The organism is Paenibacillus sp. 01T431, from assembly GCF_056398625.1.
On the sequence record NZ_JBFTPT010000003.1, the window covers coordinates 403,045 to 518,387 of the forward strand.

Here is a 115,343-nt window from a genome sequence, read left to right on the forward strand (position 1 = left end):
CGTAGAATATAATGATGGCCCAATAGCTGTTCGTTATCCGCGCATTGCAGGATTAGGCGTAGAGATGGAAGCAGATCCGCAAGTATTGCCTATAGGCAAGTGGGAAACCGTACGCGAAGGCGACTCGACCGTTATTATGGCCATTGGACCGATGCTGCAGGTTGCTGAAGAAGCTGCAGACCTTCTCAAGCGTGAAGGCATCAATGTTCAAATTGTAAATGCTCGGTTTATTAAGCCGCTTGATGAAAAGATGCTATTATCGTTTGCTGCAGAAGGCAGGCATATGATTGTGCTTGAGGAAAATGCAGAGCTTGGCGGTTTTGGCAGTTCTGTTCTTGAGTTCTTCTCACTCAAAGGCATTTACGGCTTAACTATTCGGATCATTGGAGTACCTGATGTATTCGTTGAACACGGATCCATTAAAGAACAACGCAAAGAAATTGGATTAACGGCTGAGAGAGTTGCAACAGAATTAAAAACGATGCAGCCAAGGCGCATGAAACGAGTTACTGGCAAACAGTAACGTCTGAGGGTGAAAGATGACAACAACAACAGCTAAAGAACGAATAGACGTATTGCTTGTTGAGCGCGGCTTTTATGAAAGCAGAGAAAAGGCAAAAGCGGCTTTGATGGCGGGTCTTGTGCTAGTAAATGACGAGCCTGTTGACAAAAGCGGTATGAAGGTGGCACGTTCGGCAGACATTAAGGTAAAGGGCGCGCTTCATCCTTATGTTAGCCGAGGCGGGCTAAAGCTGGAAAAAGCGATTCGAGTGTTTAATATTGATTTGCGCGAACGCGTTATGCTCGATATCGGTGCTTCAACCGGTGGCTTTACCGACTGCGCATTACAAAATGGGGCATCATATGTATATGCTATTGATGTTGGATATAACCAACTTGATTGGTCGCTAAGACAAGATGAACGCGTTCATGTTATGGAGCGAACTAATTTTCGTTATACGCAGCCAGCTGATTTAGTTGGGCCACCGCCAACATTTGCAACAATTGATGTATCCTTTATTTCGTTAAAACATATATTGCCTGCTTTATCTACGTTATTAACGGTTGGTTCCGGTATTGTAGCTTTAATTAAGCCGCAATTCGAGGCTGGGCGTGAGAAAGTAGGTAAATCAGGAGTTGTACGTGACTCTGGCGTGCACAGAGATGTACTTCGTACCGTTTTGACTGGAGCAGCTGAGATTGGTTTTTCATTGCAGGATATTACGTTCTCCCCAATTACGGGTGGAGAAGGCAATATTGAATTTTTAGCTTATTGGCATTGGTCTGCTGAACCAAATACTGCTGTACCCGATGACAACGCATTAGCAGAGCTAGTGAAACAAGCAAATGAAACCTTTACAACGAATAAATAAATGAGGAAGGTGCCTGGCAGAGTCATAACTGCCGGCATCTTTTTTACTTTACAGCATAGTGCTCCATTTGTTAAACTATAGAAAAGCAAACAAACGTTCGGCAATCGACACAAACAGGAAAATGCCCCCAGCATAGCGAACGAATAAGTATACAATCCATTTGCGAATGGGGGATGCTGATGGGAACCTATGGTGATTGGGCGATCATGCTTGTCGCTGGATGTTTGTTCGTATTGTGGCTGTTCAGAGTGTTTCACCGCTGGCTGCATGAGCCTGCAAGCGTTAGTCGGCTTACGCTCGGCAAGGGCGGTACTCTTTCAGTAGATGATGAAAATATATTGTTGCTGGAGCAAGCTGGGTACGAAGTAACTTCAGGAAAACATTTAGTTCCGATTCCAATCAAGCTTGATGATGTGCCGCTTGGAAAGGGAAGCCGGTTATACATTGATTATATTGCGGAAAAGAATAATTGCACGTATATAGTGAAAACTGCTCGTGACCGGATGCCAATTGACTGGTCGCCGAGCGGTGTAAGAGATCGTTTGCTTGTGTATTCGCTGCTTTTGCCCGAATGCGATGGAATTTTATTCGTGGACGCAAGGGAGAAGTTGATTCGCAAAGTCACGTTTCACATTGCAGACCAATAACTCATGGAGGTTTTTTATGAAGGGGCTTCGTCAATATCGAATTAAAGAAATTATTAGCAATAGTGTGATTGAGACACAAGAGGAGCTTGTAGAAGCGCTTCGCACGACAGGTATGCAAGTAACGCAAGCGACCGTTTCACGCGATATGAAGGAATTAATGCTAATTAAAGTGCCTGCAGGTGAAGGCAAATATAAGTATTCCATTCCGCAAGAGCATCAGAAGCAAAATCCTATTCATAAGCTTAAGCGGGCTTTGCTTGACCATTTTGTACATATTGACTTTACAGATAATCTTGTTGTTATGAAATGTTTGCCAGGGACAGCAAATACCATTTGTGCATTGGTTGATAATATGGAGTGGACTGAAGTAATGGGTACAATCTGCGGAGACGATACGATCTTGATGATTTGCAGAACCAAGAAGCAAAGCAATGAAGTAGTAGAACGATTACTTGAGCTATTGAACTAAGGAGGATGTCAGAGCCATGCTGCGTGAGTTGTCGATAAGGAATTTAGCGGTAATTGAAGAAGTAAACGTTACATTTCATCATGGATTTCATGTATTGACAGGAGAGACAGGAGCAGGTAAATCGATTCTTATTGATGCGCTAAGCTTGCTGGTCGGCGGTAGAGGCTCCGCAGACATGGTACGGTATGGTTGTGATAAAGCTGAAATGGAAGCTTTATTTGACCTTCCACGAAATCATCCTGTATGGGTCGTTCTGAACAAGCTTGGTGTACATGCATCCTGTGATGAGATGTTAGTAATAAGAAGAGAGCTGTCTGCAAATGGTAAGAGCAGCAGCCGTGTGAATGGCCAGCTCGTTACAATGACCATGCTAAGGGAAATTGGCGAATGCCTTGTCAATATTCATGGTCAGCATGAGCATCAATCACTCCTTCGAACAGAACAGCATTTAGAGTGGCTAGATCTATTCGCTGGAGATTTGCTAATTGAACGGAAGCAAATATATCGGACCATATTTTCGCAGCTTCAGCAGGCAAGGGCATCATTACGCGAGCTGGAAAATTCGACTAGACACAATGTGCAAATGCTTGATTTATATCGTTTTCAAATTGAAGAAATATCGAATGCGCAGCTTAAGCCATTGGAAGATGAGCTTCTAACAGAGCAGAGGCGCAAGCTATTGTATGCAGGGAAGAGAATGGACGCCGTATCGGAGGCCTATTCGCTTTTGTATGGAGGCAAAGGGCTTGATATGGTTAGCAAGGCAGTAGCTAAGCTGATAGATATTCAAACTTATGACGCAGCGAAACTAAATCCACTTCTTGAACAGCTTCAATCTGCCTTTTATCAAGCTGAAGATGCTGCATTCCAGCTTCGTGATTATCGTGATGGCATTGAGTCTGATCCTGATCAGCTCTCGCAGGTTGAAGACAGGCTTGATTTAATAAATAGTATGAAGCGCAAATACGGGGAAACAATACCCGATATACTTGCTTATTTAGAGAGGACAATTGTGGATCGTGACAAGATCGAGAACCGTGATCAACTTCTTGAAGAGCTTAAAGCAGAGGAAATGAAGCTTTATGATCAAGCGCTGATTTTGGCACAGGAATTGTCACAGCTTCGGGAGCATGCAGCGACAAAGCTGTCTGAAGCGATTGAGAATGAGCTAGGACAGCTTCAAATGCCAGCGGCTAAGTTTCGTGTGCAAATCGATACGACAGTCGGAGGAGCGGGTGAAACAAAGCAGATTCGCTTGCATAGCAATGGTATGGATGAAGCGATCTTTATGCTCTCTACTAACCCAGGAGAGCCGTTGAAGCAGTTAAGCAAGATTGCTTCTGGGGGAGAAATGTCGCGTATTATGCTCGCCCTTAAGAGCATTTTCGCAGAAATTGATCAAGTTCCTGTACTTATTTTTGATGAGGTCGATACAGGCGTCAGCGGACGTGCTGCTCAGGCTATCGCAGAGAAAATGTCACAGCTTGCATCGAAGTGCCAAGTATTCTCTATAACGCATTTGCCTCAGGTTGCTTGCATGGCAGATCATCATTATGAAATAAGAAAACAAGTCATTGGTTCGCGTACATCTACATCTGTATCGGAACTGCTTGAAGCGGTACGTATCGAAGAACTAGCACGCATGCTTGGCGGAGTGGAAGTAACGGAAAAAACACGGAATCATGCACAAGAAATGCTTGATTTGGCACATAGACAGAAAGGAGCGTAATGGAAGCCAATTAGGGAATGTTTTTGTGGACATAAAACGAACGGGTGAGGGTAACTTAAAGGTACGCCATTGGCGACTTATCCTTCTTCGTCATGCGATGGAAATACAGGGAGCGTGAAATCATTGAACTCCAGTCAAAGGAAGCGATGGTTTGGCCTGGTTCTCGTTTTCTTCATTTGCATGATCGGAAGCTCCACCCCGTTTCAACATTTTGCCGCAATCCCGAATGAACTTCGTTTATTCTCCGGGCAACTGAAACGTTTACAATATGGAGTGCCCGTTCATGCTGAAGTAACGGTCGACCCTCAAATGCTTCAGATTAACGGATCAACCAGTCATTCTTTATCCGTAAATTTGAATGAACCACTGTCACTGCAGTCGAGTCAAAGCGGTCAAACGAAAATGAAAGTGAAATTATTTGGTAAAATTCCATTCAAGACTGTAAAGGTTAATGTTGTACCTGATCTCCGTGTCATTCCAGGCGGTCAAACGATTGGAGTCAAAGTTAAATCATCGGGCATTTTAGTTGTAGGACATCATCAGGTAGCTGGCAGCAACGGCATGAAACAATCCCCTGGTGAGGCCGCAGGACTGCGTTTAGGCGATTTAATTGTGAAGATTGATGGTACAAGCATTAATCAAGTAAACAGGATTGCGGAGCTAAGTGAGAAGGCTGGCAATGAGAAGAAGCCGCTTGAAGTAACCTATAAGCGAGATGGGCAATTAGGCAAGACGCTTTTAAATCCAGTTTATGATGCGGAAGATAAGGCATGGCGATTAGGTTTATATATCCGTGATTCAGCAGCCGGCGTAGGTACATTAACGTTTTATGCACCAGATCAGGGTGTTTATGGTGCATTAGGCCATGTTATCACGGATATGGACACACAAACTCCGATTGATGTTGGCGAAGGCCAGATTTTACAGTCCAGCGTTACGTCCATTAACAAAAGCCAAAATGGCGAGCCGGGAGAAAAAAGAGCGCATTTTGTGAAAGAAAGCAAAATATTAGGCAATGTTGAGCGAAACACTCCGTTTGGCATTTTCGGCAAAATGAATGAAGTTCCTACTCACAGTTACAGTGATAAATCTGTTCCTGTCGCATTTGCTGAAGATGTTAAGGAAGGGCCAGCGCAAATTTTGACTGTTGTGAATGGACAGAAGGTTGAGCGCTTTGATATTGAAATTGTGCATGTATCAAAGCAATCTGGTCCAGCGACAAAAGGTTTGGTTATTAAGATAACGGACAAAAGATTGTTAAGCAAAACCGGTGGTATTGTTCAAGGGATGTCGGGTAGTCCGATCATTCAAGATGGCAAATTAGTTGGAGCTGTCACTCATGTATTCGTTAATGATCCCTCTTCAGGATATGGCTGCTTTATCGAATGGATGCTGCAGGATGCAGGAGTACTGCTGAAGTCGGCAAACGGACATATCGGCGAAGCTGCATAATGGCTTGCTATTAGAAAATAACGCCCTCTTGAGCTGAATAGCAGCTTAGACGGGCGTTATTTTTAATTAAATCCATTTATCTAAAAACCGCGTCAATAGGTAAATGAGCAATGAAATTTGTCGAAGAAGAACGAACATCATCGGTACATGTAATAAATTTTTTATTATATCGAATCCCCGTAAAAAAATAAAGAAAAATAATTTTCGACAGAAGGAATTGAACTCCACATGTCGAAAACTTTAGATTAGACAACTAGTGAGCGAAATCATGAATATCATTTAAGGGAGGACCACAACTTGCATAAGATCGAAGTATTATTAGCAGATGACAACCGGGAATTTACTAATTTGTTATCGGAATACATATCCGAACAAAGTGATATGAGTGTGAGTGGAGTCGCGTATAATGGAGAAGAGGTTTTAAGACATCTGGAGGAAGCAAGAAAAGTTCCTGATGTGCTTATCCTTGATATTATTATGCCTCATTTGGATGGACTAGGTGTACTTGAACGGTTGAAAGAAATTAACCTATCTCCTATGCCCAAGATCATTATGCTGACTGCTTTCGGCCAAGAGAACATTACTCAAAAAGCGGTACAGCTTGGTGCTTCCTATTATATTTTGAAGCCGTTTGACATGGATATTTTAGCTAATCGTATTCGTCAGCTTGTTGGGAACCCAACTTACTCTTCAACGGGCAGCTTCACAACTAGCTCCTCTTCAATGAAATCCAACGTCGTTCCTATCCCTAAAGGGAAAAACCTCGATGCCAACATTACGAGCATCATTCATGAAATCGGAGTACCTGCTCATATTAAAGGTTACCAGTACTTGCGTGAAGCGATTACGATGGTTTATAACAATATCGAAATTCTTGGTGCCATCACAAAAACTCTTTATCCTGCCATTGCTGAAAAATTTAAAACAACGCCATCTCGCGTTGAACGCGCTATCCGCCATGCCATTGAAGTGGCTTGGACTCGTGGCAACATCGACAGCATTTCTCACCTGTTTGGCTATACGATCAACATCAGCAAATCAAAGCCTACTAATAGCGAGTTCATCGCGATGGTGGCTGATAAGCTGAGGATTGAGCATAAAGTTAGCTGAACGTAGAAGGGAGAATCGTTAAAGGAAAACTCGTTTTTTAATAACTATCCGTAATCTAGTTATTGTGTGACTTCATACGTTTCAACTAGGTCATCTTAAATTCGATATGATTTGAATCCACTGCTTTATTGGGCTTTAAACCCCATAAGAGGAGTGGATTTTTTTGTGGGGAAATTAATAGGATCGTAGAATTAATAATAATTTCTGAATGGTAAGGTGGTAACTATGTACAAAGGAATTGAGATTAATGGAGTTGTCTTCTCAAATGATGAAAAAGACATTAATCATGATGAATTTTTAGATGCTTTCATTCAGTTTATAGAGGCAAAAGGCTGGAACTTCGGTGGAGGAACAAAGGAAGTTGATAGTGAAGATGAGTAAGATAAAAATATCCCTGATTTCTTCTATAAGATTCTTTTAAATTGACTTATTTCGAATGTGATAAAGATGAGTGAACATCGCAGCACGTGTGTCGTTCTTTTAGAAGTAGTTGAAAGTGATCTATAATGGTTTGAATTGTGTGAAGAAAAAAAGAAATATTTGGGATGCGGAAGATATAAGAAGCCATTCAATTACCTTAAACAAATTGAAGATTTTTAAGGACAGACTATCGTGAAAACGCGTTATCTGTCCTATTTGACTTTATAGTAGGGTTAGTTTTGTTGACAAATTTACTCTTTCTTTTAATCGTCTCCTAGCGACTAAATTCTCTCCATAGAGTTTATGGCAAGAATAGTGCTTGAATAATTAAATTCTTAGCTTATTTCATGTTTAAAAGCAATTTATTCAATAAAACTCATTTATGGATAAAATATGGTATAATATAACTATGTTTAAAGAGCTTATTCCTACTAACGATCTATAAAAACTGATAACCAAGGAGAACTGCATATGTCTATATTAAACATATTATTTGGTCAAAAAAGAACAATTCAAAATCCAACATTCATTAAGGATTTTTCAAAAGATAGTTTGCAACTTGCAAATCTTAATGATCTGCTAAATAAGGTTTCAGATGGAGATAAAAAAGATAACATTGAGAAAGACATTAAGCTACTAAAATATGGGCTAGATGGTGAGAACAATGTATATTTCGAATTGAAGCATTCATTCCTCCCTATCATTTGCTTGCATGATGTAAGAGTTGTTTATGAAGATTATGTTGCACAGCTTGATTTTGTAGTCATATCAAATAAATTTACATGTATCTTAGAAACAAAAAAGTTGAGTGGAAATATAAACATAGATCAGGATGGAAATTTTATTAGAACGATTAAGAATCGGTATGGGAAGGAATATAAAGAAGGAATCTATAGCCCGGTAACTCAAAATAAAAGACATGTTGATATACTTAAACATCTACTTTCAAAAGAGCTAAAAATCAATAATATGCCTATCTTATCACTTGTTGTTATGGCAAACCCAAAAACAATAATAAAGAAATATAAATGTCCAGTAGAAGTAGAGAAAACTCTTATAAAGTACGATCAGATTAAAACCACTTTAGAAAAGTATCAAAATGATAAATCGAACCAGTACGATTTGGGTGAGAAGGAAATGCTCGATATTGCGAATCTGCTTATCAAAGTAAATTCTCCAATTGAAATGGATTTAATTACAAAATACCAAATTTCAGATGATACCTATGCAAGAAAAGATGATCAGATTTTAAGAGAAGAATTGATGGCATACAGATTGAAAACATCTAGAGAAGAAAATGTGAAAGCGTATTATATTTTTAATAACAATGAAATGGAAGATATTATATCCAAATATCCAAGATCAGAAGAGGAACTATTGGAGGTATAGGGATTTGGAAAGGTTAAGGTTGAAAAGTATGGAGGTGCTATTTTAAGTTTTTTTAAACAATAGCTAAGATTAAAATCTTTGAAATGGAAATTGAAAAGAACTGGGAGGATTGAGGAAATTTCATGAAAAAAAGCTTAGGAATTATATTATCATTTATTCTTTTTTTATTAGTAGTAATGCCTACACTTACTTCAGCTCACTCAGGTCGTACGGATAGTAATGGAGGACATAATTGTTCAGCAAAATCTAAGTCCAAAGGTTTATGCTCTGGTTATCATTATCATAATGGTGGATCAAGCAATAAAAGTACAAACGTTTCCAGCACTTCTACCAAAATTACTAAGGTGAAAGTTATAAGTAATGAATATCCTCCAGCTCCACATTGTATAAAGCTAAAAGATACTTATAAATCAACTGATACATATTTTAATTATTACGAACGTAACTGGGATTGTAACCGCTATACAATTGATGGCGAAGTATTCACTTATCTAGATTTAAATTTATATGTTAACAACCAATATATGAATCTTAATAGCCAACTAATTAGCGTCAAAAATTCAAGTTACATCTCAGTTAGGGATTTTTCAAATTCTTTTAACTTTAGTATTGAGCTAGATAAAGTGGGAAATGTAATTTTAAAGAAAGATAAAATAATAATTAAAATAACTACAGATGACAAAAAGATTTTATTAAATGATAAATATACTGGTGTAAAAGCTATTAAAGCTGAAGGCTATTATTACATTCCATTACGTTCTGCAATGGCGTTGATAGATGGTAAAATTAATTCAGTTGAGAATTCGAAAATATATTTATCTTATTAGTCAATTAATTATGCTGGTTAAAAAGAAATATCATATAAGTTTTTAGAAGGAATCATAGCAATAAAAACCACTGATCTTTTGGTCAGTGGTTTTTTTGATTAATTCAGCTGCAATATCTGGGGGAACAAAACGAAATTCACTTAATCAGAAATAATCAGAGAAATACGGACGCTCCTGATTAATCAATTGTTCCAGTTTTCGAATGGACGTGTCATCGGCCTGCATACGGCCAATACGTGCAAGATAGGTTGGTCGTTTGTAACCCATTAACATCGTCGTTAAAGCGGGAATGTCGATAACTACCGATGGTGCGATGCCGCCAGGAGTCATTTGACCTTTTCCGTTTGTGTCCACCGTGAGGGTGAAGGTTCCTTGATTCCATTCAAGCATTGGATCATGGAGATTGATAACTATTCTGCTTTCCTTTTCCTGCATTTCAAATGGATATTGCTCAATGAACAATACGATATCTACAATTCGTGCCATGTAATAAGGAGCAATGGTTTCTTTAATATCCCCGTCGTCCAATATAAATGCAAGAGGCTCATCCTGATAGATATCCCCTTTTACAAGCGTAATCATTGAGAAATGGGCACTGACAAAGTTCCATAATCCAGTGCGTGCCTCTTCGTTAATATAGATCATTTCTTTCATGTGAAAGATCTCTTCAGCAATCCAATACAGCAAATACCCCATAGGTGCGTCGTTATTGTCGTAATAGATCGCTACAGTCATATCATCTAAATCCCAGCGCAAATACTCTTCCCAAGCGAGCTCGTTTCGCAGCATTGCACCATGGTGCAAGCGGGCAAATTGCTCATATATTATTTTGATGTCCGGATGTTCAATGGTTACACGTTCAACATGACCAGGCACGTTTTTCAGCTTAGGCAGCTGAGTGTCCGGAACCTCAAAAGAAATTTTATCAGAAATGATCTCCCAGCCTTTACGTCTGTAATAAGGAATTGAGTAGGGGTATAAGTAAGAGATCGATTGTTTCCGCTCACGCATTTTGCTTAAGGCAAGCAGCATGAGTTTATTCATCAAGCCCAAATTGGCATATTCGGGATAGGTTCCGACTCCTGTCAGTCCACCCATTTCATAAATATGTCCGTAGATGTTTACCTGAAAGGGATATACAGCAAGCTGAGATATAAGTTTATCGCCATCAAACCACCCTTGAACATCGGCATACTGAAGTACGGGAAGTTTGGCCTTTGCAATCTCTCTGTTCTCCCAGCCAAAGGTTTGTAAATCGCGATTGGTCACTTGAAAAACATAGCGCAATAAATTGTTGAACTGCTCGCCATGCTGGGTTTCGATTTTTTTTAACTTGAGTCTGTCATGCAATTTCCGTCGACTCATAGGTGACGACCTCCATTTATTTAAACATATCCAAGTAGTGTACCATCCCTTAGAAGTGCAAACAAATTAGTCCTATTTGGAAGGGAATGAAGCACATGATTCGAATTTGCTGATTCAAAATGTTTATTGGCGTATGGTGAAAAGTTTTCTATATGCTGAGGATGTCCTACAATTGATCTGATTAATCAAAAACAGACACGGATGTGTGTTAAGTAGGTATCGAGGTTGGAGGAGTTGAAAATTGAAGATAAAATGGATTTTTCAAAAAAAAAAGGCCATCAAGGATGCCTCAGTTGTAAACAACTCTGCGGTTTAAATAAACGTTGCTGCCATATTTCTTGATTAAACCATGCGATTCTGCTTTTATAAAGCTATGAATTTCTTTTAGGCGCTGCGTCTGTGGCTGGATTGTCTCTTTTACTTTTCCATCTACGGTAACATCGAATACAATTTTCATGATTGCACCTCATTTCTTTTGGTTAATTTCATAATAGTGTTGTTGTATGATGAGATCATAAATTGAAATGCGGACAATTGTAATTTTTTTTGGGAAGCATCATCGCTATGTAAAATATACAAGGAGAGGTGACAGGATGAGAGCCGTCTACGCTGGAAGTTTTGACCCGATTACACTAGGGCATGTGTCCGTTATAGAGAGAGCCTTTCAATTATTTAGTGAGGTTCATATTATAGTCGCCAATAATCGATCAAAAAAACATCATTTTACGATTGAGCAGCGTACGGAGCTTGTCGCTTTATCTGTGCCAAAGGATGATAAAATCCATATTATTCCTTATGAAGGCATTGTGGCTGACTATATAAATGAGCATGATATTAACGTGGTCATACGGGGAATTAGAAATGCAACTGACCTAGAATATGAACTGCAGCTTGAGCAATATATTCGTAATACTACGTTGGCGGATACGATTTATTTATCTCCATACACGCATTACATGCAAACGAGCAGCTCTCTCGTTAGAATGTTTCTTATGTCTGATAAGACGGAGCTGGCAGCTTCGTATATGGTTCCAAAAGCGTATGCGCAAATGCTTGATTACGTGGATTATACCTAGTTTTTTACAAATTCATCATACAAAAAAACCGCCAAGCTAGGATCAAAACGATCCGAACATGAGCGGTTTTAATTATGATTGTTGTATAAAACTAGCTTTGTGGCTTTGGCGGACGAGGTCGTTTCTGCTTGAACCTAGTAGCAACGTAGTTCCGTTTGCGGTCGCGAAAAAAAGTCCAGCCCGCGATAAAACCTGCACCTGCAGCGAACATGATAAATCCAAGTAAAAATTTGAGCCATTCAAAATCTGGCGTAATGGTTTCATTTCCGAATTCAGAGAAATACACGAATACCGAATCTTTCATTTTCAGAAAACCGAAGCAAGCAAGTAAGCCTGGAATAACGAGCATGAGGATAGCAATAAAGCGAGCAGCAACTAATTTCATAAATACAGTGTCTCCTTATCGGTCAAAATATACAGTTAGCTCTATCATACCTTTTTACGTGTAGAGTGTCTATTTCGTAAAACGACGATGTTTTCGTCATTAAAAACAGGTACAATAGGGATGGATGACATGTTACAATGCGAATGGGCATCTTAGAGATTTATATGAATAGGCAAAAAAAGTATATAGTTATGGTTATTAGAAGGGAATGATTTTATGGCTATACAGGTAGATGTAGCAGTGCTCGGAGGCGGGCCTGGCGGTTATACAGCAGCCATTCGTGCTGCACAACTAGGAAAATCGGTTGCCATTATCGAAATGGACAAGCTTGGCGGCACATGCCTACATAAAGGATGTATTCCGAGTAAATCGCTGCTCCGGAGCGCTGAGGTATATTCAACGCTGCTTGAAGCAAGCTCATTTGGCATCCAAGTGGCAGATGGGGCGATATCGCTCAACTATGGCAAAGTACAAGAACGTAAGGATCAAACCGTAGAGCAGCTCTATCGTGGACTTCAAAGCCTAATGAAAAAGAATGGCATTCAAATTATTCAAGGCAAGGGCAGAGTCATTGGTCCTTCAATCTTCTCTCCAAAAAGTGGCTCATTGGCCGTAGAGCTGCCTGATGGGGAAATGGAATCGGTTGTATCCACTAATCTCATTATTGCTACAGGATCTCGTCCTCGTACATTGCCAGGTTTAACACCAGACGGCGAATATATAATGACCAGTGATGAAGCGCTAGTTATGGACAAACTGCCTAAATCCGTTATTATTGTCGGCGGTGGGGTTATCGGCGTTGAATGGGCTTCACTTCTGCATGATTTTGGCGTTCAAGTTATTTTGGTAGAAGCGGGCTCCCGCCTTTTGCCTGGTGAAGATACAGAGGTTTCAGCTGAGCTGACAAGAGTGCTGCGCGGACGCGGTGTACGTGTGTTGACTGGCGTTCAACTGCAGACCGATCAATACAAAGGCGAAAACGGTGAAGTGTCTATCGTTGCAGCTACGCAAGACGGTGACGTCATATTGACTGCAGAAAAGCTATTGGTATCCGTAGGACGCCAAGCGAATGTGGAAAACATGGGTCTCGAAAATACCGATGTTCGCACATCGGGCGGTGTGATCGAGGTCAATGCGTTCGGTCAAACGAGCGAGCCGCATATTTATGCCATTGGCGATGTTATTGGCGGTGTTCAGCTCGCTCATGCTGCTGCGCATGAGGGTATAATTGCAGCTGAGCATATTTGCGGTGAGAAACCCGTTGCGATTGAGGCTCATTTGATACCAAGGTGCATCTATTCCCGTCCGGAAATTGCTTCTTACGGCTTGACAGAGGATGGAGCACGCGCGAAAGGGCATGACATCAAGACGGGTAAAATTCCGTTTCAAGCGATTGGCAAGGCTATTGTTTTAGGAGAGAAAGAAGGATTCGTCAAGGTAATCGCTGATCGGAAGACCAACGATATTGTTGGTGTTCATATGATTGGAGCTCATGCAACGGATCTAATATCCGAAGCAGCACTCGCTGGAATTCTGAACGCAACACCTTGGGAAGTTGGCCAAATGATCCATCCTCATCCGACGCTTTCGGAGGCGCTGGGAGAAGCGATGCTCGCCGTAGATGATAGAGCGATATCGTTCTAATGAAGACTGTTTTCTTTTTGGTTCAATTGGAGTTATAATATATATGATCAAGTCTTAGTACCAGGTTATAATAGCGCGCAAAAGGAGGAACACCTTATGACCCAATCTGCTTCTACTGGGCAAAATGTTCGTCATTTGGAATTAGGGCTTAGCGATGAGCAAGCAATTGATATGTACGCAACGATGGTGACTGCTCGCAAGTTTGATGAGCGTATGCTGCTGCTGCAGCGTGCAGGGAAAATCAATTTTCACGTATCAGGTGTAGGACAAGAGGTAGCACAAGTTGCTGCGGCGTATGCACTTAATCGAGAAACAGATTATTTTTTACCTTATTATCGGGACTATGGCTTCGTGCTCTCTGTTGGTATGACACTGCGTGATTTGTTGCTGTCGGTTTTCGCCAAAGCGGAAGATCCAAATAGCGGCGGACGCCAGATGCCTGGCCACTTTGGCTCGAAGAAACTGCGAATCGTCACGGGCTCAAGTCCAGTAACAACGCAGGTTCCTCATGCAGTAGGCATAGCGCTCGCGGCAAAAATGAAAAACAAGCCTCTTGTTAGCTTTGTTACATTTGGTGAAGGTTCGAGCAATCAAGGCGATTTCCATGAGGGCTGCAACTTTGCTGGAGTACATAAGCTGCCTGTTATTTTCATGTGCGAAAATAACCAATATGCAATTTCAGTTCCGATTCACAAGCAATTAGCAGGTACAGTTGCCGATCGTGCACTTGGTTATGGCTTCCCTGGATATCAGGTTGACGGTAACGATGCACTTGAGATGTACCGTGTTGTGAAGGAGGCGCGTGAGCGCGCAATTGCAGGCGAAGGTCCAACATTGATTGAAGCAATGATGTACCGTATTTCACCACACTCTACTTCAGATAACGATCTCGCTTATCGTACGAAGGAAGAAGTTGATTCCAACCGTGCGAAAGATGGCATCCCAAAATATAAGCAATATCTGATTGATTGCGAGATATGGTCCGAGGAGCTTGAAACAGAGCTTCAAGCCAAAATTCGCAAGATGCTTGACGAGGCTACTGAATATGGCGATAAAGCGCCGTTCCCGACGCCGGAATCTACATTGCTGCACGTGTATGCGGATGATGCTGATCAAGGAGGTACGGAATAATGGCAGTTATTGAATATATTGATGCAATTCGCCAAGGGATGAAGGAAGAAATGGAACGAGACGAAGATGTCTTCGTTCTGGGTGAGGATGTTGGTCTCAAAGGCGGCGTCTTTACAACGACCAAAGGATTGCTGGAGCAATTTGGCGAGGATCGTGTACTTGATACTCCGCTTGCAGAGTCAGCCATTGCAGGTGTTGCAATCGGCGCAGCGATGTATGGCATGAAGCCCATTGCTGAAATGCAGTATTCAGATTTTATGTTTCCGGCTACCAATCAAATTATTAGCGAAGCGGCCAAAATCCGTTATCGCTCGAACAATGATTGGACTTGCCCGCTCGTAATTCGCGCTCCTATTGGCGGCGGTGTTTTTGGAGGACTGTACCATTCACAATGTACGGAGTCGGTATTTTTCGGTACACCTGGTCTGAAAATTGTTGCTCCATACCGTGCATACGATGCGAAAGGGCTTCTAAAAGCAGCTGTGCGTGATCCGGACCCTGTATTGTTTTTTGAGAATAAAAAATGCTACAAGCTCATTATGGATGAAGTTCCAGAAGAGGACTATATTGTTCCTATTGGCAAAGCGAATGTTCTTCGCGAAGGCGATGACATTACGGTTATCGGTTATAGTCTGCCTCTTCATTTTGTGGAGCAGGCGGCAGCAGATCTAGCGACGGAGGGCATTAGCGCTCATATTCTCGATCTACGGACGCTTCAGCCTCTGGACAAAGAAGGCATTCTTGAAGCGGTGAGAAAAACAGGCAAGGTGCTTATTATCCATGAGGACAATAAGACTGGCGGCGTAGGTGCTGAGGTTTCAGCGATCATCGCAGAAGAGCTGCTTTATGAGCTTGATGCTCCGATTATGAGACTATGTGGACCAGACGTGCCAGCGATGCCTATCAACCCGCCGGGCGAGAAGTTTTTTATGCTCAACAAAGATAAAGTTAAAGAAGCAATGCGACAGCTAGCGCTTTATTAAAATATAAGAAGTCTAAAGTACTAAGCTTATATGTCACCGCGAAACGTATGCTGCGCCGCCGAAGGACGGCGGTAGCCGTTTACGCCTCGGCCAGTAGGGAGATGTGAATTATGAAAACTATGACGGAAATCGTCGTGCCTCAACTAGCAGAATCACTTGTATCAGCTACCATCGATAAATGGCTGAAGCAGCCTGGCGATTGGGTTGATGTTTACGAGCCTGTCTGCGAGATTATTACAGATAAAGTGAATGCTGAACTGCCTTCCACTGTAGCCGGCAAGCTTGTTCGTATCCTTGTTGGCAAGGGGGAGACCGTTCCAGTCGGCACTCCAATCTGCATAATTGAAACAGAAGGTTCTGCTGAGGATGCCGGAATCGGGGCTGCGGAATCCCAGACGGCTGCACCAAAAGAGGCAACTGCCACACAAGTAAGTGAAATAGATTTGCAAGACGCTCCAATGCGCAATCGTTTCTCACCGGCTGTACAGCAGCTGGCAGCTGAACACTCTATTCGTCTTACTGATGTTCCAGGAACCGGTTTAGGCGGACGTATCACACGTAAAGACGTTCTTGCTTATGTAGCAGCTGGTGGCAATCAAGCCTCTAGCGGGAATGCTGCTGTGCCTGCAGCCCGAACTGTAGATGCTGCTGCGCAGGTTCGTTCTTCTGGTCTGCATTTGACGGAAACGCCAAGGTTCCCAAAAATCGAAGTGGAAGGAGCATCGGGAGCTGGTCGTGGTGATAGCTTCATTGATGTAACGCCAATTCGGAATACGATTGCTCGCAACATGAGACAAAGCGTAAGTGAAATACCGCATGCATGGACTATGATTGAAGTAGATGTAACGAATCTTGTTCTTCTGCGCAATAAGCTTAAGGATGATTTCATGAAGCGCGAAGGCATTAATTTAACGTATTTGGCATTCCTGCTCAAAGCTGTCGTTAATGCAATCAAAGATGTGCCAATCATGAATTCCATGTGGGCTGTTGATAAAATCATTGTGAAGCGGGATATCAACATCGCACTGGCGGTTGGTACAGAGGATTCTGTCCTTACACCTGTTATCAAGAATGCTGATCACAAAAACGTAGCCGGTCTTGCGAAAGAAATTGAAGAGCTTGCTCGTAAAACGAGAGAAGGTAAACTGACGCTGTCTGATATGCAGGGCGGAACGTTTACTGTTAACAATACAGGTTCCTTCGGTTCCATTTTGTCATATCCGATTATTAACTATCCGCAGGCTGCCATTCTAACGTTTGAATCCATTGTGAAGCGTCCCGTTGTCATAAATGATATGATCGCTGTTCGTTCAATGGCTAACTTATGTTTGTCACTTGATCATCGGATTTTGGACGGCGTTATTTGTGGTCGTTTCTTACAGCGTGTGAAGGATAATCTAGAGAGCTTTAATCTAGAAAGCAAATTGTATTAGAAAAGGGGAGCACGATCATGGCTGAAGCGGATAACGCAAAAAGCTTGAGACGGCTGGATGCCCAATATATAGGCATGCTCGATTACGCGGAAGCGTGGGAGCTGCAAAAAACATATATAAAGCAAATTGATAAGGAGGAGCGCAATCAGTCGCTGCTCCTTCTTCAGCATCCGCCTACGTATACGATGGGTTCTGACAAACATCCTGAGCACCTTCTGCTTGATGAGGCAGAGCTTAAGGAACGAGGTATCGCTTTTTATCAAATCGACCGTGGCGGGGATATTACTTATCATGGCCCTGGCCAGCTGGTCGGCTATCCACTTCTTTATCTAGATGCAGTAGGTCTTAATTTGCATGCCTATTTGCGGAGCCTTGAGCAAGTCATTATTAATTGGCTGAGCGAGTATGGTATAGAAGCGGGCAGAAAGCCGGAATATACAGGAGTATGGGTCGGTGATCTGAAAATAGCGGCCATAGGCGTAAAATTTAATAAAGCCCGCCATCAGCGGGGCTTTATTACGAGTCATGGATTCGCTCTTAATATTAAATCTGGCATTGCCGAAGAAGGATTTAGCGGGATTATTCCTTGCGGCATCCAACAATTCGGCGTAACATCCTTTAATGATTTAACAGGGCTTGATTTATCGGTTGAGGAAGCGGCGAACCAATTGCTCCCTCATTTTGTGAAAGAATTCAGATGTGAATTGGATCTAGTAAAGAAATAGTGATCCAAGACCAGCTAGCAAGGATGATAAAACTAATGCCGATACGAGAACGATGGCAACAATTCGAATCAATCGCTGTCTGCGCATATGAAAAACCCCTTTCTTGATTTGGAACGTCATAGCTTGCTATGAGCTTGTCATTTACTCTATTGTATACGAAAGTTATGGACGGAGGAAACGTTAATGATTACAAAAGATCGTTTAGTGAATGAATTTATGGAATTGGTGAAGATAGATAGTGAAACAAAACACGAGCAGGAAATAAGCCGTGTGCTAAAGCAAAAGTTCGAAGCGCTTGGCTTGCAAATTAGCGAAGATGATGCAGCAGCTAAGACCGGGCATGGCGCAGGGAATCTATTTGCAATATGGGAAGCAGAGGGAGCATCAGCATCAGCACCAACGATTTTTTTTACATGCCATATGGACACAGTAACACCTGGTGTTGGCATCAAGCCGCAGCTTGACGCTGATGGTTATATAAGAAGTGATGGAACAACGATTCTGGGCGCTGACGATAAAGCAGGCATTTCTGCCATTTTTGAAGCAATCCGTGTCGTTAAGGAGCAGTCCATTCCGCATGGGCGTATTCAATTCGTCATTACGGTAGGAGAAGAATCAGGTCTACTTGGCGCACGCTCACTGGATGCATCGAAGCTGGAAGCTAAGTTTGGATACGCGCTTGATTCGAATGGTGCCGTTGGTGATATAGCAGTAGCAGCGCCGACACAAGCGAAAGTTACGATCAAAATGTATGGTCGTTCAGCACATGCTGGCGTTAATCCTGAGGATGGGATCAGTGCCATTCAAGTTGCTGCAAAAGCAATTGCAAGAATGCCGCTTGGACGTATAGATAAAGAAACAACGGCGAATATCGGCCGATTCGAAGGCGGCGGCGCTACAAATATTGTGTGTGATTTTGTGACGCTGTATGCTGAGGCGAGAAGCATTGTACAGCATAAGCTGGACAATCAGATTGTTGCGATGCGAAAAGCGGTTGAGAGTGCTGCAGAAGAGTTTGGTGCACGGGGAGAGCTTGAAAGTGAAATCATTTATCCTGCTTATCAATACGATGATGCAGATCCAGTAGTACAGCTCGCCAAAAAAGCAATCACAGCAATCGGCCGTACGCCGCGTACATTCCATTCTGGCGGGGGAAGCGATGCAAATATTTTTAATGGATTAGGCATTCCTACAGTCAATCTAGCTGTTGGCTATGAGCATATTCATACGACGAAAGAACAGATCAAGGTTGATGATTTGGTGAAAACGACTGAGCTTGTCGTTGAAATTATTAAACAAGCGTCTGAAGCACAATAGTTTTAGCGGAGGTCTTAAGAAGCAATAGCTTGCTTGGCCTTTCCGTAAAATGACAGAAAGCCCTTCGATCCTGCGGCTCAGTTTTGGCTGATCGCGGAAGGAGGGTTTTTGTCTAAGTGCATGCGTCCGTGACATGATTAATTCGTTTTTTCCAAAGGAACACGGCGTACGCTGATGACATTGGTATATTCGGACATGGGTGTTCTTGATAAGGATGAAGCAGAAAGCTTGCGGAGCTGATGTTTTATTTCCCAGCCTTTTCCTACTAAGCGCAAGTGATTGAGTGCAACATATTGTTTCATATTAATCTCCCCTGTCGATTTGATATAATGATAGTTATGCAGAGGCAGGACAAGTTATGCGAAAGTATCAAATTCAATTTTAAGGAGCGAATACGAGTGGAAGAGCAGCAAAGAGCTGAGTTGTGGCGTGAGGAAACGATTAAGACAGAGCCTATTTTTGAAGGTAAAATGATTACGCTGCAGGTTGATACCGTCACGCTTGCAGACGGCAGAACAGCAACTAGAGAAATCGTCAAACACCCGGGAGCAGCAGCAGTTATGGCGCTTTTGGATGGAAAGCTGCTTGTAGTGGAGCAATTTCGCAAGCCGCTGGAAAAATTCCAAATCGAGATTCCTGCTGGCAAGCTTGATCCAGGCGAAGACCCGATGACAGCAGCAGCTCGTGAGCTTGAAGAAGAGACGGGTTACCGCTCTGATGATTTGACTCTCCTAAGCGCTTTCTATACATCACCAGGGTTTGCAGATGAGAAGCTATATATTTATTTCACTGATAAAGTGGAGCAGGGCGTAATCAATCCTGACGACGATGAAGACTTGAAGGTCGAAGCCATCACTCTCGAGCAAGCTGAAGCCTATATCCAAGAAGGCCGTATTAGCGACGCCAAAACGATCCTAGCCGTCTACGCTTGGAAACTATACACTTTGACAGGTCGGTTCTAACCGACCCTGTCTTCCCACAACATACCCGTCATACCTCTCTCAAACCCCTCATATAATGAAAAGTAAGACAACCCCTTGGGTAATTTTGTGATTTTTTAAATTTATAGGAATGTAGAGTTGTGTAACCGTAGAGATGTACATTCGTGGAGCTGTAGAGAAGCAGAGATGCAGATCTTTAGAACAGTAGAGCTATGGAACTCTGGAAATCTGGAACGGTAGATCTATAGAGCTATAGAGCAGTGAATCTCTGGAGTTCCGGGACGTTAGATTTGTGGATTGTAGATCTTTAAATCTTTAAATTTGTACAATTGTAACTCTGTAAACTCTAGAACTGCAGAACTCTAAAACTCTAGAACTCAAGAACTCAAGAACTCAAGAACTCAAGAACTCAAGAACTCAAGAACTCAAGAACTCAAGAACTCAAGAACTCAAGAACTCAAGAACTCAAGAACTCAAGAACTCAACAACTCAACAACTCAACAACTCAACAACTCAACAACTCAACAACTCTAGAACTCTAGAACTCTATAACTTTAGAATTTTAGAACTGTAGAACTGCAGAACTGCAGAACTGCAGAACTCTAGAACCGTAAGCTGTATATTTCTAATTTTGCTTATTGTTTTTTTGTATTTAACTGCTCTTATATTTTTTTTTGAGTGTTAGTTTTTTGGTTTGCGGTGGTTCATTTACTTTTGGGGACGCACTTCTCGTATTTAGCCCTGCAAGGTTCATTGTGTATATCAAGGCTGCTTTTGCGTCGTGAAATGCGCTCTTAACGGACATGAAAGCCGTTATATGTAAAGAAATCTACTAAAACAAACTACTAACGGACATGAGTTCCGTTATTTGGATGAAAAGGAGCATAATCGAAGCTTTCAAACCTAAATAAGAGATCCTATGTCCGTAAGATCAGAAAAAAGGTGAAAAATAGCTAAATAGGGTATCTAATGTCCGTTAGCATCTAGAGCGGTGGATTTTTATTGTTTTAAACTAATCTATTCATTGATCGATCTCAATTTCTAGAAGCATAAATTTATATTGTTATAATCAGCGCAAATTATAAAAAAACACCCAAAATTGAAACTTGGTTTTCAATAATATTGAAATTCCTTTAAATTTTCTACTATATGGCTATATGTTTGTAACTAAACTAAATAACTAACTAATGAAACTGACAATCTCCAAGTGTGTCTAGTAAGGACGAAAGCGCTCTAACTTAAATCATATGTTCCATCACAGAGTATCGCCAACGTTTGTCGAGTTACTGGTGACCTGCGGGTGCAACCTGAAGCTCTTCCCTGGAAGGGTGTGTTTGTAAGGGTTCTAACTAAAATCTAAAAAAAAAGTATGCGACAAATCATTGCTACTAAACTTTTTAAAGGTTCTAAAGGTTACGAAGCAGCTCAAAACGAGAATTGAGCAGCATGCAATGCAATCACAAGCTTCTAGCGTGTCCTGCAGGGACGAAAGCGCTCAACTGTAAACCAAGCATACCCACTCAGATTATCGCTAACGTTAGTCAAATTGCGGGGTTCCAGAGGGTGCAACCCTTGGGGCCCTCCCTTGGAAGGGAGGGTTTGGGTGGGTTCGAAAGCATTTAACTTAAAAAGCTAATGCTAAAAAGTCATTACTGCTTTTCTTTAAAATAATTTTAAAAAGATTTTAAAAGGATTTAAAAGTTGTTAGAAGGCATTAAAAGTTTTGAAATAGCTCAAAACGAGAATTGAGCAGCATGCAATGCAATCACAAGCTTCCAGCGTGTCCCGCAGGGACGAAAGCGCTCCACTGTAAACCAAGCATACCCACTCAGAGTATCGCCAACGTTAGTCGAATTGCAGGTGTCCAGAGGGTGCAACCCTTGGAGCCCTCCCTTGGAAGGGAGGGTTTGGGTGGGTTCGAAAAACTTTTGAGTAAGTAGCAGTCTAACTAAAAGTAAGGCCCTAATCTTAGGGCGGGGTCAAACAACTCCGAAAGGTCCGGTGACCATGGCCAAAAATCAATTGTCGTTATACGTTTTTGTGTCGGTACTTTTTATCGTAGGTGTCATCTTCGGCGCATTGATGGTCAATGCACTGACGTTGGAGCAGCAGCAGGATCTAGCTCAAGATGTAGATCAATATGTTCAACTGATCAATCAGGGCATCGGTTCTGGAGCTGCGGATTCGTTTTGGGATCGGTTTTTTTTCCATAGCAAGTGGCTGCTTGTACTATGGCTGCTCGGAATTACGGTGATTGGCATACCGGGAGTGCTTGCGCTTAATTTCTTGAAAGGGGCATTAGTTGGGTTTTCGGTAGGGACGCTGATCAATCAATATGCGTGGAAGGGAGTACTGTTTTCGCTGGTCTCCATCGCGCCACAGAATATTATTGCAATACCGGCAATGGTTATCATGAGTGCTGCTGCAATATCCTTCTCCATGTTCGTTATCAAAAATAGGCTCCTCCGGCAAAAGGGGGAACTTGCGCCTGAGCTGGGCTCGTTTACATCAACAGCTGTGCTGATGCTATTTCTTTTTGCAGGAGCAGCTTTGTTAGAGGCTTATATTTCACCAACATTAATCAGTTGGGTTTCGCCCCTTCTCGCGTCCGTTAGCGCCACAATCTGACACCAAAATGTTTGACTTTACGGCATGTTAGCCCCTATAATGAGAGGAAACCTTTCCTGAAAAAGGCGCAGTCATGTGGTAGGGGGGAAATCATGGAAGCCCGGATTGATAAGATTAAACAACAGTTGCAGTCGCAGGGCTACAAATTAACCCCGCAGCGCGAAGCAACGGTACGAGTTTTACTTGAAAATGAAGATGACCATCTTAGCGCTGAAGATGTATTTATGCTAGTTAAGGATAAAGCTCCAGAAATCGGACTTGCAACGGTTTATCGGACATTGGAATTGCTTAGTGAAATGCATGTTGTCGAAAAATTGAATTTTGGCGACGGGGTAGCGCGGTACGATCTTCGTACGGACAGCAATAAACATCACCACCATCACCTCATATGTGTACAATGTGGAACTATGGATGAAATCAAGGAAGACTGGCTTTTGCCTTTAGAAGAGAGGCTAGAGCAGGAATACGGATTTTTTGTGCTCGATCATCGCCTTGATTTTCAAGGCATTTGTCATCGATGCAAAGAGAAAAACGACCTTGCAAACCCAAATGAGAATCAATCATAAACGGCTTGGCTGCCCAGCATAACTGGACGGCAAGCCGTTTTGGCATTCTATTAAGCTTTAAAAATATGATCAAGCTGCATTAATCCAGCACCTTGTGCAAGCGAACTATAATTGTTCAGCTTCAGCGCTTTTTTTTGCAGCCTTGTTTTTACCGCGTAGGGACTAAGTCCAGGTTTTCCTGCAAGCAGCAAGGCTGCTCCGCCTGCAACATGAGGTGAAGCCATACTAGTGCCGGAGAGCTTTTCGTATTTACCGCCAAGCCATGTGGATAATATATTTTCGCCGGGGGCTGAAACGGAGATCCCGCTGCCTCTGCTGCTGAAAGTAGCTATTTTATTTGCTTTTGTCGTAGCCGCTACCGCTATCGTCTCTTTAAAAGATGCCGGTTCATCAATTGCTCCGTTTGAACGACCTTCATTGCCGGCTGATGCAACGATGACGATGCCTTGCTTCGCTGCTCGTTTTATTGCGTTGTGCAGCGTATCGCTGCTTTCTGAGCCGAGCACGCCAAAGCTCATATTTATGACATTCATGCGGTTTTTGACACACCAATGGATACCCTCAATAATATCCGAAACAAATCCTTCTCCGTCCTCATTCAGCGCTTTAACTGCATATAAATTCACCTCAGGAGCGGTACCCAATGATTTGCCTGCTCTACCCGTTGCTGCGACGATGCCTGCCACATGGGTGCCATGACCATTATCGTCAGCGTAAGAACCGCCGTTGATTGTGTTAATCCCGCCAGCGATATTCAAGTCGGGATGATTGGCGATTCCTGTGTCGAGGATAGCGACATTAATGGATTTTCCCCGTGTTCTAGCCCATGCTTCGGGTGCTTTTACTCGAATAACATTCCATGGCAAAATTGCGGGTATTGTAGCTGGCGTGAGCAGGGGCATTGCATATCTGTGTTTCCTAGTATTATTATTGCGAAGGCCGTGAGCGCGGATTTTGAAATCTTTTTCGACAAGCTTAACTTGTGGAAGATTCAAGAGTGACTGTAAAGACGAGTTTTTATGAAAATGACAACCGATGATTCGGCTTTTTGAGACGGTTTTGAACGGGGTAATTCCGAGTTGTTTGAGATGCCGAAGACAGCGTTTATAGGATTTAGCTGATTGGAGTGTTATTAGCTTCCGATTGGTGTTTTGTGACGATTTACAAGAAATACAGGTTTTAAATATACCTTTTAATTTTGACAATGGACCTAGAACCCCCTAATCAAGCAATTCCTTTTTCAGTCTATGGGATAGGACGTATTTCGGTATGGGTACTTGTCACTCTGACACATATTTTTCGAAATATAACAAAGTATAGAAATGAAGCTTATGTTCTACATATATTTTGCTGTGAAGTTCACGGAAAGGACGATCATTCCATGCCGAACTCTCATACAACATAGAAAGCGGTTATTTAAGCATCAACAAACACAAAGCTTTAGAGGAGGAAATGGGCATGATTGTAGGCGTACCAAAAGAAATTAAACAAAGCGAGTACCGTGTTGCCTTAACTCCCGCTGGCGTTACGATGTTGTCAGGAGCTGGGCATAAAGTGCTTGTAGAAACAGGAGCGGGCAGCGGCAGTGGTTTTGAAGACAGCGTTTACGAGCGTGAAGGTGCTGAGATCGTTGCGACCGCAGCAGAGGTATGGACGCGTGCGGAAATGATTATGAAGGTGAAAGAGCCTCTTTCAGAGGAGTTCGGTTATTTTCGCGAAGGCTTGTTGCTGTTTACGTACTTGCATTTGGCCGCCGCCCCTGATTTGACGAAAGCGCTAGTCGACAGTGGAGTGACGGGTATCGCTTATGAGACGATACAACTTGCAAACGGCAGCCTGCCGCTGCTTACGCCGATGAGTGAAGTGGCAGGCAGAATGTCAGTGCAGGTAGGTGCGCAGTTTTTAGAAGCGTTTAACGGTGGAAGAGGGGTGCTGCTCGGCGGGGTTCCAGGCGTTCCACCAGCAGAGGTCGTCATTATTGGTGGCGGAATCGTAGGGACAAATGCGGCGAAAATTGCACTGGGGATGGGTGCAAATGTAGTTATTTTGGAGAAAAGTGCCGATCGTATGAGATATTTGGATGATATTTTTGGCGGAAGAATTCATACGCTGATGTCGAGTCCGTATCATATTGCAGAAGCTGTTGCAAAAGCAGATTTGCTTATAGGGGCAGTTCTTATTCCAGGTGCACGCGCACCACATTTGGTAACAGAACCGATGGTACAAAGTATGAAAAAAGGTGCAGTAATCGTCGATGTAGCAGTCGACCAAGGCGGATCGATTGCAACGGTAGACCGGCCGACAACGCATAAAGATCCAATCTATATGAAGCACGGGGTCGTTCATTATGCCGTTGCTAATATACCAGGCGCAGTGCCGCGGACGTCGACTATCGCTTTAACGAACGTAACGAGCTCCTATGCGCTTGATTTGGCGAATAATGGCATGAACGCTGTTCAAAAAAGCTTGCCGCTGCAAAAAGGCGTGAATACTCATGCAGGTAAAGTAACGTATAAGCCGGTTGCTACAGCGACCAATCAGCCTTATGTGCCATTAGAAAATTTGTTGAATAACGTTCCTTACGAGCAATTGAAGGATGATTGACATAATAGAACCTGCCTCCTCATATGGTGATACGGATGGACAAGTGACAACGTATCGGCTAATGAAGGAGGCTGGTTTACATGGTTTTCTCGATACGGAGATGGACGAGCCGTATTTTCTTTATTTTTGTTTTTGTAGTTTTGCTTTTTGTCGTCACAGGGGGCTATCGCTGGCTTGCCGACGCGATTTCACCTATCCATCCTTATCGTGAGCCTAAAGGGCATGCCATGAAGGTTTTTGTGACGGACCCTAATTCTCCAGACAGTAAAGATGCTGCCGATCGGCTTCGCTGGTTTTATTGGTATGGAGAGTAAAGGATTGTTAAGGTTGTGCAGATAAACGATCTCAAGCAGGATTAATAGAGTCGAATGTTGAATATTTTTGTAGAAAAGCATGTTAGAATGTTGTCTTATGTGAAAGGAAGTCCAATGAAGGCTCATTTAAATCGCTACATTCAACATTTGCAGGTAGAACGAGGTTTGTCAGCAAATACGCTTTCTTCATATGAGCGGGATTTGAATCAATTTATAGCTTATATTGACCAGCTAGGCTTGACCGAGCTTACTGCTGTGAAGCGGCATCACATGTCGAGGTATATGCTCCACTTGAAGGAACAGGGCAGGAAAGCCGCTACGTTATCCAGGCACATCGTGTCAGTACGAGCATTTTTTCATTTTCTTCTCGCAGAGGACGTTATTCAAAGCAATCCGTCTATCTATATGGAGGCCCCAAAGCAGGAGAAGAAGCCGCCAAGCATATTAAGCGTCTCTGTGACGAATAAGCTGCTTGAGACGCCGAATTGCTCAAGTGCAGCCGGCAAACGTGACAAAGCCATGCTGGAGCTCATTTATGCAACAGGAATAAGAGTGTCAGAGCTTGTCTCGCTTAATATTGAGCATGTTAATATGCAGCTAGAATTTATTCAATGTATGGGTACAGGCCAAAAGGAACGGCTTGTTCCTTTCGGGAAATTAGCTTCGGAGGCAATTGTAGACTATTTGCAATATGGCCGTGATGAATTGCTGACAGAAAGAGCGTCTGAATCGGCTTTGTTTCTAAATCATTTAGGAACACGTTTGACAAGACAAGGATTTTGGAAGACGATAAAGAAGTACGCGAAGGAAGCTGGGATTGAAGAAGAGATTACGCCACATACGCTTAGACATTCCGTAGCAGCACATTTACTCGATAACGGAGCGGATATTCGTTCTGTTCAGGAACTGCTAGGACATGCGGATATATCATCTACGCTCAAGTATACCCAAGTGTCCAAAGAGCGAATGAAAGAAGTTTATTCTCGAGCTCATCCGCGTGCTTAATAATGGTCGACATCGATAAATCCCAATTACAGAGGAGGTAGTCATACATATGAGATTTGATCGAATAACAGTAATCGTATTGGATAGCGTTGGAATAGGTGAACTGCCAGATGCTGAGGCATTCGGTGATCTTGGCTCACATACGCTAGGCCATATCATAGAAAAAGCACCTTCAACGCAGCTTCCGAATCTTAGAAGGTGGGGGCTTGATCGAATAGCGAGCATCCATGATTGGAGTCCATCTGCAGAAGCTCCCGCAGCATATTATGGTAAAATGGCTGAGGTGTCCGTGGGCAAGGATACGATGACTGGTCACTGGGAGCTTATGGGGCTAGAAATGACAGTGCCATTTCAAACGTTTCCGGACGGTTTTCCTCCTGAGCTGCTTACTCCTTTCGAGGAGCGAACAGGCCGTAAAGTCATTGGAAACAAACCAGCAAGCGGTACAGACATACTCGATGAGCTGGGTGCCGAGCAAATGGAAACTGGCGCATGGATTGTATATACATCAGCTGATAGTGTATTTCAAATTGCTGCGCATGAAGACATCATTCCGCTCGAGGAGCTCTACCGCGCTTGTGAAATAGCAAGAGAGCTGACAATGGACGAGCGCTTCACAGTAGGGCGCGTCATCGCAAGACCTTATATTGGCGAGCCAGGCGCTTTTAAACGAACGCCTAATCGTCATGATTACGCGGTGAAGCCTCCACAGCCAACAGTATTGAATGCGTTGAAGGACGCTGGTTTCGATTCCATTGCAATTGGGAAAATCAATGATATTTTTGACGGAGAAGGCATTACAGCTTCTACTCCGACAAAAAGCAATGCGGACGGCATCGACAAAACGATCGAACAACTGAAGCAGCCTTTTAAAGGTCTTCTGTTCACGAACCTTGTAGATTTCGACTCGCTTTATGGCCATCGCCGCGATCCAATTGGCTACGCCTCCGCTTTGGAAGAGTTCGACGTAGCAATTCCTTTGCTTGAGAAACAACTTGGCGAGCGAGACTTGCTTATCGTGACAGCGGACCATGGCAATGACCCCGTACATCCAGGTACAGACCATACTCGTGAATACGTACCAATATTGCTCATGAGTCCTGCTTTTAACGAGCCAGGGCCTCTCCAAGTACGTTCTACGTTCTCTGATCTTGGAGCAACAATAGCCGATAATTTTGGTGTTACAGCACCACCTAACGGAATCAGCTTCCTGTCTGAGCTTATTACACGGGAACAAAAATAATTTTTTTTCAATTGGGTACAAATCGTTTTATGAACATACTTTTAGGAGGAAATAGAATGACAACAATTACTTCGGCAGGACTAACAGCAGCAAACATTAAGGAAGCAGCACAATATATCGAGGCTCAAACAGAGCAAAGACCGGAAATTGGTTTGATTATGGGTTCGGGACTTGGCGTGCTTGGAGACTATTTGGAAAATGCGATTACGATTCAATATCATGATATTCCTCATTTCCCGATTTCTACTGTTGAAGGACATGCGGGCGAGCTGCTCATTGGTACACTTTCGGGCAGAACGGTGTTGCTGATGCGCGGTCGTTTTCATATGTATGAAGGTTATGGTCCGGAACTAACGGCATTTCCTGTACGTGTCATGAAGGCGCTAGGTGTGAAGACATTGCTTGTTACCAATGCAGCTGGCGGTGTCAATATGGATTATGAAGCAGGCAACCTAATGTTGATTTCAGACCATTTGAATATGACTGGCAAAAATCCGTTAATAGGACCAAACGACAACGAGCTTGGCGTAAGGTTCCCAGATATGTCGGAGGCATACAGCAAGCGTTTGCGCGCTGTTGCAAGAGATATTGCAAAAGAGCAAGGCTTTACACTTCGTGAAGGTGTGTATGCAGGTTTGCTTGGACCAACTTATGAGACACCAGCAGAAATTCGAATGCTGCGGGTTCTTGGAGCTGATGCTGTCGGAATGTCGACTGTTGCCGAAGTCATTGCAGCACGTCATTCAGAGATTGAGGTCATCGGAATATCGTGTATTAGCAATATGGCAGCGGGTATTTTGGATCAACCGCTGTCGCATGGAGAAGTTATGGAAACGACTGAACGTGTCAAGTCCCAATTTTTGGGTCTAGTTAATGCATTGATTGCGAAAATGTAACAAATTCGTAACACAATTGTAATATATTCGTCGACTCAATATGACAGTGTTTTTTTTACGTTTCGTCGTATAATGTCCATGATCAAAGAAAGATGGAGTGGACAATGACATGGACAAGCAAGTTCTCACGCAGATGGAGCAGTTGCGTAAAAAAATGATAGAAGCAGCTCTATTGAACGAAAGCCTTCAGCACTTGGACGTGCTTGTACTAAGCCAGACTTTAGATGAAATTATTGTCCAGGTGCAGAGGGAACGACGCGCTTTATAACGGATCAACAACGTAATGGCGAATGGAGAGGGACAAATGCGGTCGGTAGATCTTATACAGAAGAAAAGAGATGGCGGCGAGCTGACCGCTTCGGAGTTAACTTTTTTAATTGATGGTTATTCTCGTGGCGATATCCCGGATTATCAGCTGTCAGCATGGGCGATGGCTGTTTTTTTTCAAGGGATGACGCCTAGAGAAACAGCAGCTTTAACGCTTGCAATGGCTAATTCAGGCGATCAGGTCGATCTTGGTCCTATTAGCGGAATTAAAGTCGATAAACATAGCACAGGAGGCGTGGGGGATAAAACAACTTTGATCCTTGCGCCATTAGTCGCATCCGTAGGCATTCCTGTTGCCAAAATGTCCGGTCGAGGCTTAGGCCACACTGGCGGCACGATTGATAAGCTGGAATCCATTGAAGGCTTTCGTACGGAGCTCTCACGCGAGAAATTTATGACACAGGTGAACGATATTGGTTTATCCGTCATAGGGCAGAGCGGAAATCTTGCCCCAGCGGATAAGAAGCTATATGCTCTTCGTGATGTTACCGCTACAGTAGAGTCCATCCCACTTATCGCAAGCTCAGTAATGAGCAAAAAAATTGCTGCAGGCGCTAATGCCATCGTGCTTGATGTCAAAACAGGCAGTGGAGCATTTATGAAAACGCTAGAGCATTCTGAGCAATTAGCGCAAGCGATGGTAGATATCGGAACAGAAGTCGGACGCAATACGGCTGCTGTTATAAGTGATATGGATCAGCCGCTTGGCTTTGCGATCGGAAATGCTTTAGAAGTACAAGAATCAATTGAAACGCTCAAAGGAAATGGCCCTGAGGATCTTACAGAGCTTTGTTTAACGCTTGGGGCACATATGGTTATCTTAGGCGGGAAATCCGATTCTGTGGAGTCTGCGAAGCAGCTGCTGCGTGATCAGATCGCAAGCGGAGCAGCTTTAGATAAGTTCAAAGCATTTATTACTGCACAGGGTGGGGACGCTTCAATTGTTGATGATCCAACGAAGCTTTCGCAAGCGCCTTTCATTGTAGAAGTGAAAGCTTCGGACTCTGGTTTTGTCAACGCGATTGAAGCCGAACAGCTGGGGATAGCCGCTATGCTGCTTGGTGCAGGAAGGGCGACATACGACGCTTCAATTGATTACGCCGTTGGAGTCACGCTTCGCAAGAAGTTTGGAGATCCTGTAAATGCTGGTGATACGCTTGCCCTGCTTCATGTCCGTGAATCAAATGAATCCACACTTGCAGTTGCTGAGCGAGTAAAGCAAGCATATACGATATCTTCGGAGAAGCCGCTGTCTCGTCCATTGCTATTATCCGTAATAACAGCAGAAGGCATTACTAGGTATAATTAAATATTTTATTATGAAATCCGCTCCGCAATTTGGGGGCGGATTTTTTTGCGTTTCAATTAACTCTAGCTGATGGAATAATTTCCAACTTAAGAGTCAACACTAAAAAGAGAAATATAAGCGAATTGCGCAGCTTAGAACACTTACGAAGTAAGTTTTGCATCTCAAAACTAAGCGAATGCTTACGAAGCGAGTTTTGCTTCACAAAACTAAGCGGGTGCTTATGAAGCAAGTTTTGCTTCTCAAAACTAAGCAAATGCTTACGAAGCGAGTTTTGCTTCACAAAACTAAGCGGATGCTTACGAAGCGAGTTTTGCTTCACAAAACTTGAACAGGAGGAGATTTAGTTGGTAAATCGTACTATGAAGCTCTGTATAATCATTCTTGCATTCGCGCTTGTGCTGCCGACAGCCGCTTTTGCTGCTGTGGAGCCAACACCAGCTCCCGGTCCGACCCCTGCGCCGCAAAGTCAGGCCTCTAACGCTAATTTAGCACCTTCAGCTCGTTCTGCCATCCTTATGGATGCGGATAGCGGGACGGTTATTTACGAAAAAAATAGCCATGATAAGCTACCGCCTGCAAGTATCACCAAAATAATGACGCTGCTGCTTATTATGGAGGCACTTGATGACGGCAAGATTAAACTTACAGACAAGGTACAAACGAGCGAATACGCAGCTTCTATGGGCGGCTCTCAAATCTTTCTTGAGCCGGGAGAAGAAATGACCGTAGACGATATGATTAAGGGCATAGCGCTCGCATCAGGCAATGATGCATCCGTCGCTATGGCTGAGAAGCTTGCGGGTACAGAGCAGCAATTCGTAACGATGATGAATGAACGGGCCCAGCAGCTTGGCATGAACGATACACAGTTTTCTAACCCAAACGGCCTGCCTGTAGCCAATCATTTCTCATCGGCGCATGATATTGCGGTGATGTCGCGGGAGTTGTTAAAGCATTCGGAAGTAACCAAATATACAGGGCTTTATCAGGATTATTTAAGGAAGACGTCCGCGAAGCCTTTCTGGCTCGTAAATACGAATAAGCTAGTACGTTTTTATAGTGGCGCTGATGGTTTGAAGACTGGCTTCACAAGTGAAGCCAAATATTGCCTCTCGGCTACAGCTAGGCGTGATGACATGCGGGTCATTGCTGTTGTAATGGGAGAGCCGGATACGAAAACCAGAAATGCTGAAGTTTCGCAAATGTTCGATTACACGTTCGCGCAGTATATGAATCACTCGATTATTAAAGAAGGCGAATCGATGGGGACGCTGAAAATCGAGAAGGGCACTGCCGCAGAACTTCCGCTTGTCGCTAAGCATGCGTACAGCGTTCTGCTTAAAAAGGGCAGTCCAACTAAAGATATCCGTTATGAGCTGAAAATTGCGGGTCCGCTCAAGGCGCCAGTTCAAATCGGTCAACCGATTGGAAAGCTTGTTGTCTATCAAGGCGATCAAGTGCTCAAAGAATTTGATGTGGATGCTCCCTTGTCTATTGAACGGGCAGGCTGGTGGAAATTGTTGAAGCGTTCCTTCTCTGGTCTATTTTCGTAACAAACACATAAACTTTATGTCTGAAAGCGACTCGTTTTTTGTCAGCTGTTAGCGGTATGCTTCTAGTTTTGTCGGCATGCAGGAATCGTGAAGCATTTTGGAGAATTGCTAGTTCTATCTCGGCAAGTGTAAACGGCTGAACCTGACTCACCGCAGATCAGTCCACGTTTCACGGTGAAAGGTTAGGAGAGGTATAGGTAGGACCTATTCTTTCTTAATAGATAAGCAGGTATATCGTTTTCTTATACTTGCCTTATGGTTCACCGTCAAAGCTGCTTTAGCGTCCGAAAGACGCCAAAGACGTTTGCTTGTGTTTGAAAAAACCTAGAGGAGATGAACAGCATAATGAGTCTGCAAGCAGAATTGGAGCAATACCGCAATGTGCTGATCGTAAGGCTTCGGGGCGAGTTGGATCATCATACTGCCGATGTCGTACGCTTTAAGATGGAAGAGGCTCTACTTCGCGGTAACAGCGAGCATGTCATTCTTAGCTTGAAGGAGCTGCAGTTCATGGACAGCTCCGGTCTAGGCGTCATATTGGGCCGATACAAGCAGGTGAAGAGCAAGGGTGGAAAAATGGTCGTCTGCGATGTGAATCCGAATGTTCATCGCCTATTCGAAATGTCGGGTCTGTTCAAAATTCTGACGATTCATGAAAACGAACGTACCGCAATTTCTAGTTTGGAGGTGGTGTCATGAACGGTTCCAATGAAATGACGCTTTCCTTCAGCGCCCGATCGGAAAACGAAGCCTTTGCACGAATCGCGGTAGCGGCATTTGTGTCACAGCTGGATCCGACGCTCGAGGAGCTGAATGATTTGAAAACGGCTGTGTCCGAGGCTGTAACGAATGCGATTATACATGGCTACGAGAACGATCCTACTTGTCAGGTCAAAATAGAGGCAAGAATTGAAGGAGATTCGGTTTCCTTAACGGTGTCGGATAACGGTCGCGGAATTGAAGATTTAGAGCTTGCTCGTCAACCGCTTTATACGTCGAAGCCTGAGCTTGAGCGCTCTGGAATGGGCTTCACGATTATGGAAAACTTTATGGATCGTTTTGAGGTTTCAAGTCAGGTAGACGGCGGCACACGCGTAGCAATGCTTAAACGAATTGAATCGAAAAAAGCGCTCTACAATTAGCGTATAGGGGTTGAACCTCATGGATGTCAATCTAAAGCAGACGGCCCAGCCATACTTGGATGACGCGGAAGTGAAGCGGCTTATTGCGTTAAGTCAGTCCGGCGATACGCTTGCAAGAGATACACTCGTACAGTGTAATATTCGGCTAGTTTGGTCAGTCGTGCAGCGGTTCATCAATCGTGGTTATGAGCCCGATGATTTGTTCCAAATCGGCTGCATAGGATTGCTTAAATCAGTAGACAAATTTGATTTGTCTTATGATGTTAAGTTTTCAACTTATGCAGTTCCCATGATCATTGGGGAAATTCAGCGATTTTTACGCGATGATGGTACGTTGAAAGTTAGCAGATCCCTCAAGGAAACCGCCAACAAGGTGCGCAAAATGAAGGATGAGCTTTCCAAAACGTTAGGTCGATTGCCCACCATTAGCGAGGTTGCGGAGCGGCTGGGCATTACCCCAGAGGATGTTGTATTCGCTCAAGAAGCGAATAAACCGCCAACTTCGATACACGAAACTGTGTTTGAAAATGATGGGGACCCTATCACGCTGATGGATCAAATAGCCGATGAATCTCAGGATCGGTGGTTTGACAAGCTTGCGCTTGTGGAAGCCATCGAAGGTCTAAGCGAGCGTGAACGATTGATTGTATATTTGCGGTATTACCGTGACAAAACGCAATCCGAAGTAGCGAGCAGGCTTGGTATATCACAAGTACAGGTATCACGGCTTGAGAAAAAAATATTGCAGTCCATCCGAGACCAAATCGCCCTTTAAGGCGGTTTGGTTTTTTTCTATTTTTTACCTCAATTTGCATGAGTATCCGAATCGTCCTTTTATCATACTAAAAGGGAAACATACACCAACGTATCAGCAGAAGGGAAGTTGACAAATGGCAAAACCAAACCATTCGGTCCTCTATCTGCGTCTGAAAAAACGGATATACATGAAACCGAATCAACGCGTTTCCTTAGGCCAAGCAGCGAGGCTGCTCGCAAAGGATGACTTGCTTGAGAACCGCTTGAAGGGGCTTGTTCTTTACGAGCACAAGAAGGCGGATGGCAATCGCGTCGTTATAGACTTGCTTCAAATCGTCAAAGCGATAAGAGAGCTTGAGCCGGATTTAACTGTAGAAGCCTACGGTGACCCTCAAGTGCTCGTTATGGTGGCGGAGAAGCCAGTAAAACCGCGTATTGCAGTGCTTATTTTTTCGTGGCTGCTGCTGTTCTTTGGAGCGGGCCTTGCGATTATGAATTTTCATACGGATGTCAGTATGAAGGAGGTTCATATCCGAATTGTCGAGCTGATAACGGGGAAGCGCACGGAGCATCCGCTATGGTTTCAAATCCCTTATTCTCTGGGCATTGGACTTGGGATGGTATTGTTTTTCAACCATTTATTCCGTAAACGATTCAATGAGGAGCCTAACCCGCTTGAGGTTGAGCTCTATATGTATCAAGAAAATGTAAATGCCTATGTCATCGCCGACGAAATGCGTAAAAAATCGGATTACGATCAAACGCAGGGGGACAAGCATGATTAGTGCTGCTGCTAATATTTTTATTGCTCTGCTAGGCTTGGCAGGGGGTCTTGCTGTAGGCAGCGGGTTGGTAGCATTGCTAATTGTCCTTGATCTCATTCCGCGGCTCGCTCAAGTTGCTAATGCTTACCGGATGTCAGTGTGGTTTGAGACCGCCGTCATATCCGGTTCGCTGTACTGGACCTTTGCTGATTTTATGAGCTGGAAACTTTCGCTGCCTTCGGGTCTATTTTTAAGTGCGACAGGACTGATTGATGGCATGTTTGTGGGGATGCTCGCAGCAGCCTTGACTGAGGTAATGAATGTGCTCCCGATTTTGGCCAAAAGAATGAATTTATCTGCTTATATGGTCAGTCTCGTCATGGCAATGGTTCTAGGCAAAACGTTGGGCTCATTATTCGATTGGTTAGTATTTCAATGGTGATACAGTAAGGATGGGGTGAGCTAACATGAATGACAATGAAAATTTTCATGACAACGATAATGAACAAAATGGAAGACCTCCGTTTCTAGAAGTCAATGAGGATCAACAGAAAGAGGAATCGGGAGTTGCTCGAAACAAAACATCATTCGGTAGTGGAAATAAAAAAAACAATGTCAGCACAGCTGTTTCCAATAAGAACGGCAATAAGGACATAACTCCGATTCCGAGCGATTTGGATGAAGTTCTGATGAGATTGGAAAATGAGATTGGTTATAAAGTAAGCTTCGACGTTGTTGTGAGAGAGATGACGTTTGGCGAGAAGCGCACAGCAATGTTGTCGTTGAACGGTTTGGTTAAGGATACGCTGCTGTCAGATGTGCTCAAGCGATTAACGTATCTCCAACCCGAGGATTTATCTGCGGATGCCTTTCATTCTTTCCTTGATTTATATGTTCCTGCGGCGCAGGTCATAAAGGAAGACGATTGGAATAACATGCTGACGTGCGTGTTATCCGGTGTAACCGCATTGTTTATTGATGGTGAATCCAGTGTTCTCATGATTGATGCGAAGGCTTTCCCCGCAAGAGGACCAGAGGAGCCTTCGCTTGAGAAGGTTGTACGCGGCAGCAGAGATGGCTTCGTAGAAACGTTGATGGTCAACATTTCACTTGTTCGCAGACGGCTGCGTGATCCCCAGCTTCGATATGAAATTGTGCGGGTGGGCGATCGGACACAAACGGACGTTTGTATTGCTTATATCGACGATATTGTGGACAAGGAGCTGCTTAAGTCCGTCAAAGACAAAATCGCTATGGTTAAAATAGACGGCTTGCCGCTTGCGGACAAGCAACTGGAGGAGTCCACTGTAAAAAGGGGCTGGAATCCCTTCCCACTTGTTCGATATTCAGAGAGACCCGATACGGTAGCAGCACATCTGCTGGAGGGTGCTGTAGCTGTATTCGTTGATACTTCGCCAAGTGTTATGACGCTGCCGACTACTTATACCGATCTAATGCAGCATGCAGAGGAAAATCGACAAACACCATTTATTGGCACCTATCTGCGATGGGTGAGATTTATAGGTATTTTGGCATCGTTGTTCATGCTGCCGTTATGGCTGCTGTTCGTCATGCATCCGGAAATGAAGCCTGTTGCTCTTGAGTTTATTGGTCCGAGTAAGACCGGCAAACTGCCATTAGTCGTACAATTTCTGTTAGCTGAGATAGGCGTGGATTTGCTGCGTATGGCTTCTGTTCATACGCCAACATCTCTCGCAACGGCTATGTCGTTAGTTGCTGCGATTCTCATTGGTGATATTGCAGTTAAGACCGGCGTCTTTGTAAATGAAGTTATTTTGTATATGGCGATTTCAGCGATTGGGATGTTCGCAACACCAAGTTATGAGCTTGGACTTGCGAATCGAATCGTAAGGCTCGTGTTAATCATATCGGTGGCCGCCTTCAGTGTGCCGGGTTTCGTCATTGCGACGACGGCTATTTTGCTAATGCTGATCAAAGAGCGCTCATTCAACCGTCCGTATATGTGGCCGATTATACCGTTTGATATGCACGCCCTTTGGAGCATTATCATCCGTCAGCCAGTCCTGTACAACCGGCAGCGCCCAAATATTTTGCGGCCTCAGCAGAGCGATAAGATGCCAAATACAGAGTAGATTCATAAAATGCAAATGAAATGTGGATTTATCCATTTCGTAGTCCGGGTAGATTGCGTTATACTAAACCTATTAATGCAAATTCTATCCGTTCTATCTGCATGCAGATAGAAGAAAGCTGAGGGGAAATTATGTACCTGCATGGAACTAGTAATATTAACGAAAAAGGACATTTGGAAATTGGCGGCTGTGATGTAGCTGATTTGGCTGCACAGTTTGGTACGCCACTATATATTGTGGATGAGGCTCTTGTTCGTAAGCGCGCAAGCGAGTATGTAGAAGCCTTCAAAGCATCAGGTCTTAGATTTCAAGTCGCATACGCAAGCAAAGCGTTTAGTGTAATGGCAATGTGTGCGATTGCTGAGCAAGAAGGGCTGTCGCTGGATGTTGTATCCGACGGTGAGCTTTACACAGCAATGCAAGCAGGCTTCCCTGCTGAACGTATCCATTTCCACGGCAACAACAAAACGCCTGAGGAAATCAACATGGCGCTTGATGCTGGTATCGGCTGCTTTGTAGTTGACAATTTCATGGAGCTTCAGCTTCTGAATGCTCTTGCTGGCGATAAAGGCAAGAAAGTAAACATTCTACTTCGTATCACGCCTGGCGTTGAAGCACATACGCATGACTATATTTCTACTGGACAAACGGATTCAAAATTTGGTTTCGACCTTGGCAATGGCGCGGCGAAACAAGCGATTCAAGAAGCAATTGCTTTGCCTAACCTGATTGTTTTGGGCGTTCATTCCCATATTGGATCGCAAATTTTCGAAGTTGAAGGCTTCCGTATGGCTGTGGACAAGGTTGCTGATTTCGCGGTTGAGATTCGTAATGAGCTTAACCTAACGTTTAAAGTAATCAATCTTGGCGGCGGCTTTGGTATTCGTTATGTTGATGGCGACACACCATTGCCAATCAGCGAATATGTTGCGGCAATTACTGGCGCTATCATTTCGAAGTTTACAGATGCCGAGTTCCCATTGCCTGAGATTTGGGTAGAGCCGGGCCGCAGTATGGTTGGCGATGCAGGAACAACTTTGTATACAGTTGGTACAAGCAAAAATATTCCAGGTGTACGTAAATACATTGCAGTAGACGGTGGTATGACGGACAACCCTCGCCCAGCGCTATACCAATCCAAATATGAAGCAGTACTCGCTAATCGTGCGAATGAAGCTGCTGAAGAAACGGTTTCCATCGCGGGCAAATGCTGCGAGAGTGGCGACATGCTCATTTGGGATTTGGAATTGCCTAAAGCAAAAAATGGCGACTTACTTGCTGTTTTCTGTACGGGTGCTTATAATTATGCAATGGCAAGCAACTATAACCGCATTCGTCGTCCGGCTGTCGTTTTCGTTAAAGATGGTCAGGCAGACCTTGCTGTTAAGCGTGAATCGCTTGAAAATATCGTTTGCAATGACGTCATTCCGGCAAGACTTCAAAAATCATCGCTTGCGAAATAAGAGCGAAATTGGTAACGTAGTCTTATTCGGATAAAAGAAAGGTAGATGCAGCAATGGCTAAACAAGCAAAAATCACACTAGCAAACGGCGGAGAGGTTCTTATCGATCTATTCGATCAAGACGCGCCGAACACAGTAGCAAACTTTGAAAAGCTTGCTAACGAAGGTTTTTACAACGGTCTTACTTTCCACCGTGTTATCCCAGGTTTCGTCGCTCAAGGCGGATGTCCAAACGGAACAGGTACAGGCGGTCCTGGATACCAAATCGATTGTGAAATCAACCCTAATAAGCATGAGCGCGGTTCTCTAGCAATGGCGCATGCTGGTCGCAATACAGGCGGCAGCCAATTCTATATCGGTTATGCACCACAACCGCATTTGGATGGCGGACATACTGTTTTTGGCAAGGTTTCAAAAGGTATGGAGTTTGTTGATGCTTTCAAAGGCGGAGACAAAATGGAAAAGGTTGAAGTCGAAACGATTTAATGTTAAGATACTAACTATAATATTGTAAGTGCAGCAATCCTTCGGGGTAGGTGAAATTCCTAACCGGCGGTGATCGGGAAGGCACAGAATATCGGATAACCGAATTTCTGTGCCTCTCGTCAGTCCGTGACCCGGTTTAAACGGCATTTTATCCAAGATCATTTGGATAGAATACGATTAGAACGGTGGACCTGGTGAAACTCCGGGACCGACAGTACAGTCTGGATGGGAGAAGGGGATGCTTCGACAGCTACAATTTACTGCTTATTTGTATGTGTTTTATTTCACATACATATTAGGTTAGTTTATTTAGTGTACTTTACAAACCGATTTCGCAATTTTGCGACGTAAGATAGCGACGGCTCTCAAAGCCGACAACATCGATCGGTTTTGTCGTAGTTCTCGTTTTATCTTTCATCACCCCTGTCGGATCGTATGCCGATGGGGGTGTTTTTTGTTTATGGACATTTTAAATGATGAATATTATATGGGATTAGCATTGGATATGGCTGCAAAAGCTTCGGGTCAAACCGGCATTAATCCTGTTGTAGGCTGCGTCGTCGTAAAGGATGGTGCGATTGTCGGCATTGGCACGCATCTAAAGCGAGGAACCGGTCATGCTGAAGTGCATGCGCTTCAGATGGCGGGAGATGCGGCTGAAGGAGCAACCGTTTATGTAACGTTAGAGCCATGCAGCCATTTTGGAAAGACACCTCCATGCTGTGAACGTATCATTGATGCGAAAGCTGCAAGGGTTGTAGTCGCAAGCGGCGATCCTAATCCAGCAGTGTCAGGCCGAGGCATTGCAAGGCTTCGTGAAGAAGGGATCGACGTTACGGTTGGCGTATTCGAGCAAAGATCGCAGCAAATGAATGAAAAATTTAATAAGTACATTACGACCCGCCTCCCATTCGTTACTTTAAAAACTGCGAGTACGCTTGATGGCAAAATTGCTTCCCATTCAGGCGATAGCCGATGGGTGACTGGTGCAGTTGCTCGCGAGCAGGTTCATACGCTGCGTCATCAGCATGAAGCCATTATGGTTGGCATCGGAACAGTACTTGCGGACGATCCGCTGCTCAATACGAGAGCATCTGTCCCTGCAATTGATCCGATACGTATAATCGTGGATTCAGCACTAAGGCTGCCGCTTAATGCCAGAGTTGTAACGGATCGCTCAATTAGAACGATTGTTTTAACTTCCAGCCAAGCTAGCTTGGACAATCGCCAAGCGCTTGAAGCAGCAGGGATTGAGGTCATCATTTGCGGCACGGGAGCAAAAGTAGATCTCAGTGAAGGGATGAAGAAGCTGGGGGAGCTTGAAATCGGCTCAATCTTGCTTGAAGGCGGAGGTCAATTAAATGGTGCAATGTTAGAGGCAGGTCTTATTGATAAAATCATGCTGTATTACGCGACCAAGATTATCGGCGGCTTGGATGCACCAGGTACATTTACTTTCGCTGGATTCGAAAAAATGGCCGATGCTATTTCCCTAGATCGAGTAAGCGTAGAAATGGCCGGCGAGGACATTTGCGTCTCGGGATATCCAGTTTATTAAGGATAAGGCGTTGAACAAATCTCTGGCATAATCGCAGGATTTATGTTGTTTTGAAGTAGGTTTGCTGCATTAGCGAACCTTTGAGGAGGAAACCCATGTTTACCGGATTAGTGGAAGAAGTGGGAAAGATGAAAGGAATCACGAAGCAAGGCGAAGCGATGAGGCTGGTCATCGGAGCATCCCTTGTAACTGACGGTGTTAAGCTGGGTGATAGCATCTCGGTTAATGGCGTTTGTTTAACGGTAACGTCGTTTGACGGTGCATCATTTGCAGCTGACGTGATGCCTGAGACTTATCGCAAGTCTAATCTTCATCAGCTTCGTGCTGGTGAACAAGTGAATTTAGAGAGAGCGATGCAAGCTGGCGGACGTTTTGGCGGTCATATCGTTCAGGGCCATGTTGATGGAACCGGGAAAATAACCGCACGAGAAACGGATGCTAATGCTGTTGTTTATAAAATCCATATCGACGACGCAGACATGTTGCGTTATGTGATTCCAAAAGGCTCGATCACGATTGATGGCATAAGTCTTACTGTAGTGGATACATCATCACATACGTTATCCGTATCGATTATTCCACACACATTAGGCGAAACGGCCTTACAGCATAAGCGTGCAGGCGATTCCGTTAATATCGAATGTGATGTCATCGGCAAGTACGTCGATCACCTGCTTCATTTCAAGCAGCCAGAAGCCTTGCCAGCCAAAGCCAAGCTCACTACATCTTTTCTAATGGAAAATGGTTTTTTGTAAATAAGTTAGTCAAGTATCAGTAGTGTCTAGTCTGGTTGTCATGAAAACTCGAGTACTAAAACAGCAAGCGTGTCCCGCAGGGACGAAAGCGATCTTTAATCAGTATTTTTATTTAATTGAACTTACAACTAGGCTGCTCAAACAGCAAGCGTGTCCAGCAGGGACGAAAGCGATCTTTAACCAATGTTAGCACACAGCCACCTGAGTCATGCCTACGTTAGTCCAATTGCAGGTGTCCAGAGGACGCAGTCCTTGGGGCCCTCCCTTGGAAGGGAGGGTTTGGGTGGGTTCGAAAAGCCTTTAAGGTTTGGTATTAAACTGGTTTTAATTTGGTATTAAATTGGTTTTAACCTGTAATTAAACTTTTAAATAACCTTTGAAGGCAAGGTAGAAGCCTTATAAAGGTTTGGTTGTCACAAAGGAGGGAAACCCATATGGAACAAACAGATAAAAAACCATTTGATTCAGTTGAAGCTGCTTTGGCGGATCTTAAGCTTGGCAAGCCGATTATTGTCGTTGACGACGAGGATCGGGAAAATGAGGGCGACCTTATTGCACTTGCTGATACAATGACGCCTGAGGTCATTAATTTTATGATTACAGAGGCTAGAGGTCTTGTGTGTGTTCCCATTACGCAAGAGCGAGCAGACCAGCTTGACCTTCCGCCAATGGTTACGCATAATACCGATTATCACGGAACGGCATTTACCGTTTCCGTTGATTATATTGGAACGACTACTGGGATTTCCGCATTTGAACGCTCAGAAACGGTTAAAGCGCTCATTGATCCAACGACGAAAGCAGCAGATTTCCGCAGGCCAGGTCATATTTTCCCCTTGATTGCAAGACCCGGTGGCGTACTCCGCCGTGCTGGACATACGGAGGCGGCTATAGATTTGGCGGTCATGTGCGGTTCGGCGCCTGCAGCAGCGATTTGTGAAATCATTAATGAAGACGGCACGATGTCTCGTTTGCCAGATTTGCTTGTCTTTAAAGAAAAGCACAATCTGAAGCTCATCACGATTCAAGAGCTCATTCAATATCGCAACGAGAAAGAAAAGCTTGTTGAGCGAGCAGTTGATGTGAAGCTGCCAACTGATTTTGGCACTTTCCGCGCTATTGCTTATACAAATTTAGTGGATAACAAAGAGCATATCGCACTCGTTAAAGGCGACATCGATCCTGAACGTCCCTTGCTTGTGCGGGTTCACTCTGAATGCTTAACCGGCGATGTATTTCATTCGCATCGTTGCGACTGCGGACCGCAGCTTGAAGCGGCGCTTAAACAGATCGAAGAAGCAGGCAGCGGCGTTCTGCTTTATATGCGCCAAGAGGGCAGAGGCATTGGTCTGATTAACAAATTGAAGGCTTATGCTCTGCAAGAAGAAGGTTTTGATACGGTAGATGCTAATTTAAAGCTTGGCTTTCCGGCGGATTTGCGCGATTATGGTATAGGCGCACAAATTTTGAAGGATCTTGGCGTTCGCCAAATGCGGTTGATGACGAACAATCCTCGGAAAATTAAAGGTCTTGAAGGCTACGGACTAGAGGTTGTAGAACGTATTCCTATACAAATGGAGTTAAAGGAAGATAATAAAAGTTATCTCCGCACAAAGAAATCTAAGCTTGGTCATTTACTTAGCTTTGAAGATATTGACTACATCATTTAAAATAATGGAAGGAAGATGACAAATGACACGAATTTATGAGGGACATTTAGTATCAGAAGGTTTAAAATATGGAGTAGTAGTAGGACGTTTTAACGAGTTTATTTCAAGCAAGCTGCTTGGAGGCGCACTTGATGCTTTCAAACGTCATGGCGCACAGGATTCAGATGTTGAGGTAGCATGGGTGCCGGGAGCGTTTGAAATTCCTTTAATCGCGCAAAAAATGGCAGAAAGCGGAAAGTATGATGCTGTCATTACGCTTGGCGCTGTTATTCGTGGTTCAACACCGCATTTCGATTTTGTTTGCAACGAAGCAGCAAAGGGTGTTGCGGCAATCGCTTTGAAAACAGGCATTCCGACTATTTTTGGTGTATTGACTGTTGATTCGATTGAACAGGCCATTGAGCGTGCAGGTACAAAAGCAGGCAACAAAGGTTATGAGGCTGCTACAAGCGCAATTGAAATGGCGAACCTAACCAAACAATTGCAAGGCTAAGCAGCGAAGATAAGGCTAGGCGGGAGGAAATGTAAGTGTCAGTGCTTTATAAGCTGGATTCTTTTGAGGGGCCGCTGGATCTGCTGCTTCACTTGATCGACAAGGCGGAGATCGATATCCATGAGGTGTCTATCAGTGAGATTACAATTCAATATATGGATTATCTTCATGCGATGAAAGAGCTCGAGCTTGAGGTCACGAGTGAATTTTTAGTTATGGCGGCAACCCTTTTGGCGATAAAGAGCAAGCAGCTACTTCCAAAGCCGCCTGTATTTGAGGAAGACTATGAGGATTGGCCGGATGACGGATTGGATCCACGCGATGAGCTCATCCAGAAGCTCGTAGAATACCGGAAATTCAAACAAATAGCCGAGCAGCTGCGCGAGAAGGAATTCGAGCGCAGCCTTGTCTATTCAAGGGAACCTGAGGATATGACGCCATTTTTGAAAGAAGAGATTGTTAATCCGGTGGAGGGTCTTCACTTGTCGGATTTGATTACTGCCTTTCAAAAGGCGCTGCGCCGCGCATCAAGGCGTAATGTCGTTGCTACCATACATCGCGACGAGATTTCCGTTAAAGATCGAATACGGGACATTGTCGAGGTGCTCAAGCAATTCGAAACGGTTCGTTTTTCACGGCTTATTCGCGAGAACATGGACAGGCATGAAATCGTGGTTACTTTTCTAGCCATTCTAGAATTAATGAAAATGAAACATATTCGTTGTTTTCAGCATCAGTTATTTGACGACATCGTCATTCATTGGAGAGGAGAGTCGTCGCAAATTGGATTATCCGAAGTTGAAGACAATTATTGAGGGCCTGCTGTTTATGGCAGGTGATGAAGGCCTTACGAAGCGGCAACTAGCTGATATTTTGGAGCTGGATGCCGAGCTCGCTTCCGATTTGGTTTATGATTTGCAGCGCGATTTGGAGCGCGAGGGGCGCGGTATTCAAATCGCAGAGGTGGCAGCCTCCTATCGGCTGACGACTCATTTGGAGCATGCGCCTTATTTTGAGCGTATGGCATACACTCCTACGAGATCGCAGCTGTCACAAGCTGCATTAGAAACGCTGTCCATCGTCGCTTATCGCCAGCCGATAACAAGAATATCGATTGAAGAAATTCGCGGCGTAAAGAGCGACAGAGCGATTCAATCGCTTGTATCAAAGGATTTAATCGAAGAGGTTGGCCGCGCCGAGCAGATTGGCAGACCTATTTTGTACGGAACAACGAAATCATTTTTAGATTATTTTGGATTGCCGTCCATAAAAGAATTGCCAGAACCAGGCAGCGTTGATATCGATGATGCCTTGGAGGAACAAACTCAGCTGCTATTTGAGAGATTAGATGGCACGCAGATGACAATTGAAGAAATAAAAGAATGAGATTTGGCCGCCGGGTCATACTATATTCAACCCATATTAGGGAAACGGAGGAAGCATCATGATGCTCGGTTACCCCTACGGTTGGATGACGGCGGTCGGTCTCTTTTTTTTGCTCATTTTGGTCGTCTGCCTCACTTCGCAGGTCGAATTAAGAGGCCATCTGAGGAGAATTGATCAAAACGATGATTTTGAGTTGAATATAAAGGCCTTATTTGGAATCCTCAGATACCGCTTTAAAGTGCCGATTATTCAGTTCACAGGAACCTCCATCCAACTTAAGGAACAGGTTTCAAAAAAGAATGTGGCCGTTGACACTTGGAAACAATATAACGAGGACATTGACGCAGAAAAAATAGCGCATCTAATGGAAAGAACAAAACATCTGTTACAAATGACGAAAAACTTAACGGGTTGGGTTAGAAAATCGCTTACGAAGGTCCGTCTTTTGGAATGGAACTGGTCCACATCAGTAGGAACCGGTGACGCAATGTGGACGGCTATGGCGACTGGATTTGTTTGGTCCATAAAAACATCAATCATTGGCGTATTGTCCCAAATGGTTAAGCTCAAAACAGAACCGAAAATGATGGTTCAGCCTATTTATCAACGATCTGCTTTTACAACGGAATGGTCATGCATAGCTCAAATCCGCTTCGGTTATGCTATTCTTGCCGGACTGCAGCTTTTAGTTCGGATGAGGAAATTGAAAGGAGGCGTCAAGGTATGGCAGAACATCCTATTCAAGGCTTAATGCAAACCGCAATGGAAAATATTAAAGAGATGGTTGACGTCAATACTATTGTAGGCGACCCTGTCCAAACGCCGGATGGCAGTATTATTATGCCGATCTCCAAAGTAGGCTTTGGGTTTGTAGCAGGAGGCAGTGACATTCGATTAGATGATGCCGATCATAAGAACGGCTCTCAATCTGATGCACAGCATGCTTCCGTTTCGCTTCCGTTCGGCGGCGGTAGCGGTGGCGGCGTGTCGATTACGCCAATTGCTTTCTTGGTCGTAGGAACACATGGCGTAAAAATTGTTCCGCTCGATAATCAAACACATCTGCTTGAGCGGGTAATCGACTCAGCTCCGCATGTATTTGATAAGCTGCAATCGATGATGAAGCAGCCTTCGAGTACAGGTGTATACACGGATACGTCTCCAACTGTGATCAGTGAACGTGTCGAAGCAAACGAACACAACTGATGACATAACTGCCCGAGAGGGCAGTTTTTCATTTTTGTTAGCTACTTTTCGTCTAGAGCCACATGTACAGGCATATACTGAAATACGCACACACAAGCTTTATCTACTATCGCTGCGGGAGGGGCAAGTATGAATATGAATTTCAAAAAACTGCAACGATTTGTTGCAGTTGGAATGTTATCTGCTTTATTGGTTGGGACAAGCGTATTGCCCCCAGTTAGCGCAAATCCAAGCAAGTTGTATACGAATGCCAAGGCATCGGCTCTCATTGATGTCGAGTCAGGCAGAGTTTTGTATAGCAGTGATGGCGATACCCCGATGCGGATAGCAAGCTTAACGAAAATCATGACAGCTATTGTTGCAATAGATCATGGGAAGCTGACTGATATGGTGAAGACAAGCAAACGAGCAGTTGGTAAAGAGGGTTCTTCGATTTATCTTCAGCTTGGCGAAGAAATGAGTTTGCATCATATGTTGTATGGTCTGATGCTCAGGTCCGGCAACGATGCGGCAACGGCAATCGCGGAGCATGTTGGTGGATCGGAGGAAGGTTTTGTTCATTTAATGAATGAGAAAGCGACCTTTCTAGGTTTGAAACATACGCAATTTAAAAATCCGCATGGGCTGGATGATGATGAGCATTATTCCTCAGCTAATGATTTGGCCAAGCTGACTGCATATGCTTTGAAAAATGACGTATTTGCAGAAATCGTAAGCACGCGCGTAAAAAAAGTGCCTAATCCGCATGAGAAATGGGAGTACAGCTACACGAACAAAAATAAAATGCTAACGATGTATGAGGGTGCTGACGGTGTAAAAACGGGGTATACCAAAAAATCATTGCGCTGCTTAGTTAGCTCCGCCACTAGGAATGGTCAACAGCTTGCTGCTGTGACGATAAATGACAGCGATGATTGGGCAGATCACCGGAAAATGCTCGATTGGGGTTTTGGTCATTATCCGCTTCAAGAGATAGCAGTTAAAGGGCAGCAAGTTTCTGGTTACCCTTATGCTGTTGGACAATCTTTTAAATACCCGCTGGAAGAGCAGGAAACGGGAAATATTCAATCACGTCTTGTGCTGCTTGAAGCAGGAACAACACGATATTTGTTAGGAGAGCGCGGATTTCTGGAATGGTATCTAAACGAGCAGCAAATTGGTGCTGTTCCTGTGTATGATCCAAACAGCAGCAGACTTCAACTTTCAATGGCATCGCAAAAATCATTACAATCGCTGGCTGATTTTCAAAAAGCAAACAAGCTTGATCAGCGCGGGCCGATATTTGGCTCTATTATCAAAGTATTAGATGCATTATTTGAGCATTAGCATGCAATCTGCGCGGGAGACGCTGATTGCTTGCAAAACAGTATAGGTGCGTAGAGGGGGAGGCGACCTAAATGGTTAACTGGATTTGGTTGTTTTTCATCGTAGCGAGTGTTGTAGTAGCTGCGATAACGGGTAAGATGGATGCGGTAACGCAAGCAGCTTTCGAGGGAGCCAAGTCGGGTGTCACCGTGAGCTTCGGATTAATTAGTATCATGGTGTTTTGGCTTGGCATGATGCGAATAGCGGAGGATGCAGGGCTGCTGCGTACACTTGCTCGAATGCTCGGGCCTGTGGTGCGCAAGCTTTTTCCTGACGTTCCTCCCAATCACCCAGCTCTCGGATATATAATGAGTAATTTAAGCGCTAATCTCTTTGGGTTAGGAAATGCAGCCACGCCAATGGGAATAAAAGCGATGCAGGAGCTTCAGAAGCTTAATCCTGATCCTGCTACAGCAACTCCAGCCATGTGCACGCTGCTTGCGCTAAATACATCCAGCATTACGATCATTCCCACCACGCTTATTGCCATTCGAATGAATTATGGTTCAGCTAACCCTGCTGAAATTATCGGTACAACGCTGGCAGCGACATTTGTTGCTACTACGGCTGCAATACTTGCCGACCGCTGGTATCGAAGAAAATCACCACCGCCGCCAATAGCTCCTTCGCCACCTAGACCTGAGAATAAGAAGTCGGCTTCACCAGCTTCCGGAGGTGAGGCAATTGTATAATATTTTTACAAGCTTATCCGCTTGGATGATTCCAGCCATTATCGTATTTATTCCGCTCTATGCAGCTTTAAGACGCAAAGTACCTGTCTATGAAACGTTTGTTGAAGGGGCCAAGGATGGCTTCGGAACAGCGATTAATATCATTCCTCATTTGGTTGGCATGATGGTTGCTATCAGTATGTTTCGCTCATCTGGAGCCTTGGAATTGCTGCTTTCTACAGTCCGACCTCTCTTTGATTGGGTCGGTATCCCAAGCGAGGTGCTGCCTCTCGGGATTTTGCGGCCTTTGACTGGCGCAGGCTCGTTAGCCTTCACGACTGACCTTATTCAGAACTTTGGCCCGGATTCTATGATCGGCAGAATTGCTTCCACAATTCAAGGCAGCACGGATACAACCCTGTATGTGCTTACTGTATATTTTGGAGCGATTGGAATAAGAAAGTCACGTTATGCGTTAAAAGTTGGTTTATTTTCCGATATAGTAGGTTTTTTCGCAGCAATTTTCATTTGCTTATACATATTCGGCTAGTGAAGCTTGTACTTTCGCCTTCATATCGTTATGATGGAGATTGAGGTGAAAGCATTGGAACGTTTACAGAAAATATTAGCAGCAGCGGGAATTGCATCCCGTCGCAAATGTGAAGAAATGATTTTGGCAGGAATGGTTGAAGTTAATGGTGAGAAGGTTACGACGCTAGGCGTTAAGGCTGATCCAGCGGTTGATGCAATTACGGTTAACGGCAAGCCGATTCGGAGCGAGAAGAAGCTCTATCTCATGCTTAACAAATCCAAGGGAGTCATAACTAGCGCCAAAGATCCACAAGGCCGCAAAGTGGTTTCTGATTTCTTGCCAGGTATTAAAGAGCGAGTATATCCGGTCGGTCGATTGGATTATGATACGGAAGGACTTCTTATCCTAACGAATGATGGCGAATTCGCTAATTTGTTAACACATCCAAGTCATCATGTTCCCAAAACATACCGTGCGACCGTTAAAGGCGTTCCTCATGGAACGGCATTGGAGCAGTTGCAAAAAGGGATTAAGCTAGAGGATGGCATGACCGCGCCTGCAGAAGTGGAATATCATGACGTAGATACGGACGGAAATGAAGCAACGATTACAATTACGATTTTTGAAGGCCGGAACCGTCAGGTTCGCCGGATGTTTGAAGCTATTGGACATAAGGTGATTAGGCTGAAAAGAATTCGTTTTGGCGAAGTTGGACTTGAAAACCTAGGCAGAGGAAAGTATCGTCATCTCACGCCTCAGGAAATTAAAGAATTGCTTGCGATAGCGCAAAGCAAGACACATAAAGTTCATAAAAAGTAATCGACGGCGGCAGTAATTGCCGTCGACTTTTCGTTATAATGGTAATATTCGTGGCTGCATAGAAAGAAGCTGGTGGTGAAAAACAATTATGGGAAAATCGCGCAAGACGGTACAAATTGTCATTTTGATTGCCGTCTTGATCATAGGTGGGTACGCAATTGGATCTACCTTATTTGACGCGGATGACAAAGGTCCTTTAAAGGAAGGCGGGAAGCCGCCTGCATTTGAGCTTGTTGATTTAGAGGGCAATCTTAAACAACTGTCTGATTATGAGGGGAAAGCTGTCGTCATTAATTTCTGGGGCACATTCTGTCCACCGTGCGTGAAGGAAATGCCTGAGTTTGAACGACAGTACGCGAAATGGAAGGATCAAGGCCTTGTGATTTTAGCTATAAATTTAAGCGAGGACACGTTGACCGTGAACAATTTTGTCCGTCGTTTTGATTTGAACTATCCGATTCTGCGCGATGTAAATCGCAAAACAGAACGCAGCTATGGTCTAAAGTCATACCCTACTACTTTTTTCATTAATCCAAATGGGACGATTATGGAAATAAAAGTAGGAGGCATGACGGAAGAGGAAATTGATGAACGGATTGAACGGCTTCTTCAGCTGTAGGAGGTATTATTGTGTTAGTGGTTGAAAACACAAAATGTGAGTGCGGTCATCAAAATTCGATAGGCACCGTACTATGTGAAAGCTGCGGCAAACCGCTTGTAAACGATACGGTTTCCGATTTGCCGTTAGAAATGCGTTACGATGGTGTTGCTCGTCGATCGCAAAAAAGCAATCCCAATTATATCGATAAAATATGGAATTTTTTCTCGTCAGTCAAAATTGCGATTTATTTGATCGTCATTACCTTTTTGACTGCGATGCTTGGAACAATTTATCCACAGGAAAACACATTCATAAATAACTTAGATCCATCCGTTCATTATGAAGAAACGTATGGATTTCTTGGCAAAATGTATTATTTGCTAGGATTATCACATACGTACGAATCCTGGTGGTTCATTGGCTTGCTTGTGATGATTGGCACCTCACTAGTTATTTGCAGCTTGGATCGTGTGCTCCCGCTTTATCGGGCACTCAGCAAGCAGCAAATTCGCAAGCATCTGCAGTTTATTCATCGTCAGAAGACGGTATTTAAATATCAGATTGAAGGCGATGAGGAAAAATGGGTTGAAAATTTCGGCATGCAGCTGAAGCGCAAAGGTTATCGCATTCATCGAGATGGCTCTGCGCTGCTTGCGGAGAAAAATCGTTTTAGCCGCTGGGGACCCTACATCAATCACATTGGCCTTATCTTGTTTCTTCTAGCCATATTGGCAAGAAGCATTCCAAGCTGGCAAATGGATAGCTACATAATGGTCCCTGATGGGGATACGGTCCAAATAGCGAATACGAATTATTATGTTAAAAACGAAAAGTTTACTGTAGAGTATTATAAAGATGAAGAATTGCCGGACAAGCTTAAAGGAATAAGCCGTGCGAAGCTTTTTGAGACAAAAGCGGTTCTTTATGAATGCGTTAGCAACTGCAGTGACCAAACAAAGAAACCAGAGCTTAAAGAAGTAGAGCGGCATAATATTATCGTCAACGAGCCGCTTAAGTACAAAGGATTAAAGCTGTATCAATTTGATTATGATACAACGCCTCGCTTGAACGCTGTGCATCCTATTCTCATAGATAAAGCGACGGGAGAGAAATACGGTCCGTTCGATCTACCAATGAAGGATTCAGCGCTGCAGCATAAGCTTGGGCCATATACCCTTGATTTGTATGCGAATTATATGGAATTTGCAATTGGCGACAATGGCGAGCCAACGACTTTGTCACGTGATCCGATTGCTCCGGCGTTCGTATACACGGTTAAAGGTCCAGGACTTGATCCAAAAGGCGAGCCGTATATGTATTTCCCAATGCAAAAGGATAAAGTTAAATTTTCGCAGGATGCCATTAATCACGGTATCGCGGATAAGATAGAAATTCGAGTGGACGGCATGGAAAATGTAGATTTCTCTGAAGCATCCACTTACTTGAACGTAAGGATGGATAAGGCGCTGCCATATGTTTGGGTAGGTGCAGTGTTCTCCATGCTCGGCTTGCTGATGGGGTCCTATTGGCAGCACCGCCGAATTTGGCTGCGAGTGGACAATGGAGAGCTTTCATTGGGAGCTCATACGAATAAAAACTGGTACGGTATGCGCTCAGATGTAGCGGGAGCCCTTAAAAAATTAGGGATAACCGTAGATCCGAAGTCGCTAGATAACGGAGGGAACAACGCGTGAGCTTAGTCGATTTTAGCAGCGACGCATTTATTGTCGCATTTTTCCTGTATTGCTTCGCATTTATGTTTTATGTCATTGCCATTGCGGGTAAGAAATGGAGCAATCGTGATCCTTTGCAGCATGAGAAGCGTTGGGGACGAATTGCATTCATTACTTCGAGTCTTGGTCTTGCATCGCATTTGACCTTCTTCTTTACAAGATGGGCTGGAAGCGGCCAAATTCCAACGAGCAATATGTATGAATTCATGACTTTCCTTGGAATGGCAATCATGATTGCATTTACGATCGTCTTCAGTATTTACAGAAAACCGCTGCTGGGCATGTTCTCATTGCCGCTAACGGTAATTATTGTTGCTTATGCCTCTGTGTTTCCGCAAGAGGTACAGCCGCTAATACCGGCTCTAAACAACTACTGGCTAAAAGTACATGTAACGACAGCCGCTCTAGGCGAAGCATTTTTTGCCGTTGGTTTTGCTGCCGGCCTCATGTATTTGCTAAGAGTGGTTGATTTCAAAAGCAAAACAAAAGAAGCAAAAAGATCGCAGTTCTGGGTCGAGTTCTCTTTATATACGATTATTCTAATTGTAGGTTTTATCGTCGCTGTATTCGCGTTCCGCGGAATGGGCTATGAAGCGAAATTTATTCAAGAAACATCTACTATTGATGCCAAAGGAATAGAGTCGACAACTTCGGAGACAGTAAATTATACACTGCCGCCAATTGTTAAACCTTATAACAGCCAGGTGGTCGAATATGAATCATTCCTCGGCATGAGCAAGCCATTATTCGAAGCACCATCTTGGATGGAAGGCGCAAATTCAGGACGCAAGTTTAATACCGTTATATGGACGATTATTTCAGGCTCCTTGCTTTATGGCTTGCTGCGCTTAGTATTTAGAAAGCCGCTCGGAGCGGTCATTCATCCTGTTATGGATGGCGTAGATCCAGAAGATTTGGATGAAATCAGCTACAGATCCATCGCAATTGGATTTCCGATCTTTACACTCGGTGCATTAATATTCGCGATGATATGGGCCAATATTGCTTGGGGCCGTTTCTGGGGCTGGGACCCGAAAGAGGTTTGGGCTTTAATTACATGGTTGTACTACAGTGCGTATTTGCATTTCCGTTTATCGCGCGGCTGGCAGGGAAAACCTTCTGCATGGCTCGCTGTAATCGGCTTCGTGGTTGTACTATTTACGCTCGTTGGGGTTAACCTCGTCATTGCAGGTTTGCATTCCTATTCTGGTGTTTAGAACTTAGATTGAGAGGAGAATTGCCCTATGTCTGATTATTCAAGCCGTATTTTGGTCGTAGATGATGAAGAACGGATCCGTCGCTTGCTCAAAATGTATTTAGAGAAGGAAGGCTACACAATCGACGAGGCAGAAGACGGAGAAACTGCCCTAAGATTAGCTTCAAATACGGATTACGCGCTCATTCTGCTTGATGTGATGCTGCCAGGAATCGACGGCGTAGAAGTGTGCTCTCGTCTGCGTCAAGTGAAGGCTACTCCTGTCATTATGCTAACGGCTAAAGGTGAAGAAATGAACCGTGTGCAGGGCTTTGAGGTTGGCGCGGACGATTATGTCGTCAAGCCTTTTAGTCCACGCGAGGTTATCTACCGAGTGAAGGCTATCTTGAGACGTTCCTCGGCTACTGCGTTCTTAACAAAAGAAATTAATTCAAGCAATAACATCGTATTCCCACATTTGGTTATTGAGCATGATGCTCACCGTGTAACAGCTGGTGGACAAGAGGTAAGCTTAACGCCTAAAGAATATGAGCTGCTGCATTACTTGGCAGTTTCGCCTGATAAAGTGTTCTCTCGTGAAGAGCTTTTGAAGGATGTATGGAACTATGAGTTTTTCGGTGACTTGCGGACAGTCGACACCCATGTAAAACGTTTGCGCGAGAAATTGAATAAAGTGTCTCCTGATGCGGCATCCATGATTACTACCGTTTGGGGAGTCGGCTATAAGCTAGAGGTACCTAAGTAAATGAGCTTGTGGCATCGTTCGATTGGCAAGTTGTACCGCAGTGTAGTTGGAAAGCTCTGGGCGACAATCATGCTGCTTGTTGCTGTCGTATTGCTTATCGTTGGCGTATTTTTACTTCAATACGTTGACATATGGTTTAAAGAAAACAATACGCATCAGGTGAAAGTTCTTTTTGTTGTAACAGCGATTATCGGATTTTTGTTATCAACATTTTTTGCTTTCTTCTTATCCAAAAAAATTCAACAGCCGCTGCTTCAACTAAAGGATGCAGCGGTATCGATTTCTCAAGGCAATTATACAACCCGAGTTCATATACGCTCCAGCGATGAGATCGGTGAGCTTGCGGATACGTTTAACCATATGACGGAGCAGCTGAATAAGCTGATTCATGACATCAATCATGAGAAAAACCATCTTGCGAGCATTTTGCGAAGCATGGGAGATTCAGTTATTACCTTCGACGCGGAAGGTAAAGTCATACTTACGAATCCAGTTGGTCATTTGCTAATCAATCAGTGGTCAGGAGTAGAGCTTGCTTGGCAAGAGGATGAGTCCGAAAGCTCGACTGCATATTCCGAGGTTCCAATGCCGCTCCGCGAGTTGTTTCAAAGAGTGATGGAAGAGGGCAGGGATGTTACCGATAAGGTTCATGTTCTAAGCAGCGTGTGGTCAGTTGTAATGGCTCCGCTGCAGTCGAAGGATGTTATTCGCGGGGCTGTTGCCGTTATCCGTAACGTAACGGAGGAGCATAAGCTTGAGAAGCTGAGACGAGATTTTGTGGCTAATATCTCACATGAGATCAGGACGCCGCTATCGATGCTACAAGGCTATAGTGAAGCATTGCTTGATGATATTGTCGTTTCGGAGGAAGATCGCAAGGAGCTCGTTCAAGTTATTTATGATGAATCTCTACGAATGGGCAGACTCGTAAATGATTTCCTGGATATCGCTAGAATGGAAGCCGGCCACGTCGATATGAACTTCCAAGAGATTGATCTCGCCCATGTCTTGAAGCGGGTACATCGGAAATTCCAGGTGTATGCGAAGGAGCGTGAGGTGAGACTGGTCGCGGATCTGCCCAATGAGTCGCTGCTTGTAAAGGAAGCAGATGAGGATAGATTGGAGCAAGTATTGACTAACCTTCTCGACAACGCATTGCGGCATACGCCATCGGGCAAGTCGATTACTATTTCAGGTCAGCATGCAAACGTAAATGGAAGACAGTATGTGGAGCTTCGCGTCAGAGACGAGGGGCAAGGGATTCCAACCGAGGATGTGCCTTTTATATTCGAACGCTTCTATAAGGCAGATAAAGCGCGTAAACGCGGCTCATCAAGTGGAACGGGACTTGGACTTGCCATCGTAAAAAATTTGATCGATCTTCATCAGGGTCGAATTGTAGTTGAAAGCAGTGCGGGCACAGGCACATCGTTTACAATCTTACTTCCTGTCGAAGCTCATCAATAGTTGTCAAAGCGCTCCTGCTGGGGGCGCTTTTTTTGTAGAAAGCAGAAGATAATTCTTGTTGTTCGTGAAACAAAAGAAGAGCCTGCCGATTCATTCGGCAGGCTCTTCTCCTATATAGTAAACAAATTTATTTAAAAAAGTGTAATTTCTTTGGCTGTGTTTAGCTCAGGCATGCTTGTAAGCTGCTCAAGCACTTCCTTAGGTGTCGCTTTATCCACACGCAGAACCATGATTGCGGAGCCGCCAACAAGCTGACGACCTACTTGCATCGTTGCAATGTTAACGTCATTGTTGCCCAGAAGCGTTCCAACTCGTCCGATAATACCAGGCTTATCGTTATGCGAGATTAGAATTAGGTTTCCTTCAGGCGTCACATCAACTGGGAACTTGTCGATTTGGACAATACGAGGTCCGTAACCAGTGAGCAATGTGCCGGAAACAACACGTTCTTCTTTTTTCGTACGAAGGGACACGGTTACCAGGTTCGTAAAGTCTTTCGAAGCATGCGATTTTTGAACGACGATGTTTACATCGCGCACTTTCGCAAGGTGAAGGGAGTTAACCACATTAACCTGCTCTGCGCCAAGGTGATGCGCTAGAACGCCGCGAACGATATAACGAGTAAGTGGCTGCGTATCAACCTCTGCAAGCTCACCAGCATAACCAACAACGATTTCGGTAACAGCACCTTCAGTTGATTGTGCAATAAAGTTACCAAGCTTCTCGCCAAGTGTAAAGTACGGCTGAAGAATGCTTTGCAGGTTTGCCGGAATCGGAGGCATGTTAACTGCATTGATAAATGGCTCGCTGCGGAGAATGTGAAGCACTTGCTCCGAAACGTCAATCGCAACGTTTTCTTGTGCTTCAACAGTCGAAGCGCCAAGATGCGGTGTTACGATAATTTTTGGATGTGTCAAGAAAGGATGGTCATTAGCAGGAGGCTCCACTTCGAACACGTCGAATGCGGCGCCAGCGACAATACCAGCATCCACTGCATCAACCAAAGCAATCTCATCGATGATGCCGCCGCGCGCGCAGTTTACAATACGCATGCCGGGCTTCATTACTTCAAATTGAGCTTTGCCGATCATATGGCGAGTTTCAGGCGTTAAAGGTGTATGTACAGTCATGAAATCTGCACCTCTAACAATTTCATCCACACTAGCTAGCTTCACGCCGATTTTTGTTGCTCTTTCTTCTGTCATAAACGGGTCATAACCCAAAATATCCATGCCGAAGGCTTTTGCGCGTTTGGCAACTTCGCTGCCGATACGTCCCATACCGAGTACGCCTAGCGTTTTGCCGCGAAGCTCAACGCCTAGGAAGGATTTGCGATCCCATGTTCCATTTACTGTTTTCATGTACGCTTGTGGAATATGACGGGCTACCGCCATCATCATAGCAAATGTATGCTCACAAGTTGTAATGGTGTTGCCATCTGGTGCATTGATTACGATGATACCGCGCTGAGTTGCTGCGTCTAGGTCAATATTATCGACGCCAACACCTGCACGGCCAACTACTTTAAGCTGTTTGCCAGCTTCCATAATTTTTGCTGTTACGCGGGTTTGGCTACGTACTAGCAACGCATCGTATTCACCAATGATTGCAACTAATTCGTCTTCGCTGAGTCCAGGTTTTTTGTCGACTGCGACATCTGACGCATCAACAAGCTGCTGAATGCCCAAATCGCTGATTGGATCGGAAACTAACACTTTAAACATGTGAAGTATGCCTCCTAAAATGGGGCGAAGCTATTAGGCTTCGCTTAATATGAACAGAAAAACCCTCTACCCGGCACCGTTGTGCAGCAGCGGGTCGAGAGTTTGATCATCGAACTTAGACTTTTCTATTTTAAAGCAATGTGGTGGACAAAAGCAATCCTCAAACTTGCTGAATTGTGAAAATTTCGTTATGATTCAAGCATCATTAGCAACAATTTACGACATTGGAGGTCTTTATTCATGACGAAATGGCAGGATGTGACACCGCAATTTTTGCTTGATCTGCTGGAGAATGGACAAGTAGAAGCAAGTCAAATCATAGATGTAAGAGAAGAGTTTGAATGGGAGTTTTATCATTTGGAGACATCAAAATTAATTCCAATGAACACGATTCCTGTGCGTCTGAATGAGCTTGACGACACGCTGCCTATTTATATCATCTGCGCACATGGCGTACGAAGTGTAGCGGTTTGCAATTACTTAGAAGAAAAAGGCTACAGCAGCCTTCACAACGTTACCGGTGGGATGGCGGCTATAGCCTCTTTACAAGGGTTTCAATATGATTAACAAAAGAATTGGAATTTAATTTGTTTCAGGGTAGAAAAAAGGCAGCTGCGGCAGAAGTGCCTGTTGATAAAGCCTTGATTTGCTCTCATTGAAGTCACCTGAACGAACGGCTTCCGTATTAATCAACAAATCAACAACAGCAGATACGGAATGCAATTTTAACTTAGTTGCTTGTCCAGATTGGACAAGCTCATCTACTCGACTTGTTAAATCGTGCGGATAATAGGCAGTAAGTTTTTTGCGAGTCATTAGCTGATCAGCCATTACTTTGTTTTTTATCGTAATGTTAAAGTTTTTCCATGCTGACAGTTCCAGCAGAGCTGGAGCCTTGTATTCTGAAGGAATATCAAGATCTACCGTTGCTGACCATTTCAGCATAGCGGAGTAATATTGCTGCTGAGCGTTTAGTGCAAATTGAGCGGCAGAGAGATAGGTTTTATCTTGTTCGACATTTTTCATCAATTCATTAAAGGATAATTTCTTTGCACTAGCCGCTGCGTTGACAGCAGCTTCATTAAATAGTTTAAGACTTCGTATGTAACTAACCTGAGCTTCTCCGAGCAGTGGAGATTTTTGCATATCAATCGAGCTTGCTTCATCTGCTTTGGTGCTAGCAAGTCTTGCCAAATCTTTAAACATAGAAGTTGCTTCAAATGACTTTCCTTGCGATAATTTGTTCATAGCTGCGAACCATTCGTTTTGAAATTCACGATAAGGAAGAAATACAGTATGATAGAACGATACCAAGTCTTGTTGCTGGTAAGGGGTAGCTGAAGCGGTTGTTGTTTTTGCGTCATCTGCTTCATTCACATAGCGGGCTTTAGTCTTTTCAGTGCCAATTTGAATGCCATAAAAAAAGGCTCCAACTGTACAAATAAGTAGAAATACAAATCCAACACTGAATAACATTGCGGTTGTCGTTAATTTTTTTTCCATCTCTATCTCTATCTCCTTCTATGTAAAAAAATAATTCTGTCGATTTGTTCTACCAGTATAGGTGAAAAGGTCGAAAAAGAAAATATGAACGTTCCAGACAGGCGGGAAGCTATGAAGAAATTTGATATTCGCAATATTCGCATTCGAAAGGTGTCCGTTGATGAGCTAGATGACCGCATGCTGTTAATCAATTTATATGCAACGCAAGCATTTACTTTTATTATCGGTTTAATATGGGTTTTATTTCAGCATCAAAATGTGATTGCTTTATTTACGCCTCCAAAGGAGCTTGCTTTTGTTTATTGGGGTGCAGGCTTAGCAGCATCTGTTATCATAGTTGACCTGCTTATTTCGCGCTTTGTTCCAGAAGAGGCAAGCGATGATGGCGGAGTAAATGATCGTATTTTTCGGACGCGGAAGGTTTGGCATATTGCAGTTATTTCCTTAGTTGTAGCTATTTGTGAGGAATTGCTCTTTCGCGGGGCAATTCAGCATGCCATAGGTCCCTATTGGACAAGCATAATTTTTGCTACTATTCATGTAAGGTATTTAAAACATTGGATTCCCACCGGACTCGTATTTTCGATTAGCTATGGCTTAGGCTGGATTTATATGGAATCAGGTACGATTTGGGCACCGATTATTGCACACTTTTTGATCGATTTCATCATGGGTTTAATTATAAGATTCAGGAGGGAGTCATGAGCAGGAAAGAAAAGTTTGGAAATTCGAGAGCTTCAGCACAGCATGAAGAGACGGCAGAGCCGTCCATCATCGGAACGGATTCCAATCAGGGAGAAGCTCTGCCGCCTCGGCGAAAGAAACATCCTACACAAATGAATAAGGTTACTAAGTTTTATTACAATTTATTGTTCCTATTGTTTGTAAGTTTAGTTGGTGGACTTTTTTGGTATGGCTTAAAATTTAGCGAGTGACCTCAATGGTGGCTGGATCAATGAATCCGTAGCCTTTGTTCTCAAGTGAGGTGAGCAACTCATCAAGAGCATCGGCAGTCCATTGCAGCTCATGCATAAGTATGTTGGCGCCGGGATGCAGCTGCTCCAGCACATTTTTAATGACAACCTCAGGCTTGTTTTTGGCCGTTTTATCCCAATCAAGGGAACCATTTGACCACGTCATGTAAAGCATGCCGTGGTTTTTTGCAATTTCCTTGACCGTATCACCGCCAGAGCCGTACGGAGGGCGGAAAAACAATGGTTTTTTATCTATTAAAGCTTCGACATCTGTTTGAACATCGCCGATTTGCTGTTCCACGACTTCTTTAGCTTCTTTTTTCAAATCGTTATGATCCCAAGAGTGGTTGCCGATTGTTTGTCCGCGTTCATCAATGAGCTTCAACAAATTGGGATTTTTTTTCACCCGATAACCATTTACGAAAAAAATCACTTTCGCCTTATGTTTATCAAGAGTATCGAGCATGCTGGTTAAGACGGTTTCATCTTTTGGCCCATCATCGAAAGTAAGCAAAACAACCTTGCTCGATGTACTCTCCTCAATCGGTACGAAGCGATAGGCTTCGCTCATTCGATATAGTGCCGTTATGCTGGTTTCCTGATCACTCGAAGCGGTTGGCGTAGGTTCCTCACTCGTTACGACTGTATCAGCTTTTATTGCATTGTTTGAGCTTTGCGTAGTCTCGGGTACGGCTGCTGTCTCAGTGGCTTCAGTTGAAGACTGCAGGCTCTCGTTTTGCTGCTGCGCACTGCAGGCCGTTAGAAGCGACCCGAGAAGGAGAATGATTATAGGCAGGTTACGCTTCATGATGCTTGCCCTCCATAATTTTGATGTAAATGCTGCTGAAACGACATCATTGTATCATATTTGCCTAATAGAAGGATAAGGATGATTTCCTTATTTTATATGGAATGGCGCTTCTGCTTGTCGGTCAAACTAACAACTGAATACGCAAGATGAATTAGGAAAGAGGTGTTCGAGATCATGAGGTTAAGTGGCTTTTTAGTCGGTGGAATAATTGGCGCAGCAGCAACGGTATATCTCTCGCGCAGAAAGCCTGGAGCAGTATCATGGGCAGCACATGCGTTTTCTGACGTTTGTTCAAATGTTGCACGCAATTCTGTTGCGAAAATGATGAGTAAATCTGTGAAGGAAAATGCGTCTGCGCTTTCCCCAAAGCATTCAGACGATACCGCCGTAAAATCCGAAGCCGCTTGGGGACAAATTGAGGCTATCGTAAACAGCGATCCCTCATTGAAGAAGGAAGYGGACAAGATCAAAGCGGAATCGTCAGCCTTTTCCCACTAAGTAAAGCAGCAAGCATGCAGAATCGTAGGGACGCAAAGCAGAAATGCGATGCGATCAAACGATTCTTTTTTTCGTTCATTATTAGTGCAATCAGTGAAAAGACATGATAAAGTAGTTACATAGCATGATTTGGTCAATTTGATCACATCTTACTTAGAAATTCATACGCTATTACAACAGATGCTGCAGAGGAGGATCCTGTCATGAAAATCGAACGACTGAGCCAGGATAAGATTCGGATTTTCCTGACGTTCGACGACCTGCTGGAACGGGGGATCCAGAAGGACGACATGTGGCGCGAAATTCCAAAAGTACACGAACTATTCAGTGAAATGATGGATCAAGCATATAGTGAACTTGGATTCGATGCCAGCGGCCCATTAGCGGTCGAAGTGTTTGCCCTCCCCGCTCAAGGTATGGTAGTGATTGTCACCCGTGGCAAAATGAACAGTCATGCAGGCGATAGGCCAACTGAAGATGACGACACGGAAGACGAAATATACGAGATGGAAGTGACGCTTGAGCAAAGCGATATTGTTATGTACTCTTTCCGCGATTTTGAGGATGTCATATCGGTTTGCAAGCAATTGCTAAGCTCTACGCTTACGGAAGACGGACGACTGTACTCCTATCATGGCAAATATATATTAGCGCTGGAACCTGCTCTTATCGAGGCTTCCAGGCATAACGCTGTTATTGCATTGCTCGCTGAGTATGGTGAAGCAACATCGGTAACCTATGCCATGCTGGAAGAGTACGGAAAAGTGATTATACCCGAAACAGCGGTAAGGGAAATATGTAATCATTTTAGTTTTTAATCAAATGTACACGGATAGAGCATCTGCAGGCTGATTTTGTCTGTACGATGCTCTTCTTGCATGTAGCACGACATAATAATGGAATATACGAAGGAAAAGGCGCTCATATTAGATGTAGACAAAGGCGGTGAATGGAATGAGTGATAAAGAAGCAAACGATGTGTTGCATTCTACTCAGATTGTTATTGAAGAAGCGCTGCGCAGGCTTGGCTATGATCAGGATATGATTGATTTATTGAAGGAGCCCATGAGGCTTCTGACCGTCCGTATTCCAGTTCGGATGGATGATGGCAAAACAAAAGTGTTTACGGGGTATCGAGCACAGCATAATGATGCGGTAGGACCTACAAAAGGCGGTGTGCGTTTTCATCCAGCCGTCACGGAAAACGAGGTTAAGGCTTTGTCCATTTGGATGAGTCTAAAATGTGGAATTGCTGATCTGCCCTATGGCGGTGGTAAAGGCGGCGTTATTTGCGATCCAAGAACGATGTCTTTCCGAGAAATTGAGAATTTAAGCCGAGGGTATGTGCGGGCCATCAGCCAAATCGTAGGACCAAGCAAAGATATTCCTGCGCCTGATGTGATGACTAATTCACAGATCATGGCTTGGATGATGGACGAGTATAGCCGCATTCGTGAATTTGATTCTCCAGGCTTTATAACAGGGAAGCCGCTTGTGCTTGGCGGGTCCAAAGGAAGAGAGACAGCTACAGCCAGAGGGGTCGTTATGATGATCCATGAGGCTTTGAACATGAAAAATATAGACATAAAGGATGCGCGAATCGTCATTCAAGGCTTTGGTAATGCTGGAAGTTATCTTGCCAAATTCATGCATGAGGCCGGTGCGCGAGTGATAGGTATTTCCGATGTGAACGCGGCGTTGTATAATAAAGAAGGACTCGATATCGAATATTTGCTCGATCGTCGAGATTCCTTTGGCAATGTAACGAACTTGTTTACGAACACAATAACGAATGCTGAGCTGCTCGAGCTCGATTGTGATGTGCTTGTGCCTGCGGCAATCGAGAATCAAATAACGGAACAAAATGCCCATCTCATTAAAGCAACCATCGTAGTAGAAGCAGCGAATGGCCCAACGACGCTGGAAGCTACGCGAATCCTGTCGGACAAAGGCATTTTGCTTATTCCGGATGTGCTCGCGAGCAGCGGTGGCGTCATCGTGTCCTATTTTGAATGGGTGCAAAATAATCAAGGCTATTATTGGGATGAACAAGAAGTGGATGATAAGCTGAAGCTTATGATGATAGTGGGCTTCAACCAAGTGTATGAAATACACCGCACCCGTAAGGTCGATATGCGTCTTGCAGCTTATATGGCCGGTGTACGCAAAATGGCTGAAGCTGTACGCTATCGTGGCTGGGTGTAAGAAAGTAGGGGAAGAATGCTGTTGTTTTCCGTTTTGACTGCGGCTGTTGCGCCAGGCGTTTCGCTGCTTACTTATTTATATTTGAGAGATCGTTATGAAGCGGAGCCTATCCACATGGTAGCGAGAATGTTTGTGCTAGGCATTCTTGTCGTTGTACCGATCATGGTTATTCAGCGGGGACTTCAGCTTTGGCTTGGCGATCACTCGCTCATATTTGCCTTTGGCGAATCCGCAGGCGTAGAAGAGTTCGTAAAATGGTTCGTTCTGTATCATGTCATTTACAACCATACCGAATTTGACGAGCCTTATGACGGAATCGTTTATGCATCAGCCATTTCGCTTGGCTTCGCAACCTTAGAAAATGTCTTGTATGCCATTTACTCGCCTGCTACGTTCGGCACGCTTCTCGTGAGGGCGCTGCTTCCCGTTTCTGGCCATGCCTTGTTCGGTATAATGATGGGCTATTATTTAGGGAAAGCGAAGTTTGCTCCAAAAAACAAAACCGTCTATTTCTTAGGCATTTCACTTTTGCTGCCAGTGCTTCTACATGGTACTTACGATTGGATCATGATTACGTTGCGCACAAATTGGATGTATTTTATTATTCCGTTTATGATCGTGCTTTGGATATGGGGCTTGCGCAAAATGAGTCATGCGAATGCACGGTCGCCCTTTCGATTTATGGTCCGTGAAGATGAGATTAAACTGTAGTCGATCCGTCCATACTTACATTATATTGTAATGCCTGAAATGATGGCGTTCGAATAATGGCTGAGGAGGGGCTTATGGAGGCTGCAAGAATAAAGGTAACGATTAGATGCAATCTATGCGGAGAAAAATTTGTGCTTCGCGGACGAAGAGAAAAAGATTCGATTGATACTGGCTTTAAGCAATGCATTTGCAACAATGCAAATGATCTGGAAATTGAAGAGCATAGCGTTTTTTAGGGAAATACATGCAGTAATGACAAATAAATAGATGGATGCATAAAGCTCCCTTGGGCAAACCAAACTAAAACCAGGTTTTGCACAAGAAAGGAGCTTTTGTATTATGTACCGTCGACTCAGTTCAATTCTATTTCCCATTATGACAGTGCTGTTTATCGGCGCTGCCTACTGGGGTTATCAAGAGCAACAAGAGAAAAACGCAGTTTTGATAAAGGCTGAAAACCAATATCAACGAGCGTTCCACGATTTGACTAACCATGTTGAGCAGCTGCATCAGCAATTAGGCAACACGCTAGCTGTTAACTCCACCTCACAAGCCTTTCATCGCAAAGGGCTTGTCAATGTATGGCGTTTAACTAGCCAAGCGCAAAATGAGATCAACCAGCTTCCTGTATCAATGCTTCCTTTCAATGAAGCAGAAGACTTCCTGTCGCGCATTGCAAACTTTGCATACAAGACATCTGTTCGCGACTTGACGAAGCAGCCGCTTTCGCCTGATGAATTCAAGACGCTTAAGACGCTCTATACGAATTCACAGGAAATATCGAAGGATTTGTCAAAGATGCAGAAGGATGTGCTGAACAACCGTCTGCGCTGGATGGACGCTGAAATCGCAGCTGCCAAAAACGCAAGTGACCCCAACATTATCATTGACGGCTTTAGATCGGTAGACAAGAAGGTAAGTGAATATCCAGAAATCAATTGGGGCCCTTCCGTTAGCAGCATGTATCAGAAGCGTACGATTAAAATGCTTGGCGGAAACATGGTGACCGCTGAAGAAATTAAAAAAGAAGCGGCTAAGTTTACTGATGTTCCTAATGCTGACATCCGTGTTGTTGAAAATGCGAAAGGAACTGAATATGCTTCGTTCTCAGCGACGGTGAAAGAAGGCAAGGACAGTACGCTTCAAATGGATTTTACGGAAAAAGGCGGCCAGCTTCTCTACTTTTTGAATTCTCGTGATATTGGAGAAGCGAAARTGACTTTTGAAGAGGCAAAAGCATCGGCTGATTCCTTCTTAAAGAAACACGGATTTAAGGATATGAAAGCTATTAGCTATGACAAGTATGAAAACACAGGTGCATTTACCTATGTAGGTACACAGAACGGGGTTCTTATTTACCCTGATAAATTAACCTTGAAGGTTGCTCTTGATAAAGGGCAGACGGTAGGCTTGCAAGCAAATGATTATGTGTATCAACATCACACTCGCAAGATACCTAGTCCAACGATTACAAAAGCTGAGGCAAGGAAGGCGCTAAATCCGGAGATGAAGGTGCAAACCGAGCAAATGGCGATCATCTTCAACGATTTAGGCAAAGAGGCTCTTTGCTATGAATATACGGGTAATATGAACGGTTCGATTTATCGCGTATATATCAATGCAGAAACCGGCACGGAAGAATCGATTGAGGAAATGTCTCATGAAGATTCTAAGGCAGCTTCTGACAAATAACGATATGGCTCCCCTCAAATCGACGTGTTATAATGACATGTAAATGGGGGGAGTCAATTTGTTGCCAAAAGTGAACCAAATGCTTTACTATCAGATCGCATCGTCAGACGAAGAGGAAGCAGCGATTGAATACAAGTCCCGTATTGCCGATGAGCAAGAGGACGGCTTACTAATAGAAGTTCCAATCAGCGAGAAATCAGGAAGGTACAAGCGTCTTTTTTTAGGAGATGAGCTTTCTGTTTATTTTGTATCAGAGGATGGCATAAAAAATTATTTCGATTCACATGTCCTTGGATTCAAAGAGGATGGCGTTGTTAAACTCATAAAAATTCGCAGGYCTGAACTGGATCGCATTACTAAAGTTCAAAGACGCAGCTTCTTGCGCGTATCAGCTGAACTTGAGATTGCTGTTAAAATGTCAAGCAACATTCGGTTTGTATGTGAAACCGATGATGTTGGCGGTGGCGGAATCTCCTTTATATGTGATGGGAAATGGCAGATCGCACCTGAACAAGTACTAGAGTGCTGGTTGCTAGTTCCGTTTAAGAACGGGACCATTGAACATGCTTTTTTCCGTGGGGAAGTCGTACGAGTTGTCCAGCTTGAATCCGGAAGGAAGCAGGCTATGATTAAATATGTGAGCATCAATGATTCAGAGCGGCAAAAGGTTATCAGGTACTGCTTTGAGAAGCAGCTAGAATATCGCAATCGCTGAATAACATTCGTTTAATATGGAAAACTACCCAGAAAGAGGAAGGGGTTGTCCATATGACACGAAATCTGTTACATAAAAAAACAAACCGCAAAAAAATGATTAAACTAACGGATGAAGTAAGCAGCATATTGAAGAAAATCATCATTACGCTCGTTATTTTACTCGTATGCTCACAAGCAGCATTGCAAAATGATACGGTTAGATATTGGCTGACGGGTGTGGATCAGTGGGAAGGAACCCATATGAACTGACGCTCAGCTTTTGCATCTGCGTATATAGTGTGGTATAATTTTCACGTTCGCAGGCAAAGCCTGCTTTTTTCTTGAGAGGTTTGCGTCGCATTCTTACATGCATTCGGCCAGCCGTCTCTACTAAAAGGGGGTTGACCTTAGGTGGTGCATCACGAAGGTGACAGCGACCGTATGAACATTGCAATTGACGGGCCGGCAGGCGCGGGCAAGAGCACGGTTGCACGGAAAGTCGCCGAGCAGCTTGGCTATGTGTATATCGATACAGGCTCTATGTATCGCGCAGTAACACTAAGCGCCCAGCGAGCAGAAGTAAAGGTGGACCAGACAGCCAAACTTGCTGAACTAGTAAAAGCATTAGAGATTGAGCTTGAGCCTGGTGAACATGGCCAGTCGGTATTTGTGAATGGTGAAAATGTAACCGCATTGATTCGCTCGCGCGAAGTGACGCTTCAAGTGTCTCATATTGCTGCGAATGAAACGGTACGTGAAGTTCTTGGCGACTTGCAGCGCAAGCTTGCAGAGCGTAAAGGCGTCGTAATGGATGGCCGTGATATTGGTTCACATGTGCTGCCAAATGCGGAACTGAAAATTTTTCTGACTGCATCCGTTAAGGAACGGGCACTTCGCCGTTACCGTGAAATAGTGGACACTCAAACCATTTCGCTTGCCCAATTGGAAGCGGAGATCGCAGAACGTGATCGTTTGGACGAGCAACGTGACATCTCACCGCTCATATGTGCGGAGGATGCTATTGTACTCGACAGCACCGCCATGACAATTGATGAAGTCATTCATGCAATTGTGAAATTAAGCCGAACCAAATTGGCGGAGGCGAAGTAAACTATGTCATATCTTATTTTTAGGTTTCTCCTGCGTGTTATTTACACGGTGTTATTTCGATTAGAAGCTAGAGGCACGGAAAATATTCCAGCCGACGGACCTGTTGTCCTCGCTTCGAATCATTTGAGTAACTTTGATCCGCCTACGGTTGGAGTCAAGGTGAAACGCAAGGTTTATTTTATGGCGAAAGAGGAATTATTTAAAGTTCCCGTATTTGGGCCTCTTATTCGTTCGTTTGGCGCGTTTCCAGTCAAACGCGGCGGTGTGAGCAAGGACGCTATCAAGTCTGCGATCACGTTGCTGAAAGAAGGCAATGTCATGGGTATTTTTCCGGAAGGCTCTCGCAACAATCAATCTGGAGCAGCCAAGAAGGGTGCAGCCATGATTGCTGTTCGCAGCGGCGCAGCAGTCGTTCCTGTTGCCATTGTCGGTAAATATAGACCATTCAGCAAAATAATCGTTTGTTACGGCAAGCCTATTGATCTTACTGCAATTATTGAAGAATCATCGCCTGATATGCTTGAGCAAGTAACAGACGCCATTATGGCTCGCATTCGCGAGTTAGCTGCAAACAATCGTTAATTTATGTTTTAAATGCTGCTTTCGCTCTAGGCGCTTGCGGATTTAAATAAAGTTGGGGTTAGAACTGAGGAGGTTATTTCAATGTCAGAAGAAACTAATGTGCAAGAATCCGTGGCGGAAGAAGTAAGCCAAGACGCTTTGGATAATTTCGTGTCTTTGAAAAAAGGCGATTCCGTTAAAGGTACGATCGTCAAAATCGAAGATAACCAAGCTTATGTAAGCCTTGGATATAAATATGACGGTGTTATTCCGGTTCGTGAGCTTTCTGCAGTGCAGATTGAAAACGCAGCGGATGCTGTTCAAATCGGTCAAGAGGTTGAGCTTAAAGTTGTAAGCATCGACGACGAGAAAGAAAAGCTTGTTCTTTCAAAACGTCAAGTTGACGGCGAAAAAGCATGGGATGTTCTTGAAAAACGTTTTGAGAGCGGCGAAGTATTTGAAGTTGCTGTTGCTGACGTTGTAAAAGGCGGCCTTGTTGCTGACGTAGGCGTTCGCGGATTTATTCCAGCATCGATGGTTGAGCGTCATTTCGTTGAAGATTTCGCAGGTTACAAAGGTCGCACGCTTCGCGTTAAGATCAAAGAAATCGATCGTGAGAACAACAAAGTGATCTTGTCTCAAAAAGAAGTACTTGACGCTGAATTCGAATCAAGCAAAAAGCAAGTTATTGCTGCGCTTGAAGTAGGTCAAGAACTTGATGGTACGGTTCAACGTCTTACACCATTCGGCGCTTTTGTTGATATCGGTGGCATTGACGGCCTAGTTCACGTATCCGAGTTGTCATGGCAGCATGTTGCACATCCGAAGGATGTAGTTTCTGAAGGTCAAGCGGTACGCGTTAAAGTACTTAAAGTTGATCCAGCTGCTGGAAAAATCAGCCTTAGCTTGAAAGCCGCTCAACCAGGTCCTTGGGATTCTGCTGGTGGTCAATTTGCAATTGGCGATATCGTAACAGGTACTGTTCGCCGCCTAGTTCCATTCGGCGCTTTCGTTGAAATCGCTCCAGGCGTTGAAGGTCTTGTTCACATCTCGCAAATCGCACACCGTCACATTGCTACACCTAACGAAGTTCTTCAAGAAGGCCAAGAAGTTCAAGCGAAAGTTCTTGACTTTAACCCTGCTGAAAAACGCATTAGCCTAAGCATCAAAGAAACAGAAGAAGCGCCTGAGCAACCAGCTCCTAGCGCTAGACCTGATCGTGCACCACGTTCACCAAAAATCGAGAAAATCGATAACCCGAATGTAAGCTTGAGCAATGAGAGCATGAGCTACTCACTCGCAGAGCGTTTCGGCGACAAGCTTAAAAACCTTAAATAATATTTTTTTATATCAATCAAAAACGCCTACAGCGTCCTCTGGATGCTGAGGCAGCTTTGACGGAGAAATGTAAGATAAGTAGAAGCAAATGATATACTTTCTTATATTTACAAAAAGGAGCTATTTCTGCGAAAACTTGCAGGAATAGCTCCTTTTTTTTGGTGCATAATAGGGGGTACAAGAGGTGAGATAACGTTGAATCCCGGATATATGTCGATTTGGATTATGATTATTATGTTTATCCTTATTACGACAGGCTGGAAGCCGTTTATAGCTCCCGATATTAGCCGTCGTATGTTGTCGCTTCTTAGCATTGCGTTAATCGCACTGATGGGTGTTTCGTTTTGGTGGAAGCCGTTACAAGGCCATATTCAGGTCGAGCTCCATATGAGTGTTTGTCTTCTATTGCTGTTAGGCATACTCGCATTTAAGAAAGCCGAGGATTGGAGTTATCTAGGGTACTTAATATTGTGTACAATAATGATTGCTGTCATATGGGGTTTCATCCGCAAAATGTATAGCTTTGATCCCGTTTTTCATTGGATTGATCCGAGCTGGGATGCTCCTTTGCTTTGTGGAATTTTTTGCGGCGCGTTTACCTCGCATGTAAAACATCAATTTGGGATGATCGTCTGGGGAGCGGTACTTGGCGAAACGTTAAACACAGCCCTTCAATTTGGAGCACACACCGCTCATATTGGCAATTTAGCTTGGTGGGACAGTTTTTGGATTGCGCTGGCTACAGCTATGACTTGCAGTTTGCTGCTAAAATCGGTTCGATTCGTGTTTTCCAAGCTTAGCGTAATACTTTGGCATATAAAGGGAGGACGTCCATCCTAATGCAGCATTATCTCGTTGAAAACAAATATTTGGTCGGTGTTCTCCTTGGGATTGCCTTTGGGCTTATCTCACGCTTGCTCATGCTTAGAACGGATTATCGCCAGTATCCAACTTATCCTCATGGTCGAATCATCCACATATCATTAGGTGTAATTGCAGCGGCATTAGGAGCTGTTGCTGTGCCGGCGTTATTTAACAAAGATTACACTGCTATTACTTTCCTTACATTAGCTGCACAGCAATTTAGAGATGTGCGAAAAATGGAACGCGAAACGTTGACGAAAATCGACAGTATGGAGCTGGTAGGACGCGGTTCGACATATATTGAAGGAATCGCCATGGTCTTTGAAGGGCGAAATTACTTAGTTATTATGACGGCATTGCTTACAAGCCTATTTGGGATATTAGTAAATATATGGGTAGGGATGATAGCGGGAGTTATCTCGCTCATAGTCGTTGAGAAGCTGAAATCAGGCAAAGCTGTCTCCCATATTGCTGAGGTGCAAGCCGCGAAGGTTCGAGTGGATGGCCCGGATTTGTTTGTTGATAACGTTTATATTATGAACGTAGGTTTGAAGAGCAACCAAGAAATCATTGCTGCGCGTGGCATGGGGTTTATTTTGACTCCCTTCAACTCAAACGGCAAAGTTACTTTAAGCAATCTTGGTCAACGGCAAGCTATTCTTTACGATTTGGCTACGATTTTAGGGGTATATCGCGATGATGGAGAGCCTGCTTTAATTCCTATGGCGAAGCTGGATATGAAGGATGGACGATTGGCTGTATTTATATTGCCACAGGAGTTGGATGCAGATAAAGGGAAAGCAGTTATCATGCGAGTGCCGATTTTGGAATCTGCTGTTCGCATGCCGACAGAAGCATCTGTGAACAAGAAAGGGGCAGAGGAAAATGGCTGAAATCTTAGCTGTAGTATCCATTCATGCAGATGCGGTTAGTGGCGGAGCGCCGATTTTTATTGCAGAAAATGTAGATAAATTGGAAGAAACCTCGTTTCTGCTCGAGAAGATTTTGGATGCGAGTGCGCATGATTTAAAGAACGGTACAATCATACTGGTCAATCACCGATAATATGAAAAGTTAGCCAAGAACGCACTTTTTTGCTATGATGGATAGCGTGAGTATTTTTGAAGGAGTGGAAAACAAACATGGCAAGACCCGTTATCGCTATTGTCGGTCGTCCGAATGTGGGGAAATCCACGATTTTTAATCGGGTCATCGGCGACCGTCTAGCAATTGTTGAGGATAAACCGGGCGTCACTCGTGACAGGCTTTATGGCACCGGAGAATGGAATGGAAAACCGTTCAGCATTATTGATACTGGCGGTATTGAAATCGATGGCGAAGATGAAATTATGAAATCTGTGCGTATGCAGGCTGAACTCGCAATTGAAGAAGCAGATGTAATTATCTTTATGGCGGATGCGAAAACAGGCTTGACGCATGCGGATGATGAAGTTGCTCAAATGCTATTCCGTTCGGGCAAGCCCGTTGTGCTTGCAGTTAATAAAGTTGATAATCATGGCCGCATGGATGAAGTTTATGAGTTTTATGGACTTGGCTTTGGTGAACCAATCGCAATTTCCGGATCGCATGGACTAGGTATCGGTGATCTGCTTGATGCTGCTGTCGCTTTGCTTCCGGATCTAACCGATGATGGCTACGATGAGGATGTCATCCGTGTTGCATTAATCGGCCGTCCTAACGTTGGGAAATCATCTCTAGTGAATGCACTGCTTGGCGAAGACCGTGTAATTGTAAGCAATGTAGCGGGTACGACTCGTGACGCCATTGATACACCTTTCGAGCGTGATGGGCAGCGTTATGTGCTCATTGATACAGCCGGCATGCGTAAACGCGGCAAAGTGTATGAGTCCACAGAGAAGTACAGCGTAATGCGTGCGATGAAAGCGATTGAACGCGCAGATGTTGTTCTAGTGCTGATTAACGGTGAAGAAGGCATCATCGAGCAGGACAAGCATATTGCTGGTTATGCTCATGAAGCAGGAAAAGCATCGATATTTGTTGTGAACAAGTGGGATGTCATCGAAAAAGACGAGAAGACCATGCAAAACTTCTCGCAAAATATTCGTGATCATTTCTTGTTCATGTCTTATGCACCGATCGTTTATTTATCAGCATTAACCAAAACGCGTTTGCATAAGCTGTTGCCTGTTGTTAAGCATGTTTCTGAACAGCATGCAATGCGCATTCAGACTCATCTTCTTAATGACGTCATTTCGGATGCAGTAGCGATTAATCCGCCGCCATCCGACAAAGGCAAGCGTCTACGCATCAACTATGTAACGCAAGTAGCGATCAAACCTCCAACGATTGTTGTTTTTGTCAATGATCCGGAAATTATGCATTTCTCGTATGAGCGCTATTTGGAAAATAAAATTCGTGCTGCATTTAATTTTGAAGGGACTCCTATACGCATATTCTCGCGTCGTAAGTCCGAAGAAGATTAGGGGAGAAGTAGCTTGTTATACGGAGTAATCGCGGTTGCTTTAAGCTATTTGTTAGGCTCAATTTCATTTAGCATCGTTATTGCCAAATGGGTGAAAGGTATCGATATACGTCAGCACGGCAGCGGAAACGCTGGTGCTACGAATACACTCAGGGTGCTCGGCAAAGGGCCGGGCTTACTGGTGTTTTTACTCGATATCGGCAAAGGGGTAGCAGCTGTATTTATTGGCCGCGCTCTTAGTGAAAACGACTGGATTCCAGTTTTGTGCGGATTAGCCGCAATCATAGGCCATAACTGGCCGATTTGGTTCCGCTTTAAAGGAGGCAAAGGCATTGCAACGACTGTAGGTGTCATTGCGACCCTTGCTTTCGTGCCTGCACTTTGTGCAGGAGCCATTGCCATTGCGACAATTGCTTTGACCAGATACGTATCGCTTGGCTCATTATTGTTTGCTGCTTTAACGCCATTATTTATTACTTTGTTCTATTATTCGGTTCCTTTACTTTGTGCAAGTCTTCTGATATGTATTTTTGCATTCGTACGCCATCGGTCGAATATTGTAAAGCTGTTTCAAGGAACAGAAAACAAGTTAGGTGCAAAGAAAGGGTAGTGAGCGTCGCATGACAAAGCAGGATTCATCAACAATGAAAAATGCGGCAGTGCTGGTTGCTGGAAGTTGGGGCACTGCTCTTGCTTCTGTACTCGCGAGAAATGGCTATCATGTAAAGCTATGGACGCGCAGTACCGAACAAGCGGAGAACATTAACCTCAGCCATGAGAATAGCAAGTTTTTGCCTGGTGTACAGCTTCCTGAGCTAATCCATGCAACTACGGATTTAAAGGATGCACTGCAGGATGCTGAGCTCGCTTTGTTCGTTGCGCCTTCTGGTGCAATGCGCGAGGTAGCTAAGCAAGCGGCACCGTTTCTATCGGATAAGACACTTGTTGTTCATGCAACAAAGGGCTTTGAAACGGATACGTTGAAGCGGATGACGACAGTACTTTCGGAAGAACTAGGTCGACCGATGGAACAGCTTGTTGTTTTATCAGGACCAAGCCATGCTGAAGAGGTTATTTTGAAGCAGCCTACTACAGTAGTTGTTGCTTCAACTGATTTGAAAGCAGCTGAGCAGGCCCAGGATGCGCTCATGAATACGCATTTCCGAGTGTATACAAATCCGGATGTCGTTGGTGTGGAAGTGGCTGGAGCCATCAAAAACATTATCGCATTAGGTGCAGGCTTGACGGACGGGCTTCAGTTTGGCGACAATGCCAAGGCTGCTTTATTAACTCGGGGCCTAGCGGAGATCAGCAGGCTTGGAACGGCAATGGGGGCGAATCCGCTCACTTTTGCTGGATTAGCTGGCGTAGGCGATCTTGTCGTTACTTGCACAAGCAAGCACAGTCGAAATTGGCGTGCTGGCTACATGCTTGCAGATGGCACGCCTCTAGATGATGTGCTCACTCGGATGGGAATGGTCGTAGAAGGTGTTCGTACGACGCGTGCGGCTTACAGTTTAGCCAAAGAGTACGATGTTGAGATGCCAATTACGTTTCAGTTATATGAGGTATTGTTTGCGAACAAAGCGCCTAGGACTGCCGTTGAGCATTTGATGGGCAGGCTGCGGACGCATGAGATCGAAGAGTTAGGCTAAGGACCAGCGCCTACACCAATCTTCTTGCCTTCTCATATGATGCATGGAGCAATACACATGCGCATGCTGGAGGTGTAGAGTATGGCGAGGGATTTCTCCAAGGACATTCTTAATTCGATCAATAAAAAGACGGGCAAAGGAATTTCCGAGAGCTCAGTCAAAAAGCTTGCCAGCGGAGTTACAGCACAGACGATGACTGACGAAGCTGAGCTTCGCAAGCTGATTAAGCAAGTGTCGGAAGTGGCTAAGGTCAAGGTTACGGAATCTACGATTAATGATATCGTAAAAGCTGTCAAAGCCAGCGGCATGAGCGCCAGCAATATGGAAGCAATCATGAAAATGATGATAAAAAAATAAAAAATTGCGGCAAAAGCGTGGAGCGCCCCGAATATTTTATTCGGCAAAGTGTTCTGTCAGCTTTTGTCCTTTTTTTTGTGCGATGTTATAATGGGTGAGAATTCATTATGATATAGATTAGGAGAATGGAATTTCTATGGATGCTATGACAAAAATGTGGGTTTCGCTATTCGGCATTGGAATGATGGCGATTGCGGCCCTTTTAATTACGTTTGCTCGTTTGAAAACGAAAGGCGCAGTGAAATTTATTCTTTCGTTAATTGCATTTATTGTTCTAATCATTGGCTTTGTATGCGGACTTATATCCATTATTTAGTGCTTATTACATAGGGGACGGTCGTTCACTAACAAAAGGGAGATTTTGACATACAATGATTGAATTAAAGGGTAGAACCAAAACAGCTGTTGTAAAAGCAGAAGAAGGCTTGTCGCTGCTTGATCATGCACTTAAGCATGAGATTGATTGGAGCTTCTCTTGCGCGAGAGGAACCTGTGCCCGGTGCCGCTGCTTGGTAACCGAAGGCATGGAGCATCTTGAAGGCATTACGGACGAGGAGTGGGACCGTCTTGAGCCGGAGGAGTTTGAAGAAGGCTACCGGCTCGGCTGCCAGGCCATCGTCAAAAGTGCAGATGCGAAAATCGCAGCAGCCAACAAGCCTTATTTTTAATGCATAAGCTACTGATGAAGGAAGTGCCAGCGATGTCAGAAAATGAACGCATTCATAAAGCGCTGGCTGCCGTTAAAAAAGCGACAGAATCAAGTCAGGCGCAGTGGATTACTGGCGGAAGCGCCAGTCTAATGCTTCGAGGACTTGTACTTTCAAACGATCCGCGTGATTTGGACATTTATTGTGATGAAGAGAATGTAGAAGAAATTTATGATGCTCTTGAGCCTTTTGCCCAAGATCAACCAACATTGAGCGTGACAGATATGTATCGATCAACGCTTAGCCATTTTATTATACAAGGAATACAGGTAGAGCTCGTCGGCGGGTTCGAGGTGAGTGCTCAAGGCTGTAAGTATGAGACGATGGTTAATAAATTACTGATGCCTTTCTCAGATCAAGTGCTGTTAAACGATGCTAATTATTCAGTAGCGATCGTTCCGCTTGCGCATGAGCTGTGGTTTAATTTCTTGCGAGATCGGATGGATCGCGTTGATTTAATCGTTCAAGCGATTGCAAAAGCACCTGCTCATCATGAGGGTGCATTCCTTGCGATTGAAACTAACAATACATTCACCGCTGAGGCAAGGCGTACTCTTCATCAGCTGTTGTCATATCGAAAGGCTGGTGGCTTGTCATGGATGGAGTAGTAACTTTTTGGCCATCGGGCAAGAGCATTAAGGTGAAGCCGGGCACAACGCTGTTAGACGCTGCCAGACGTGCGAATATACCGATTCGCACACGTTGCGGGGGCAAAGCTGCTTGCTTCATGTGCAAGGTCACTGTGAGGCCGGGAAGCCAGCTGCAGCCGATTGGTGATGTGGAGAGAAACAAGCTGTCTGGATTAGACGGAAATCATGAACGCTTATCATGCCAAGCTAGAGTAGCTGGGAAAGTGGATGTGGAAATTCCATTAGATCCGCTGCGAGCGGCAGTTGCAAGGCAGCTCGCAAGGCAAGCAGAGGAAAACGATGATTTATGGTAGGCTGAACGACGAAGTAGGTTTGCTTCGCAAACCTAAGTATATTCTTACGAAGCAGGTTTGCTTCGCAAACCTAAGCATATCCTTACGAAGCAGGTTTGCTTCACAAACCTTTAGGAGGTTACAAAAAAATGAACGGATTATTTATGGGAAGGCTGCCCCGTTACATACGCCAGTTCGCAGCATTCTCTGCTTTAATTGTTTTGCTATTTGCTTTATCGGGCTGCATGTATCCGAAAAGTCAAATGAAGCAAAACCAAGTTGCTCCGAAAGAAGCTGTTCGTAATGTTCAGGCGGCGATTGATCAATATCAGTCCGAAACGGGCATGCTGCCGATGAAAAACAGTACCGCTGACACACCGAAGTATGAGAAATTTTATATTGATTTTGGAGTGCTAAATCGGACAGGCTATATGTCTGATATACCTTCTTCTGCTTTTGAGAAAGGCGGCAATTACAGCTACCTTATTATTGATGAAGAGAGTAAGCCTAGAGTAAAGCTACTTGATATTTTGGCATTTCAAAAAATTAATGATATTCAGAGCTGGGTAACTACTTATATCCAAACAAACAGTGTCCTTCCAAAGGGCGCGCAAACATACCCAGGTTTTTATCAAATCGATTACAAAGCAATGAGCAAAACAGCCCCAACGATTCGAAGCGTGTTCTCAGGGCAAACGATTCAAGCAATCGTGGATGAGAATGGGGTAGTATTTTCCGATTATGGGATAGATATCATGCAATACATACAAAAGAGTGGAAAAAATGATTTTGAGGCAGATTTTGATTTGCGTACATTGCTCGTCGATGGATCAGACTTTGTCCCTGTCAAAGCTCCGGTCTATCACTTTGTAAATAATGAGCCGCAAGCTGTAAAACCTTAACTTCATGCACATTCCTCAATAAGCTAGTTCCAAACCTCTCCTTGACTATCGTCTCGGAGAGGTTTTTTTGGCTGTTTGGGTCATAGATTTGCTTTTTTTCTCATATAACTCAATCTTGGAAGGGAAGCCCCGCAGAGGAACAAAAAAAGATTTCATTGAAGGAATCGTCATAATCGGAAAGCTTGCACATAAGATGTTACTAGTCCAAAAAGCATGTACGAGTTGCGTCGCTGGCCTGCCCTATTGACCGGTGGATGGCGGCGAACCGGAAAAATCAATTGGGAGGGGATATTCAGTGGAGAAAGTAGATATTTTCAAGGACATAGCCGAAAGAACCGGCGGGGATATTTACCTCGGGGTTGTCGGGGCTGTCCGGACGGGCAAATCAACGTTTATTAAACGGTTTATGGAGACGGTTGTACTTCCGAACATTGCGAACGAATCAGACCGTGCGAGAGCCGTGGACGAACTTCCTCAAAGCGCCGCAGGTAAGACGATTATGACAACAGAGCCTAAATTTGTTCCGAATCAAGCGGTGCAGCTCAGGGTTACCGATGGACTTGAGGTAAACATGAGACTCGTCGATTGTGTTGGATATGCGGTTGAAGGCGCGAAGGGCTATGAGGATGAAAATGGTCCACGAATGATTACAACTCCTTGGTTCGATGAGCCGATCCCATTCCAGGAAGCGGCTGAGATCGGGACGCGTAAAGTAATCCAAGAGCATTCTACACTCGGTGTTGTTGTTACGACAGACGGCTCTATCGCAGAAATTCCGCGCAGCTCCTATGTTGTAGCAGAAGAACGTGTCATAAACGAGCTGAAAGAAGTCGGCAAGCCATTTGTCCTCATCATCAACTCCACTCGTCCTAAGGGTGAAGAGGCGCTGCAATTGCGAAACGAGCTGCAAGCTAAATATGACATTCCAGTAATGACGCTTAGCGTAGCTACGATGGGTGAGGAAGAAGTCATCTCGGTATTGCGGGAAGTGCTCTATGAATTCCCTGTCCATGAGGTAAATGTTAATTTACCAAGCTGGGTCATGGTGCTTAACGATCGGCACTGGCTGCGCAGCAACTATGAGAGCTCCGTTCGCGATACGGTTAAAGATATTCGCCGGCTGCGCGATGTGGATCGAGTAGTAACCCAGTTCATGGAATATGACTTCATCGCCAAAGCTGGACTAAGCGGCATGAATATGGGGCAGGGCGTAGCAGAAATCGACTTGTACGCGCCAGATGAGCTGTATGACCGTATTTTGATGGAAGTAGTCGGCGTTGAGATTCGCGGCAAAGACCACTTGCTTCAGTTGATGCAAGAGTTCTCTCATGCCAAGAGGGAATATGACCGTTTTGCAGAAGCGCTGGAAATGGTCAAGACAACTGGATACGGCATTGCAGCACCGACACTTGCGGAAATGGCACTCGACGAGCCGGAGTTAATCCGCCAAGGTTCACGCTTTGGGGTTCGACTGAAGGCAACAGCACCATCCATCCATATGATCCGCGTCGACGTGGAATCGGAATTTGCTCCGATTATCGGCACGGAGAAGCAAAGCGAAGAGCTTGTAAGATACTTAATGCAAGACTTTGAGAATGATCCAATCAAGATTTGGGAGTCTGATATATTCGGTCGTTCCCTGCATTCGATTGTGAGAGAAGGCATTCAAGGCAAAATTGCAATGATGCCGGATAATGCCCGCTACAAGCTGCAGGAAACGCTCGGACGTATTATCAACGAGGGCTCCGGCGGATTGATTGCTATCATTCTGTAGTTGATCGATACTAGTATACGAATAAGCCGCTGCCGTAAAGGGAGCGGTTTTATTTGTTTTGCAGGAAATGCAGGTTGGCACTTGAAATTGGCAAACGGCTGTATTACTATAGGTTTGTTCGGTTAAAAGGTATATTTTTGAAGTTTTCCGTTAATAAGAGGGATAAGATGAGAGTTTATATGCTTACACCAAAAAAAAGTACATAATGCACTTTGGAGGAGGTGAAACAATGAACAAAACAGATTTGATTACAAAAGTAGCTGAATTGACTGATCTTTCGAAGAAAGATGCAACGAAAGCAGTTGACGCTGTTTTTGATGCGATATCCGATGCGCTGCAAAGCGGGGATAAAGTCCAATTGGTTGGGTTTGGTAATTTCGAAGTTCGCGAGCGCCAAGCACGTAAAGGCCGCAATCCGCAAACTGGAGATCCTATTGAGATCGCAGCAAGCAAAACGCCTGCATTCAAACCAGGAAAATCACTCAAGGACCTCGTATCCAATTAAGCATACTCCAGCTTAACTGCATTGACGCCGATGTTTGGCGGCAAGCATCCATATGCCACGAAATATAAGCTTGATGTTACTGCTTATAATTCGGCCTAATTTCGCTCGAACGGGATACCGTTCGGGCGTTATTTGTTTATTTGCATGATAGAATGGATTGCACAAACGTTACACATCCACTATAATTCACATGGATAGTATGGAATTACGGATGCGGAGGGATAACGATGGAGCCTACACATGGCGAGTACATTGTCGTAAAGGCAAAAGATCAAGGCGTTCAAGTCATCGGATTAACACGCGGGCTTGACACAAAATTTCATCATACGGAAAAGTTGGATAAAAACGAAATTTTAATTTGCCAATTTACCGATCATACTTCAGCTATAAAAATTCGAGGTAAAGCGGTCGTGATGACGAAATACGGTACGATGGAAACCGATCAGTAACAACGAATGTGCAAAGCAGGCTATGCCTGCTTTTTTTTGCCTGCCTGCAGTCCGAATAATCATCCTGCACCGCTCGTACAATGAGAGATGGGACTTTATATTCATGCGGATCGAGTGAATTTAAAGGTTAAGGTGATAAGTTTATATTCGGAGGTGCAGAGTGAACATCGGAAAACCACTTCTAACAGCTTGTGTGACTGCGATAGCAGCTACATTATTATTTACATGGCTTCCTCATGCAGGATGGCAGCATTCGGCAAATCGCGGCGACGTGGCTGTTTTTCGCACGACGCCGGTCGTAAGGCTCTCCAATAACAATTTGGTAGATGTGCTCATTGCAACTCAGCTTCATGAGCGGTTGAATAAGGCGGAATGGAATAACGGCGTTTTATCGATCGATATGCGGGTAAGCACCATTGAAGGGCGGCCGGCAATTTGGTTCTCAGATGTTGAGAAGCTTATTCGTGTCTCATTCATACAGCTAGAGAATGTGAAACGTATTCTGATTCGGATCATTGAGGCGCAATCGGAAGGCGATGCTCTGCTTGCTGCTGTTGATGTACGGAAAACCGACGATTGGCTTATTACGGAGCTGGATCATCTTGCACAAGCGGATCCTGTGCATGATGAGCTGTGGAGAAAGAGGCTAAGAGTTAGCTTTACATCGGCCTGGGAAAAACGTTTTGGACCAGTATCGGGATTTACTGTAAAGCCTTCCTCCATTTCGCAGCAATAAAGGTGATGTATATTGCAATTTGTTGAACAAGCAGGCTCAATCATATGTTCTTTAGATTAAGTTGTGCTATAATAGTTTAGATTATTGAGCGGCGATTTGCGCTTCTCTGTTCGGAGGCTTCCCCAATGAGAACATACCGTATACCTGAAATAGCTCAAAAATATGTGAAATATGACATGATCGAGGAGCATACGTCTCTTCCTGACTTAGCGAATGCAAGGCTTCGCTTGCTACACGCCTTCCTGAGCCAGCAAGCGTCGCTACAGACCCACAGTGAGCTCTACACGCTCGTCGTATCTCTCGTTCAGCTAGGAATGGATACGCATGATTTAATCGACACACACCAAGAGCAGCGCTCTGAGCCGGAGATGCGTTCAAGGCAGCTTAAGGTGCTGGCAGGGGACTACTTTAGCGCAACTTTTTATCAATTGCTCTCGCAAGCCGGCGAAATTGAGATGGTTTCCAAAATCAGCAGCGCGGTTAGTGAGGTCAACAGACTAAAAGTTAATCTTTACGTTCGAATGAGGCAGCTTAAGATGACCTCAGAAGAATATTTAGGTCTTGCAGTTCAGCTTAAGAGCACGTTGTTCCAGATTTTCACAGAGGTGCTGGAGGGCGAGCTTTCTCGCGTCTGGCCAGGGATTCTGGATGGCATTAGCCGGTGCGAGGTTATAGTTGATGAAATCAAGCGCAGCGAGAACCCAGCTACGTTCGATAAAAGCTGGTCCTATTGGCATATCATGCAAGCGGGGTCAGAAGATGAGCGCATGCAGCTCTCTCAGCGTATGTCTGAACCTGCATTTATTAACAGTTTAGTGGAAAAATATAAGGTGCGCAGCCAGCTTATAGCGAAGCTGAAGGTCTCAGCAGATTCAGTGAAGGTTTTGGCTGGCAAGCTGGAATCGGACAAGTTGCTCGGAGAATTGACGACTATCGTCGATAATCTATTGAACGAAAAAACCGATTACACGCCTGCACTCAATTAGACGAGGTGACTTGCAAGGGTGGATACGAACTCCAAGAGCCATGTGCATGGCGTATTTGAGAGGATTGCTCCAAAATATGATTTGATGAATGATCTGATCAGCTTTAGAAGACATAAGGCATGGCGGAAGTTTACGATGAAAAAAATGAGCGTTGCAAAAGGACAAACAGCACTTGACCTTTGCTGCGGCACTTGTGATTGGACGGTTGCTCTTGCAGAAGCGAGCGGTACTGGACAAATCGTAGGACTTGATTTTAGCCAAAACATGCTTGATGTGGGTGCTGTCAAAGTAAACAAGATGGGCTTGAATAAGCAAATTACATTAGTCCAAGGAAATGCAATGAGCTTGCCGTTTGAGGATAATTCCTTTGACTATGTTACGATTGGATTTGGTCTGCGCAATGTTCCTGATTATTTACAGGTACTGAAGGAGATGCACCGCGTTGTTAAACCAGGCGGTTTAGTTGTATGTTTAGAGGTATCCAAACCAACCTGGCAGCCATTTAAATCGATGTACAATCTTTATTTCGAACGTATATTGCCAGTTATGGGCAAAGTGGTAGCCAAAAGCTTCAGTGAATACAAATGGCTGCCCGAATCACTGAAAATGTTTCCCGGTCGACAGCAGCTTGCTGAGCTGTTTGAAGAAGCGGGTCTTCATCAGGTGAAGGCATATCCTCTGACCGGTGGAGTAGCTGCGCTGCATATGGGGACAAAGGAGAAGAAATAGCAATGATTCGCAAATTACGTATTATTTTGGAAATGATTAAGTTTGAACATACTGTGTTTGCTTTGCCTTTTGCTTTTATGGGAGCGATTCTAGGTGCAGTAATGATGGAGCAGCGCCTTCCTTCATGGGGGGAGATCGGCTGGGTAACGCTTGCGATGTTTGGTGCTCGAAGCGCTGCGATGAGCTTGAATCGACTGATAGATAAGGCTATCGATTTACGCAACCCGCGTACTGAAAAAAGAGCACTTCCGGCTGGCTTGCTTAAATCAGCAGAAGTCATGTTATTTATCATTGTTTCCTTCGTTTTGTTGTTTGTAGCAACGGCGAACTTGGCACCAATCGCAATGAAACTTATGCCAATCGCGGTAGCTTTGCTTGTTCTTTATTCTTACACAAAACGCTTTACATGGTTATGCCATGTTGTGCTGGGATTAACAATTGGACTCTCGCCGCTTGGCGGCTGGGTTGCCATAACAGGTCAATTTGATCTAGCTGCTTGGATATTATATATTACCGTTTCTTTATGGATTGCTGGATTTGACATTATTTATGCAACACAGGATTTTGAGTATGACCGCAATGCTGGCTTGCATTCGATTCCGGCTCGGTTCGGCATTAAAGGGGCTATCTGGATTGCTCGGTCCTTTCATGTCGTTACGGCAATCGGCTTTATAGCATTGTTTTGGCTGACAGATCTTAGCTGGATGTACTTACTTGGTACTTTGATATCGATTTCGCTTCTGTTCTATCAACATTGGATGGTACGGCCACACGATTTGTCGCGCGTCCAAACTGCTTTTTTTGGAATGAACGGTACATTAAGCGTCGTGCTTTTTCTGTTTGTTATCGTTGATTTATTGGTTATTCACCAATGGTAGACGGCCGCAACGAAACCAACTGGACGAATCGATGGGTAGTAGGCATTACAGGAGCAAGCGGTTCAATTTATGGAATAAGGCTTATTGAAGTTCTCCTTCAGATGAAATACGAGGTTCATCTCGTCATAACAGAAGCTGGTTGGAGAGTACTAAAAGAAGAACTGGGCTGGGAGACGACTCGTCGTTCAGCAGCTCTTGAACAACGTTTTGGCGATGCTATCGCAGAAGCTAGACTAGTTTTTCATCCCAATGCGGATATTGGCGCAAGCATTGCAAGCGGCTCTTACCGGGTTCAAGGAATGGTTATTGTGCCGTGCTCGATGGGGACGCTTGCGTCGATATCGCACGGCATTTCCGATAATTTGATGACTAGAGCCGCTGATGTTATGTTAAAGGAAAACAGGAAGCTGCTTATTATTCCAAGAGAAACGCCGCTTCATGCGATTCACCTTGAAAACATGCTGACGCTGGCTCGTCTTGGCGTTAGGATCATACCGGCTATGCCGGCTTTTTATTACAAACCGCAAACGATGGATGAAATGATTGACTTTTTAGTTGGTAAAGTACTTGATAATATGACAATCGAACATGATTTGTACAGAAGATGGGGAGATGAACAGAATGGGCATGAATCGCCCGATCACCATCGGAAGAATTGATTACGCGAATGCATGGCCTCTTTTCCATCAGCTCGAGGAGCGAATGGATGGGGATAGCTTTGAGGTCATTAAACGTGTGCCTTCTGAATTAAATAGGCTTCTGCAAGCTGGTGAATTGGATATTTCGGCTATATCATCATTTGCCTACGGATTAAATGCGGATGATTATGTACTGCTGCCAGAATTGTCCGTAGGTTCGGTAGGGAAGGTCAACTCGATCTTTTTGTTTCTGAAAGAGCCGATCAGCCGTAAACGTCCTGAGCGAATATCAGTAACGACAACATCAGCAACTTCAGTTAATCTGTTGAAAATTTTGATGACATTGCACTTTGAATGCAACCCAGAGTATGTCACTGCCGCACCGAATCTGGAAAGTATGCTGGAGACAGCCGATGCTGCACTCATCATTGGCGATCCTGCCATTCATGCTTCTTGGCAAAACCACGGCCTTCATGTCATTGATTTAGGACAATTATGGAATGAGTGGACGGGACTTGGCATGACTTACGCTGTTGTTGCTGCACGTAAAGAAGCAGCTCTTGCAGCCCCAGAAGCCGTTCGTGCAGTATATAAAGCGTTAAATGCGAGCAAACAGTATAATAAGAGCCATCTTGGTCCACTAATTGAACAGGCCTGTATGCAGCTTGGAGGAGAATCAACTTACTGGGAGATGTACTTTCATTCGCTTCAATATGATTTTGGGAGCAAGCTGCAAGAAGGACTTAAATTATATTTCAATTATTCTAAGCAGCTAGGGTTGCTATCGAATGACGTGGAGCTTACTTTTTTTGAAGACCAATCTGCCCAATAGGTGAAAGAATGAAACTACTAGATTTGTATGCAAAGATGAAAGGCGACCTAAATCAGATCGAGCAGGAGCTTGAGCGCAGCATTTCGGATGATCATGTGCTGCTTGGCGAAGCTTCTTTGCACTTGCTTAGAGCTGGCGGTAAACGGATTAGACCGGTGTTTGTTCTGCTGGCAGGCAAGTTTGGCGATTATCAGCTTGATGTAATGAAGCGCGTCGCCGTCCCTCTCGAGCTTATTCATATGGCTTCACTTGTACATGATGATGTTATTGACGACGCGGAAACACGTCGTGGACAGCTCACAGTAAAATCCAAGTGGGACAATCGAATAGCGATGTATACGGGCGACTTCATTCATGGCAAAGCATTGTCAATCGCTGCTCAGCTTCCAAATCCGCAGATACATCAAATATTGTCGCATGCGCTTGTACAAATGTGTATCGGAGAAATGGAACAAATTCGTGATTTCTTCAATACAGAACAATCGGTACGGCATTATTTGCTTCGGATTAGACGCAAAACAGCTTTATTAATTGCTATTAGCTGCCAGCTTGGCGCTGTTGCCGCGGGAACGGACCGAAAAACAGCAAATAGCTTATATCGCTATGGTTATAATGTGGGTATGGCATTCCAGATCCGTGATGATTTGCTTGATCTTTATGGAACAGAGAAACAGATCGGCAAGCCTTCAGGCTCAGATATGCGTCAAGGAAATATTACGTTGCCGGTTCTACTTGCCTTGCAGGACCCCAAAACCCGCGACCCTTTGTTAAAGGAAATTGCTTTGATCAGGGAGCAAGGCGGGAAACGAGATGCTGGACGAGCCATCGAAATGATTCGCAAAAGCGATGGCGGAGATCAAGCAGACCAGCTTGCAAACCGATATATTAAAAAAGCTCTCAAAGCATTAGAGGGATTGCCGAACGTCACAGCGAAGAAGAACTTGAGCGATATTGCGATTTTGTTTGGTAAACGTAATTATTAATCGTGCAAAATAGAAAGGAATGGTTGGGGATGGAAAGAACTTTTCTGATGATTAAACCTGATGGCGTTCAGCGCGGATTAATTGGCGAAATCGTTTCGAGATTTGAAAAAAAGGGATTGCAGCTTGCAGCAGCCAAGTTTATGGTTTTGAGCCATGAGCTTGCCGAGCGCCATTATGAGGAACATAAAGGCAAAGTTTTTTATGAGCCATTGCTCGAATTCATAACGTCAGGTCCTGTATTTGCGATGGTATGGCAAGGTGACAATGTCATTGCATTGACGCGTGCCCTTATTGGCAAAACGGATGCACTAGATGCTCATCCCGGCACTATTCGTTCTGATTTTGCTGTACATACGAATTTTAATCTTATTCATGGCTCGGATTCGGCAGCTAATGCGGAAAAAGAGATCGGCATTTACTTCACGCCAGCGGAGCTGGTGCAATACGAGCATACAATTCAACGGTGGATTTAATATTTCGCCCACAAGCGATGGAGGAGCCTATGCTTGAAGATCGTGATTTTGCACAGTTTATTGCCCGAATAAAGCAAAAGACCGACATTGATTTGTCGCAGTACAAAGAAGCTCAAATGAAACGCAGGCTGACTACATTACGAATGAAGCACGGCTATCAAACGTTCGATGAGTATTGGAAGGCGATTGAGCAAAATCGGACGATGCTAAATGAGTTTTTGGACCGTATGACGATTAATGTTTCTGAGTTTTGGAGAAATCCTTCCCGCTGGGAAGTTTTGCAAAAGCGCTTTTTTCCTGAGATGCTTGCTGCTTCTAATCGTCTAAAGGTTTGGAGTGCGGCATGCTCAACAGGCGAGGAGCCTTACACGCTCGCTATGATTTTATCTGAGCTGGGTGCCTTGCAGCGATCTACGCTTCTTGCAACTGATCTCGATTCAAATGTGCTGCAAAAGGCAATGGAAGGCAGTTATTTAGAGCGATCTCTGCGCGATGTTCCGCAGGTTTGCCGGCAAAAATATTTTAAGCAGTCAGAGGGAGCGTATTTGATTTCAGACTCCCTGAAGCAATTTATTCAATTCAAGCAGCAAAATTTGCTGCATGATACGTTTGATGGATCATTTGATTTAATTGTTTGCCGAAACGTAATGATTTATTTTACAGAAGAAGCAAAGCACTTATTGTATCATAAATTTTCTAATGCACTTAAACCGGGCGGACTGCTGTTTGTAGGCAGTACGGAACAAATTTTTTCCCCTGCGCAATACGGATTTGAGACCGCTGATACATTCTTTTATCGCCGGGTATAAGCGGCATGTATACCGTTTTCCATCTTCTCCTATACTAGTTAGTATGTAATAAACTTGGAGGATGAAGCAACCGATGGATAAACGTAAGGTTATAGCTGCCTATAGGCGTGGTTTTATTTCTATTCAGGAATGTGCGCAAATTATCGGAGTGGACAGTGGACAAATGACAAGACTTGTTGATGATCCATTGCTGACGAGTGAAGGCACGGCGATACTTAGAAAAGATCGGTTAACAGCAAATTAACTGCACGCTGCCCGGGCTGGCGGATTTGTCATTTTAGATGACAGTTCCACCAGCCTTTTTTTATACGGTTACAGCGGCTTTCAAGGTGTCCAAATTCTTGTCAAACCTGTAACTGTGTACTATAATGAGCAAAGATGTTTAGTGCTGTAAAGCATAGCAGGCGCATGAAAGCTGTTTTGAAAATTTATAATTTTATAAGTGATGCACTTATAAAATCGCTTAAATTTCACCGCGAAACGAGCTTGTGCCGTCAATGGACTGTGTTAGTCGTTTACACTTGAGGAGGAGCTTTAGTTGACTTTAAGATATTTAACCGCAGGGGAAACACACGGTCCCCAATTAACCGCTATTATTGAAGGATTGCCAAGCAATTTGAAAATTGATTTTGAGGAACTGAATTTCCAGCTGCATCGTCGTCAGAAGGGTCATGGTCGTGGACGCCGGATGCAAATCGAGAAGGATACAGCAAACATCGTTGGGGGCGTACGCCACGGCAAAACGACGGGTGCTCCTGTTGCGCTGATCGTTGCAAACAACGATTGGAAGCACTGGACTTCCGTTATGAATATTGAACCGATTGAAGGCAGCGATGAAGAGAAGCGCCGCGTTCATCGTCCGCGTCCTGGTCATGCGGATTTGAATGGCGGACTTAAATATGATTTGAAGGATTTGCGCAATGTGCTTGAGCGCTCTAGTGCTCGTGAAACTGCAGCACGTGTAGCTGTAGGGGCGGTAGCTCGTCAATTTCTCGCGGAATTCGGGATTAAAGTAGCTGGACAAGTTATTCGCATCGGTGAAATCGAAGCACCAGCTAATCAACTTCCCGTGGATGAGTTGATCCGTTTGACGGAGGAATCCTCGGTTCGTGTCGTTGACAAAGAAACCGAACAAAAGATGACTGATTACATCGATCAAATTAAAGCAGAAGGCGATTCGATCGGCGGTATCGTGGAATGTATTATCGAAGGCGTGCCAATTGGTCTAGGAAGCCACGTGCAGTGGGATCGCAAGCTCGATGGACGTATCGCGCAAGCGGTCGTATCGATCAATGCATTCAAAGGCTGTGAGATTGGAATTGGCTTCGAAGCAGCCAAGCTTCGCGGCTCGCAAGTGCACGATGAGATTATGTATGAGGAAGAGCGCGGCTATCATCGTGCAACGAATCGACTCGGCGGCTTCGAGGGCGGCATGACGAACGGGGAGCAAATCGTCGTACGCGGTGTAATGAAACCGATTCCGACGCTTTACAAGCCGCTTCGCAGTGTGGATATTGATACTAAAGAACCGTTTACGGCTCAAGTAGAGCGCTCGGACAGCTGTGCTGTGCCAGCGGCAAGCGTCGTGATGGAGCATGTCGTTGCATGGGAAGTTGCCAAAGCATTCCTTGAAAAATTCGGCGGCGATTCCATTGAGGAAATTCGCGCCAACTTGAACAATTATCTTGAACAGCTAGGGCGGTATTAAAAATGCGCGAGCTTACAGTTGAACTTGGTGATCGCTCTTATCCTATCTATATCGGGGAAGGCCTCTTGAAGGAGGCATCCTCTTATTTTATTAAGCATGGCATTAGCCAAAAATCGCCGCTGCTCATCATTACTGACTCGAATATTGCAGACATTCATTTGCAAACGCTTGAGTTTGAGCTTGCTGGCGCAGGTTTTAAAACGGCAAGCGTCGTTGTTCCAGCTGGAGAAAGCTCAAAGTCGCTAGCTATGCTCGAAACGCTTGTCGCTAAAGCTTTGGAGGAAGGTCTCGACCGCAAGTCTGCTATCGTTGCACTTGGCGGCGGTGTTGTTGGAGATCTTGCTGGATTTGTTGCCGCTTCATACATGAGAGGCATCAAATTCGTACAGGTTCCAACGACAATATTGGCGCATGACAGCAGTGTGGGCGGCAAAGTTGCCGTCAATCATCCGCTTGCCAAAAATATTATCGGTGCTTTTCATCAGCCTGAGCTTGTCCTATATGATCTGAACACGCTGCAAACCCTTCCTCCAAGAGAAGTAAGCGCTGGTTTGTCGGAAGTGATCAAGCACGGACTAATTTGGGATGAATCCTTTGTCGCATGGTGTGAAGAGAATGCGGAGAAACTGCGCGCTCTTGATGCGGAAGCACTTGGTTATGCTTTGTATAAAGGCTGCAGCGTGAAGGCGGCAGTCGTATCGAAGGATGAGCGTGAAAACGATTTGAGAGCGATCTTGAATCTGGGTCATACGATTGGCCATGCCCTAGAAGCGGTAGCTGGATATGGGGAGCTGCTCCATGGGGAAGCCATTTCCATCGGGATGGTAGGCTCGGCTAAGCTGGGTATGCGATATGGCGCTCCAGAAGAGGTATATACCATAACGAAGCGCGTTCTTGCGAAAGCAGGACTGCCAGTGCGGCTCCCTGAGCATTTGGACGTAGATAAGATTATGGAAGCAATGATGCATGACAAGAAATTTGCTGAGGGTACGATGGTTTTTGTTGTGCCTACTGCAATAGGTTCAGTTGAAATAAAATCCGATGTCCGCATCCAATGGGTACGTGAGATCGTAGAGCAATTAAAGCAGGAGGTGCAATAATAATGAGTGTTAGAGGAATTCGTGGTGCTATTACTGTAGATGCTAATGAAGAACAACCCATTTTGAATGCAACAATTGAAATGTTGAATGGAATCGTAGCAGATAATGAGATCGTGCCTGACGATATTTGCAGCGTGTTCGTGACGGTTACGAGCGATCTGGACGAGACATTCCCTGCTAGAGCTATTCGCCAAATGAAGGGCTGGGAGCTTGTTCCGCTTATGTGCGCGCTTGAAGTTCCGGTTAAAGGCAGTCTTGAGCGCTGTATTAGATTAATGGTTCTTATCAACACGAACAAGACGCAAGCGGAGATTCGTCACGTTTATTTAAACGGCGCGCAGGCGCTTCGTCCAGACTTATCTAAAGCATAAAGCTTTGACTTTAGCTCATAAAGAACAAATCCCTTTGTTGACGCATAGCTGTACGTTGTTGTATATTTAGTTACGTGAGTGAGAGTAGCAGAGTAGTTTTATGAGCTGAGTAGAGATGAGTCGAGATTAGTTGAGAGAAGCAGAGTTAGGCAATGAGAGATACGCGAGTTTGAGAAAAAGCTGAACGATCTTATGTGCAACGGCACACAGGATTGTAAAAGTGCTGCTTCAACGTATCTACACATGCGTCTTTTCCGCTTACACACTTCCGTCATCATCTAAACCAACGCTCCTGCTCTGGCAGGAGCTTTTTTTGTTTTTAATAATAGAATTTTCACTACTGAGGGAGGTTGTTCGGAATGTCAAATGAGCTGCAGCACGTCACCCGTCTTGCCAGTCAGTACAATTTAATTCCAATCGTTCGCTATATGATGGCGGACACTGAAACACCAATTCGACTATTCCAGCATTTTGCGAAAGAGGATCATGCTTTTCTGCTGGAGAGTGTCGAGGGTGGAGCGAAATGGGCGCGTTATTCGTTTATAGGAACGGACCCGTTCATGATGCTTTACGGTAAAAATGGTGAGATGGTGCTTGAGCATCACGGCGTGAAGCATGTGCTTAATGACAAGCCGATTGAGCTTCTAAAAGCTCATTTGCGTTCCTTCCGCAGCCCGTCGCTGCCAGAGCTTCCTCCCTTTACAGGCGGAGCAATCGGATTTTTCGGCTATGACCTACTGCAATATTATGAGAAGCTTCCTGCCCACCGCATCGACGACTTGAATATGAATGACATGCAGTTTATGTTTTGTGATCAAATCATTGTGTTTGACCACTTTAAGCAGCAGCTGCAAATCGTTGGAAATGTTCATATCGCCGAAGGCTCTACGGATGCGGAAATCGCGAAGAGCTATGCAGCGGCAGTTGCCAAAATTGAAGCAACCATAGAACGTTTGCAGCAGCCGGTGACCATTCCAGTAACGACTGGGCGCTCAATTGAAGTTGATTACGAGCTAGGTGATGTACAATCCAATGTGACGAAGGAGCAATTCATCGGAAACATTGAGAAGGCGAAGCAATACATTCGCGCAGGTGACATTTTCCAAGTCGTATTGTCACAGCGCTTTAGCATTGATACAGATGTTGATCCATTGCATGTATATCGCGTGCTCCGCATGATGAATCCTTCACCGTATATGTATTATTTGAAGATGGGCGAGGAAGTTATTGTCGGCGCTTCGCCGGAAGCCTTAGTGAAAGTAACGGGCGACCGTGTGGAGACAAGACCGATTGCCGGAACAAGGCCGCGCGGCAAGACGCCGGAAGAGGATAAGGCTTACGAGGTAGAACTGCTTGCGGACGAGAAAGAGCGCGCTGAGCATTTGATGCTGGTTGATCTTGGCCGCAATGACATCGGACGCGTATCGGAGTTTGGTTCGGTAACATGTGATTCGTTTATGGAAATTGAGCGTTACTCTCATGTCATGCATATTGTATCGAACGTTTCTGGCAAGCTGCACAAGGATAAAGACTTTTTTGACGCATTTGTCTCTTGTTTACCGGCAGGCACTGTATCTGGCGCACCTAAACTAAGAGCAATGGAAATCATTGCGGAGCTGGAGAATGAAGCGCGCGGTGCATACGCAGGAGCTATTGGATACTTGGGCTTTGGCGGTACAATGGATACTTGTATTACGATCCGCACCATTATTTTTAAGAACGGCAAAGCGTATGTACAAGCAGGAGCGGGAATCGTTTGGGATTCTGTTCCGGAGAGCGAATATTTGGAGACGGTCAACAAGGCGAAAGGCAGTCTTAAAGCCATTCGTGCGGCTGAAGCGATTTTTGCACAGCCAAAAAGTGCACCGGATTCCTTCAATTCCATTAACTCGGATTATTACGTCAGGGTCGGAGAGGGGATTGGTCAATAATGCAGGCAACCGAAGCGATAACGATGCAGCAAGCGCTGAACCAGCTTATTGGCGGCTCAAGTTTGACGAGGCAGCAAGCGGAAATGGTAATGAACATCATCATGAACGGCGAAGCAACAGCTGTTCAAATAGCCGGCGTCGTAACTGCGCTGCGGATGAAAGGCGAGACGAAGGACGAGATAACCGGGTTCGCTGAGGCGATGCGCGCGCATTCGAGCCATCTCCATACCGAACAAGAAGGTTTGCTCGATACATGTGGCACCGGAGGATCAGGTATTCATAAATTCAACATCTCGACAGCTTCCTCTATTATTGCTGCGGCGGCAGGCATCCGAGTTGCCAAGCATGGCAATCGCGCGATGTCTGGGAAAACGGGTAGTGCTGATGTGCTGGAGGCACTTGGCGTACAAATTACGATAACTCCTGAACAAGCCGCACAGTGCTTGGAGGATATCGGCATTTGCTTTATGTTTGCTCAGTTGTATCATCCATCGCTTCGCCATGCTGCTGCTCCGCGGCGTGAGCTTGGTATTCGAACAATCTTCAACATGCTTGGACCGCTCACAAATCCCGCTGGAGCAGATAGACAACTTCTTGGTTTCTACGATCGGAGCCGCACCTCTACGGTTGCCGAGGTGCTCGGTGAGCTTGGACTGAAACGTGCAATGGTTGTAAGCAGCCATGATGGGCTTGATGAAATCAGCATCTCTGCACCTACACAAATATCTGAGCTATTAAACGGTGTTGTGAAAACCTACGATGTTACGCCAGAGGAGCTTGGACTAACACGTTGGCCGATAGCGGATGTTATGGGTGGTGAGCCGGAAGTTAACGCAGCACTTATTCGTTCTATTTTCTCAGGCGAGCAGCGCGGGGCTTATCGTGATATCGTGCTTGCCAACGCAGGTGCATGTATATATGTAGGCGGGAAGGCACAATCGCTTCGCGAGGGTGCAGAGATTGCTGCCAAGGTGATCGATTCAGGCGAGGCGCAGCGGAAGCTCGTGAGTCTTATTCATACGACAGGAGAGTTGGCAAATGTTTCTGAATAAAATTGTAGCTACAAAACGAACTGAGGTTGAGGAGCTGGCGGCTCGCTTTGACCTTGCGCAAGTTGAGAAACAAATTTCGGAGATGGAAGCATGCCGCGGCTTTGAACATGCATTATCGGCAGCTGGCCGCAACAGAAGTATGGGACTGATTGCCGAGGTAAAGAAGGCGTCGCCATCAAAAGGGCTGATTCGTGCTGATTTTGAGCCAACTACGCTTGCTTCACAATATGAAGCAGCTGGTACGGATTGTATATCAGTGTTGACGGATCGTGATTATTTTCAAGGATCTAATGAATTTCTGCAGGCCGTGAAAAAAACGGTAAAGGTACCTCTATTAAGAAAAGATTTTACGATTGACCATCGTCAAATTTATGAGGCTCGCTTAATCGGAGCGGACGCAATCTTGCTCATCGCAGCTATTTTGACGCCAACGCAGCTAGGTGAGTATCATGATCTTGCGAAGTCGATTGGGATGGATGTCCTCGTAGAAGTGCACAACAAAGAAGAGCTGGAAGGCGTTCTGGAGCTGGACAAAGCAACGCTCATCGGCATAAATAACCGCGATTTGAAAACATTCGTTACCGATCTAAAAACGACCGAAGAGTTAATCGGACTTATGCCGAAAAATGTTACTGTCATTAGTGAGAGCGGAATTGCGGGTAATAGCGATATGGATTACTTAAAGTCAATCGGCGCTCATGGTGTATTGATTGGTGAATATTTTATGCGGCATGAGCAAGTAGGACAATCGGTTACTGATTTAATGGGTGCGGTAACCGTTCGATGAAGCAGCAGACGCGTATCAAAATTTGTGGTCTGATGGATGTGCAAACGATTCAGCAGATGGAAGGATTGCCTATTCACGAAATCGGCTTCATCTTTGCACCCAGCAAGCGATTGGTGGAAAAGTCGACTGCATCGCAGCTTATATCAGCGGCTGCGAAGTTAAAGGCAGCTGGCGGTGAGCGCCCGAGAACGGTTGGCGTATTCGTAAATGAAACCTTTGCTAATCTGCAAAATCTTTTGTTAGAAGCTCCTTTAGATGTGATTCAATTGCATGGCAATGAATCGGCAGCGTTTTGCCAAATGGTGCGTGAGCAGCTGAACGTTAAAGTATGGAAAGTATTTTCCATGAAGAAGGAAGCCGAGGGCAGCACGCCAATATCTGCTCTAGAGCGGTTAACGCCATACCGAGCAGCTGTTGATGCCGTACTGATAGACGCACCTGGCGGCGGCACGGGTCAAACCTTTGATTGGGACGCGATAAAAGAATATAAGCAAGCAGCTGAAGAGCTTGGCATTACTCTGTATGTAGCAGGTGGTCTGCATGAAGGAAATGTGCAAGAGCTGCTAAGGACATATGCGCCAAACGGGATAGATGTATCAAGCGGTGTTGAGACGGATGGACGGAAAGATATCGAGAAAATCCGATTATTTGTAAGAAGGGTGATGGAAGCATGACACAAGTACCAGATGAGAATGGACGCTTCGGCAAATTTGGCGGTAGATATGTACCAGAAACATTAATGACAGCATTATTAGAGCTAGAGGAAGCTTATCAGCATTATTCCAAGGACCAAGCGTTTCAAGACGAGGTTACTTACTTGTTGCATAAATACTCAGGTCGTCCGACTTCACTATACTATGCAGAACGACTTAGCGAGCATCTTGGCGGCGCAAAAATCTACTTAAAACGTGAAGACCTGAACCATACAGGTGCACATAAAATTAATAATACGATTGGTCAAGGCGTACTTGCCAAACGTATGGGTAAATCAAAAATCATTGCAGAAACAGGCGCAGGACAACATGGCGTTGCTTCTGCAACGATAGCTGCTTTGCTTGGTCTAGAATGCAAAGTATTTATGGGCGAGGAAGATATGAAGCGTCAGCAGCTTAATGTTTTCCGGATGCAGCTGCTTGGCTCTGAAGTTGTGCCAGTTCTATCAGGAACGAGAACACTTAAAGATGCATGTAACGAAACCCTTCGTTACTGGGTTAGCCATGTTGAAGATACGTATTACATTTTGGGTTCAGTTACAGGCCCGCATCCTTATCCGATGATGGTTCGTGATTTCCAGCGTATCATTGGCGACGAGGCTCGTAAGCAAATATTAACAGAAGAAGGCCGATTGCCGGATTATGTTGTAGCAGCTGTTGGCGGTGGAAGCAACGCAATGGGTATCTTCTATCCATTTATCAATGATGACAGCGTGAAGCTGCTTGGCGTTGAGGCTGCTGGCCGCGGTGTAGATACGATTGAGCATGCGGCAACAATGACCAAAGGACGTCACGGTGTATTCCAGGGCTCGATGAGCTATGTGCTGCAGGATGAGTATGGACAGGTTCAACCTGCGCATTCGATTTCAGCGGGACTTGATTATCCTGGTATTGGACCAGAGCATGCCTACTTGAAAGATTCCGGACGTGCTGAATACGTTCCTGTAACGGATGCCGAGGCGCTTGATGCGTTGCAGCTGCTATCGCGCACAGAAGGCATTATTCCAGCACTGGAATCAGCACATGCGATTGCTCAGACGATTAAGCTTGCGCCTACGCTTGATAAAGACAAAGTCGTCGTTGTCAGCTTATCCGGACGTGGAGATAAGGACGTAGAAGCAATTATGGGTTACTTGGGGGTAAATAAGCATGAATCTCATTGATACAGCATTTGCAAGGCTGAAGTCTGAAGGCAAAACGGCGCTAATTCCTTTTGTTACGATGGGTGATCCTGATCTAGCCACTTCGGTTGCTATCATCCAAACGCTCGAGAAGGCAGGCGCTGACATGATCGAGCTTGGCGTGCCGTATTCCGACCCGCTAGCAGATGGTCCTGTTATCCAGCGTGCATCTGAGCGAGCATTGCGCCATAACAGCATTACAATTAAGGATTGTATTGAAATAGCTGAGCAATCGCGTGAGGCCGGCGTTAAAATTCCATTCATATTGTTCACCTATTACAACCCGGTGTTTCAATATGGGCTTGAAGCGTTTTTCGAGCTTGTACAGAGCAAAGGCATCAGTGGTCTTATTATTCCTGACTTGCCAATCGAAGAAGATGAAGAGGTTAGGCAGCTTGCGGAAGCAGCTAATGTGCATCTTATTCCTCTTGTGGCACCGACATCCAAGGATCGGGTAACACGTATTTCACGCAAAGCAAAAGGATTTGTCTACTGCGTTTCATCACTTGGCGTAACAGGTGTGAGAGCTGATTTTCATACGGGTATTGATGAATTCCTCTCGATGGTACGCGAAGCGACCGATTTGCCAATCGCGGTAGGCTTTGGCATTTCAAGCCGTGAGCAGGTTGCTCGCTTTGAAAAGCAATGTGACGGCGTGATCGTGGGCAGTGCAATTGTGCGTACGATAGAAGATGCCATTCCACTGCTGATTGATGCTGATACGCGTGAAGCGGGACTTAAGCAAATCGACGATTTTGTTGCTCAGCTTAAAGGGTAAGCAGACTATTTTAGATAAAGGAAGTTATACGCTGCGGAATTGGGTTGTAATTGACATAGGATATTAATATTAGCGGAAAGCTCCCTAGACTTGGTCTAGGAGAGCTTTTTTTGCTTTATGGGGAAAAGAGGGGGGATTTGTAGCAGGGAGCTGTTTTGGAGGGATTTCGGTACGGTGATTCGGGGGTGGAGAGGACGGATGGTAAAGCACAAGCTGTTGATTTGAAAAGTAACTTTTGAAGCTAGCTTACGGACATAGGATCCGTTATTTTAGAATAATTGGCTAATATTATTATTTAACGGACATAGAATCCGCTATTTTGTCTAAAAGGCGTTCAATTGTATCGTATTTTTAGAAATAAGGGATCCTATGTCCGTTATATCGAGAAAAAGCATGATTATCATCAAATAAGGGATCTGATGTCCGTTATTTAAATGAAGAAATTAAATAGACGGTTTCAAGCGATGGTTTAGAACTGTTTTTGGCATGGAAGCGGATGTCCTTCACTTCATTTTTTATACAGAAACTGAACCATTGATTAAAAAAAGACCCTTTTGCATCATAAGTTCATTAAACATATATCACAATTTCGATATAATCTTGCGCAATAGACCAATCTTGTGTTAAAAAAACTTTAAAACCTAACACAGATATGAGACAATGGATGTCGAGTAATGAGACTAGTCAATTATAAAAGAGGTGAACGGCTCATGCAGCCCAAAAGTAATATCGTCCACCTTCCCGTCTATCAACCCGGAAAGCCGGTTGAAGATGTTAAGAGGGAGCTAGGGTTAAAAGAAGTCATCAAACTTGCATCTAATGAAAATCCGTTTGGCTGTTCTGAACAAGTTAAAGCAGCAGTCATTGAAGAATTAGGCAATTTTAATATTTATCCAGATGGTGCGAGCGTTGAACTAACGGCTGCACTTGCGGAAGAGCTTGGCGTAGATACGAATCAAATTATTTTTGGCACGGGCTCCAGTGAAATTATTCTTATGATTAATAGAGCGTTTATCGTTCCTGGCGACGAAACGATTATGGCGGACGAAACTTTCCCGCAATACAAGCATAATGCAGAAATTGAGAATGCAACGATCATAGAGGTTCCTCTAAAAGAAGGCAAACATGATTTGCCTGCAATGCTGTCTAAGATTACTGAGCGAACTAAAATCATTTGGATTTGCAATCCGAACAACCCAACGGGTACTATTGTCACACTGCCTGAGCTTTCTGAGTTTTTGCAGCAGGTGCCAACGAACGTGCTTGTTGTACTTGATGAAGCCTACGGGGAATACATCGATGACCCGCAGTTTCCAGACGGAATACAATTGCTGCGCGAGCACCGCAATTTAATCGTGCTGAGAACTTTTTCGAAAATTTTTGGCCTAGCTGCATTACGGATTGGTTATGGCGTTGGGCATCCTGATGTCATTCGTTATACTAATCAGGTACGTGAACCATTCAACACATCGCGAGCGGCACAAGCTGCAGCGAAAGCAGCACTTGCTGACAAAGCATTTATTGAATATTGTCGTGACCAAAATAAACAAGGTCTTGCTTATTTGTCGGAGCAATTTGATCGCCTTGGCTTATCTTACTTCCCTGCATACGGCAACTTCGTAATGGTAGATGTGAAGCGTCCATCACCTGAAGTATTCGACGGTTTGCTGCGCAGAGGAATTATTTCAAGACCGCGCTGGACTTACTACCCGAATCATATTCGGATTACAGTTGGTACAAGTGAGCAAAATGAAAAATTCATTACAGCACTAGAACAGGTTTTGCAAGAATCGGCGGTGCAAGGATAAAGTTATGACGACTGTAGCGATTTTTGGAGTAGGGCTGATCGGTGGTTCGATCGCCCTTTGTTTTAAAGGAAAACCAAATATTACAGTAATCGGACATTCAAACCGCCCCTCGCAGGTAGAGAAGTACATGCAGCGGGGTGTGGTTGATTTTGCAACGACTTCAATGCAAGAAGCGGCCGAGCAAGCAGATTTTATATTCGTTTGTGTACCGGTCGGCAACATTGAGGAGTATATCGAGAAGCTCAGTGCGTTTAAATTAAAACCCGGCTGTATCATCACAGATGCTGGGAGCACGAAGGCTTCTGTTATGGCATGTGCAAAATCACTTGATTTTGGTCAAGCTACTTTTATTGGCGGGCATCCGATGGCTGGCTCTGAGCGTACAGGAGTTGAAGCGGCTTCATCGCATCTATACGAGAACGCCTTCTATGTGCTGACTCCTGATGAGAATACGCCTGAGGAAGCAGTGGAGCGTCTAGTTGATTTACTCAGCCATACGAAAGCGAATATCGTAAAAGTTGATGCGAAAGAGCACGATGAGATAGCAGGCGCGATAAGCCATTTGCCGCATATCATTGCCGTGTCGCTTGTGAATCAGGTTCGCGGATATAACGAAAATAATATGCTATATGAATCATTAGCAGCAGGGGGCTTCCGCGATATTACACGGATAGCATCAAGCGATTCGATTATTTGGCGTGATATATTAATTAATAATCGCAAGGTTTTGCTTGAGCTGCTGCGCGATTGGAGCAAGGAAACGGATAAATTTGTGTCCATGCTGGAGAGTTCAGATGGGGATGCGATTGCTGAAGCTTTTGAAACAGCAGGTCAATTCCGCAGCAAAATGCCTGAGCGCCGCAAAGGCATGATCCATTCTGCATTTGACTGTTATGTCGATATTCCAGATCATCCTGGTATTATCGGTAAAATCACAAGTGAGCTTGGGAACAGCCTTATCAACCTGAGCAATATTCATATTATTGAGAGCAGAGAAGACGTGCCGGGCGTTCTAAGACTTTCATTCCGAAGCCAAGAGTATTTGGATCAGGCTGTTATCGTACTTACTGCAAAAGGCTATGACGTACACCTTTAATCGGGTGTTCGTCATTTTTGATTAAAAAAAGCGTTTACAATTTATTTCGAACAAAATGAAAACGCTTATTGACAAAATGGAAGCGTATACATATAATAAAGGTACAGTATGGTTTCTCTCCACTCCTATCCAAATCATATAGTGCTCATCATGAGTACGGACCACCCTTCGGGGTGGTTTTTTTTTGTTTATAAGGTGACCAATCTGATAATGGCTGCGGTATAAGGATCTATCTAGTTGAACCTTAATATGAACGGGCAGGTTAGCATGGTGCTTGGTGGGTTACATGATTTTCATAAATGTGGTAGAATATTCCATGTAAACCGAATTGAAAGGGGACTTGGAATGAGCACAAACAAGATCCATGAAACCCAGCCCGAAAAGGAACATTTGCACAGTAACTATAATTATTTAGATGAGAACCTTCGCTCTATTCAAAGTATTGAGGGTGGAGGACCAATGAAAAAAATAGATTTAAATTCAATGCCGCGTCCTCTAAAGATCTTCGGCTACTTTGTATTTTCAATTTTAGTGTTAATGGTTGCGGTAGCAGTCTTGATTAGTTTTATTCGTTAAATTTAACAACATCACCACGCTGCTCAACTAACGGAGAACGTTAGGTAATAGCACACAACGATGAGCAGGCACTGCGGTAGCCTGCTCGTTTTATTAATCTAACGGGCAGTTATGCGAAACAAAATAAAATTCGTCTTCGTAATTAGAAGGAAGTATGCTGAGTACAGCGACTCTTATGACGTTATCCAGGAGGCATTTCTCATATTCCAAAAAATCAGAAACCTATTCAAGACTCGACGACTTAAACACCAATTAAAATTACTCAAACCAATACATGTCATTTTGCATGAAAATAAAGAAGTCTTTGAAGATCATTGGCAAGCAAGAACAGAAGCTTATGAATCGCTACCAGAAGAAGATATTCAAAGTATTTTAGTCTATACTCAAAAGAAACTAAATGAAATATCAAATTATTTGAATACCATTAAGTTCAATAAACGGTCAAAGGATGTTTTATTCTTCTTTACGGACTATGTAGATCATTTATTGAAATATCACAAAAATAAATTTGATATGAGGTATCACCTACAATACATGTATTTATATAGTGAATTATTATTAGGATCGCAAAGGTATATAGCGATTAAGAATAATTTAAGAGAAATTGAAGGGGGTTCGAGGAAGACGATTCATTAAGCTAACGGGCAGTTTAGTTTAATAAGGCTTGTAAAAATCGTGTGCCTTGAAGGGATTATTTATTTACAACTATAATGTTACAGATACACTAAATTCTGAGGAAGTGGTTATATGAGTTATGATCTTCATATTACTAAGGCAGAGCATTGGATATATAGCGAAAAAAATCCTATAACAAATAAAGACCTTGAGAAGGTGTCTGATCTCTTAGACACATATAAGGGAGTACCTTTTCTATATCAAGGCGGTAGGCTTATTTTAAGTGGTGCTGACGAAAGGGGAATTGGGCTTATGATAGAAATTGCAAATAGAATAGATGCTCGGGTTCAAGGAGATGAGGGAGAATACTACAACAACGACGAAAATAAATATTCGCAACCTCCTGAATACCTAAAGCAGGATTTAAATGAGCCTGAAGTCGATATTCCTGATGAGCAAAAACGATTTGTTGAATCTCTTGGTGTCAATGATGAGATTCAACATCCTAAGTATGGTACAGGTAAAATTATAGAAGTAATAGATGAAGGAATGGATACAGAGTTTGTAGTAAAGTTTACTGATAGAGAAAAGACAAGACGATTACTAGCTTATTACGCACCAATAAGCTTCTAAATGATCTTATTTCATTAAGCTCCCTTGGTACGATATTTGTTAAAAATAAGTTGTATTTAAAGTCAACACAATTTTCTGAAAGTAGAATACCGAACTTGAGGAGAGGATTTAAGTGAATGATGAATCAGCTAAAAGTAAGGTCATTCCAATCCTCAAAGACATGCTAGATGAAAAGAAGCATGTTATTCTCGGTTGCATCGAACTGAGTGCCTTGTGGCATGAAGGCCATGATTTCATCGACTATGATTTTCTTGAGCATTACGACAATATGCAGCATATACCTATGCCCGATCAATACCATTTGTGGAATCAAGAGGTTTTAAAGGATCGGATAAAAGATCTAGAAATATATAAATCAAAGGTATTGCGAGATGTCAAAACATTTCTAGACAAATTACTTACCGATGGGAAATAGAGGACGTTATTCAACTAACGGGAAACGATAGTTGAATAATACACATGAATGAGCAGGCTCTGCGATGGTCTGCTCATTTTATTAAGCTCTCTCGAAATGATTCAGTTTCCTCACTCTGACTCATGAATTCGCAGGATTTCATCCTTTAGTTCGTATTAAGAATAGGATGAAGGTGGGACCGGTAGCTGAGAGATGAGGAGATGGGCAGGCGGAAATAAGGGTGAATACTCATCACCCATATTGTTCCATATGTGCACGTCTCCACTCTACCCTAGCGATTCTCGCTCCCATGTCTCAACTGGTCATAGCCCTTTCATTCCTTCGTCACATCTAAACTAAGGGGTGGAGGTCGGTCTTTCTAACGGAACGGGTCCGAGCCCTTTTGCGTAACATCTCCCGATACTCCGTGCTTCTTGTCATCCTGCGAATGCTTGAGCTGGTGAGGCCTGACTGATCTTAGGCTGCTTGTGGGAAAACTCTAGTTGAATCGTAAGCCTCGCTGCTTTTTGCCAGGCTGACCAGTAGCCGCGCTACTTTACTACATAGTTTCATGAAGGATTTCATTTTCTTCAGGTTCTTTATTTCCACATTGTAACGGTGCAAAGCCCGAATTTCCGGGTTCGTCATGACCATACACATCGTCATGAGATAGAGAAAATGACGCAGACGTGGCCGACCTCGTTTGCTAAGCACTATCTTTCCTCTCCACTTCCCGGAACTGGCCTCAGCTAGATTCAACCCAGCGTGCCGCAGTAGAGCATTTCCATGCGAATAGCCACTTAGATCACCAGCCTCACCGAGTATACCAGCTAGACTCGTAGCACTGACACCTCGTATTTCAAGCAGCTTCTGTGCGTATGGAATGCGTTCAAGAATGAGATGGAGCTCGCGCTCAATCTGTTCAAGTTGGCACTGGGCTAGGTCATATTCTTCAAGCAATTGCCCCAGATGAAGCTTGTAAGCCTTGAGTGCTTGGGTAGTACCAACACTTGATTTTGCTAGTGATATGAGGAGCTCAGCGCGTTTAACTCCAGCATGACGCTTTACATATTTCTTCCAACCGTCGAGGACCTGGTCCGTGCTTAACCGACTGAGTTCGCTTGGCAAAGGGAAGAGTCTGAGTGTTGCAATTGCACTGGTGCTGGTAAGGATTTTAAAGACCTGACGTAGCTCAGGAAAAACAATGTCTACCCAGCGATGAATCTGATTGACCGCACTGTTGTGGCGCTTGGTAACCGTCTCTCGATTTGCCATGAGAATGCGTAGTTCCTCATATGCTTCCGGATGAAAACGAACAGGGGAGTAGTACCCGTTCTTGATCATATCTGCAATGACAAGGGCGTCCTTACGATCGCTTTTAGACGGTGAATTGTCCCGGTTTTCTTTGTTCTTTTTGACGAGATGAGGATTAACCAGAACAGCTTCAATGCCTTGAGTGGCAAGCCAACGTGCAAGGCTGAACTAGTAGTGGCCGGTTGGTTCCATTCCAACAATGACGCTACTCAGCTTGTAGGATTTGAGCAGATCTTGAATCCTACGTTCAAATAGCTTGAACCCTTCACGATCGTTACCAAACTCAAGCGGAGTACCCAGAGCAATGCCGCGAAAGCTGACCGCGCGGGCCACATGAACTTCCTGGGCGATATCTACGCCGACGACTAGGTGAGAAACGGTAATGTTTTCAATGAGTTGATTTTGCTTGTCCTGTGATATAAACTTCATAGAAGAGCGACCTCCTGATGGGCTTTTTGAGGCTTTTGACCTCGTGCGTAACTCCATCGTACAGAGGCGCTCGTTTTTATTCAAACTCCAAATTATTCGTTTTACAGGAATTCTAACGGGTAACGATAGTTGAATCACTGACAACCAGGCTGCCGATTACTTCGGTGGTCTTTTGTGCTTGTCATGAAAGCTTGGTCATAGCCTTTGAATCGGGTATAAAATGTTGGCAATTATGCACCGCGGCGCATTTTTCGCCGATAGCCCCGTTAAGCCGAGAAGTACCCTAAGTGACATTGAAGAGTTAGGATGTTGGGCACTGGTTCCAGTTTTTTATGTGATACAATAAGTAGAAAGGATAGAAATTGGCAATTAGGAACGGAGGGAAAGCTTGCTTAAGTGGAATAGCGATGTATGGGGAAAGCTAGATGGGCCGTACGGTTCTGCAGAGAACGTACCTGTGTTATTGCAGCAGCTAATGCGACAATATAATCAGGAGGTTTTTGACGAACTCTTTCAGGAGTATTTGTTCCATCAAAATACGATATATACGGCTACATACGCGGCGATGCCGTATTTGGCACAGCTAGCATGCTCCACATCGGATGTGGAAGTGCGTAAAGAACTGTTTCTCAATTGCGGTATCATCGAGGCAAGCTCCGATGGGCGAGATGAGGCGCCATTCCCAGCATCTTGGGCTGAACTAGCTGAGGATGTAGGCAGCTCCGTTTGTACGGAATTGTATCGTGAATATGTAGAAGCAATTGGCAAGCTCAGGGCGCTTACAAAGGAAGTATTTGCCTATACAGCCCAACATTCCATAGATGGGATGGAGAAGCGTTACATTCTTGTTGCGGACGCTGCTTATCGGGGCTCATATATCACTGCCAACATGTTGTTGACGTTTAGTAACGGTGATGAGTATGTGGCCGTGTGTTCGGCCTGCGAGGAAGATGTGTTCATATGGCCTAATGAAAATCATGCAGGAATTCTTCAAGCCTATGAACATGATCCCGTTTTTCACACTGGCCAGGAATCACAACTAATCGTTCCGGCAGCGTCATTTGCAGAGGAAGAAGTACGCGCACTAGCGGAGCGGGCGGCTGCTATCGGAGAGCAAACATTGGCTGGGCAAATGCATTACTTAGCGGGGGAAACCACATGTCCGTCTTGCCGTGAAAGAATGTCGGTATGGCCGTCTTTACTTAGCACATTTACAATGTAGAGCACAAGTTAAGATGACGGCGATAAAAGAATATTGTTTACGTTAACCAATTGGATTTCTAGGAGCTGTCACGCCGTGACAAGCTCCTTCTTATTTTTCGCCGATCGACCCGTTAAGCTGAACCTTACCATAAGTGACGGCGAAAAGTTGAGTTGAAGTTGAAGCTTTAATGCTAAATCTATCAGGAATAGTTCTCCATCATTTGATATAAATAATTTCGAAAGTCTTCAATATAGGTTTTGGGCTCTACAACTTTTAGATGAGTGCCGAAGCTTGCTAAAAGTTGAAATCCCATACGATTTTGTGGGACATAAATGGTTGCTAATAAAAATCCAGAACTATGGTCTTCAATACTTCTTCGACCATACCTTTCGATGATTTGATCTTTTATGCTAGGCGATATCCATGCCTTAATCGTGACGAATTCAGGTAGATAATTTGCTTCCTGTACTTGCTCTGACCAATCGTCTCTAGGATGAAACGCGCGTTCATCCATAGTAATATGATCGATCCGAGATAACTTGAAAGTTCGATTTCCCTGTCGATGTAAACAGAATCCTTTCAAATACCAACTCGATTCGCTAAAATGCAGCTCATAGGGCTCGACCATTCTATTCGTTACAGCCCCGTCCTTATCTGTATAATCAAACGAAACCAGCCTCTTTTTTGAAATGGATTCTTGACATGTCTTTAAGGTTTAAAGAATCTCGGATCGACCTTCCCAATCATAAAACGACAGTTGAATGGAACGATTTAGAGACAATGGACTAACCATTGCCTCTATTTTTTTTATCGTTCTTTCAACTTCTTCAGTACGGAGGATTTGTTCCAATCCACCGAGCGCAGTTAATATATTCTGTAAATCGGAGCTGCTTAAAAGGCGTTTATCAACCTTGTATTCATCCATTATGCCGTAGCCCCCTTTGACCCCATTGACAGAGTAGATCGGGATGTTCGATAAGCTCAATGTTTCCATATCGCGAAGGATCGTTCTTTTGGAGACATTGAATAGTTGTGAGAATTCCGTTGTAGAAACAACCTCTTTTTTCAGCAATATCATGATAATCGAAATGAGTCTCTCCACTTTGTCCATAATTGCCCTCTTTTTTTACATGATTTCAGAATGGTGACACCTTGATGTCACCTTTTATCCATTATACTACAAGTATCACAAGAAGGAGGTTTTAATTCAATGTTTAATCCTACCGATTTTCCCAAGCCCACCCTTATTTCAGCCAACGGTGTGGAACTCGAAGTGTTTGAAGCAGGCCGAGAAAACGCAGGAAAACCTATTGTACTCTGCCACGGCTGGCCAGAGCATGCCTTTTCTTGGCGCCATCAGATGGACGCACTTGCCGCAGCGGGCTACCATGTCATCGTCCCCAACCAGCGGGGTTACGGCAACTCATCCCGTCCGACCGAAGTATCAGACTATGACATTGAACACTTGTCGAGTGATCTCATCGCGCTTCTCGATCACTATGGATACGAGGACGCTACCTTTGTCGGTCATGACTGGGGTGCATTCGTCGTTTGGGGACTGACCTTGTTGCATCCAAACCGCGTCAATAAAGTGATAAATCTGAGCTTGCCTTACCAAGAGCGCGGAGAAAAACCCTGGATCGAGTTCATGGAAGAAATACTTGGCGGCGATTTCTATTTCGTCCACTTCAATCGACAGCCAGGCGTCGCGGACGCCGTATTCGAAGACAATACATACAGGTTCCTTCGCAACCTGTACCGAAAGAACGAGCCTCTCAGAGCACCTGAGCCAGGTATGGCGTTGATCAATCTCGCCAGAGCAGAAACACCGCTCGGTGAGCCCGTATTGAACGAAAGCGAGCTGGCCGTTTACGTCTCCGCTTTTGAAACATCAGGGTTCACGGGCAGCATAAATTGGTACAGGAACCTTGACCGCAACTGGCGCTTATTGGCGAAAGTGAACCCAATCATCCAGCAGCCGACCCTCATGATCTACGGCGACCGGGATGTGGTTGCGAAGTCTGAAAACCTGACAAAGTTCGTGCCCAATGTGGAAGTGGTCAATCTGGATTGCGGTCATTGGATCCAGGAAGAAAAGCCGGAAGAAACAAACCAAGCGATTTTAAAATGGCTGGAACAATGGGAGATGTAGTTTTTTTCAACAACCAAGAAGAGTTTAACGATTGGTTAGAAGAACATCATGCTGAAGCTAGTGAAATTTGGGTGGGCTATTTTGGGATAAGTACAGGGCGTGCAAGTCTTACTTGGTCTGCATCAGTAGATGCCGCTCTTTGTTTTGGGTGGATTGACGGTATACGAAAAACCATTGATAAACAAAGCTATAAGATTCGCTTTACTCCGCGCAAAGTAAATAGTGTATGGAGTGCTGTGAACGTAAAGAAGGTAAAAGCACTAATACAGCTTGGAAAGATGAGACCAGAAGGAATGCACGTCTTTAACAACAGAACCGATTCACAAGGCTATTCCTCTGAACAAAGAAACGTGGAACTTGCCAAAGAATATGAAGAACAAATCAAGGCAAATCAAACAGCCTGGCTATTCTTCACTAATTTATCACCATCCTATAAAAGAGATTCTATCTGGTGGGTAATGAGCGCCAAGAAAGAAGAAACACGATTAAGAAGGCTTGGAATATTGATCGCTTCATCTGAAGAAGGGCTAAAATTTCAACATTGCAAAAATATTACAGAATAAGGAAATATAAATAACAAAAGAATCGTTAAAAGGATTTTTGGTACTGCATAAATCTGGGTCTATTGTTTCCCTGATCTTTAAGAGAGAGGAGCTACTGTATTTCTCAATCATTTAGAGTTTAATTCTCATTAAAAGTCAGAACGTTTTAAATGCGAGGCATTAATCAAATCGCTAAATGAAGAAGGGATGAAACAGCTCATCCAAAATCGCAACCCCCTTCATTTTTATGGTACAGCCGACTCTCATGATCTATGGTGATCGGGATACGGTCCAGAAGTCTGAAAACCTGACAAAGTTCGTGCCTAATGCGGAAGTGGTCAATCTGGATTGCGGTCATTGGATCCAGCAAGAAAAGCCGGAACTATTATGATGAAGAAATAGTGGTTTTGAATGCAGTTGAAAGCGGCACGGTTGGCATCAGGCACGGTATGAAAGTACGTTACTCTAAAAGCTACAGGTTCAGGACATGACTCGCCACTCCTATCTATACATTTGTGCTCATATTGAGTGCGAGCCACCTTTCAAGGTGGCTATTTTTTATTGCTCATTAAGTGACCTATTGCAAAATGCTAAGGTTTAAGGATCCATATTGCTGAACCATAGTACGAATGGGAAGTTTATCGTAACAAGCCATTCTTTTGTTTTATTTGTCAAAGGGGTGTTTAATATCTCGGACACTTATAAAGTGATTATAGATGGGGTGTAAGAATGAGCGACTGGGCTTCATTAGAAGATAAAGAGTTGGTCATAGTGTAGGCAAGAATATATAAGGACTCTCATTTTAAACCCAGCACTAAAATATTTCCCTCGTACAGTACGCCTAACCCGTACATTAAATACGAAGCCTCCATGAATAATCCCTAGCGATATCTGCATTAATCATGGTGACAGTCAGATTGATGCTGGCAGCCATCGTTGCTATTAAAGCTGACAGTCCTCCTCGAAGTCTCTAATTAGTTCTGCGACTGGACTACGGATTCCGATCATTTGTTGATCAACTGTTCAGCAGCATATCATTATAAAGACATTCATATTTGAATCATCTATCGCGACTATTATTTTTTGGAAGCTGTTACGCTGAAAACCAAAGACAAATCATCCTAATCTGTAAACTGTACCTAAATCAGTACTAACTATAAAGATCAAGTTAAAGCTTTTACCTCAAAAACTTTTGTTGTAAAAGGCTACTGAAAAAATCGAAATCCCATGGTATAGATTCATATACGAATGGGATTTCTTTTTTTTTTTTTTGCACATTTAAATATTTTTATATGGACGAAAGAAGAAGCTCGGCAGTACGGTAAGGTGAAAAGAAAATGCTAACATGGGAGTCTTTTATTGAGTTGAATCTGTTAAATATCTCCCAAAAAATATGCTACATTTGCCGTAAAATAATTATATACATTATAAACATAATACTTTATGGTTCAAAGGTGGGATGCGGCGAGAGCTCGAAATAAGATGCACATAGGACTTTTGTGTTGGCTATAGACTATTGTTGGCGTTGTAACTTGTTTCAATCTACTAAAAGGATAATTTAGGAGGGAATTCATTGGCTAGATATTCATTAAAGCAGGTATTAAAGAAAATAATCCCTTCATCATTAAAATACAAGCTTTTTGTTGCTTATTTGGTATTGCTTGTGATTCCTCTTTCATCCATAAACCTATATAACTTCTATGCCGCAGAAGAAAAAATGTGGTTGAAAAACAGCGAACAAAGCCAGAATTCATTGGAATTGATGCGCCAGGAATTAGAAGATTATATGAGTATTGCAGCAAAATCGATGATTTTAATTGAACAAAATCCAACTGTAGAAGAAAAATTGAAGCATCCTGATCAATATAGTTTTCTTGAAAGGAGGAACGAAATCGAAGCCCTTCTAAATGGATTAACAGTTAGCTTATTTCTTTCGGCTCCTCCGGTATTTTACTCGATCTACAATTTAAAGGAGGATGTTTTTTTAACGTATAGTCCATTGAAGAACGATAATCAAGCAATAACAATGAAGATGATGTACTCGAAAATGCTATCCAATCATGAAACTCACAGATGGTTAAGAGAGACTGCTTATATGAGTCGGGATTATACGACAAGTTCTGATGTTTTGTCCCTATACGGCATTATTAAGGACGAATTATTAAAACCCTATGCTTTTGTACGAATCAGCATAGATTACTTGAAATGGATGGAAAAAACGAAGAAAAGGTCGTCGAAAAACGAAAATTATATGATTTTGGACAATAACGGGGAGATTATATCAACGACCGGAAGCAAAGACAAAGTTAGTGGAGAACAGTTAATTAAACAAATAAACAGTAACAGTTCTACAAGCATTTCGGATAATCATTTTGCTTATTATTACAGCTATGTTCCTACACTGGAATGGTATTTAGTTCGTATCGTACCACTCGATATATTGTTCGCTGAAACTAATCAATTAAAAAGCTCATTTTTCTGGACGTTCTCAATATTGACCGTATTGTTTAGTTTGGTTACTTTCATTATTTCATCCAATATAAGCCGACCGCTGCGGGAATTACAGGGGAAGATGAGGGTGTTAACGAAAACGAATCTAAAAGCTCGTCTCGATGAAAGGCGATTTGACGGAGAAATACTAACCCTTGCGCGAACTTTTAACTCTATGGGAGCAGATATTGAAGGTTTGATTTCCAAACTGAAGACGGAGGAAAGGCAAAAGGAAGCAGTCCGATTCCAAGTACTTCTTTCACAGATGAATCCTCACTTCTTGTTAAATACTCTAAATACTATAAAAAGTATGTCTGTTATTCCTGAGGAGAGGCATAAGGTTCATGAGGTTTGCATCGCATTGGGAAGAATTCTCGAGACAAGTCTGAATACCGATGTCGATATGATTCACTTTGAAGTAGAAATGCATATGATTCGAGCATATCTTATGATTCATCAACAACGATTTGAGAGCCACATTGAAATTAAGTATAAATTTGAGTCCAATCTCAACCATACTCTTGTACCGAAATTTAGCATCCAACCGCTTGTGGAAAATGCAATAACTCATGCTTTTTATTCTATTCCAAACCCAGTTATTATCATACAGGCCAGAAAACAGGACCATAATCTAATAATAGAAGTAACCGATAACGGAATTGGCTTGAAGAAGGCCAAAACATTCCAATCACTAACGCGGCGTAAAGGGATTAGTCTCAACAATATAAAAGAACGATTGCAGCTTTTATTTAAGGAGCAAGCCAAGTTATCGATTATATCTTCAGAGCAAGGCACGACCGTTCAATTAACAATTCCTTTTTTGTTATCTGAACCTTATCAAAAAGGAGATTAAAGCCATGTGGAAAACACTACTTGTTGAAGATGAGAAACATTCCTTAAGTTATTTGAGAAACATTATTTCATGGGAAGAAGAGGGTTTTGTGATTGTCGGAGAATGCAAGAATGGATTAAGCGCATTTGAGTTTATTAAAGAGCATCAACCTGATTTAATTGTATGCGACATTATGATGCCGGTAATGGATGGGATAACACTTTTGAAAACGGTCCGAAATGCGGGTTACGAAAGCCGATTTATTATGCTTACTTGCATTAATGAATTCGAGTACGCGCAACAAGCAATTGAACATGGGGCGTCGGGGTATATTTTGAAGTTATCACTAGAGCGTGAGAAGATGCAATCTATTTTAAAAAAATTGAATAAAGAGTTGCAACAAATGAGGAAATTGACAATGATCGAGAAGCTGTTACCCGAAATCAAAAACAATATTACCGACCATAATTATACCGATCACCCTGAAATCAATAAAATCATGAACTATATATATAAAAATTATAAAGAGCAAATTACGCTAAAAGAAATGTCTGCCTACATTAATATGAATCAGAGTTATGTAAGTGAATTGTTTAGTAAAAAGACAGGACATTCACTTATATCATTTGTCCAAAGGGTGAGAATAGAAAAGTCGATATCCTATTTAAGTGAAACTGATTTGCCTATTTCACATATTTCGGAGTCATGCGGTTTTATAACTGTAAACTACTACATTCGTATTTTCAAAAGAATGATGGGTAAAACCCCGAGCGAATTTCGTAAATCCACAATTATTCCTTTTAGATCAAATAATTAATTCACAAAATATGTGCAATAGTTAACGAAATCTGTTTCTATTAACCCAATTACTCCGATGTTATGCTTGAATTGTAAAAAGAATAATAAAAAAACGGAGGGTTTGTATGAAAAAAAAGAAATGGTTTACTGCAACTATCTTGTTACTCGCTACGACCTTAGTTCTATCTGCATGTGGAAAATCAGGTGATTCTAGTAATGGTAACAATGCTAGTGAAAGTACGCCAAAGTCGTCGAATAGTACTGGCTCAAAAGAGCCGGTAAAGCTTACTATATGGGGTGCCATTCCTGAAGAGGCAGGCCCTCAAGAAGCAATAGATGCCTGGAATGCAGAAAATCCGCTAATCCAAGTGGAGTATATGAGATATGTAAATGACGATAGTGGAAATTTAAAACTGGATACTGCATTGGTAACGGGCCAAGGAGTAGATCTTTATGTGAATTATAACAAACAGTATCTGGAAAAACGTGTTGCGAGTAACGCTGCTCTTGACCTTAGTTCATTTACTGACTACAACATTATAGACGCAATTGGCCCAGATGCGAAATCATGGCAAATAGAAGATAAATTTTATGGCATTCCATCGAGTAAAGGTAAAAACTTTATTTTCCTTAATAAAGATGCGCTGGATGCGGCAAATCTGCCGATTCCCCCACTAAAATGGTCTCAGAACGATTTGCGTAAATACGCAATGACGTTGAAAAACGACTTTGAATATGGATATGCACAATTTGATTGGTACTACTTTATGCAAATGGATGGCACACTTCAAAATGCAATAGCTGATAACCAAACTTCCAAATTTGATGCCCCAGAGATAAAGGAAAGTTTGCAAAACTGGTATTCCATGATGCATGAGGATAAATCGATTCCTACTTATGGTGCTCAAACCGCTTCCAAGATGGCCGTTGACACAATGTTCTTAACTGGAAAAACAGCTATGCTTGGTGCCGGCGGATGGATATTCAGATCGACAAATAATTTAAAGGATTTCCCACGGGACTTCAAAATTGCCTTTGCTAGTTTGCCAAGTGCAGTAGACAATCAATCGAATTTCAAGATTGAAGGCGGTTTAGGCGATGTCGTATCCATTAATGCTAAAACTCCTCATAAAGAAGAAGCATGGGCATTTCTGAAATGGTATTTGGATGTAGGTACTCAATATTTGGCAAAAGGCGGAAGAATTCCTTCTTCCAAGCATGTGGATTTGGAACGTACTGTTCAGTTGATGACAGGGGACAATGCTGATCTTTATGACATGGAATCGCTCAGAGCAGTTGTCTTAAACGATACGCCTACCTTTACAAACAGTATGGAACGCCAAGTGTCAGATATGCGAAAAGAAGAAGTAGAGCGTTATTTCTTAAAAGAAAAAAGTTTGGATGAAACCATCGGAAATATCGTTAAACGACATAATCAAATATTAGCCAAATAACGAAGGCTAGACTTTTGGAGGAAGCGTTTTTGGAACCTTCCTCCTTTAATTGGAGGGTATTTCTATGAAGCTGAACTATAATTCAAAGCAGAAACTAGCAGGATACCTGTTTATTACCCCTAGTATGATAGGTGTTATCCTATTTTTCCTCTTGCCCGCATTGTTCTCTTTTTACCTTATGTTTACGGATTGGACTTTCATGAGCGGGAAATCGCCAGTATTTATAGGTATAGATAATTTCAAACGATTATTTAAAGATGAGTCTTTTTATCGATCGATTAAAAATACGTTTGTGTTTGTTCTTAGCGTACCCATTTCAATGATGATTGCTTTCTTTATTGCTTCTTTTTTAAACGGGAAAGTCTATTTACAAAAAATGCTCAGATCAATGTACTTCTTGCCTTACGTCATGAACGGAGTGGCTATTGCCTTTGTGTGGATGTTATTATTTGAACCGCAAAATGGTCCGATTAATGGTGCGCTGAGAGCCATTGGCTTGTCTAACCCACCTGGTTGGTTATCTACAACTAACACCTCAATCTATGCTATATTGATCATCCAAGTCTGGATTATGATTGGATACAATATGATCATTTACCTCGCAGCAATACAGGAAGTGTCACCTGAGTTGATGGAAGCTGCAAAAATTGATGGCGCAAAATGGTTTCAAATTATTAGACATATTACCTTGCCTTTAATTAGTCCATCGTCTTTTCTACTGCTTGTCACCGGTTTTATAGGAGCAATTAAATCTTTTGGAATCATACAGGCGATTACGGGTGGAGGTCCTGGAGATAGCACAACAGTCTTGTCACTATATATTTATAAATCAGCCTTTCGATATTATGAGATGGGTTTCGCCTCAGCGGCTTCATGGGTGCTCTTTGCCACAGTTCTCATCCTTATGCTTTTCAATTGGTATGGACAAAAAAAATGGGTGCATTACGGGTAAGGGGAGGCTAGTCGATGAAAGCAACAGACACAAAACAAACTCAAAGGAAAGAAGCATCGGTTAACATGCGAACAAGTCCAATAAAAGTGATAAAACTAATCTCTACAATTATTGCCCTATTTTTTGGCGTGCTTATGATTTTACCTCTTCTATGGATGCTTAGTACATCCGTTAAAACACCAGTGGAAGTGTTTGAATATCCGATCAAATGGATTCCAGATCAATTTCAATGGAGTCATCATTACAATGTTTGGTTTGGCGAGCAAAGCATTTCTCAATATTATATCAATTCATTAAAGATAGCCGTAGTTTCGATGGTTGGCGCAGTATTCATCTCATGTCTGGCAGCATATGGTTTTGCCAGAATTGAATTTAAGGGCAGAGATTCATTGTTTCTCCTGTACTTGTCCATGATGCTTATCCCTCCACAAATATTATTTGTGCCAAAGTTTATTATGTTTAACTGGATGGGGATTTTTAATACGTATTGGGCATTAATTCTACCAGGCATTTTTACTATTTTTGGAGTGTTTCTGCTGCGACAGTTTTTTATTGGTATTCCAAAGGAAATAACGGAAGCGGGATTAATAGATGGGGCTGGACATTTTCGGATATTTATTCAATTAATTGTGCCACTAGCGAAACCTGCTATTGCAACACTTGCCATTCTGGACTTCTCTTGGCATTGGAATGATTATGAGAATGCATTGATATTCCTTATAGACAAAGACCTCTATACCATACCTCTTGGACTGCAAAATTTCATATTGGAAAATTCAATTGATTATAACGGTATGATGGCCGCTGCTTCAGCAGCGATTCTGCCTATGATTATAGTATTTGTCGTTTTTCAGAAGTACATTATTCAAGGTGTTGCTAATGCTGCGGTGAAAGGTTGATTGAAAAACCTATCACTAAGTATTACTTACAGGCGGGAGGTATCACTATGATTAAGGAAAATTTTACTAATCATTCGAATCGAATCTGGTTTAACAAGCCTGCACAAGATTGGAATGAAGCACTGCCAATCGGAAACGGCCGGATAGGAGGAATGGTTTTCGGTGGCGTTCGTGAGGAAAGGATTGCACTAAATGAGGACAGCGTCTGGTCTGGCCAACCGCATGAGAACGAAAATTCGTTGACTC

General features: G+C 43.8%; 125 protein-coding genes, 2 pseudogenes and 1 riboswitch (2 of these 128 only partly in view). Of the genes and pseudogenes, 116 read left to right on the forward strand and 11 right to left on the reverse strand.

Features of this window, described 5'->3' with window-relative positions:
• The 10 genes from dxs to AC1DM9_RS07035 all read left to right on the forward strand — a co-directional run.
• Positions 1–523, forward strand: partial view of a 1-deoxy-D-xylulose-5-phosphate synthase gene (gene dxs, locus AC1DM9_RS06990; RefSeq protein ID WP_076267073.1) — the 3' end only. 1,376 nt of this gene lie to the left of the window's left edge; the window shows 523 of its 1,899 coding nt (coding positions 1,377–1,899); its start codon lies beyond the left edge, outside the window; it ends in the stop codon at positions 521–523.
• Between the two features lie 16 nt (positions 524–539).
• Entirely contained in the window at positions 540–1,373 is an 834-nt protein-coding gene (locus tag AC1DM9_RS06995; protein WP_441910399.1) for a TlyA family RNA methyltransferase, read from the forward strand.
• Between the two features lie 179 nt (positions 1,374–1,552).
• A complete protein-coding gene (locus AC1DM9_RS07000; RefSeq protein ID WP_441961172.1) occupies positions 1,553–2,020 on the forward strand; it encodes a hypothetical protein in 468 nt (155 codons plus the stop codon).
• A 16-nt stretch (positions 2,021–2,036) separates the two neighbouring features.
• The gene (gene ahrC, locus AC1DM9_RS07005; RefSeq protein WP_076266962.1) at positions 2,037–2,489 is read left to right on the forward strand and encodes a transcriptional regulator AhrC/ArgR; all 453 of its coding nucleotides are present in this window, start codon (positions 2,037–2,039) and stop codon (positions 2,487–2,489) included.
• A gap of 16 nt (positions 2,490–2,505) precedes the next feature.
• Positions 2,506–4,218 carry a DNA repair protein RecN gene (recN, locus tag AC1DM9_RS07010; protein ID WP_441883314.1) on the forward strand — a complete coding sequence of 571 codons (1,713 nt, stop codon included), beginning with the start codon at positions 2,506–2,508 and terminating at the stop codon, positions 4,216–4,218.
• Between the two features lie 123 nt (positions 4,219–4,341).
• Positions 4,342–5,670, forward strand: coding sequence for a SpoIVB peptidase (gene spoIVB / locus AC1DM9_RS07015; protein ID WP_477510521.1), 1,329 nt, complete (start codon positions 4,342–4,344; stop codon positions 5,668–5,670).
• A gap of 297 nt (positions 5,671–5,967) precedes the next feature.
• Positions 5,968–6,780, forward strand: a complete 813-nt coding sequence (spo0A, locus tag AC1DM9_RS07020) for a sporulation transcription factor Spo0A (RefSeq protein ID WP_076266965.1) — start codon at positions 5,968–5,970, stop codon at positions 6,778–6,780.
• Between the two features lie 225 nt (positions 6,781–7,005).
• Positions 7,006–7,161, forward strand: coding sequence for a hypothetical protein (locus tag AC1DM9_RS07025; protein ID WP_477579195.1), 156 nt, complete (start codon positions 7,006–7,008; stop codon positions 7,159–7,161).
• 510 nt (positions 7,162–7,671) lie between these two features.
• Positions 7,672–8,589 carry an NERD domain-containing protein gene (locus AC1DM9_RS07030; RefSeq protein WP_477579197.1) on the forward strand — a complete coding sequence of 306 codons (918 nt, stop codon included), beginning with the start codon at positions 7,672–7,674 and terminating at the stop codon, positions 8,587–8,589.
• A 122-nt stretch (positions 8,590–8,711) separates the two neighbouring features.
• Positions 8,712–9,416 carry a YHYH domain-containing protein gene (locus AC1DM9_RS07035; RefSeq protein ID WP_477579199.1) on the forward strand — a complete coding sequence of 235 codons (705 nt, stop codon included), beginning with the start codon at positions 8,712–8,714 and terminating at the stop codon, positions 9,414–9,416.
• A gap of 144 nt (positions 9,417–9,560) precedes the next feature.
• Here AC1DM9_RS07035 and AC1DM9_RS07040 read toward each other — a convergent pair whose 3' ends face one another.
• Positions 9,561–10,781, reverse strand: coding sequence for a GNAT family N-acetyltransferase (locus AC1DM9_RS07040; RefSeq protein ID WP_477579201.1), 1,221 nt, complete (start codon positions 10,779–10,781; stop codon positions 9,561–9,563).
• Positions 10,782–11,070: 289 nt separating this feature from the next.
• Positions 11,071–11,238 (reverse strand): mechanosensitive ion channel protein MscL, encoded by a 168-nt coding sequence (locus AC1DM9_RS07045; protein ID WP_144376707.1) that lies wholly within the window; start codon positions 11,236–11,238, stop codon positions 11,071–11,073.
• Between the two features lie 136 nt (positions 11,239–11,374).
• On the opposite strand from AC1DM9_RS07045, the gene coaD reads away from it, so the two are divergent.
• Positions 11,375–11,857, forward strand: a complete 483-nt coding sequence (gene coaD / locus AC1DM9_RS07050) for a pantetheine-phosphate adenylyltransferase (protein ID WP_076267027.1) — start codon at positions 11,375–11,377, stop codon at positions 11,855–11,857.
• Between the two features lie 91 nt (positions 11,858–11,948).
• On the opposite strand, the gene AC1DM9_RS07055 is transcribed toward coaD, so the two are convergent.
• Positions 11,949–12,242 carry a DUF2627 domain-containing protein gene (locus AC1DM9_RS07055; protein ID WP_076267028.1) on the reverse strand — a complete coding sequence of 98 codons (294 nt, stop codon included), beginning with the start codon at positions 12,240–12,242 and terminating at the stop codon, positions 11,949–11,951.
• A gap of 216 nt (positions 12,243–12,458) precedes the next feature.
• On the opposite strand from AC1DM9_RS07055, the gene lpdA reads away from it, so the two are divergent.
• The 5 genes from lpdA (at position 12,459) to lipB (ending at position 18,158) form a co-directional block, all read left to right on the forward strand.
• Complete coding sequence (lpdA, locus tag AC1DM9_RS07060; RefSeq protein ID WP_430057922.1) at positions 12,459–13,886, forward strand: dihydrolipoyl dehydrogenase; 1,428 nt, start codon at positions 12,459–12,461, stop codon at positions 13,884–13,886.
• A 96-nt stretch (positions 13,887–13,982) separates the two neighbouring features.
• Positions 13,983–15,017: a thiamine pyrophosphate-dependent dehydrogenase E1 component subunit alpha gene (locus AC1DM9_RS07065; RefSeq protein WP_430057921.1), complete on the forward strand. Its 1,035-nt coding sequence runs from the start codon at positions 13,983–13,985 to the stop codon at positions 15,015–15,017.
• Complete coding sequence (locus tag AC1DM9_RS07070; protein WP_076267031.1) at positions 15,017–16,000, forward strand: alpha-ketoacid dehydrogenase subunit beta; 984 nt, start codon at positions 15,017–15,019, stop codon at positions 15,998–16,000. The genes AC1DM9_RS07065 and AC1DM9_RS07070 overlap by 1 nt, the downstream gene beginning before the upstream one ends.
• Positions 16,001–16,110: 110 nt before the next feature.
• Entirely contained in the window at positions 16,111–17,433 is a 1,323-nt protein-coding gene (locus AC1DM9_RS07075; RefSeq protein ID WP_477510523.1) for a dihydrolipoamide acetyltransferase family protein, read from the forward strand.
• A gap of 17 nt (positions 17,434–17,450) precedes the next feature.
• Entirely contained in the window at positions 17,451–18,158 is a 708-nt protein-coding gene (gene lipB / locus AC1DM9_RS07080; RefSeq protein WP_339203337.1) for a lipoyl(octanoyl) transferase LipB, read from the forward strand.
• Here the strand turns inward: lipB and prli42 are convergent.
• A complete protein-coding gene (prli42, locus tag AC1DM9_RS07085) occupies positions 18,144–18,245 on the reverse strand; it encodes a stressosome-associated protein Prli42 (RefSeq protein WP_161807522.1) in 102 nt (33 codons plus the stop codon). The two genes, lipB and prli42, sit on opposite strands and share 15 nt — an antisense overlap.
• Before the next feature lie 96 nt (positions 18,246–18,341).
• On the opposite strand from prli42, the gene AC1DM9_RS07090 reads away from it, so the two are divergent.
• The gene (locus AC1DM9_RS07090; protein WP_477510524.1) at positions 18,342–19,475 is read left to right on the forward strand and encodes a M20/M25/M40 family metallo-hydrolase; all 1,134 of its coding nucleotides are present in this window, start codon (positions 18,342–18,344) and stop codon (positions 19,473–19,475) included.
• A gap of 137 nt (positions 19,476–19,612) precedes the next feature.
• Here AC1DM9_RS07090 and mciZ read toward each other — a convergent pair whose 3' ends face one another.
• A complete protein-coding gene (gene mciZ, locus AC1DM9_RS07095) occupies positions 19,613–19,777 on the reverse strand; it encodes a Z-ring formation inhibitor MciZ (RefSeq protein WP_339203333.1) in 165 nt (54 codons plus the stop codon).
• A gap of 90 nt (positions 19,778–19,867) precedes the next feature.
• On the opposite strand from mciZ, the gene AC1DM9_RS07100 reads away from it, so the two are divergent.
• From AC1DM9_RS07100 to fur, 3 genes are all read left to right on the forward strand, one after another.
• Positions 19,868–20,437, forward strand: coding sequence for an NUDIX hydrolase (locus AC1DM9_RS07100; protein ID WP_430058061.1), 570 nt, complete (start codon positions 19,868–19,870; stop codon positions 20,435–20,437).
• Between the two features lie 1,986 nt (positions 20,438–22,423).
• The gene (gene spoIIM, locus AC1DM9_RS07105) at positions 22,424–23,044 is read left to right on the forward strand and encodes a stage II sporulation protein M (protein WP_339203331.1); all 621 of its coding nucleotides are present in this window, start codon (positions 22,424–22,426) and stop codon (positions 23,042–23,044) included.
• A gap of 92 nt (positions 23,045–23,136) precedes the next feature.
• Entirely contained in the window at positions 23,137–23,610 is a 474-nt protein-coding gene (fur, locus tag AC1DM9_RS07110) for a ferric iron uptake transcriptional regulator (RefSeq protein WP_339203330.1), read from the forward strand.
• A 50-nt stretch (positions 23,611–23,660) separates the two neighbouring features.
• On the opposite strand, the gene AC1DM9_RS07115 is transcribed toward fur, so the two are convergent.
• A complete protein-coding gene (locus AC1DM9_RS07115) occupies positions 23,661–24,605 on the reverse strand; it encodes a S8 family peptidase (RefSeq protein WP_477579205.1) in 945 nt (314 codons plus the stop codon).
• Positions 24,606–25,068: 463 nt separating this feature from the next.
• On the opposite strand from AC1DM9_RS07115, the gene ald reads away from it, so the two are divergent.
• The 33 genes from ald (at position 25,069) to AC1DM9_RS07280 (ending at position 55,802) form a co-directional block, all read left to right on the forward strand.
• Positions 25,069–26,214 carry an alanine dehydrogenase gene (ald, locus tag AC1DM9_RS07120; protein WP_477579207.1) on the forward strand — a complete coding sequence of 382 codons (1,146 nt, stop codon included), beginning with the start codon at positions 25,069–25,071 and terminating at the stop codon, positions 26,212–26,214.
• A gap of 80 nt (positions 26,215–26,294) precedes the next feature.
• Positions 26,295–26,528: a DUF4227 family protein gene (locus AC1DM9_RS07125; protein ID WP_054024318.1), complete on the forward strand. Its 234-nt coding sequence runs from the start codon at positions 26,295–26,297 to the stop codon at positions 26,526–26,528.
• A 114-nt stretch (positions 26,529–26,642) separates the two neighbouring features.
• Positions 26,643–27,533 (forward strand): site-specific tyrosine recombinase XerD, encoded by an 891-nt coding sequence (xerD, locus tag AC1DM9_RS07130; RefSeq protein ID WP_441883516.1) that lies wholly within the window; start codon positions 26,643–26,645, stop codon positions 27,531–27,533.
• Positions 27,534–27,582: 49 nt separating this feature from the next.
• Positions 27,583–28,776 (forward strand): phosphopentomutase, encoded by a 1,194-nt coding sequence (gene deoB, locus AC1DM9_RS07135; RefSeq protein WP_477579209.1) that lies wholly within the window; start codon positions 27,583–27,585, stop codon positions 28,774–28,776.
• 56 nt (positions 28,777–28,832) lie between these two features.
• Positions 28,833–29,672, forward strand: a complete 840-nt coding sequence (locus AC1DM9_RS07140) for a purine-nucleoside phosphorylase (RefSeq protein WP_076271395.1) — start codon at positions 28,833–28,835, stop codon at positions 29,670–29,672.
• Between the two features lie 109 nt (positions 29,673–29,781).
• Positions 29,782–29,940 (forward strand): aspartyl-phosphate phosphatase Spo0E family protein, encoded by a 159-nt coding sequence (locus AC1DM9_RS07145; RefSeq protein ID WP_083682665.1) that lies wholly within the window; start codon positions 29,782–29,784, stop codon positions 29,938–29,940.
• 36 nt (positions 29,941–29,976) lie between these two features.
• Positions 29,977–31,308 (forward strand): pyrimidine-nucleoside phosphorylase, encoded by a 1,332-nt coding sequence (locus AC1DM9_RS07150; protein ID WP_477579211.1) that lies wholly within the window; start codon positions 29,977–29,979, stop codon positions 31,306–31,308.
• Between the two features lie 359 nt (positions 31,309–31,667).
• On the forward strand, positions 31,668–32,861 hold the full coding sequence (locus AC1DM9_RS07155) for a D-alanyl-D-alanine carboxypeptidase family protein (RefSeq protein ID WP_441883519.1): 1,194 nt from the start codon (positions 31,668–31,670) through the stop codon (positions 32,859–32,861).
• Positions 32,862–33,206: 345 nt separating this feature from the next.
• Positions 33,207–33,560: an anti-sigma F factor antagonist gene (spoIIAA, locus tag AC1DM9_RS07160; protein ID WP_076271393.1), complete on the forward strand. Its 354-nt coding sequence runs from the start codon at positions 33,207–33,209 to the stop codon at positions 33,558–33,560.
• Complete coding sequence (gene spoIIAB / locus AC1DM9_RS07165) at positions 33,557–34,003, forward strand: anti-sigma F factor (protein WP_076271392.1); 447 nt, start codon at positions 33,557–33,559, stop codon at positions 34,001–34,003. The genes spoIIAA and spoIIAB overlap by 4 nt, the downstream gene beginning before the upstream one ends.
• 19 nt (positions 34,004–34,022) lie before the next feature.
• On the forward strand, positions 34,023–34,778 hold the full coding sequence (sigF, locus tag AC1DM9_RS07170; protein ID WP_054024324.1) for an RNA polymerase sporulation sigma factor SigF: 756 nt from the start codon (positions 34,023–34,025) through the stop codon (positions 34,776–34,778).
• Positions 34,779–34,893: 115 nt separating this feature from the next.
• Positions 34,894–35,544 (forward strand): stage V sporulation protein AA, encoded by a 651-nt coding sequence (locus AC1DM9_RS07175; protein ID WP_441883338.1) that lies wholly within the window; start codon positions 34,894–34,896, stop codon positions 35,542–35,544.
• On the forward strand, positions 35,537–35,965 hold the full coding sequence (locus AC1DM9_RS07180; RefSeq protein ID WP_076271390.1) for a stage V sporulation protein AB: 429 nt from the start codon (positions 35,537–35,539) through the stop codon (positions 35,963–35,965). Before AC1DM9_RS07175 ends, AC1DM9_RS07180 begins: the two co-directional genes overlap by 8 nt.
• A gap of 25 nt (positions 35,966–35,990) precedes the next feature.
• On the forward strand, positions 35,991–37,637 hold the full coding sequence (locus AC1DM9_RS07185; RefSeq protein ID WP_441883340.1) for a spore germination protein: 1,647 nt from the start codon (positions 35,991–35,993) through the stop codon (positions 37,635–37,637).
• Positions 37,638–37,768: 131 nt separating this feature from the next.
• Positions 37,769–39,100 carry a diaminopimelate decarboxylase gene (gene lysA / locus AC1DM9_RS07190; protein ID WP_076271388.1) on the forward strand — a complete coding sequence of 444 codons (1,332 nt, stop codon included), beginning with the start codon at positions 37,769–37,771 and terminating at the stop codon, positions 39,098–39,100.
• Between the two features lie 53 nt (positions 39,101–39,153).
• Positions 39,154–39,585, forward strand: coding sequence for a peptidylprolyl isomerase (locus AC1DM9_RS07195; protein ID WP_339203319.1), 432 nt, complete (start codon positions 39,154–39,156; stop codon positions 39,583–39,585).
• A gap of 33 nt (positions 39,586–39,618) precedes the next feature.
• Positions 39,619–39,826, forward strand: a riboswitch (FMN riboswitch).
• Positions 39,827–40,045: 219 nt separating this feature from the next.
• Positions 40,046–41,143, forward strand: a complete 1,098-nt coding sequence (gene ribD, locus AC1DM9_RS07200; RefSeq protein ID WP_477510532.1) for a bifunctional diaminohydroxyphosphoribosylaminopyrimidine deaminase/5-amino-6-(5-phosphoribosylamino)uracil reductase RibD — start codon at positions 40,046–40,048, stop codon at positions 41,141–41,143.
• Between the two features lie 95 nt (positions 41,144–41,238).
• Positions 41,239–41,898, forward strand: coding sequence for a riboflavin synthase (gene ribE / locus AC1DM9_RS07205; RefSeq protein ID WP_477579214.1), 660 nt, complete (start codon positions 41,239–41,241; stop codon positions 41,896–41,898).
• 434 nt (positions 41,899–42,332) lie between these two features.
• Positions 42,333–43,568 (forward strand): bifunctional 3,4-dihydroxy-2-butanone-4-phosphate synthase/GTP cyclohydrolase II, encoded by a 1,236-nt coding sequence (locus AC1DM9_RS07210; protein ID WP_076271384.1) that lies wholly within the window; start codon positions 42,333–42,335, stop codon positions 43,566–43,568.
• A gap of 22 nt (positions 43,569–43,590) precedes the next feature.
• Positions 43,591–44,061 (forward strand): 6,7-dimethyl-8-ribityllumazine synthase, encoded by a 471-nt coding sequence (gene ribH, locus AC1DM9_RS07215; RefSeq protein WP_053376708.1) that lies wholly within the window; start codon positions 43,591–43,593, stop codon positions 44,059–44,061.
• A 35-nt stretch (positions 44,062–44,096) separates the two neighbouring features.
• Complete coding sequence (locus AC1DM9_RS07220) at positions 44,097–44,876, forward strand: segregation and condensation protein A (RefSeq protein ID WP_339203315.1); 780 nt, start codon at positions 44,097–44,099, stop codon at positions 44,874–44,876.
• A complete protein-coding gene (gene scpB, locus AC1DM9_RS07225; protein ID WP_076271382.1) occupies positions 44,845–45,447 on the forward strand; it encodes an SMC-Scp complex subunit ScpB in 603 nt (200 codons plus the stop codon). The genes AC1DM9_RS07220 and scpB overlap by 32 nt, the downstream gene beginning before the upstream one ends.
• Positions 45,448–45,505: 58 nt before the next feature.
• Entirely contained in the window at positions 45,506–46,198 is a 693-nt protein-coding gene (locus tag AC1DM9_RS07230) for a DUF2953 domain-containing protein (protein ID WP_339203312.1), read from the forward strand.
• Complete coding sequence (gene ytfJ, locus AC1DM9_RS07235) at positions 46,171–46,653, forward strand: GerW family sporulation protein (protein WP_441883351.1); 483 nt, start codon at positions 46,171–46,173, stop codon at positions 46,651–46,653. Before AC1DM9_RS07230 ends, ytfJ begins: the two co-directional genes overlap by 28 nt.
• Before the next feature lie 129 nt (positions 46,654–46,782).
• Complete coding sequence (locus tag AC1DM9_RS07240) at positions 46,783–47,979, forward strand: D-alanyl-D-alanine carboxypeptidase family protein (protein ID WP_477510534.1); 1,197 nt, start codon at positions 46,783–46,785, stop codon at positions 47,977–47,979.
• A 71-nt stretch (positions 47,980–48,050) separates the two neighbouring features.
• Positions 48,051–48,710 carry a nucleoside recognition domain-containing protein gene (locus tag AC1DM9_RS07245; RefSeq protein ID WP_477510535.1) on the forward strand — a complete coding sequence of 220 codons (660 nt, stop codon included), beginning with the start codon at positions 48,051–48,053 and terminating at the stop codon, positions 48,708–48,710.
• 25 nt (positions 48,711–48,735) lie between these two features.
• Positions 48,736–49,239, forward strand: a complete 504-nt coding sequence (locus tag AC1DM9_RS07250) for a spore maturation protein (protein ID WP_179089938.1) — start codon at positions 48,736–48,738, stop codon at positions 49,237–49,239.
• 54 nt (positions 49,240–49,293) lie between these two features.
• A complete protein-coding gene (locus AC1DM9_RS07255) occupies positions 49,294–50,040 on the forward strand; it encodes a pseudouridine synthase (protein ID WP_054026970.1) in 747 nt (248 codons plus the stop codon).
• 88 nt (positions 50,041–50,128) lie between these two features.
• Positions 50,129–50,659, forward strand: a complete 531-nt coding sequence (locus AC1DM9_RS07260) for a redoxin domain-containing protein (protein WP_441883358.1) — start codon at positions 50,129–50,131, stop codon at positions 50,657–50,659.
• A 17-nt stretch (positions 50,660–50,676) separates the two neighbouring features.
• Positions 50,677–52,335 carry a cytochrome c biogenesis protein ResB gene (gene resB / locus AC1DM9_RS07265; protein WP_477579327.1) on the forward strand — a complete coding sequence of 553 codons (1,659 nt, stop codon included), beginning with the start codon at positions 50,677–50,679 and terminating at the stop codon, positions 52,333–52,335.
• Entirely contained in the window at positions 52,332–53,591 is a 1,260-nt protein-coding gene (gene ccsA, locus AC1DM9_RS07270) for a cytochrome c biogenesis protein CcsA (protein WP_076271376.1), read from the forward strand. The genes resB and ccsA overlap by 4 nt, the downstream gene beginning before the upstream one ends.
• 27 nt (positions 53,592–53,618) lie before the next feature.
• Entirely contained in the window at positions 53,619–54,335 is a 717-nt protein-coding gene (locus tag AC1DM9_RS07275) for a response regulator transcription factor (protein WP_053376699.1), read from the forward strand.
• Positions 54,336–55,802: a HAMP domain-containing sensor histidine kinase gene (locus AC1DM9_RS07280; RefSeq protein ID WP_441883361.1), complete on the forward strand. Its 1,467-nt coding sequence runs from the start codon at positions 54,336–54,338 to the stop codon at positions 55,800–55,802.
• Between the two features lie 131 nt (positions 55,803–55,933).
• Here the strand turns inward: AC1DM9_RS07280 and serA are convergent, their stop codons facing one another.
• Positions 55,934–57,526 (reverse strand): phosphoglycerate dehydrogenase, encoded by a 1,593-nt coding sequence (gene serA, locus AC1DM9_RS07285; protein WP_076271374.1) that lies wholly within the window; start codon positions 57,524–57,526, stop codon positions 55,934–55,936.
• Positions 57,527–57,766: 240 nt separating this feature from the next.
• Here serA and AC1DM9_RS07290 point away from each other — a divergent pair, with 240 nt between their 5' ends.
• Entirely contained in the window at positions 57,767–58,093 is a 327-nt protein-coding gene (locus tag AC1DM9_RS07290) for a rhodanese-like domain-containing protein (RefSeq protein WP_441883363.1), read from the forward strand.
• 15 nt (positions 58,094–58,108) lie between these two features.
• Here AC1DM9_RS07290 and AC1DM9_RS07295 read toward each other — a convergent pair whose 3' ends face one another.
• On the reverse strand, positions 58,109–59,029 hold the full coding sequence (locus tag AC1DM9_RS07295; RefSeq protein ID WP_441883365.1) for a hypothetical protein: 921 nt from the start codon (positions 59,027–59,029) through the stop codon (positions 58,109–58,111).
• 111 nt (positions 59,030–59,140) lie between these two features.
• Here AC1DM9_RS07295 and AC1DM9_RS07300 point away from each other — a divergent pair, with 111 nt between their 5' ends.
• Entirely contained in the window at positions 59,141–59,734 is a 594-nt protein-coding gene (locus tag AC1DM9_RS07300) for a lysostaphin resistance A-like protein (protein ID WP_477579218.1), read from the forward strand.
• Positions 59,731–59,964: a hypothetical protein gene (locus AC1DM9_RS07305; protein ID WP_076271370.1), complete on the forward strand. Its 234-nt coding sequence runs from the start codon at positions 59,731–59,733 to the stop codon at positions 59,962–59,964. Before AC1DM9_RS07300 ends, AC1DM9_RS07305 begins: the two co-directional genes overlap by 4 nt.
• On the opposite strand, the gene AC1DM9_RS07310 is transcribed toward AC1DM9_RS07305, so the two are convergent.
• Entirely contained in the window at positions 59,954–60,811 is an 858-nt protein-coding gene (locus tag AC1DM9_RS07310) for a polysaccharide deacetylase family protein (protein WP_477579220.1), read from the reverse strand. The two genes, AC1DM9_RS07305 and AC1DM9_RS07310, sit on opposite strands and share 11 nt — an antisense overlap.
• Before the next feature lie 177 nt (positions 60,812–60,988).
• Between AC1DM9_RS07310 and AC1DM9_RS07315 the strand changes: the two genes are divergently transcribed.
• The 50 genes from AC1DM9_RS07315 (at position 60,989) to AC1DM9_RS07560 (ending at position 102,052) form a co-directional block, all read left to right on the forward strand.
• A complete protein-coding gene (locus AC1DM9_RS07315) occupies positions 60,989–61,312 on the forward strand; it encodes a hypothetical protein (RefSeq protein ID WP_477579222.1) in 324 nt (107 codons plus the stop codon).
• Between the two features lie 203 nt (positions 61,313–61,515).
• Positions 61,516–62,130, forward strand: a complete 615-nt coding sequence (locus AC1DM9_RS07320; RefSeq protein ID WP_339203296.1) for a genetic competence negative regulator — start codon at positions 61,516–61,518, stop codon at positions 62,128–62,130.
• A 136-nt stretch (positions 62,131–62,266) separates the two neighbouring features.
• Positions 62,267–63,517, forward strand: coding sequence for a Glu/Leu/Phe/Val family dehydrogenase (locus tag AC1DM9_RS07325; RefSeq protein WP_477579224.1), 1,251 nt, complete (start codon positions 62,267–62,269; stop codon positions 63,515–63,517).
• 15 nt (positions 63,518–63,532) lie between these two features.
• On the forward strand, positions 63,533–64,228 hold the full coding sequence (gene prsW / locus AC1DM9_RS07330; protein WP_076271365.1) for a glutamic-type intramembrane protease PrsW: 696 nt from the start codon (positions 63,533–63,535) through the stop codon (positions 64,226–64,228).
• Between the two features lie 74 nt (positions 64,229–64,302).
• Positions 64,303–64,464, forward strand: a complete 162-nt coding sequence (locus tag AC1DM9_RS07335) for a hypothetical protein (protein WP_179089937.1) — start codon at positions 64,303–64,305, stop codon at positions 64,462–64,464.
• A 103-nt stretch (positions 64,465–64,567) separates the two neighbouring features.
• Complete coding sequence (ypeB, locus tag AC1DM9_RS07340) at positions 64,568–65,920, forward strand: germination protein YpeB (protein ID WP_477579226.1); 1,353 nt, start codon at positions 64,568–64,570, stop codon at positions 65,918–65,920.
• 58 nt (positions 65,921–65,978) lie between these two features.
• Entirely contained in the window at positions 65,979–66,635 is a 657-nt protein-coding gene (locus AC1DM9_RS07345) for a flagellar brake protein (protein WP_477579228.1), read from the forward strand.
• A 53-nt stretch (positions 66,636–66,688) separates the two neighbouring features.
• Positions 66,689–66,886 (forward strand): hypothetical protein, encoded by a 198-nt coding sequence (locus AC1DM9_RS07350; protein ID WP_477579230.1) that lies wholly within the window; start codon positions 66,689–66,691, stop codon positions 66,884–66,886.
• A 171-nt stretch (positions 66,887–67,057) separates the two neighbouring features.
• Positions 67,058–67,726 carry a (d)CMP kinase gene (gene cmk, locus AC1DM9_RS07355; protein ID WP_339209675.1) on the forward strand — a complete coding sequence of 223 codons (669 nt, stop codon included), beginning with the start codon at positions 67,058–67,060 and terminating at the stop codon, positions 67,724–67,726.
• Positions 67,727–67,729: 3 nt separating this feature from the next.
• The gene (locus tag AC1DM9_RS07360) at positions 67,730–68,308 is read left to right on the forward strand and encodes a lysophospholipid acyltransferase family protein (RefSeq protein ID WP_339203291.1); all 579 of its coding nucleotides are present in this window, start codon (positions 67,730–67,732) and stop codon (positions 68,306–68,308) included.
• An 81-nt stretch (positions 68,309–68,389) separates the two neighbouring features.
• The gene (gene rpsA, locus AC1DM9_RS07365) at positions 68,390–69,625 is read left to right on the forward strand and encodes a 30S ribosomal protein S1 (RefSeq protein ID WP_477579232.1); all 1,236 of its coding nucleotides are present in this window, start codon (positions 68,390–68,392) and stop codon (positions 69,623–69,625) included.
• A 195-nt stretch (positions 69,626–69,820) separates the two neighbouring features.
• The gene (locus AC1DM9_RS07370; RefSeq protein WP_477579234.1) at positions 69,821–70,465 is read left to right on the forward strand and encodes a YphA family membrane protein; all 645 of its coding nucleotides are present in this window, start codon (positions 69,821–69,823) and stop codon (positions 70,463–70,465) included.
• Positions 70,465–71,382 (forward strand): YIEGIA family protein, encoded by a 918-nt coding sequence (locus AC1DM9_RS07375; RefSeq protein ID WP_477579236.1) that lies wholly within the window; start codon positions 70,465–70,467, stop codon positions 71,380–71,382. Before AC1DM9_RS07370 ends, AC1DM9_RS07375 begins: the two co-directional genes overlap by 1 nt.
• Positions 71,375–71,554, forward strand: a complete 180-nt coding sequence (locus AC1DM9_RS07380; RefSeq protein WP_076271357.1) for a capping complex subunit for YIEGIA — start codon at positions 71,375–71,377, stop codon at positions 71,552–71,554. Before AC1DM9_RS07375 ends, AC1DM9_RS07380 begins: the two co-directional genes overlap by 8 nt.
• 77 nt (positions 71,555–71,631) lie before the next feature.
• The gene (der, locus tag AC1DM9_RS07385) at positions 71,632–72,954 is read left to right on the forward strand and encodes a ribosome biogenesis GTPase Der (protein WP_441912615.1); all 1,323 of its coding nucleotides are present in this window, start codon (positions 71,632–71,634) and stop codon (positions 72,952–72,954) included.
• Between the two features lie 12 nt (positions 72,955–72,966).
• Positions 72,967–73,563 (forward strand): glycerol-3-phosphate 1-O-acyltransferase PlsY, encoded by a 597-nt coding sequence (gene plsY / locus AC1DM9_RS07390; RefSeq protein ID WP_076271355.1) that lies wholly within the window; start codon positions 72,967–72,969, stop codon positions 73,561–73,563.
• A 34-nt stretch (positions 73,564–73,597) separates the two neighbouring features.
• On the forward strand, positions 73,598–74,608 hold the full coding sequence (locus tag AC1DM9_RS07395; protein ID WP_430057889.1) for an NAD(P)H-dependent glycerol-3-phosphate dehydrogenase: 1,011 nt from the start codon (positions 73,598–73,600) through the stop codon (positions 74,606–74,608).
• Between the two features lie 81 nt (positions 74,609–74,689).
• The gene (locus tag AC1DM9_RS07400; RefSeq protein ID WP_477510543.1) at positions 74,690–74,965 is read left to right on the forward strand and encodes a stage VI sporulation protein F; all 276 of its coding nucleotides are present in this window, start codon (positions 74,690–74,692) and stop codon (positions 74,963–74,965) included.
• Between the two features lie 136 nt (positions 74,966–75,101).
• Positions 75,102–75,281: a DUF2768 family protein gene (locus AC1DM9_RS07405; RefSeq protein WP_076271353.1), complete on the forward strand. Its 180-nt coding sequence runs from the start codon at positions 75,102–75,104 to the stop codon at positions 75,279–75,281.
• Positions 75,282–75,336: 55 nt separating this feature from the next.
• A complete protein-coding gene (locus AC1DM9_RS07410; protein WP_076271352.1) occupies positions 75,337–75,633 on the forward strand; it encodes a 2Fe-2S iron-sulfur cluster-binding protein in 297 nt (98 codons plus the stop codon).
• Positions 75,634–75,665: 32 nt separating this feature from the next.
• A complete protein-coding gene (locus tag AC1DM9_RS07415) occupies positions 75,666–76,280 on the forward strand; it encodes a nucleotidyltransferase family protein (RefSeq protein WP_477551306.1) in 615 nt (204 codons plus the stop codon).
• On the forward strand, positions 76,268–76,615 hold the full coding sequence (locus AC1DM9_RS07420; RefSeq protein ID WP_441883384.1) for a 2Fe-2S iron-sulfur cluster-binding protein: 348 nt from the start codon (positions 76,268–76,270) through the stop codon (positions 76,613–76,615). The genes AC1DM9_RS07415 and AC1DM9_RS07420 overlap by 13 nt, the downstream gene beginning before the upstream one ends.
• A gap of 128 nt (positions 76,616–76,743) precedes the next feature.
• Positions 76,744–77,496, forward strand: coding sequence for a hypothetical protein (locus tag AC1DM9_RS07425; RefSeq protein WP_477579238.1), 753 nt, complete (start codon positions 76,744–76,746; stop codon positions 77,494–77,496).
• A 295-nt stretch (positions 77,497–77,791) separates the two neighbouring features.
• Entirely contained in the window at positions 77,792–79,270 is a 1,479-nt protein-coding gene (gene spoIVA, locus AC1DM9_RS07430; protein ID WP_076271348.1) for a stage IV sporulation protein A, read from the forward strand.
• A 202-nt stretch (positions 79,271–79,472) separates the two neighbouring features.
• Positions 79,473–79,775 carry an HU family DNA-binding protein gene (locus AC1DM9_RS07435; protein ID WP_441883526.1) on the forward strand — a complete coding sequence of 101 codons (303 nt, stop codon included), beginning with the start codon at positions 79,473–79,475 and terminating at the stop codon, positions 79,773–79,775.
• A 227-nt stretch (positions 79,776–80,002) separates the two neighbouring features.
• A complete protein-coding gene (mtrB, locus tag AC1DM9_RS07440; protein WP_054024369.1) occupies positions 80,003–80,224 on the forward strand; it encodes a trp RNA-binding attenuation protein MtrB in 222 nt (73 codons plus the stop codon).
• Positions 80,225–80,384: 160 nt separating this feature from the next.
• Entirely contained in the window at positions 80,385–80,960 is a 576-nt protein-coding gene (locus AC1DM9_RS07445; RefSeq protein WP_441883390.1) for a hypothetical protein, read from the forward strand.
• A 125-nt stretch (positions 80,961–81,085) separates the two neighbouring features.
• Positions 81,086–81,946 carry a heptaprenyl diphosphate synthase component 1 gene (locus tag AC1DM9_RS07450; protein ID WP_441883392.1) on the forward strand — a complete coding sequence of 287 codons (861 nt, stop codon included), beginning with the start codon at positions 81,086–81,088 and terminating at the stop codon, positions 81,944–81,946.
• 18 nt (positions 81,947–81,964) lie between these two features.
• Entirely contained in the window at positions 81,965–82,675 is a 711-nt protein-coding gene (locus AC1DM9_RS07455) for a demethylmenaquinone methyltransferase (RefSeq protein ID WP_339203276.1), read from the forward strand.
• Positions 82,676–82,677: 2 nt separating this feature from the next.
• Complete coding sequence (locus AC1DM9_RS07460; protein WP_076271344.1) at positions 82,678–83,553, forward strand: UbiA-like polyprenyltransferase; 876 nt, start codon at positions 82,678–82,680, stop codon at positions 83,551–83,553.
• Positions 83,547–84,212, forward strand: a complete 666-nt coding sequence (locus tag AC1DM9_RS07465) for a UbiX family flavin prenyltransferase (protein ID WP_339203275.1) — start codon at positions 83,547–83,549, stop codon at positions 84,210–84,212. The genes AC1DM9_RS07460 and AC1DM9_RS07465 overlap by 7 nt, the downstream gene beginning before the upstream one ends.
• Entirely contained in the window at positions 84,175–85,023 is an 849-nt protein-coding gene (locus AC1DM9_RS07470; RefSeq protein ID WP_339203273.1) for a menaquinone biosynthetic enzyme MqnA/MqnD family protein, read from the forward strand. Before AC1DM9_RS07465 ends, AC1DM9_RS07470 begins: the two co-directional genes overlap by 38 nt.
• Positions 85,024–85,031: 8 nt before the next feature.
• Positions 85,032–86,006 (forward strand): polyprenyl synthetase family protein, encoded by a 975-nt coding sequence (locus tag AC1DM9_RS07475; RefSeq protein ID WP_477510550.1) that lies wholly within the window; start codon positions 85,032–85,034, stop codon positions 86,004–86,006.
• A gap of 29 nt (positions 86,007–86,035) precedes the next feature.
• The gene (gene ndk / locus AC1DM9_RS07480; protein ID WP_076271341.1) at positions 86,036–86,479 is read left to right on the forward strand and encodes a nucleoside-diphosphate kinase; all 444 of its coding nucleotides are present in this window, start codon (positions 86,036–86,038) and stop codon (positions 86,477–86,479) included.
• 29 nt (positions 86,480–86,508) lie between these two features.
• A complete protein-coding gene (locus AC1DM9_RS07485; protein WP_477510551.1) occupies positions 86,509–87,288 on the forward strand; it encodes a CheR family methyltransferase in 780 nt (259 codons plus the stop codon).
• 73 nt (positions 87,289–87,361) lie between these two features.
• Positions 87,362–87,532, forward strand: a complete 171-nt coding sequence (locus AC1DM9_RS07490) for a hypothetical protein (protein ID WP_179089935.1) — start codon at positions 87,362–87,364, stop codon at positions 87,530–87,532.
• Between the two features lie 294 nt (positions 87,533–87,826).
• Positions 87,827–88,996: a chorismate synthase gene (gene aroC / locus AC1DM9_RS07495; protein ID WP_477579240.1), complete on the forward strand. Its 1,170-nt coding sequence runs from the start codon at positions 87,827–87,829 to the stop codon at positions 88,994–88,996.
• Positions 88,997–88,998: 2 nt separating this feature from the next.
• Positions 88,999–90,096 (forward strand): 3-dehydroquinate synthase, encoded by a 1,098-nt coding sequence (gene aroB, locus AC1DM9_RS07500; protein WP_477579242.1) that lies wholly within the window; start codon positions 88,999–89,001, stop codon positions 90,094–90,096.
• Between the two features lie 2 nt (positions 90,097–90,098).
• The gene (aroH, locus tag AC1DM9_RS07505) at positions 90,099–90,467 is read left to right on the forward strand and encodes a chorismate mutase (protein WP_477579244.1); all 369 of its coding nucleotides are present in this window, start codon (positions 90,099–90,101) and stop codon (positions 90,465–90,467) included.
• 359 nt (positions 90,468–90,826) lie between these two features.
• Complete coding sequence (gene trpE, locus AC1DM9_RS07510; RefSeq protein ID WP_477551311.1) at positions 90,827–92,398, forward strand: anthranilate synthase component I; 1,572 nt, start codon at positions 90,827–90,829, stop codon at positions 92,396–92,398.
• Positions 92,398–93,450 (forward strand): anthranilate phosphoribosyltransferase, encoded by a 1,053-nt coding sequence (gene trpD / locus AC1DM9_RS07515; protein WP_477579246.1) that lies wholly within the window; start codon positions 92,398–92,400, stop codon positions 93,448–93,450. The genes trpE and trpD overlap by 1 nt, the downstream gene beginning before the upstream one ends.
• On the forward strand, positions 93,437–94,237 hold the full coding sequence (gene trpC, locus AC1DM9_RS07520) for an indole-3-glycerol phosphate synthase TrpC (RefSeq protein ID WP_477579248.1): 801 nt from the start codon (positions 93,437–93,439) through the stop codon (positions 94,235–94,237). The genes trpD and trpC overlap by 14 nt, the downstream gene beginning before the upstream one ends.
• Positions 94,234–94,911: a phosphoribosylanthranilate isomerase gene (locus tag AC1DM9_RS07525; protein ID WP_477579250.1), complete on the forward strand. Its 678-nt coding sequence runs from the start codon at positions 94,234–94,236 to the stop codon at positions 94,909–94,911. Before trpC ends, AC1DM9_RS07525 begins: the two co-directional genes overlap by 4 nt.
• Positions 94,908–96,113, forward strand: a complete 1,206-nt coding sequence (gene trpB / locus AC1DM9_RS07530) for a tryptophan synthase subunit beta (protein WP_076271332.1) — start codon at positions 94,908–94,910, stop codon at positions 96,111–96,113. Before AC1DM9_RS07525 ends, trpB begins: the two co-directional genes overlap by 4 nt.
• On the forward strand, positions 96,100–96,909 hold the full coding sequence (gene trpA / locus AC1DM9_RS07535; RefSeq protein ID WP_477579252.1) for a tryptophan synthase subunit alpha: 810 nt from the start codon (positions 96,100–96,102) through the stop codon (positions 96,907–96,909). The genes trpB and trpA overlap by 14 nt, the downstream gene beginning before the upstream one ends.
• Before the next feature lie 710 nt (positions 96,910–97,619).
• On the forward strand, positions 97,620–98,717 hold the full coding sequence (hisC, locus tag AC1DM9_RS07540) for a histidinol-phosphate transaminase (RefSeq protein WP_441883411.1): 1,098 nt from the start codon (positions 97,620–97,622) through the stop codon (positions 98,715–98,717).
• Between the two features lie 4 nt (positions 98,718–98,721).
• The gene (locus AC1DM9_RS07545) at positions 98,722–99,813 is read left to right on the forward strand and encodes a prephenate dehydrogenase (RefSeq protein WP_477512460.1); all 1,092 of its coding nucleotides are present in this window, start codon (positions 98,722–98,724) and stop codon (positions 99,811–99,813) included.
• A 345-nt stretch (positions 99,814–100,158) separates the two neighbouring features.
• Positions 100,159–100,389 carry a hypothetical protein gene (locus AC1DM9_RS07550; RefSeq protein ID WP_477579255.1) on the forward strand — a complete coding sequence of 77 codons (231 nt, stop codon included), beginning with the start codon at positions 100,159–100,161 and terminating at the stop codon, positions 100,387–100,389.
• Positions 100,390–101,136: 747 nt separating this feature from the next.
• Complete coding sequence (locus tag AC1DM9_RS07555; protein ID WP_477579257.1) at positions 101,137–101,637, forward strand: hypothetical protein; 501 nt, start codon at positions 101,137–101,139, stop codon at positions 101,635–101,637.
• 112 nt (positions 101,638–101,749) lie between these two features.
• On the forward strand, positions 101,750–102,052 hold the full coding sequence (locus tag AC1DM9_RS07560) for a hypothetical protein (protein WP_477579259.1): 303 nt from the start codon (positions 101,750–101,752) through the stop codon (positions 102,050–102,052).
• Between the two features lie 456 nt (positions 102,053–102,508).
• Here the strand turns inward: AC1DM9_RS07560 and AC1DM9_RS07565 are convergent.
• A pseudogene (locus AC1DM9_RS07565) lies at positions 102,509–103,774 on the reverse strand (IS110 family RNA-guided transposase).
• 388 nt (positions 103,775–104,162) lie between these two features.
• On the opposite strand from AC1DM9_RS07565, the gene AC1DM9_RS07570 reads away from it, so the two are divergent.
• Positions 104,163–104,996 carry a hypothetical protein gene (locus AC1DM9_RS07570; RefSeq protein WP_475442757.1) on the forward strand — a complete coding sequence of 278 codons (834 nt, stop codon included), beginning with the start codon at positions 104,163–104,165 and terminating at the stop codon, positions 104,994–104,996.
• A gap of 181 nt (positions 104,997–105,177) precedes the next feature.
• Here AC1DM9_RS07570 and AC1DM9_RS07575 read toward each other — a convergent pair.
• Positions 105,178–106,089, reverse strand: a pseudogene (locus AC1DM9_RS07575) (helix-turn-helix transcriptional regulator).
• Between the two features lie 99 nt (positions 106,090–106,188).
• Here AC1DM9_RS07575 and AC1DM9_RS07580 point away from each other — a divergent pair.
• The 9 genes from AC1DM9_RS07580 to AC1DM9_RS07620 form a co-directional block, all read left to right on the forward strand.
• On the forward strand, positions 106,189–107,130 hold the full coding sequence (locus AC1DM9_RS07580) for an alpha/beta fold hydrolase (protein ID WP_477579261.1): 942 nt from the start codon (positions 106,189–106,191) through the stop codon (positions 107,128–107,130).
• Positions 107,106–107,693 (forward strand): YdeI/OmpD-associated family protein, encoded by a 588-nt coding sequence (locus AC1DM9_RS07585; protein ID WP_477579263.1) that lies wholly within the window; start codon positions 107,106–107,108, stop codon positions 107,691–107,693. Before AC1DM9_RS07580 ends, AC1DM9_RS07585 begins: the two co-directional genes overlap by 25 nt.
• A gap of 226 nt (positions 107,694–107,919) precedes the next feature.
• Complete coding sequence (locus tag AC1DM9_RS07590) at positions 107,920–108,063, forward strand: alpha/beta fold hydrolase (protein WP_477579265.1); 144 nt, start codon at positions 107,920–107,922, stop codon at positions 108,061–108,063.
• Positions 108,064–109,245: 1,182 nt separating this feature from the next.
• Positions 109,246–111,015, forward strand: coding sequence for a sensor histidine kinase (locus AC1DM9_RS07595; protein ID WP_477579267.1), 1,770 nt, complete (start codon positions 109,246–109,248; stop codon positions 111,013–111,015).
• A 4-nt stretch (positions 111,016–111,019) separates the two neighbouring features.
• Positions 111,020–111,811 carry a response regulator transcription factor gene (locus AC1DM9_RS07600; protein ID WP_477579269.1) on the forward strand — a complete coding sequence of 264 codons (792 nt, stop codon included), beginning with the start codon at positions 111,020–111,022 and terminating at the stop codon, positions 111,809–111,811.
• A 106-nt stretch (positions 111,812–111,917) separates the two neighbouring features.
• Entirely contained in the window at positions 111,918–113,246 is a 1,329-nt protein-coding gene (locus tag AC1DM9_RS07605) for an ABC transporter substrate-binding protein (protein ID WP_477579271.1), read from the forward strand.
• A gap of 64 nt (positions 113,247–113,310) precedes the next feature.
• On the forward strand, positions 113,311–114,198 hold the full coding sequence (locus AC1DM9_RS07610) for a carbohydrate ABC transporter permease (protein ID WP_477579273.1): 888 nt from the start codon (positions 113,311–113,313) through the stop codon (positions 114,196–114,198).
• 65 nt (positions 114,199–114,263) lie between these two features.
• The gene (locus AC1DM9_RS07615) at positions 114,264–115,097 is read left to right on the forward strand and encodes a carbohydrate ABC transporter permease (RefSeq protein ID WP_477579329.1); all 834 of its coding nucleotides are present in this window, start codon (positions 114,264–114,266) and stop codon (positions 115,095–115,097) included.
• A gap of 47 nt (positions 115,098–115,144) precedes the next feature.
• On the forward strand, positions 115,145–115,343 hold the beginning of the coding sequence (locus AC1DM9_RS07620) for a glycoside hydrolase family 95 protein (RefSeq protein ID WP_477579275.1). The gene runs 2,111 nt beyond the window's last position; the window shows 199 of its 2,310 coding nt (coding positions 1–199); it begins with the start codon at positions 115,145–115,147; its stop codon lies beyond the right edge, outside the window.

Coding starts and splice junctions, on each gene's coding strand:
- recN (WP_441883314.1), top strand. CDS start 2,506: ATGCTGCGTGAGTTGTCGATAAGGAATTTAGCGGTAATTGAAGAAGTA.
- AC1DM9_RS07590 (WP_477579265.1), top strand. CDS start 107,920: ATGGTACAGCCGACTCTCATGATCTATGGTGATCGGGATACGGTCCAG.
- AC1DM9_RS07410 (WP_076271352.1), top strand. CDS start 75,337: ATGATTGAATTAAAGGGTAGAACCAAAACAGCTGTTGTAAAAGCAGAA.
- AC1DM9_RS07490 (WP_179089935.1), top strand. CDS start 87,362: ATGGATAAACGTAAGGTTATAGCTGCCTATAGGCGTGGTTTTATTTCT.
- AC1DM9_RS07090 (WP_477510524.1), top strand. CDS start 18,342: ATGATTACAAAAGATCGTTTAGTGAATGAATTTATGGAATTGGTGAAG.
- spoIIAB (WP_076271392.1), top strand. CDS start 33,557: ATGAACGGTTCCAATGAAATGACGCTTTCCTTCAGCGCCCGATCGGAA.
- trpB (WP_076271332.1), top strand. CDS start 94,908: ATGACACAAGTACCAGATGAGAATGGACGCTTCGGCAAATTTGGCGGT.
- aroH (WP_477579244.1), top strand. CDS start 90,099: ATGAGTGTTAGAGGAATTCGTGGTGCTATTACTGTAGATGCTAATGAA.
- AC1DM9_RS07420 (WP_441883384.1), top strand. CDS start 76,268: ATGGATGGAGTAGTAACTTTTTGGCCATCGGGCAAGAGCATTAAGGTG.
- spoIIM (WP_339203331.1), top strand. CDS start 22,424: ATGGCCAAAAATCAATTGTCGTTATACGTTTTTGTGTCGGTACTTTTT.
- AC1DM9_RS07075 (WP_477510523.1), top strand. CDS start 16,111: ATGAAAACTATGACGGAAATCGTCGTGCCTCAACTAGCAGAATCACTT.
- AC1DM9_RS07405 (WP_076271353.1), top strand. CDS start 75,102: ATGGATGCTATGACAAAAATGTGGGTTTCGCTATTCGGCATTGGAATG.
- AC1DM9_RS07140 (WP_076271395.1), top strand. CDS start 28,833: ATGACAACAATTACTTCGGCAGGACTAACAGCAGCAAACATTAAGGAA.
- trpE (WP_477551311.1), top strand. CDS start 90,827: ATGTCAAATGAGCTGCAGCACGTCACCCGTCTTGCCAGTCAGTACAAT.
- AC1DM9_RS07465 (WP_339203275.1), top strand. CDS start 83,547: ATGGTAGACGGCCGCAACGAAACCAACTGGACGAATCGATGGGTAGTA.
- AC1DM9_RS07350 (WP_477579230.1), top strand. CDS start 66,689: ATGACACGAAATCTGTTACATAAAAAAACAAACCGCAAAAAAATGATT.
- AC1DM9_RS07055 (WP_076267028.1), bottom strand. CDS start 12,242: ATGAAATTAGTTGCTGCTCGCTTTATTGCTATCCTCATGCTCGTTATT.
- fur (WP_339203330.1), top strand. CDS start 23,137: ATGGAAGCCCGGATTGATAAGATTAAACAACAGTTGCAGTCGCAGGGC.
- AC1DM9_RS07310 (WP_477579220.1), bottom strand. CDS start 60,811: ATGAAGCGTAACCTGCCTATAATCATTCTCCTTCTCGGGTCGCTTCTA.
- AC1DM9_RS07335 (WP_179089937.1), top strand. CDS start 64,303: ATGGAGGCTGCAAGAATAAAGGTAACGATTAGATGCAATCTATGCGGA.
- AC1DM9_RS07000 (WP_441961172.1), top strand. CDS start 1,553: ATGGGAACCTATGGTGATTGGGCGATCATGCTTGTCGCTGGATGTTTG.
- AC1DM9_RS07180 (WP_076271390.1), top strand. CDS start 35,537: ATGATTAGTGCTGCTGCTAATATTTTTATTGCTCTGCTAGGCTTGGCA.
- AC1DM9_RS07150 (WP_477579211.1), top strand. CDS start 29,977: ATGCGGTCGGTAGATCTTATACAGAAGAAAAGAGATGGCGGCGAGCTG.
- AC1DM9_RS07260 (WP_441883358.1), top strand. CDS start 50,129: ATGGGAAAATCGCGCAAGACGGTACAAATTGTCATTTTGATTGCCGTC.
- mtrB (WP_054024369.1), top strand. CDS start 80,003: ATGGAGCCTACACATGGCGAGTACATTGTCGTAAAGGCAAAAGATCAA.
- prli42 (WP_161807522.1), bottom strand. CDS start 18,245: ATGCGCAGACAGCGATTGATTCGAATTGTTGCCATCGTTCTCGTATCG.
- AC1DM9_RS07555 (WP_477579257.1), top strand. CDS start 101,137: ATGAGTTATGATCTTCATATTACTAAGGCAGAGCATTGGATATATAGC.
- AC1DM9_RS07245 (WP_477510535.1), top strand. CDS start 48,051: ATGGTTAACTGGATTTGGTTGTTTTTCATCGTAGCGAGTGTTGTAGTA.
- AC1DM9_RS07475 (WP_477510550.1), top strand. CDS start 85,032: ATGAAACTACTAGATTTGTATGCAAAGATGAAAGGCGACCTAAATCAG.
- aroB (WP_477579242.1), top strand. CDS start 88,999: ATGCGCGAGCTTACAGTTGAACTTGGTGATCGCTCTTATCCTATCTAT.
- AC1DM9_RS07415 (WP_477551306.1), top strand. CDS start 75,666: ATGTCAGAAAATGAACGCATTCATAAAGCGCTGGCTGCCGTTAAAAAA.
- trpC (WP_477579248.1), top strand. CDS start 93,437: ATGTTTCTGAATAAAATTGTAGCTACAAAACGAACTGAGGTTGAGGAG.
- cmk (WP_339209675.1), top strand. CDS start 67,058: ATGAACATTGCAATTGACGGGCCGGCAGGCGCGGGCAAGAGCACGGTT.
- mciZ (WP_339203333.1), bottom strand. CDS start 19,777: ATGAAACAATATGTTGCACTCAATCACTTGCGCTTAGTAGGAAAAGGC.
- AC1DM9_RS07300 (WP_477579218.1), top strand. CDS start 59,141: ATGAAGAAATTTGATATTCGCAATATTCGCATTCGAAAGGTGTCCGTT.
- AC1DM9_RS07290 (WP_441883363.1), top strand. CDS start 57,767: ATGACGAAATGGCAGGATGTGACACCGCAATTTTTGCTTGATCTGCTG.
- AC1DM9_RS07610 (WP_477579273.1), top strand. CDS start 113,311: ATGAAGCTGAACTATAATTCAAAGCAGAAACTAGCAGGATACCTGTTT.
- AC1DM9_RS07470 (WP_339203273.1), top strand. CDS start 84,175: ATGGGCATGAATCGCCCGATCACCATCGGAAGAATTGATTACGCGAAT.
- lysA (WP_076271388.1), top strand. CDS start 37,769: ATGTACCTGCATGGAACTAGTAATATTAACGAAAAAGGACATTTGGAA.
- AC1DM9_RS07035 (WP_477579199.1), top strand. CDS start 8,712: ATGAAAAAAAGCTTAGGAATTATATTATCATTTATTCTTTTTTTATTA.
- AC1DM9_RS07360 (WP_339203291.1), top strand. CDS start 67,730: ATGTCATATCTTATTTTTAGGTTTCTCCTGCGTGTTATTTACACGGTG.
- AC1DM9_RS07070 (WP_076267031.1), top strand. CDS start 15,017: ATGGCAGTTATTGAATATATTGATGCAATTCGCCAAGGGATGAAGGAA.
- AC1DM9_RS07395 (WP_430057889.1), top strand. CDS start 73,598: ATGAAAAATGCGGCAGTGCTGGTTGCTGGAAGTTGGGGCACTGCTCTT.
- ribH (WP_053376708.1), top strand. CDS start 43,591: ATGACACGAATTTATGAGGGACATTTAGTATCAGAAGGTTTAAAATAT.
- prsW (WP_076271365.1), top strand. CDS start 63,533: ATGCTGTTGTTTTCCGTTTTGACTGCGGCTGTTGCGCCAGGCGTTTCG.
- AC1DM9_RS07230 (WP_339203312.1), top strand. CDS start 45,506: ATGATGCTCGGTTACCCCTACGGTTGGATGACGGCGGTCGGTCTCTTT.
- AC1DM9_RS07175 (WP_441883338.1), top strand. CDS start 34,894: ATGGCAAAACCAAACCATTCGGTCCTCTATCTGCGTCTGAAAAAACGG.
- AC1DM9_RS07380 (WP_076271357.1), top strand. CDS start 71,375: ATGGCTGAAATCTTAGCTGTAGTATCCATTCATGCAGATGCGGTTAGT.
- AC1DM9_RS07210 (WP_076271384.1), top strand. CDS start 42,333: ATGGAACAAACAGATAAAAAACCATTTGATTCAGTTGAAGCTGCTTTG.
- AC1DM9_RS07325 (WP_477579224.1), top strand. CDS start 62,267: ATGAGTGATAAAGAAGCAAACGATGTGTTGCATTCTACTCAGATTGTT.
- AC1DM9_RS07185 (WP_441883340.1), top strand. CDS start 35,991: ATGAATGACAATGAAAATTTTCATGACAACGATAATGAACAAAATGGA.
- AC1DM9_RS07425 (WP_477579238.1), top strand. CDS start 76,744: ATGAACGGATTATTTATGGGAAGGCTGCCCCGTTACATACGCCAGTTC.
- AC1DM9_RS07585 (WP_477579263.1), top strand. CDS start 107,106: ATGGCTGGAACAATGGGAGATGTAGTTTTTTTCAACAACCAAGAAGAG.
- ribD (WP_477510532.1), top strand. CDS start 40,046: ATGGACATTTTAAATGATGAATATTATATGGGATTAGCATTGGATATG.
- sigF (WP_054024324.1), top strand. CDS start 34,023: ATGGATGTCAATCTAAAGCAGACGGCCCAGCCATACTTGGATGACGCG.
- AC1DM9_RS07460 (WP_076271344.1), top strand. CDS start 82,678: ATGATTCGCAAATTACGTATTATTTTGGAAATGATTAAGTTTGAACAT.
- AC1DM9_RS07040 (WP_477579201.1), bottom strand. CDS start 10,781: ATGAGTCGACGGAAATTGCATGACAGACTCAAGTTAAAAAAAATCGAA.
- coaD (WP_076267027.1), top strand. CDS start 11,375: ATGAGAGCCGTCTACGCTGGAAGTTTTGACCCGATTACACTAGGGCAT.
- serA (WP_076271374.1), bottom strand. CDS start 57,526: ATGTTTAAAGTGTTAGTTTCCGATCCAATCAGCGATTTGGGCATTCAG.
- AC1DM9_RS07145 (WP_083682665.1), top strand. CDS start 29,782: ATGGACAAGCAAGTTCTCACGCAGATGGAGCAGTTGCGTAAAAAAATG.
- AC1DM9_RS07400 (WP_477510543.1), top strand. CDS start 74,690: ATGGCGAGGGATTTCTCCAAGGACATTCTTAATTCGATCAATAAAAAG.
- deoB (WP_477579209.1), top strand. CDS start 27,583: ATGAGATTTGATCGAATAACAGTAATCGTATTGGATAGCGTTGGAATA.
- trpD (WP_477579246.1), top strand. CDS start 92,398: ATGCAGGCAACCGAAGCGATAACGATGCAGCAAGCGCTGAACCAGCTT.
- AC1DM9_RS07045 (WP_144376707.1), bottom strand. CDS start 11,238: ATGAAAATTGTATTCGATGTTACCGTAGATGGAAAAGTAAAAGAGACA.
- lpdA (WP_430057922.1), top strand. CDS start 12,459: ATGGCTATACAGGTAGATGTAGCAGTGCTCGGAGGCGGGCCTGGCGGT.
- AC1DM9_RS07275 (WP_053376699.1), top strand. CDS start 53,619: ATGTCTGATTATTCAAGCCGTATTTTGGTCGTAGATGATGAAGAACGG.
- xerD (WP_441883516.1), top strand. CDS start 26,643: ATGAAGGCTCATTTAAATCGCTACATTCAACATTTGCAGGTAGAACGA.
- rpsA (WP_477579232.1), top strand. CDS start 68,390: ATGTCAGAAGAAACTAATGTGCAAGAATCCGTGGCGGAAGAAGTAAGC.
- AC1DM9_RS07030 (WP_477579197.1), top strand. CDS start 7,672: ATGTCTATATTAAACATATTATTTGGTCAAAAAAGAACAATTCAAAAT.
- hisC (WP_441883411.1), top strand. CDS start 97,620: ATGCAGCCCAAAAGTAATATCGTCCACCTTCCCGTCTATCAACCCGGA.
- AC1DM9_RS07550 (WP_477579255.1), top strand. CDS start 100,159: ATGAGCACAAACAAGATCCATGAAACCCAGCCCGAAAAGGAACATTTG.
- AC1DM9_RS07065 (WP_430057921.1), top strand. CDS start 13,983: ATGACCCAATCTGCTTCTACTGGGCAAAATGTTCGTCATTTGGAATTA.
- ytfJ (WP_441883351.1), top strand. CDS start 46,171: ATGGCAGAACATCCTATTCAAGGCTTAATGCAAACCGCAATGGAAAAT.
- AC1DM9_RS06995 (WP_441910399.1), top strand. CDS start 540: ATGACAACAACAACAGCTAAAGAACGAATAGACGTATTGCTTGTTGAG.
- AC1DM9_RS07320 (WP_339203296.1), top strand. CDS start 61,516: ATGAAAATCGAACGACTGAGCCAGGATAAGATTCGGATTTTCCTGACG.
- ahrC (WP_076266962.1), top strand. CDS start 2,037: ATGAAGGGGCTTCGTCAATATCGAATTAAAGAAATTATTAGCAATAGT.
- AC1DM9_RS07280 (WP_441883361.1), top strand. CDS start 54,336: ATGAGCTTGTGGCATCGTTCGATTGGCAAGTTGTACCGCAGTGTAGTT.
- AC1DM9_RS07545 (WP_477512460.1), top strand. CDS start 98,722: ATGACGACTGTAGCGATTTTTGGAGTAGGGCTGATCGGTGGTTCGATC.
- AC1DM9_RS07615 (WP_477579329.1), top strand. CDS start 114,264: ATGCGAACAAGTCCAATAAAAGTGATAAAACTAATCTCTACAATTATT.
- AC1DM9_RS07485 (WP_477510551.1), top strand. CDS start 86,509: ATGCTTGAAGATCGTGATTTTGCACAGTTTATTGCCCGAATAAAGCAA.
- ndk (WP_076271341.1), top strand. CDS start 86,036: ATGGAAAGAACTTTTCTGATGATTAAACCTGATGGCGTTCAGCGCGGA.
- AC1DM9_RS07605 (WP_477579271.1), top strand. CDS start 111,918: ATGAAAAAAAAGAAATGGTTTACTGCAACTATCTTGTTACTCGCTACG.
- AC1DM9_RS07375 (WP_477579236.1), top strand. CDS start 70,465: ATGCAGCATTATCTCGTTGAAAACAAATATTTGGTCGGTGTTCTCCTT.
- spoIIAA (WP_076271393.1), top strand. CDS start 33,207: ATGAGTCTGCAAGCAGAATTGGAGCAATACCGCAATGTGCTGATCGTA.
- ald (WP_477579207.1), top strand. CDS start 25,069: ATGATTGTAGGCGTACCAAAAGAAATTAAACAAAGCGAGTACCGTGTT.
- der (WP_441912615.1), top strand. CDS start 71,632: ATGGCAAGACCCGTTATCGCTATTGTCGGTCGTCCGAATGTGGGGAAA.
- AC1DM9_RS07155 (WP_441883519.1), top strand. CDS start 31,668: ATGAAGCTCTGTATAATCATTCTTGCATTCGCGCTTGTGCTGCCGACA.
- AC1DM9_RS07125 (WP_054024318.1), top strand. CDS start 26,295: ATGGTTTTCTCGATACGGAGATGGACGAGCCGTATTTTCTTTATTTTT.
- AC1DM9_RS07600 (WP_477579269.1), top strand. CDS start 111,020: ATGTGGAAAACACTACTTGTTGAAGATGAGAAACATTCCTTAAGTTAT.
- AC1DM9_RS07025 (WP_477579195.1), top strand. CDS start 7,006: ATGTACAAAGGAATTGAGATTAATGGAGTTGTCTTCTCAAATGATGAA.
- AC1DM9_RS07295 (WP_441883365.1), bottom strand. CDS start 59,029: ATGGAAAAAAAATTAACGACAACCGCAATGTTATTCAGTGTTGGATTT.
- AC1DM9_RS07450 (WP_441883392.1), top strand. CDS start 81,086: ATGAGAACATACCGTATACCTGAAATAGCTCAAAAATATGTGAAATAT.
- trpA (WP_477579252.1), top strand. CDS start 96,100: ATGAATCTCATTGATACAGCATTTGCAAGGCTGAAGTCTGAAGGCAAA.
- lipB (WP_339203337.1), top strand. CDS start 17,451: ATGGCTGAAGCGGATAACGCAAAAAGCTTGAGACGGCTGGATGCCCAA.
- AC1DM9_RS07250 (WP_179089938.1), top strand. CDS start 48,736: ATGATTCCAGCCATTATCGTATTTATTCCGCTCTATGCAGCTTTAAGA.
- ribE (WP_477579214.1), top strand. CDS start 41,239: ATGTTTACCGGATTAGTGGAAGAAGTGGGAAAGATGAAAGGAATCACG.
- AC1DM9_RS07580 (WP_477579261.1), top strand. CDS start 106,189: ATGTTTAATCCTACCGATTTTCCCAAGCCCACCCTTATTTCAGCCAAC.
- AC1DM9_RS07195 (WP_339203319.1), top strand. CDS start 39,154: ATGGCTAAACAAGCAAAAATCACACTAGCAAACGGCGGAGAGGTTCTT.
- AC1DM9_RS07525 (WP_477579250.1), top strand. CDS start 94,234: ATGAAGCAGCAGACGCGTATCAAAATTTGTGGTCTGATGGATGTGCAA.
- AC1DM9_RS07305 (WP_076271370.1), top strand. CDS start 59,731: ATGAGCAGGAAAGAAAAGTTTGGAAATTCGAGAGCTTCAGCACAGCAT.
- AC1DM9_RS07240 (WP_477510534.1), top strand. CDS start 46,783: ATGAATATGAATTTCAAAAAACTGCAACGATTTGTTGCAGTTGGAATG.